103 protein-coding genes and 1 tRNA gene (2 of these 104 only partly in view) are annotated in these 112,783 nt (G+C 67.6%); 63 read left to right on the top strand and 41 right to left on the bottom strand.

The window, feature by feature from the left end; all coding sequences use genetic code 11:
• Together EJP69_RS07335 and cysE are read left to right on the top strand one after the other, a co-directional pair.
• Positions 1–646, top strand: partial view of an RNA methyltransferase gene (locus EJP69_RS07335; RefSeq protein WP_093204651.1) — the 3' portion only. It extends 104 nt beyond the left edge of the window; 646 of the gene's 750 nt are visible here — the last part of the coding sequence; the start codon falls outside the window, past its left edge; the stop codon is at positions 644–646.
• 69 nt (positions 647–715) lie between these two features.
• The gene (gene cysE, locus EJP69_RS07330; protein ID WP_338067618.1) at positions 716–1,522 is read left to right on the top strand and encodes a serine O-acetyltransferase; all 807 of its coding nucleotides are present in this window, start codon (positions 716–718) and stop codon (positions 1,520–1,522) included.
• A 60-nt stretch (positions 1,523–1,582) separates the two neighbouring features.
• Here cysE and EJP69_RS07325 read toward each other — a convergent pair whose 3' ends face one another.
• The 6 genes from EJP69_RS07325 to cadR form a co-directional block, all read right to left on the bottom strand.
• On the bottom strand, positions 1,583–1,939 hold the full coding sequence (locus EJP69_RS07325) for a copper-binding protein (protein ID WP_170217050.1): 357 nt from the start codon (positions 1,937–1,939) through the stop codon (positions 1,583–1,585).
• Positions 1,936–5,109, bottom strand: a complete 3,174-nt coding sequence (locus tag EJP69_RS07320; protein ID WP_126469192.1) for an efflux RND transporter permease subunit — start codon at positions 5,107–5,109, stop codon at positions 1,936–1,938. The genes EJP69_RS07325 and EJP69_RS07320 overlap by 4 nt, the downstream gene beginning before the upstream one ends.
• Positions 5,106–6,623: an efflux RND transporter periplasmic adaptor subunit gene (locus EJP69_RS07315; RefSeq protein WP_126469191.1), complete on the bottom strand. Its 1,518-nt coding sequence runs from the start codon at positions 6,621–6,623 to the stop codon at positions 5,106–5,108. The genes EJP69_RS07320 and EJP69_RS07315 overlap by 4 nt, the downstream gene beginning before the upstream one ends.
• Positions 6,620–7,852 (bottom strand): TolC family protein, encoded by a 1,233-nt coding sequence (locus EJP69_RS07310; protein WP_126469190.1) that lies wholly within the window; start codon positions 7,850–7,852, stop codon positions 6,620–6,622. Before EJP69_RS07310 ends, EJP69_RS07315 begins: the two co-directional genes overlap by 4 nt.
• A gap of 76 nt (positions 7,853–7,928) precedes the next feature.
• Entirely contained in the window at positions 7,929–8,315 is a 387-nt protein-coding gene (locus tag EJP69_RS07305; RefSeq protein WP_126469189.1) for a hypothetical protein, read from the bottom strand.
• Positions 8,316–8,377: 62 nt separating this feature from the next.
• Positions 8,378–8,851 (bottom strand): Cd(II)/Pb(II)-responsive transcriptional regulator, encoded by a 474-nt coding sequence (cadR, locus tag EJP69_RS07300; protein ID WP_093300708.1) that lies wholly within the window; start codon positions 8,849–8,851, stop codon positions 8,378–8,380.
• A 70-nt stretch (positions 8,852–8,921) separates the two neighbouring features.
• Between cadR and EJP69_RS07295 the strand changes: the two genes are divergently transcribed.
• Positions 8,922–11,258: a heavy metal translocating P-type ATPase gene (locus EJP69_RS07295; RefSeq protein ID WP_126469188.1), complete on the top strand. Its 2,337-nt coding sequence runs from the start codon at positions 8,922–8,924 to the stop codon at positions 11,256–11,258.
• A gap of 77 nt (positions 11,259–11,335) precedes the next feature.
• Here EJP69_RS07295 and cysS read toward each other — a convergent pair whose 3' ends face one another.
• Both cysS and EJP69_RS07285 read right to left on the bottom strand, forming a co-directional pair.
• The gene (cysS, locus tag EJP69_RS07290) at positions 11,336–12,730 is read right to left on the bottom strand and encodes a cysteine--tRNA ligase (RefSeq protein WP_126469187.1); all 1,395 of its coding nucleotides are present in this window, start codon (positions 12,728–12,730) and stop codon (positions 11,336–11,338) included.
• A gap of 240 nt (positions 12,731–12,970) precedes the next feature.
• Positions 12,971–13,543: a carboxymuconolactone decarboxylase family protein gene (locus EJP69_RS07285; protein ID WP_126469186.1), complete on the bottom strand. Its 573-nt coding sequence runs from the start codon at positions 13,541–13,543 to the stop codon at positions 12,971–12,973.
• A 129-nt stretch (positions 13,544–13,672) separates the two neighbouring features.
• Here EJP69_RS07285 and EJP69_RS07280 point away from each other — a divergent pair, with 129 nt between their 5' ends.
• Positions 13,673–13,990 carry a winged helix-turn-helix transcriptional regulator gene (locus tag EJP69_RS07280; RefSeq protein WP_093204666.1) on the top strand — a complete coding sequence of 106 codons (318 nt, stop codon included), beginning with the start codon at positions 13,673–13,675 and terminating at the stop codon, positions 13,988–13,990.
• A gap of 36 nt (positions 13,991–14,026) precedes the next feature.
• A complete protein-coding gene (locus tag EJP69_RS07275; RefSeq protein WP_093204669.1) occupies positions 14,027–15,283 on the top strand; it encodes a cation:proton antiporter in 1,257 nt (418 codons plus the stop codon).
• A gap of 6 nt (positions 15,284–15,289) precedes the next feature.
• On the opposite strand, the gene EJP69_RS07270 is transcribed toward EJP69_RS07275, so the two are convergent.
• Both EJP69_RS07270 and EJP69_RS07265 read right to left on the bottom strand, forming a co-directional pair.
• Entirely contained in the window at positions 15,290–16,612 is a 1,323-nt protein-coding gene (locus EJP69_RS07270; protein WP_093204672.1) for a heavy metal sensor histidine kinase, read from the bottom strand.
• 1 nt (position 16,613) lies between these two features.
• Positions 16,614–17,291 carry a heavy metal response regulator transcription factor gene (locus tag EJP69_RS07265; protein ID WP_093204673.1) on the bottom strand — a complete coding sequence of 226 codons (678 nt, stop codon included), beginning with the start codon at positions 17,289–17,291 and terminating at the stop codon, positions 16,614–16,616.
• Between the two features lie 161 nt (positions 17,292–17,452).
• Here EJP69_RS07265 and czcI point away from each other — a divergent pair, with 161 nt between their 5' ends.
• The 8 genes from czcI (at position 17,453) to EJP69_RS07225 (ending at position 26,605) form a co-directional block, all read left to right on the top strand.
• Positions 17,453–17,827, top strand: coding sequence for a cation efflux protein, CzcI family (czcI, locus tag EJP69_RS07260; protein WP_093300700.1), 375 nt, complete (start codon positions 17,453–17,455; stop codon positions 17,825–17,827).
• A gap of 99 nt (positions 17,828–17,926) precedes the next feature.
• Positions 17,927–19,270, top strand: a complete 1,344-nt coding sequence (locus EJP69_RS07255) for a TolC family protein (RefSeq protein WP_126469185.1) — start codon at positions 17,927–17,929, stop codon at positions 19,268–19,270.
• Between the two features lie 26 nt (positions 19,271–19,296).
• Positions 19,297–20,691 carry an efflux RND transporter periplasmic adaptor subunit gene (locus tag EJP69_RS07250; RefSeq protein ID WP_126469184.1) on the top strand — a complete coding sequence of 465 codons (1,395 nt, stop codon included), beginning with the start codon at positions 19,297–19,299 and terminating at the stop codon, positions 20,689–20,691.
• A gap of 10 nt (positions 20,692–20,701) precedes the next feature.
• The gene (locus tag EJP69_RS07245; RefSeq protein WP_126469183.1) at positions 20,702–23,929 is read left to right on the top strand and encodes a CusA/CzcA family heavy metal efflux RND transporter; all 3,228 of its coding nucleotides are present in this window, start codon (positions 20,702–20,704) and stop codon (positions 23,927–23,929) included.
• Entirely contained in the window at positions 23,919–24,830 is a 912-nt protein-coding gene (locus EJP69_RS07240) for a cation diffusion facilitator family transporter (RefSeq protein ID WP_126469182.1), read from the top strand. The genes EJP69_RS07245 and EJP69_RS07240 overlap by 11 nt, the downstream gene beginning before the upstream one ends.
• Positions 24,831–24,964: 134 nt before the next feature.
• Positions 24,965–25,717 (top strand): SDR family oxidoreductase, encoded by a 753-nt coding sequence (locus tag EJP69_RS07235; protein WP_093300693.1) that lies wholly within the window; start codon positions 24,965–24,967, stop codon positions 25,715–25,717.
• Between the two features lie 19 nt (positions 25,718–25,736).
• Entirely contained in the window at positions 25,737–26,147 is a 411-nt protein-coding gene (locus EJP69_RS07230) for a cupin domain-containing protein (RefSeq protein WP_093204691.1), read from the top strand.
• Positions 26,148–26,227: 80 nt separating this feature from the next.
• A complete protein-coding gene (locus tag EJP69_RS07225) occupies positions 26,228–26,605 on the top strand; it encodes a hypothetical protein (protein WP_126469181.1) in 378 nt (125 codons plus the stop codon).
• Positions 26,606–26,611: 6 nt separating this feature from the next.
• On the opposite strand, the gene mog is transcribed toward EJP69_RS07225, so the two are convergent.
• Complete coding sequence (gene mog, locus EJP69_RS07220) at positions 26,612–27,208, bottom strand: molybdopterin adenylyltransferase (RefSeq protein WP_126469180.1); 597 nt, start codon at positions 27,206–27,208, stop codon at positions 26,612–26,614.
• Positions 27,205–27,861: a ribosome biogenesis factor YjgA gene (gene yjgA / locus EJP69_RS07215; RefSeq protein ID WP_093204698.1), complete on the bottom strand. Its 657-nt coding sequence runs from the start codon at positions 27,859–27,861 to the stop codon at positions 27,205–27,207. Before yjgA ends, mog begins: the two co-directional genes overlap by 4 nt.
• Before the next feature lie 95 nt (positions 27,862–27,956).
• Between yjgA and pmbA the strand changes: the two genes are divergently transcribed.
• Both pmbA and EJP69_RS07205 read left to right on the top strand, forming a co-directional pair.
• The gene (pmbA, locus tag EJP69_RS07210) at positions 27,957–29,327 is read left to right on the top strand and encodes a metalloprotease PmbA (protein WP_093300687.1); all 1,371 of its coding nucleotides are present in this window, start codon (positions 27,957–27,959) and stop codon (positions 29,325–29,327) included.
• An 84-nt stretch (positions 29,328–29,411) separates the two neighbouring features.
• Complete coding sequence (locus EJP69_RS07205; RefSeq protein ID WP_240652055.1) at positions 29,412–30,314, top strand: helix-turn-helix domain-containing protein; 903 nt, start codon at positions 29,412–29,414, stop codon at positions 30,312–30,314.
• A 12-nt stretch (positions 30,315–30,326) separates the two neighbouring features.
• Here the strand turns inward: EJP69_RS07205 and EJP69_RS07200 are convergent, their stop codons facing one another.
• Both EJP69_RS07200 and EJP69_RS07195 read right to left on the bottom strand, forming a co-directional pair.
• Positions 30,327–31,550, bottom strand: coding sequence for an MFS transporter (locus EJP69_RS07200; protein ID WP_126469178.1), 1,224 nt, complete (start codon positions 31,548–31,550; stop codon positions 30,327–30,329).
• A gap of 11 nt (positions 31,551–31,561) precedes the next feature.
• The gene (locus tag EJP69_RS07195; RefSeq protein ID WP_126469177.1) at positions 31,562–32,425 is read right to left on the bottom strand and encodes an alpha/beta fold hydrolase; all 864 of its coding nucleotides are present in this window, start codon (positions 32,423–32,425) and stop codon (positions 31,562–31,564) included.
• 318 nt (positions 32,426–32,743) lie between these two features.
• Between EJP69_RS07195 and EJP69_RS07190 the strand changes: the two genes are divergently transcribed.
• The 9 genes from EJP69_RS07190 (at position 32,744) to EJP69_RS07150 (ending at position 42,142) form a co-directional block, all read left to right on the top strand.
• Positions 32,744–33,988 carry an ABC transporter substrate-binding protein gene (locus tag EJP69_RS07190; RefSeq protein ID WP_206169299.1) on the top strand — a complete coding sequence of 415 codons (1,245 nt, stop codon included), beginning with the start codon at positions 32,744–32,746 and terminating at the stop codon, positions 33,986–33,988.
• Positions 33,988–34,872: a carbohydrate ABC transporter permease gene (locus EJP69_RS07185; RefSeq protein WP_126469176.1), complete on the top strand. Its 885-nt coding sequence runs from the start codon at positions 33,988–33,990 to the stop codon at positions 34,870–34,872. The genes EJP69_RS07190 and EJP69_RS07185 overlap by 1 nt, the downstream gene beginning before the upstream one ends.
• Complete coding sequence (locus EJP69_RS07180; protein ID WP_126469175.1) at positions 34,869–35,711, top strand: carbohydrate ABC transporter permease; 843 nt, start codon at positions 34,869–34,871, stop codon at positions 35,709–35,711. Before EJP69_RS07185 ends, EJP69_RS07180 begins: the two co-directional genes overlap by 4 nt.
• Positions 35,712–35,746: 35 nt before the next feature.
• The gene (locus EJP69_RS07175) at positions 35,747–36,859 is read left to right on the top strand and encodes an ABC transporter ATP-binding protein (RefSeq protein ID WP_126469174.1); all 1,113 of its coding nucleotides are present in this window, start codon (positions 35,747–35,749) and stop codon (positions 36,857–36,859) included.
• Positions 36,860–36,896: 37 nt separating this feature from the next.
• Positions 36,897–37,946 (top strand): NAD(P)-dependent alcohol dehydrogenase, encoded by a 1,050-nt coding sequence (locus EJP69_RS07170; RefSeq protein ID WP_093204717.1) that lies wholly within the window; start codon positions 36,897–36,899, stop codon positions 37,944–37,946.
• A 115-nt stretch (positions 37,947–38,061) separates the two neighbouring features.
• On the top strand, positions 38,062–38,883 hold the full coding sequence (locus EJP69_RS07165) for an SDR family oxidoreductase (protein ID WP_126469173.1): 822 nt from the start codon (positions 38,062–38,064) through the stop codon (positions 38,881–38,883).
• Positions 38,880–40,217 (top strand): flavin-containing monooxygenase, encoded by a 1,338-nt coding sequence (locus EJP69_RS07160; RefSeq protein WP_126469172.1) that lies wholly within the window; start codon positions 38,880–38,882, stop codon positions 40,215–40,217. The genes EJP69_RS07165 and EJP69_RS07160 overlap by 4 nt, the downstream gene beginning before the upstream one ends.
• 27 nt (positions 40,218–40,244) lie before the next feature.
• Complete coding sequence (locus EJP69_RS07155; RefSeq protein WP_093204723.1) at positions 40,245–41,147, top strand: bile acid:sodium symporter family protein; 903 nt, start codon at positions 40,245–40,247, stop codon at positions 41,145–41,147.
• Positions 41,144–42,142: an SDR family oxidoreductase gene (locus EJP69_RS07150; protein WP_126469171.1), complete on the top strand. Its 999-nt coding sequence runs from the start codon at positions 41,144–41,146 to the stop codon at positions 42,140–42,142. Before EJP69_RS07155 ends, EJP69_RS07150 begins: the two co-directional genes overlap by 4 nt.
• Here EJP69_RS07150 and EJP69_RS07145 read toward each other — a convergent pair.
• Positions 42,126–43,037 carry a LysR family transcriptional regulator gene (locus EJP69_RS07145; RefSeq protein WP_093300675.1) on the bottom strand — a complete coding sequence of 304 codons (912 nt, stop codon included), beginning with the start codon at positions 43,035–43,037 and terminating at the stop codon, positions 42,126–42,128. The genes EJP69_RS07150 and EJP69_RS07145 overlap by 17 nt on opposite strands.
• 100 nt (positions 43,038–43,137) lie before the next feature.
• On the opposite strand from EJP69_RS07145, the gene EJP69_RS07140 reads away from it, so the two are divergent.
• Positions 43,138–43,902: a sulfite exporter TauE/SafE family protein gene (locus tag EJP69_RS07140; protein ID WP_240652054.1), complete on the top strand. Its 765-nt coding sequence runs from the start codon at positions 43,138–43,140 to the stop codon at positions 43,900–43,902.
• 13 nt (positions 43,903–43,915) lie between these two features.
• Here EJP69_RS07140 and EJP69_RS07135 read toward each other — a convergent pair whose 3' ends face one another.
• The 16 genes from EJP69_RS07135 to nirB form a co-directional block, all read right to left on the bottom strand.
• Positions 43,916–44,386, bottom strand: coding sequence for an NUDIX domain-containing protein (locus tag EJP69_RS07135; RefSeq protein ID WP_126469169.1), 471 nt, complete (start codon positions 44,384–44,386; stop codon positions 43,916–43,918).
• Between the two features lie 2 nt (positions 44,387–44,388).
• Positions 44,389–44,838: a GatB/YqeY domain-containing protein gene (locus EJP69_RS07130; protein WP_093204733.1), complete on the bottom strand. Its 450-nt coding sequence runs from the start codon at positions 44,836–44,838 to the stop codon at positions 44,389–44,391.
• A 109-nt stretch (positions 44,839–44,947) separates the two neighbouring features.
• Entirely contained in the window at positions 44,948–45,160 is a 213-nt protein-coding gene (gene rpsU / locus EJP69_RS07125; RefSeq protein ID WP_007833691.1) for a 30S ribosomal protein S21, read from the bottom strand.
• A 230-nt stretch (positions 45,161–45,390) separates the two neighbouring features.
• The gene (locus tag EJP69_RS07115; RefSeq protein WP_126469168.1) at positions 45,391–46,635 is read right to left on the bottom strand and encodes a BaiN/RdsA family NAD(P)/FAD-dependent oxidoreductase; all 1,245 of its coding nucleotides are present in this window, start codon (positions 46,633–46,635) and stop codon (positions 45,391–45,393) included.
• Complete coding sequence (locus tag EJP69_RS07110; protein ID WP_126469167.1) at positions 46,632–47,420, bottom strand: YaeF family permuted papain-like enzyme; 789 nt, start codon at positions 47,418–47,420, stop codon at positions 46,632–46,634. Before EJP69_RS07110 ends, EJP69_RS07115 begins: the two co-directional genes overlap by 4 nt.
• A complete protein-coding gene (locus tag EJP69_RS07105) occupies positions 47,420–48,544 on the bottom strand; it encodes a sterol desaturase family protein (protein WP_093204740.1) in 1,125 nt (374 codons plus the stop codon). Before EJP69_RS07105 ends, EJP69_RS07110 begins: the two co-directional genes overlap by 1 nt.
• A gap of 62 nt (positions 48,545–48,606) precedes the next feature.
• Positions 48,607–49,497 (bottom strand): ABC transporter permease, encoded by an 891-nt coding sequence (locus EJP69_RS07100; protein ID WP_126469166.1) that lies wholly within the window; start codon positions 49,495–49,497, stop codon positions 48,607–48,609.
• 1 nt (position 49,498) lies between these two features.
• The gene (locus tag EJP69_RS07095; RefSeq protein WP_126469165.1) at positions 49,499–50,416 is read right to left on the bottom strand and encodes an ABC transporter permease; all 918 of its coding nucleotides are present in this window, start codon (positions 50,414–50,416) and stop codon (positions 49,499–49,501) included.
• Between the two features lie 152 nt (positions 50,417–50,568).
• Positions 50,569–51,837, bottom strand: coding sequence for an ABC transporter substrate-binding protein (locus tag EJP69_RS07085; RefSeq protein ID WP_093204748.1), 1,269 nt, complete (start codon positions 51,835–51,837; stop codon positions 50,569–50,571).
• Between the two features lie 70 nt (positions 51,838–51,907).
• Positions 51,908–53,029 (bottom strand): ABC transporter ATP-binding protein, encoded by a 1,122-nt coding sequence (locus EJP69_RS07080; protein ID WP_126469164.1) that lies wholly within the window; start codon positions 53,027–53,029, stop codon positions 51,908–51,910.
• Between the two features lie 94 nt (positions 53,030–53,123).
• Positions 53,124–53,933, bottom strand: a complete 810-nt coding sequence (cobA, locus tag EJP69_RS07075; protein WP_093204754.1) for a uroporphyrinogen-III C-methyltransferase — start codon at positions 53,931–53,933, stop codon at positions 53,124–53,126.
• Positions 53,930–54,841 carry a DNA-binding protein YbiB gene (gene ybiB, locus EJP69_RS07070; protein WP_093204757.1) on the bottom strand — a complete coding sequence of 304 codons (912 nt, stop codon included), beginning with the start codon at positions 54,839–54,841 and terminating at the stop codon, positions 53,930–53,932. The genes cobA and ybiB overlap by 4 nt, the downstream gene beginning before the upstream one ends.
• A gap of 62 nt (positions 54,842–54,903) precedes the next feature.
• On the bottom strand, positions 54,904–57,702 hold the full coding sequence (locus tag EJP69_RS07065) for a nitrate reductase (RefSeq protein ID WP_126469163.1): 2,799 nt from the start codon (positions 57,700–57,702) through the stop codon (positions 54,904–54,906).
• Between the two features lie 3 nt (positions 57,703–57,705).
• A complete protein-coding gene (gene nirD / locus EJP69_RS07060) occupies positions 57,706–58,104 on the bottom strand; it encodes a nitrite reductase small subunit NirD (protein WP_093204762.1) in 399 nt (132 codons plus the stop codon).
• 16 nt (positions 58,105–58,120) lie between these two features.
• Positions 58,121–58,918 (bottom strand): type IV pili methyl-accepting chemotaxis transducer N-terminal domain-containing protein, encoded by a 798-nt coding sequence (locus tag EJP69_RS07055; RefSeq protein ID WP_126469162.1) that lies wholly within the window; start codon positions 58,916–58,918, stop codon positions 58,121–58,123.
• A gap of 14 nt (positions 58,919–58,932) precedes the next feature.
• Entirely contained in the window at positions 58,933–61,365 is a 2,433-nt protein-coding gene (gene nirB / locus EJP69_RS07050) for a nitrite reductase large subunit NirB (RefSeq protein WP_126469161.1), read from the bottom strand.
• A 78-nt stretch (positions 61,366–61,443) separates the two neighbouring features.
• Between nirB and EJP69_RS07045 the strand changes: the two genes are divergently transcribed.
• On the top strand, positions 61,444–63,165 hold the full coding sequence (locus EJP69_RS07045) for a bifunctional protein-serine/threonine kinase/phosphatase (RefSeq protein WP_126469160.1): 1,722 nt from the start codon (positions 61,444–61,446) through the stop codon (positions 63,163–63,165).
• A gap of 20 nt (positions 63,166–63,185) precedes the next feature.
• Here the strand turns inward: EJP69_RS07045 and EJP69_RS07040 are convergent, their stop codons facing one another.
• Positions 63,186–64,451: an MFS transporter gene (locus EJP69_RS07040; RefSeq protein ID WP_093204770.1), complete on the bottom strand. Its 1,266-nt coding sequence runs from the start codon at positions 64,449–64,451 to the stop codon at positions 63,186–63,188.
• A gap of 269 nt (positions 64,452–64,720) precedes the next feature.
• On the opposite strand from EJP69_RS07040, the gene EJP69_RS07035 reads away from it, so the two are divergent.
• A complete protein-coding gene (locus tag EJP69_RS07035) occupies positions 64,721–65,998 on the top strand; it encodes an ANTAR domain-containing response regulator (protein WP_240652053.1) in 1,278 nt (425 codons plus the stop codon).
• A 148-nt stretch (positions 65,999–66,146) separates the two neighbouring features.
• Here EJP69_RS07035 and EJP69_RS07030 read toward each other — a convergent pair whose 3' ends face one another.
• From EJP69_RS07030 to EJP69_RS07015, 4 genes are all read right to left on the bottom strand, one after another.
• Positions 66,147–66,956 carry an ABC transporter ATP-binding protein gene (locus EJP69_RS07030; protein WP_093300654.1) on the bottom strand — a complete coding sequence of 270 codons (810 nt, stop codon included), beginning with the start codon at positions 66,954–66,956 and terminating at the stop codon, positions 66,147–66,149.
• A complete protein-coding gene (ntrB, locus tag EJP69_RS07025) occupies positions 66,953–67,882 on the bottom strand; it encodes a nitrate ABC transporter permease (protein WP_126469158.1) in 930 nt (309 codons plus the stop codon). Before ntrB ends, EJP69_RS07030 begins: the two co-directional genes overlap by 4 nt.
• Before the next feature lie 10 nt (positions 67,883–67,892).
• The gene (locus EJP69_RS07020; RefSeq protein ID WP_093204781.1) at positions 67,893–69,137 is read right to left on the bottom strand and encodes a CmpA/NrtA family ABC transporter substrate-binding protein; all 1,245 of its coding nucleotides are present in this window, start codon (positions 69,135–69,137) and stop codon (positions 67,893–67,895) included.
• A gap of 359 nt (positions 69,138–69,496) precedes the next feature.
• Entirely contained in the window at positions 69,497–70,762 is a 1,266-nt protein-coding gene (locus EJP69_RS07015; protein ID WP_093204952.1) for a nitrate regulatory protein, read from the bottom strand.
• Between the two features lie 117 nt (positions 70,763–70,879).
• On the opposite strand from EJP69_RS07015, the gene tsaD reads away from it, so the two are divergent.
• A complete protein-coding gene (gene tsaD / locus EJP69_RS07010) occupies positions 70,880–71,941 on the top strand; it encodes a tRNA (adenosine(37)-N6)-threonylcarbamoyltransferase complex transferase subunit TsaD (RefSeq protein ID WP_126469157.1) in 1,062 nt (353 codons plus the stop codon).
• Here tsaD and EJP69_RS07005 read toward each other — a convergent pair.
• Complete coding sequence (locus tag EJP69_RS07005) at positions 71,877–72,635, bottom strand: alpha/beta hydrolase-fold protein (protein WP_093204785.1); 759 nt, start codon at positions 72,633–72,635, stop codon at positions 71,877–71,879. The two genes, tsaD and EJP69_RS07005, sit on opposite strands and share 65 nt — an antisense overlap.
• Before the next feature lie 189 nt (positions 72,636–72,824).
• Positions 72,825–73,196: an Hsp20/alpha crystallin family protein gene (locus EJP69_RS07000; RefSeq protein WP_019653399.1), complete on the bottom strand. Its 372-nt coding sequence runs from the start codon at positions 73,194–73,196 to the stop codon at positions 72,825–72,827.
• A gap of 124 nt (positions 73,197–73,320) precedes the next feature.
• Here EJP69_RS07000 and EJP69_RS06995 point away from each other — a divergent pair, with 124 nt between their 5' ends.
• From EJP69_RS06995 to EJP69_RS06870, 26 genes are all read left to right on the top strand, one after another.
• Positions 73,321–74,610 (top strand): branched-chain amino acid ABC transporter substrate-binding protein, encoded by a 1,290-nt coding sequence (locus EJP69_RS06995; RefSeq protein ID WP_126469156.1) that lies wholly within the window; start codon positions 73,321–73,323, stop codon positions 74,608–74,610.
• A 32-nt stretch (positions 74,611–74,642) separates the two neighbouring features.
• On the top strand, positions 74,643–75,803 hold the full coding sequence (locus EJP69_RS06990) for a pyridoxal phosphate-dependent aminotransferase (protein ID WP_126469155.1): 1,161 nt from the start codon (positions 74,643–74,645) through the stop codon (positions 75,801–75,803).
• Positions 75,804–75,881: 78 nt separating this feature from the next.
• The gene (locus tag EJP69_RS06985; protein WP_126469154.1) at positions 75,882–76,829 is read left to right on the top strand and encodes a DMT family transporter; all 948 of its coding nucleotides are present in this window, start codon (positions 75,882–75,884) and stop codon (positions 76,827–76,829) included.
• 88 nt (positions 76,830–76,917) lie between these two features.
• Positions 76,918–77,184 (top strand): 30S ribosomal protein S15, encoded by a 267-nt coding sequence (gene rpsO, locus EJP69_RS06980; RefSeq protein WP_007837783.1) that lies wholly within the window; start codon positions 76,918–76,920, stop codon positions 77,182–77,184.
• A 206-nt stretch (positions 77,185–77,390) separates the two neighbouring features.
• Positions 77,391–79,706, top strand: a complete 2,316-nt coding sequence (gene pnp, locus EJP69_RS06975) for a polyribonucleotide nucleotidyltransferase (RefSeq protein WP_093204797.1) — start codon at positions 77,391–77,393, stop codon at positions 79,704–79,706.
• Positions 79,707–79,797: 91 nt separating this feature from the next.
• A complete protein-coding gene (locus tag EJP69_RS06970; protein WP_126469153.1) occupies positions 79,798–80,796 on the top strand; it encodes an NAD(P)H-quinone oxidoreductase in 999 nt (332 codons plus the stop codon).
• Between the two features lie 20 nt (positions 80,797–80,816).
• The gene (gene tpiA / locus EJP69_RS06965; RefSeq protein WP_371287190.1) at positions 80,817–81,581 is read left to right on the top strand and encodes a triose-phosphate isomerase; all 765 of its coding nucleotides are present in this window, start codon (positions 80,817–80,819) and stop codon (positions 81,579–81,581) included.
• A 37-nt stretch (positions 81,582–81,618) separates the two neighbouring features.
• A complete protein-coding gene (gene secG / locus EJP69_RS06960) occupies positions 81,619–82,020 on the top strand; it encodes a preprotein translocase subunit SecG (protein WP_093204804.1) in 402 nt (133 codons plus the stop codon).
• Between the two features lie 119 nt (positions 82,021–82,139).
• A tRNA-Leu gene (locus EJP69_RS06955) sits at positions 82,140–82,224 on the top strand.
• 67 nt (positions 82,225–82,291) lie between these two features.
• A complete protein-coding gene (locus EJP69_RS06950) occupies positions 82,292–82,651 on the top strand; it encodes an NADH-quinone oxidoreductase subunit A (protein ID WP_012748607.1) in 360 nt (119 codons plus the stop codon).
• Positions 82,652–82,666: 15 nt separating this feature from the next.
• Entirely contained in the window at positions 82,667–83,146 is a 480-nt protein-coding gene (locus EJP69_RS06945; RefSeq protein WP_007837763.1) for a NuoB/complex I 20 kDa subunit family protein, read from the top strand.
• A gap of 13 nt (positions 83,147–83,159) precedes the next feature.
• Positions 83,160–83,771, top strand: coding sequence for an NADH-quinone oxidoreductase subunit C (locus EJP69_RS06940; RefSeq protein WP_093204806.1), 612 nt, complete (start codon positions 83,160–83,162; stop codon positions 83,769–83,771).
• Positions 83,772–83,776: 5 nt separating this feature from the next.
• The gene (locus EJP69_RS06935; RefSeq protein WP_093204809.1) at positions 83,777–85,030 is read left to right on the top strand and encodes an NADH-quinone oxidoreductase subunit D; all 1,254 of its coding nucleotides are present in this window, start codon (positions 83,777–83,779) and stop codon (positions 85,028–85,030) included.
• A gap of 10 nt (positions 85,031–85,040) precedes the next feature.
• The gene (locus EJP69_RS06930) at positions 85,041–85,598 is read left to right on the top strand and encodes an NADH-quinone oxidoreductase subunit NuoE family protein (protein WP_126469152.1); all 558 of its coding nucleotides are present in this window, start codon (positions 85,041–85,043) and stop codon (positions 85,596–85,598) included.
• Complete coding sequence (nuoF, locus tag EJP69_RS06925) at positions 85,598–86,938, top strand: NADH-quinone oxidoreductase subunit NuoF (protein ID WP_093204812.1); 1,341 nt, start codon at positions 85,598–85,600, stop codon at positions 86,936–86,938. Before EJP69_RS06930 ends, nuoF begins: the two co-directional genes overlap by 1 nt.
• A gap of 17 nt (positions 86,939–86,955) precedes the next feature.
• Positions 86,956–89,127, top strand: coding sequence for an NADH-quinone oxidoreductase subunit NuoG (gene nuoG, locus EJP69_RS06920; RefSeq protein ID WP_093300646.1), 2,172 nt, complete (start codon positions 86,956–86,958; stop codon positions 89,125–89,127).
• Positions 89,124–90,203, top strand: coding sequence for an NADH-quinone oxidoreductase subunit NuoH (nuoH, locus tag EJP69_RS06915; protein ID WP_019653386.1), 1,080 nt, complete (start codon positions 89,124–89,126; stop codon positions 90,201–90,203). The genes nuoG and nuoH overlap by 4 nt, the downstream gene beginning before the upstream one ends.
• Before the next feature lie 17 nt (positions 90,204–90,220).
• Entirely contained in the window at positions 90,221–90,742 is a 522-nt protein-coding gene (nuoI, locus tag EJP69_RS06910) for an NADH-quinone oxidoreductase subunit NuoI (RefSeq protein ID WP_019653385.1), read from the top strand.
• Positions 90,743–90,780: 38 nt separating this feature from the next.
• A complete protein-coding gene (locus tag EJP69_RS06905) occupies positions 90,781–91,440 on the top strand; it encodes an NADH-quinone oxidoreductase subunit J (protein ID WP_093204817.1) in 660 nt (219 codons plus the stop codon).
• A complete protein-coding gene (gene nuoK, locus EJP69_RS06900; protein ID WP_093204819.1) occupies positions 91,437–91,745 on the top strand; it encodes an NADH-quinone oxidoreductase subunit NuoK in 309 nt (102 codons plus the stop codon). Before EJP69_RS06905 ends, nuoK begins: the two co-directional genes overlap by 4 nt.
• Before the next feature lie 7 nt (positions 91,746–91,752).
• Entirely contained in the window at positions 91,753–93,786 is a 2,034-nt protein-coding gene (nuoL, locus tag EJP69_RS06895; RefSeq protein WP_093204822.1) for an NADH-quinone oxidoreductase subunit L, read from the top strand.
• 24 nt (positions 93,787–93,810) lie between these two features.
• Positions 93,811–95,289 carry an NADH-quinone oxidoreductase subunit M gene (locus tag EJP69_RS06890; RefSeq protein ID WP_093204825.1) on the top strand — a complete coding sequence of 493 codons (1,479 nt, stop codon included), beginning with the start codon at positions 93,811–93,813 and terminating at the stop codon, positions 95,287–95,289.
• A 24-nt stretch (positions 95,290–95,313) separates the two neighbouring features.
• Entirely contained in the window at positions 95,314–96,801 is a 1,488-nt protein-coding gene (gene nuoN / locus EJP69_RS06885; protein WP_093204828.1) for an NADH-quinone oxidoreductase subunit NuoN, read from the top strand.
• A 15-nt stretch (positions 96,802–96,816) separates the two neighbouring features.
• A complete protein-coding gene (locus EJP69_RS06880; RefSeq protein ID WP_093204830.1) occupies positions 96,817–97,122 on the top strand; it encodes a DUF2818 family protein in 306 nt (101 codons plus the stop codon).
• A gap of 10 nt (positions 97,123–97,132) precedes the next feature.
• A complete protein-coding gene (locus EJP69_RS06875; protein ID WP_126469151.1) occupies positions 97,133–97,747 on the top strand; it encodes an NUDIX domain-containing protein in 615 nt (204 codons plus the stop codon).
• A 7-nt stretch (positions 97,748–97,754) separates the two neighbouring features.
• On the top strand, positions 97,755–98,222 hold the full coding sequence (locus EJP69_RS06870; protein WP_126469150.1) for a DUF1178 family protein: 468 nt from the start codon (positions 97,755–97,757) through the stop codon (positions 98,220–98,222).
• A 21-nt stretch (positions 98,223–98,243) separates the two neighbouring features.
• Here the strand turns inward: EJP69_RS06870 and EJP69_RS06865 are convergent, their stop codons facing one another.
• Entirely contained in the window at positions 98,244–100,028 is a 1,785-nt protein-coding gene (locus EJP69_RS06865) for an ABC transporter transmembrane domain-containing protein (protein ID WP_093300640.1), read from the bottom strand.
• Between the two features lie 76 nt (positions 100,029–100,104).
• Here EJP69_RS06865 and EJP69_RS06860 point away from each other — a divergent pair, with 76 nt between their 5' ends.
• Genes EJP69_RS06860 through EJP69_RS06845 form a run of 4 tightly spaced genes read left to right on the top strand, consistent with a single transcriptional unit; the run spans position 100,105 to position 105,112 of the window.
• Positions 100,105–100,644: a MarR family winged helix-turn-helix transcriptional regulator gene (locus EJP69_RS06860; RefSeq protein WP_093204840.1), complete on the top strand. Its 540-nt coding sequence runs from the start codon at positions 100,105–100,107 to the stop codon at positions 100,642–100,644.
• Entirely contained in the window at positions 100,637–102,112 is a 1,476-nt protein-coding gene (locus EJP69_RS06855) for an efflux transporter outer membrane subunit (RefSeq protein ID WP_126469149.1), read from the top strand. Before EJP69_RS06860 ends, EJP69_RS06855 begins: the two co-directional genes overlap by 8 nt.
• Positions 102,113–102,170: 58 nt before the next feature.
• Positions 102,171–103,496 carry an HlyD/EmrA/EmrK family protein gene (locus EJP69_RS06850; protein WP_126469148.1) on the top strand — a complete coding sequence of 442 codons (1,326 nt, stop codon included), beginning with the start codon at positions 102,171–102,173 and terminating at the stop codon, positions 103,494–103,496.
• 53 nt (positions 103,497–103,549) lie between these two features.
• On the top strand, positions 103,550–105,112 hold the full coding sequence (locus tag EJP69_RS06845; RefSeq protein WP_093204848.1) for a DHA2 family efflux MFS transporter permease subunit: 1,563 nt from the start codon (positions 103,550–103,552) through the stop codon (positions 105,110–105,112).
• Positions 105,113–105,226: 114 nt separating this feature from the next.
• On the opposite strand, the gene EJP69_RS06840 is transcribed toward EJP69_RS06845, so the two are convergent.
• Positions 105,227–106,426, bottom strand: a complete 1,200-nt coding sequence (locus EJP69_RS06840; protein WP_126469147.1) for an AGE family epimerase/isomerase — start codon at positions 106,424–106,426, stop codon at positions 105,227–105,229.
• Positions 106,427–106,436: 10 nt separating this feature from the next.
• Positions 106,437–107,714 (bottom strand): YbiU family protein, encoded by a 1,278-nt coding sequence (locus EJP69_RS06835; protein WP_240652052.1) that lies wholly within the window; start codon positions 107,712–107,714, stop codon positions 106,437–106,439.
• Positions 107,715–108,035: 321 nt separating this feature from the next.
• Here EJP69_RS06835 and EJP69_RS06830 point away from each other — a divergent pair, with 321 nt between their 5' ends.
• From EJP69_RS06830 to EJP69_RS06810, 5 genes are all read left to right on the top strand, one after another.
• Entirely contained in the window at positions 108,036–108,806 is a 771-nt protein-coding gene (locus tag EJP69_RS06830) for an ABC transporter ATP-binding protein (RefSeq protein ID WP_093204853.1), read from the top strand.
• 2 nt (positions 108,807–108,808) lie between these two features.
• Entirely contained in the window at positions 108,809–109,516 is a 708-nt protein-coding gene (locus EJP69_RS06825) for an ABC transporter ATP-binding protein (RefSeq protein WP_093204855.1), read from the top strand.
• Between the two features lie 68 nt (positions 109,517–109,584).
• On the top strand, positions 109,585–110,781 hold the full coding sequence (locus tag EJP69_RS06820; RefSeq protein ID WP_093300634.1) for an ABC transporter substrate-binding protein: 1,197 nt from the start codon (positions 109,585–109,587) through the stop codon (positions 110,779–110,781).
• A 46-nt stretch (positions 110,782–110,827) separates the two neighbouring features.
• Positions 110,828–112,021, top strand: coding sequence for an ABC transporter substrate-binding protein (locus EJP69_RS06815; RefSeq protein WP_093204861.1), 1,194 nt, complete (start codon positions 110,828–110,830; stop codon positions 112,019–112,021).
• A 135-nt stretch (positions 112,022–112,156) separates the two neighbouring features.
• Positions 112,157–112,783 carry the 5' portion of a branched-chain amino acid ABC transporter permease gene (locus EJP69_RS06810; protein WP_093204864.1) on the top strand. Its footprint extends 249 nt past the window's final position, so only the first 627 of its 876 coding nucleotides appear in the window; it begins with the start codon at positions 112,157–112,159; its stop codon lies beyond the right edge, outside the window.

The following is a 112,783-nucleotide window of genomic DNA, read 5'->3' as shown; positions in this document are numbered from 1 at the left end:
CCCGCGCTGGGCCAACGTGCTGCGGCGCGAGGAAACCATCCAGCGCGCGAGCGGCGCGCTCGACGTGCTGGCCAACGCCCGCATCGTCGAGACGCTCGACGAAGCCCTCGACGGCGTGACCCATATGTGCGCCACCGCCATGATCCCGCGCGACTTCGGCCCGCCCACCCGCACGCCCCGGGAACACCTGGAGCCGCTCGCGAAAGACGGGGAAAAGGGCGACCAGCATGTGGCCTTCCTGTTCGGCTCCGAGCGTTTCGGCATGCGGAACGAGGACGTCTACCGCTGCAACGTGGCCCTGAGCATCCCCACCGATCCGAAGTTCGGCTCGCTCAACCTGGGCGCGGCCATCCAGGTGATCGCCTACGAATGGCGGCTGGCGCTGGGCGGCTACGAGGTGCGCGAGGCCATCCAGCCCGTGCAGGCGGCCGACGCGCAGGCCGTGACCGGCATGCTCGACCACTGGGAGCGCTCGCTGGTGGAAATCGGCTTCCTCGACCCCGAGGCGCCCAAGAAGCTCATGCCCAGGCTGCGGCAGCTCTTCAACCGCGCCCAGCCCACGCCCGAGGAAATCCACATCCTGCGCGGCATCGCCAAGGCCATGAGCGACGCCACGCGCCCGCCCAGGGGTGGCGCGGGCTCCTGACGGATTGACTAAAACCCCATCGCCCGTACGCGAAGACCCCGGGCCTTAGACTGCGCGGCCCCTATCGATATAACGACAACAGACAGAAGGCATAAGGCAGCGATGTTCTCCAGACTGCGCGCCGACATCCGGTGCATCCTCGAACGCGACCCGGCCGCCCGAAGCGCCTGGGAAGTGATCACGGTCTACCCCGGCTTCCATGCCGTGGTGCTGCATCGCTGGGCGCACGCCTGTTGGACCCATGGCTTCAAGTGGCCCGCGCGCTTCATCGCGCACTGGGCCCGCTGGCTGACCGGCATCGAGATCCACCCCGCGGCCAAGATCGGCGAGCGCGTGTTCTTCGACCACGCCATGGGCGTCGTCGTGGGCGAGACGGCCGAGATCGGCGACGGCTGCACCATCTACCAGGGCGTGACCCTGGGCGGCACCTCGCTCTACAAGGGCACCAAGCGGCATCCGACGCTGGGGCGCAACGTGGTGGTGGGCGCGGGCGCCAAGGTGCTCGGCGGCTTCGTGGTGGGCGACGGCGCCAAGGTGGGCTCGAACGCGGTGGTCACCAAGCCGGTGCCCGCGGGCGCCACGGCGGTGGGCAACCCGGCGCGCATCATCGAGGCCGAAGCGGCCGCGCGGCGCGAGGAAACCGCCTCGCGCATGGGCTTCTCGGCCTACGGCGTCACGCAGAACGACGACCCGCTGAGCCAGGCGCTGCGAGGCCTGATCGACAACGCCTCCGGCCAGGAGCACCAGATCGCGCTGCTGTGGCAGGCCATCGAGAAGCTGTCGGCCCAGCCCGGCAGCAAGGACTGCGTGCCGGGCGACGCCGCTCGCGACGAGAGCTTCGAGGCCGACAAGCTCACTCAGCTGATCGGCAAGTAAACGGGGCGACGGGCGCTTGCCGCAAGGCCGCGCCCGTCATGGCCCGTCACAGGCCGTCGTTCAGCGGGCAGTTTCCAGCTGCGTCACGGTCGGCTTGCCCTTCACGACCTCCACATGAAACCGGACCTTGTCGCCGGGCTTGAGCGCATCGAGCATCTTCCTGTCGGCCACGTCGAAGCCCATGGTCATGGCCGGCATGGCGAGGTTGGGGATGTCGCCGTGCTTGAGCACGACCAGGCCCTTGGCGGGGTCGATCTTCTGGACGACCGCGTCGGTCATCATGGCGCCCGCCTGTTGGGCCGGCTGGCCTTGCGCGGGCATCTTCATGGACGACATGTCGTCCTTCGACATCTGCGCCTGCGCGACGGCAGCCGAGGCTGCAAACAGTGCGAATGCGAGGGCGTGCGAGACTTTCATTGGGTAGCTCCTTGGTTGAGATCGGGGGTAAGGGAAACGGAAGGTCGTGCCGCGCGGCCGCGGCGGCGCAGCAGGTACCACGCGGCGGGAACGACGAGCATGCTCAGCAGCGGCGCGGTGACCATGCCGCCCACCATGGGCGCGGCAATGCGCGTCATCACCTCCGAGCCGGTGCCGGTGCCCCACAGGATGGGCAGCAGGCCGGCCATCACGACCGCCACGGTCATGGCCTTGGGCCGCACGCGCAGCACGGCGCCTTCGCGGATCGCGGCGAGCAGCGTTTCGTCGTTCGCCGGCTCGCCGGCTTCGAGGCGCCGAGCCAGCGCGTTCTTCAGGTAGACCAGCATCACCACGCCGAACTCGGCCGCCACGCCGGCCAGCGCGATGAAGCCGACCGCCGTGGCCACCGAGATCGAATGGCCCAGCGCCCAGATCAGCCAGAAGCCGCCGATGAGCGAGAACGGCACGGCCGCCATCACGAGGGCTGCGTCGACGAACGACCTGAAGAGCAGGTACAGCAACACGAAGATCACCGCCAGCGTGACCGGCACCACCAGCTTCAGCCGCTCGGTCGCGCGCTCCAGGTACTCGAACTGGCCGGACCACGACACCGCATAGCCCGCGGGCATCTTCACGGCCTTGTCGACCGCCGCCTGCATGTCGTTGACGGCCGAGCGCAGGTCGCGGCCGCGCACGTCGACGTAGATCCAGCCCGACAGCCGCGCGTTCTCGCTGCGCAGCATCGGCGGACCGTCCTCGACGGCGATGCGCGCGACGTCGCCCAGCAGCAGTTGGGCGCCCTTGTCGGTCACGAAGGGCAGCTGCCGCAGCCGCTCCAGCGAATCGCGGATCTCGCGCGGGTAGCGCACGTTGATCGGGTAGCGCTCGCGGCCCTGGATGACCTCGCCGACGTTGTCGCCGCCGATCGCCGTCGACACCACGGCCTGCACGTCCGCCACGGAGAGGCCGTAGCGCGCCGCCGCGAGCCGGTCGACATCGACGTCGATGTAGCGCCCGCCTGTTAGCCGCTCCGCCAGTGCCGACGAAACGCCGGGCACCCCCTTGACCGCCGCCTCGATCCGCGTGGTCAGCGAATCGATGGTGGCCAGGTCCGCCCCCGCCACCTTGATACCGACGGGGCTCTTGATGCCCGTGGCCAGCATGTCGATGCGGTTGCGGATGGGCGGCACCCACACGTTGGTGAGGCCCGGCACCTTGACGGCGCGGTCCAGTTCCTCGACCAGCCTGTCGGGCGTCATGCCGGGGCGCCACTCTGACCGAGGCTTGAACTGGATGGTGGTTTCGAACATCTCCAGCGGCGCGGGGTCGGTCGCGGTGTCGGCGCGGCCGGCCTTGCCGAACACGCGGGCGACTTCGGGCACGGTCTTGATCAACCGATCTGTCTGCTGCAGCAGCTGGGAGGCCTTCGACACCGACAGCCCGGGCAACGCGGACGGCATATAGAGCAGGTCGCCTTCGTCCAGCGGCGGCATGAATTCGCCGCCGAGCCGGCTCAGCGGCACAGCGGTGAGCGCGAGCAGCAGCGCCGCAACGGCGAGCGTTCCCTTGGGAAAGCGAAGCACCAGCTCCAGCGCCGGCCGGTACGCCGCCATCAGGAAGCGGTTCACCGGATTGGCCTCCTCGTGCGGGATGCGTCCGCGTATCAGGTAACCCATGAGCACCGGGATCAGCGTCACCGACAGGCCGGCCGCCGCCGCCATCGCGTAGGTCTTGGTGAAGGCCAGCGGCGAGAACAGCCGTCCCTCCTGCGCTTCGAGCGAGAACACGGGCACGAACGAGAGCGTGATCACCAGCAGCGAGAAGAAGAGGGCGGGCCCCACCTCCACGGAAGCATCGGCGACGAGCCGCCATCGCTGTGCCGTCGTGGGCTGCCGACCCTGTGCCGTCTCGAAGGCCTCGAGGTGCTTGTGCACGTTCTCGACCATCACGATGGCGCCGTCCACCATCGCGCCGATGGCGATCGCGATGCCGCCCAGCGACATGATGTTGGCGTTGACGCCCTGCCAGTGCATGACGATGAAGGCAGCCAGCACGCCGACCGGCAGCGCCACCACCGCCACCAGCGCCGAGCGCAGGTGGAACAGGAAGACCGCGCAGACCAGCGCCACCACGACGAACTCCTCGACCAGCTTGCCGCGCAGGTTCTCCACGGCGCGGTCGATCAGCAGCGACCGGTCGTAGGTCGGCACGATCTCCACGCCCGGCGGCAGGCCGGGCTTGAGCTTCTCGAGCTTCGCCTTGACGGCATCGATGGTCGATCGGGCGTTCTTGCCCGAGCGCATGACGATCACGCCACCGGCCACTTCGCCTTCGCCATCCAGCTCGGCGATGCCGCGGCGCATCTCGGGGCCGACCTGCACTGTGGCCACGTCGCGCAGCAGCACGGGCGTGGCGCCCGTCGCCGAAAGCGGAATGGCGCGGAAGTCGTCCAGTGAACGCAGGTAGCCGCGAGAGCGCACCATGTACTCGGCCTCGGCGAACTCGACGACCGAGCCGCCCGAGGCCTGGTTGGCCTTCTGCAGCGCCTCCACCACCGTCTGCTGCGTGATGCCGAGTGCGCGCATGCGGTCGGCATCGAGCACCACCTGGTACTGGCGCACCATGCCGCCGATGCTGGCAACCTCGGCCACGTCGGGCACGGTCTTGAGCTCGAACCTGAGGAACCAGTCGTTCAGCGCGCGCAGCTGGCCGATGTCGCGCGTGCCGGTGCGGTCGACCAGCGCGTACTCGTAGACCCATCCCACGCCGGTGGCATCGGGGCCCAGCGACGCGTTCGCGCCCGCGGGAAGCCTGCTCTGCACCTGGTTGAGGTACTCGACCACGCGCGAGCGCGCCCAGTAGGGATCGGTCTTGTCGTCGAACAGCACGTAGACGAAGGAATCGCCGAAGAACGAGTAGCCGCGCACCGTCTTCGCGCCCGGCACGCTGAGCATGGTGGTGGTCAGCGGATAGGTGACGAGATCCTCGACCACCTGCGGCGCCTTGCCGGGGAAGGGCGTGCGGATGATGACCTGCGTGTCCGACAGGTCGGGCAGCGCGTCGAGCGGCGTGCGGGCGACGGACCACCAGCCCGCGGCCACGAGGAACAGGGTCGCGATCAGCACCAGGAAGCGATTGCCGACCGACCAGCGGATGAGGGCGGCGATCATTGCTTGGCGCCCTGTTGCATGCGCTGGACGGAGACCAGTTCGTAACCCGTGGGGCCGCCTTCCATGAACTCGAAGCGGACCTGGTCACCGGGCCTGATTCCGGCGAAGGCATCCGGCGACGCCTTCGCGAAGCCCATCGTCATGGCCGGCCACTTCAGCGTGGCGACGGGACCGTGCGAGATGGTGATGCCGTCTGGCGCCACGCTCTCGACCTTGCCTTCCGCCTTGTGGATCGTCGCGGCCGGCGTGGCTGCGGGGGCAGGCGTGGGGGGCGGTGCGGAAGGAGGTGCGGAGGCCGCCATGTTGCCGAGCACGGAGCGCAGACGGGCTTCCGAGTCGATCAGGAACTGGCCGCTGGCGACCACCTGCTCGCCTTCGTTCAGGCCCGCGAGGACTTCGGTGTCGTCGCCCAGGTCCGCGCCAAGCGACACATCGCGCGGCTCGAAGGCGCCATCGGCCTTGCGCACGATGACGACGGCGCGCCTGCCGGTGCGGATGACTGCTTCGGCGGGCACGACCAGCCGCGTGCTGGCAGGGCCGGCCATCTGCAGGCGCAGCAGCATGCCGGGCGTGAGCCCGCCGTTCCGGTTGTCGACCTCGAAGCGGGCCTTCAGGGTTCGTGTCGAGCCGCTGATCTCGGGAAGCAGCTCGTCGAGCGTTCCGTCGAAGGTGCGGGTCGCATCCGCCTGGAACACCGCCTTGACCTTCTGGCCGCGCGCGAGACGCGCCGCCTGCACTTCCGGAATCTCGGCGACCGCCCAGACCTTCTCGAGCCCCGCGATGCGGAACAGCGTCATGCCCGGCGTGACGGCGGCTCCTTCGCGCACGCCAAGCTCGGCCACGACGCCATCGGACGGCGCCGAGAGCACATAGCGCGCCTGCGCCGTGCCGCTTTGCTCGCTGCGGCGGACGAGCTCGTCGGGGATGGACATGGCCCGCATGCGCTCGCGCGCTGCCGCCACGAGTTCCGGGGCCACGCCCGATCGCCTGAGCGCCAGGAACTCGTTCTGCGGCCCCAGCCACTCCGGCGCGAAGACGGTCGCCAGTGCCTGCCCCTTGCGCACGCGCTCCATCGGCGCGCGCACCGAAAGGCGCTCGACGTAGCCGGCGACGCGCGTCTGCACCGCGACGTTGAGCCGCTCGTCGAATTGCACGCTGCCCACCGCGTCGAAGGACGCGGAGGTTTCAGCCTTTCGCACGGCGGCAAGGCGGATGCCGAGGTTCTGCCGCACTCCCGGGCTGACCTGCACGCTGCCTTCATTGGCCGTGCCGGTCGAACTGTCCGCGTACACGGGCACCAGTTGCATGTCCATGAAAGGCGACTTGCCGGGTTTGTCGAAGCGTTGGCCGGGCACCATGGGGTCGTGCCAGTAGAGGACCTTGCGGCCGTCTGCCGCCGACATGGCGGGCGGCGTGTCCATGGGCTGCGCCGTCTTGCGGCCCAGGTAGAAGGCGCCCGTAGCGAGCAGCAGGGCGGCCAGCAGCGACGAGCCGATCATGCGGGTTCTGTTCATTGCGCCACCTCGGCAGTGAGCGGCCGGAAGGCCAGTTGGACTTGAGTTTTCGCAAGGTCGCGCTGCAGCGTCAGCAGCTTGCGTTGCGCCTCGACTTCGGCGTGGCGTGCCTCGAAGAGTGAGACGAGGCTGCCCTGGCCGGACCGGTAAGAAGCCGTCGCGGCAGCGGTTCGCTGGCCGGCGGGAACGACGACGCCGGCGCGATAGCGGTCGACGCGTTGCTCCAGGCGTTGGGCATCGCTGCGCAGCGACCGGTATTCGGCCGTCGCCGCCCGGGTCGCTTCGGCCAGGTCGGCCTCGGCCTTCGCGGCCAGCGCCAGCTTGGCGGCGGTGTTCCGGTCCTGGCGTTCGCCGGGGGCGACGGGCAGGGGGATGCTCACGCCCACCGACACCATGTCGGCATAGCCGGTGCGCTGGCCGTAGGCGATCTCCCAGGTCCAGTTGGGCTTGCGGTCGGTCGCGGTGACATCGGCGGTCCGCCTCGCCACTTCGAGGTCGCGCTGCATCGCCGCGACCGTGGGGTGCGCGGCCACGTAGCTTTCCTCGGAAGGCAGCGCGATGGCGCCGGGAGGCTGCAGCTCGTCGGGCGGCACGCCGGTCCAGCGCTCGAACGCGATGGCGGCGGTGCCCTGCTGCTGCAGGATGTCGGCCGTCTCGTCTTCGGAGGCGCCTCTTGCGCCGGTCAGCGCCAGAGCTTCCTGGCTGCTTCCCGTGGCGGAGGACAGGCGTGCACGCGATGCTTCGAGCTCTTCGTGCGCATGGTGCTCCATGAGCCTGGCGAGCTTCAGGCTCTCGCCGGCGTAGAAGGCGTCGACATAGGCGAGCGCGGCCTGCCGGCGGGTGTCGGCTGCAGCGGCCTGCACCAGCACCGTCTCGCGGCCGACCGATGCGTCGGCGGCCGCCTGCCGCGCGGCGCGCTTCTCGGCGGACAGCCATTCCTGGCTGATGCCGATGCGCTTCATCGTCATCGAGTCGCTGGTCGTGCGAAAGCGGTCGGGGCCGGTCGCGGGCAGGTTGTCGATGCCGATGCGCAGCGTGGGGTCGGGAAGCTGTGCGGCGGAATGCGCCGCTTCGGTGGCGCTGGATGCGCCGGCGCGGGCGGCGCGCGTGGTTTCGGAGCGCCGGACTGCGAGCCGGAGCGCTTCCTCGAGGGACAGGGGGGCCGCCGTCGCGAGGTACGGCAGCAGCGCGGCGGCCAGCACGGCCGCGCGCGGGAAAAGAATGGACATGAAAACTCCGCGGACGAACGAGGTGATCGCTGGCAGGCGGACAAGCCGCGCCAGCACCGGTCAGTCGACGGAGATTTCAGACTCGCAGTCTGAGCGTGGAGAGAAAAACGGGATCGGGCGGCGGATGCTGCCGCTCGGGCACGGCCTGCCGCGGAAGGGCATGGCCTTCCGACGCCAGCACCAGCGGGAGGACCACGACCTGCACGATGGCGGGCAGCGAGGGCGTGGCCAGCTTCACGGGCTCGAAGGAGAGCGACATGTCGGCCGCATGCTGGAAGCACAGCACCGGCTGGGCCATGTCCATGCCTTCGCAGGGAGCGCCAGTCGCCATCATCTCGGCCATGGAATCCGTGTCCGGCGTGCCCGGGCAGACATAGCTCGCCAGTGCCAGCTGCGAGAACAGCAGCGACATGACCACGAGAAGCGCGGTCAGGCAGCGATGGATGGAATGCCGGCGGGCCATGTTCGAAAGGATGAGGGAGCGCAGTGTAGCGTTGCGTGCGCCGGTCCGGCCTTCGACCTTCCTCAGGCCGAGCGTTTCGCTCCGGTACCGTGCAGCGAGCCGTGCACGTGGCCCGCGTGCTGCCCGAAGGTCTCGGGCGCGAGCGCTGCGGTGTCCAGCTCCTGCAGGATGCCGCAGGCGTTCGCCGACTCGGGGCCGCAGCACTGCTGGCGCAATGCCTTCAACTGCTTTTCCAGCGTCTTCAGCTCTGCGATGCGCGCGGCCACGTGGCCGATGTGGTCGTCCAGCAGCTGGTTGACCTCGCCGCAGTCTTCCTGCGGCGCGTCACGGAACTTGAGCAGGCTGCGGATCTCGTCGAGCGTCATGTCCAGCGAGCGGCAGCGGCGGATGAAGCCCAGGCGCTGGGCGTGGTCTTCGTCGTAGATGCGGTAGTTGCCGTCGGTGCGCGCGGGCTCGGGCAGCAGCTGCTCGCGCTCGTAGTACCGGATGGTCTCGACAGGCGTGTTCGCGACCTTGGCCAGTTCACCGATTTTCATGATGCGGCAAATGAAAGGGTGGAGATGGGTGGTTGACTCTACACCTGCTTCAGGGTTTCCAATCGATTCCATGACGACGAACCAGAACGCCCTGAAGCCGGTGACGCCGGCCCTTCATCCGCAAGATCACGGCCACGAGCATGGCCACGGTCACGATCACTCGCACGGGCATGCGCATCCTCCCGCCGCCGCATCGTGTTGCGGCAACCCGGTCTGCGGCTCGTCGCCCGCAGTCGACACGGGCGACATTCCCAAGGGAGCCTTGCTCTTTCGCATTCCCACGATGGACTGCGCAGTCGAGGAGTCGGAGATCCGCCGCGCGCTCGAACCGGTCGCGGGCGTCAGGGCTCTGCGCTTTCGTCTCGGCGAACGCACGATGGCGATCACGGCCGATACCGCAGCCTTGCCCAACGCGCTCGAAGCCATCCGCAAGGCCGGCTTCAAGCCCGAGCCTCTGGGCGACGCAACCGGCCCGGCCGCAGGCGCGCAGGCCGCGGCCGCACCGGCACGCATCGCGGGCATGAGCGCGGGCCTGGCCCGGCTGGTCGCAGCGCTGGTGCTGGCCATCGCGGCCGAGTCGATCTCCTTCATGGGGCTCGAGGGCAAGGGCTTCATGGCGGCCGGAATGCTGCTGGCGCTGGGCGCCATCGGCCTTGCGGGCCTCGACACCTACAAGAAGGGCTTCGCCGCGCTGGTGCGCGGGCGGCTGAACATCAACGCCCTGATGGCCGTGGCCGTCACCGGCGCCTTCATCATCGGCCAGTGGCCCGAGGCCGCCATGGTGATGGCGCTCTACGCCATTGCCGAACTCATCGAGGCCCGCGCCGTTGACCGCGCGCGCAATGCCATCCAGAGCCTGCTGGCGCTCGCGCCCGAGCAGGCCGAGGTGAAGCAGGCCGACGGCAGCTGGAAGACCGTGATGGCCAGCGCGGTCGAGCTCGGCGCCGTCGCGCGCATCCGCCCCGGCGAGCGCGTGCCGCTGGACGGCATCGTCACCGAAGGCAACAGCGCCATCGACCAGGCGCCGGTCACCGGCGAGAGCATTCCGGTCGACAAGACCGTCGGCGACCAGGTGTTCGCCGGCACCATCAACCAGACCGCCGCGCTGGAGTTCCGCGTGACGGCGGTGGCGTCGAACACCACGCTCGCGCGAATCATCCATGCGGTCGAGGAAGCGCAGGGCTCGCGCGCGCCCACGCAGCGCTTCGTCGACAGGTTCGCCGCCATCTACACGCCGACCGTGTTCGTGCTGGCACTGGCCATCGCGGTGTTCGCGCCGTTCTTCATGGACTGGACCTGGATGCAGTCGGTCTACAAGGCGCTGGTGCTGCTGGTCATCGCCTGCCCGTGCGCGCTGGTGATCTCCACGCCGGTCACGGTGGTGAGCGCGCTGGCCTCGGCCGCGCGGCGCGGCATTCTCATCAAGGGCGGCACGTATCTCGAGGAGGCGCGCAAGCTCAAGGCGGTGGCGCTCGACAAGACCGGCACCATCACCGAAGGCAAGCCGAAGCTGGTGGAGTCATCGCTCGTTGGCGATGCGGGCAATGAAGCAGCCGTGTTCGTCGTTGCCGCCAGCATCGCGGGCCGCTCCGACCACCCCGTGTCGAAGGCCATCGCCGAAGGCCTGAAGAGCGTGCAGGGCGAAGTCTCCGACTTCACCGCGCTGCCCGGACGCGGCGTGCAGGCCGCGCACGCGGGGCAGGTCTACGTGCTGGGCAACCACCGGCTGATCGAGGAGCGCGGCCTTTGCACGCCGTCGCTCGAAGCCGAGCTCAAGCGCCATGAGGAAGCCGGCCGCACCGTCACGCTGCTGGCATCCGACAAGGCCGTGCTCGCGCTGTTCGCCGTGGCCGACACCATCAAGGAGTCGTCGCAGGCTGCAGTTGCGGAACTGCGCGCGCTCGGCGTGGTGCCGGTGATGCTCACCGGCGACAACACAGCCACCGCGAAGACCATCGGCGCCCATGCCGGCATCGAGGACGTGCGCGGCAATCTGCTGCCCGAGGAGAAGCTCGACGCCGTCAAGGCCATGCAGCAGCGCTACGGCGCAGCCGCGATGACCGGCGACGGCATCAACGATGCTCCCGCACTCGCGCAGGCCGACATCGGCTTCGCGATGGGCGGCGCCGGCACCGACACTGCGATGGAAGCGGCCGACGTGGTCATCATGAACGACGACCTGCGCCGCATCCCCGAGACCATCCGCCTCTCGCGCCGCGCGCACTCAGTGCTGTGGCAGAACATCACGCTGGCGCTGGGCATCAAGGGCGTGTTCTTCGTGCTCGCCGTGTTCGGCAGCGCGACGATGTGGATGGCGGTGTTCGCGGATATGGGCGCGAGTCTGCTGGTGGTGGCGAACGGGTTGCGGTTGATGCGCGTGCCTTCGGGTGACAAGGTGCGCGGCTAAGGCAAGGCACCAGTGAGGAGGAGGCCTGTCGGCAGACCCTGCGGGCCGTCCCGCATCGACGGTCGCCGCAGGCGGGTCTAGCTTCCTTTTGCCGCGCTCCCGTCCCGGCGCAGCCGCTGCCCTTCCGCGCTGTCTTCGACTTGCCAGCCCAGCGTTTCAAGTGCATCGCGCAGACGGTCTGACAGCGCCCAGTCCTTGCCGGCACGGGCCTTCCGGCGTTGATCCAGCAAGGCCACTACATCCGCAGGCACCTCGGGTGAGTCTGCCTGCCAGTCGCACAACCGCAGCCCGAGCACCGCGTCGAAATGATCGACAGTGGCCCGCCGTGTCGCTGCCGATAGATCGCTTCGGCTCAACTCCCACAGAACGGCCAGAGCGCGCGGCAGGTTGAGGTCCTTGTTCACCTCTGCATTGAAGCGGGCCACGAAGCCCTCGTGTGCCGTGCCGCCCTCCGGCCAACTGGCATACGTGTTGCGCAACCGCTCCAGTGTGGCTTGCGCCGCGCCCATGGCCTCCTCGGTGAAGCGCAGCGTGCTCCGATAGTGCGCGGTAAGGCACAGGTAGCGATAGGCCAACGGGTCGAAGCCTCGGTCGATCAATGTCTGCAGGCGGAGGAAGTCGCCCTCCGTCTTGGCCATCTTCTTGTCGTCCAGCGTGAGGAAATGGCCATGCATCCAGAAGTTGGCAAGCCGGGTGCCGTGGCATGCCTGTGTTTGCGCGATCTCGTTGCTGTGATGCACCCCGATGTGGTCTTCTCCGCCGCAGTGAATATCGAACCACGGGCCCAGGTGCTTGGCCGACATGGCCGAGCATTCGATGTGCCAGCCGGGAAAGCCGCGTCCCCAGGGGCTGTCCCACTCCATTTGTCGTCTGCTGTCCGTGGGGCTGAATTTCCAGAGGGCGAAATCCGAGACATTGCGTTTTTCGCCCATTGCGACTCGCTTGCCGGCCTGCAGGCCTGTGCGCTCGAGGCGGGCGAGATGGCCGTAGTCGTCCTGCTTCATGGTGTCGAAGTAGATGCCGTCGGAGGTCCGATAGGTGTAGCCCTTGCGTTCGAGAGCGGCGATGAATTCCAGCTGCTCGGGAATGTGGTCAGTGGCACGCGGCCACTCTGCTGGCTCCAGCAGATTCAGCGCCCGCCAGTCGGACTGGAAGGCTGCCGTATAGCGTTGCGCAATGGACCAGGCAGTCTCTCCGGATCGCCTGCTCCCTTTCTCCATCTTGTCTTCGCCCTCATCGGCATCTGAGACAAGGTGACCGACGTCGGTGATGTTGACGATATGCCGCACGCGGTAGCCGTTCAACTCCAGCACGCGGCGCAGCACGTCTTCGAAAACGTACGTGCGCAGGTTGCCGATGTGCGCGTAGTCGTACACCGTCGGTCCGCAGCAGTACAGGCCCACATGCTCAGGTTGCAAGGGCGTGAACGGGCGCAGGGAGCGCGACCAAGTGTCGTACAGGGCAACGGACATGCGGGCCTTTCGTGATGCGAGGGTGGTCGTTGAAAAACAAAAAGGCCACCGGTCTTGCAACAGGTGGCCATCAGGGATGCGGACGTGAACCGAAGCGCTAGCCGCAGACTCCCCTTGGCAGGCTCAGACAGCATGCGCGGAAAAGCAGGGAAGACAAGGATGCGAAAGCAAACATCAAAGTGATCGTAGCGTTCGCTCCGGGGCTGGTCAAACGGAAAGCACCATGCTGCGGACGCCACGTCACCAACGCGCCGCCCACTTCTCCAGCGGCACGCGCGCCGCATTGCACACGTAGCTCACCGAGTGGTACCAGCCCGCGAGCATCATCAGCTCGATGAGTTGCGCATGGCTCCAGTGCTCGCGCAGGGCCTCCCAGAGCGCATCGTCCAAGTCGCTGGTGTCGTGGAGCTGGTCGACCATCGACACCAGCAGCCGGTCGCGCGGCGCGAGCAGGGCGAGGTCGCCGTCGGCCGATGCCATCGCGCGGCGGTCGGTGCCGCTGAAGCCTGCGGCATCGGCGAAGCCGGTCCAGTGCACGCCCCATTCGTATTCGGCGCCGCAACGGAAACAGACGCGCAGGATGACGATCTCGCGTTCCCGCAGGCTGATGGCCGCCTTGCGGCCCAGCAGGTAGCGCCCCAGGTCCAGCGTGCGCTCGGCCAGTGCCGGGTTCACGGCCAGCACGCGGAACAGCGCGAGTACTTCTGGCGCTTGCGGCGGCGTCATGCGCACGAGCAGTTCGCCGATGGGCTCGGGGTAGGGGGCTTCGAGCGGAGGGATGCGCGGCGGGTGGTGTTCGGCGGTGTCGGTCACGAGGAGTCTCCTTGATGGCGATGAGGCTGAAATCGCTACGAAATACGTAGCGGGCGGGTGCAGTCTATCGCTACGGATTGCGTAGCGCAAGCGCGTACACTCGCCTGATCGATCAAGCAAGGCCTCGTCATGGAAGAAGCACAACCCGCCGCATCGCGCCGCCCCGTCATGCGGCTGCTGGAGCAGCTCGGCCGCAAGGGCACGCTGCGCATCCTCTGGGAGCTGCGCGACGGCCTGCCGCAGAGCTTCAGGGCGCTGCGCACGAGCACGGACCAGATGTCGCCCTCGGTGCTGAACGACCGGCTCAAGGAGTTGCGCGCGGCCGGCGTGGTCGAGCTCGCGGGCGCGGGATACGTGCTGACCGAGGCGGGCGCGGAACTCGTCCGGCGCCTGCTGCCGCTGAACCAGTGGGCCAACCGCTGGCTGGACGACACGGCTTCGAACTAACATAGGCCGGATTTCCCCTCCGACTCCAGTCCTTCGATGTCCGTCACTTCGCTCCTGCTGCAGCTCATCGTCATCCTGGTCACCGCCCGCTTCTGCGGCTGGGTTCTTCGCCACGTGGGCCAGCCCGGCGTGGTCGGCGAGATGGCAGCGGGCCTGATGCTCGGCCCGGTCGTGATGGGGGCGCTCTTTCCCTCGCTGCATGCGCAGCTGTTCTCCAAGGAGTCGCTGCAGGGGCTCTCGTCGCTTTCCACCCTGGGGCTGGTGCTGTTCATGTTCGTGGTCGGCCTGGAGCTGCGGGCTTCGAAGGGCGTGCGCGAGCAGCTTCGCTCGGCGGGCTACGTGGGCGTGCTGAGCGTGGTCGTGCCGATGGCGCTGGGCCTCGCGATCGCGCCGGCGCTGCATCCCTCGCTCGCGCCGGCCGGCGTCGGCTTTTGGCCCTTCGCGTTGTTCATCGCGGCGGCGCTGTCGATCACTGCCTTCCCCGTGATGGCGCGCATCCTGAAGGACCGCGGCATGACGCGCACTCCCTTCGGGCAGCTTTCGCTCGGCGCTGCTGCCGTGGTCGATGTGTTCGCCTGGATCCTGCTGGCCTTCGTGGTCGCGATGGTCGGTGCGGGCGAGGGCTACCAGGGGCTGCTGAAGATCACGCTGGGCATGGCGGTGGTGCTGGCGGCGCTGTTCTTCGGGCTCAAGCCGGCCTTCGCGTGGCTGCTGCGCGTCAAGGCGCCCGAGGGCGAGCCTTCGACCACCGTGATGGCGGCGCTGATGATCGGCCTGCTCGCGACGTCCCTCGCTACCGAGTGGCTGCACCTGCACGCGGTGTTCGGCGCCTTCCTCTTCGGAGCCTGCCTGCCGCGCGACGACCGCCTGCTGAAGTCGCTCACCGAGCGCATCGAGCCGATCTCCATCGTGGTGCTGATGCCGCTTTTCTTCGCTCTCGCCGGGCTGGGCACCACGCCTAACGCCTTCTCGGGCGCCAGCCTGGGCGCGATGCTGCTGATCGTGGGCGTGGCCACCGTGGGCAAGATCGCCGGCGGCGCTGCCGGCGCGCGCATGGCGGGCTACGGCTGGCGCGACAGCCTGGCCACCGGCTCGCTCATGAATGCACGCGGGCTGATGGAACTCATCGTGATGAAGATCGGCCTCGACGCGGGGCTGATCGGCCCCGAGCTGTTCACGATGCTGCTTGTGATGGCCCTCGCGACCACCGCGATGACGGGGCCGCTGATCAATCTTTTCATCGGCCGCAAGCCGGCTGTGGCGGCCGACGCCGCGCACGCAGCCAAGCCCTGATGCCGGTCACTGACGCGCGACGGTGAACCCGATGCGCGTCTCGCCGCCCCCGCTGGCCGCGAACACCCGCCCGCCATGCATGCGGGCGATGGCTTCCACGATCGACAGACCCAGGCCGTGGTGGCGGGTCGAGCCGTCGCGGGCCTGCGCGGCCCGGTAGAAGCGCTCGAACAGGCGGGGCAGGGCGGCCGGGTCGATGGGCTGGCCCTTGTTGACCACCGCCACTGCGAACTCGCCTGCGTTCTCCTCGCCGATCTCGATGCGTATCGTCGAAGCCGCAGTCGCGAAGCGGATGGCGTTGCCCAGCAGGTTGAAGAGCGCGCGGCGGACCAGCGCCGCGTCCACGTCGGCCATGGCGTCGCCGCGCACCTCGGCGCGCAGGCCGGCTTCTTCCAGCATGGCGTCGTAGAAGTCGATCACGTCGCCGGCCTGTGCCGCAAGGCTCGTCGCCGCTCGCGTGCGCATCGGCGCGCCGCGCTCGGCCTGCGAGAGAAACAGCATGTCGGTGACGATGCCCGAGAGCCGGCCGACTTCCTCGAGGTTGGATGCGAGCACCGTCTGCAGCTCCTCGTTGCTGCGCGGGCGCGTGAGCGCGAGCTCGGTGGAGCCGATCAGGTTGGCCAGCGGCGTGCGCAGTTCGTGCGCCACGTCGGCGTTGAAGGACTCGAGCTGCACGTAGGCGCGCTGCACCCTCAGCAGCAGCGCGTTGAACTGGGTGATCCAGGGGCGCAGTTCTTCGGCGAAGTCCGTGGCGTCGATGGGCTGGTTGGCCTTGTCGGGCGCCATGGCCGCGGTGCGCTCGGTGAGCGTCTTGAGCGGCTTCAGGCCGCGCCGCACCAGCCACATGCCCGTGAGCGAGACCAGCGCCGTGCCCAGCGCAACGGCGCCCACCAGGGTCCACGCCAGCCGGCGCAGCAGTTGCGCCTCCTGCGCAGTGTTCACGCCGATGCGCACCGAGAGCTGCGTGGTGGCGCCGGCCTGCGTCCAGGGCACCTTCACGTCGCGCAGCATCCAGCGGCCGCCTTCGGCGGGCCTCGATTCGAAGAGCTGCGTGCCGCCGGCCGAGATCGACAGCCGCACGTCGTCCTGCATGGAGAAGAAGTCCTCGAGCTTGTGCCGCAGGAAGGCGAGGTCGCCGCCCTTCTCGGCCTCGCTCAGCAGGTGCTGCACGAGCACCGCCTTGTGGTCGAGCTCTTCCTCCTGCTTCTGCCCGAAGTTCCAGGCCGTCACGAGGTAGATGGCGAAGCAGATCACGCTGAGCCCGAACAGGGTCTGGGCGGCGAACCAGAGCGACAGGCGGCTCTGGAGGGATTGCGGCCGGGCGGTCAAGTCATGCCCAGGAGCGGTCTTCCAGGACGTAGCCCATGCCGCGCACGGTGTGCAGCAGCTTCACCTCGAACGGATCGTCGAGCTTGCTGCGCAGGCGCCGGATGGCCACTTCCACCACGTTGGTGTCGCTGTCGAAGTTCATGTCCCACACCTGCTCGGCGAGCGTGGTACGCGAAAGGATCTGCCCGCGCCTACGCAGCAGCACCAGCAGCAGCGTGAACTCCTTGGCCGTGAGGTCCAGCCGCGTGCGGTTGCGCACGCACTTGCGGCTGACGAGGTCGACCTCCAGGTCGGCCAGCCGCAGCACGGTGGATTCCTGCGGCTTGCCCCGGCGCAGCAGGGCCTGCACGCGCGCCAGCAGCTCGGAGAAGGAGAAGGGCTTGACGAGGTAGTCGTCCGCGCCCTGCTGCAGCCCCTGAACGCGGTCCTCGACCTTGTCGCGCGCCGTGAGAACCAGCACAGGCACGTTTTTGGTGCGCCGTATGGCCTGCAGCACGGCAAAGCCGTCGATGCCGGGCAGCATCACGTCGAGCAGGATCAGCGCGTATTCGCCCTCGGTGGCGAGGTACTTCCCCTCGATGCCGTCGCGGGCGATGTCGACGACGTAGCCGTTCTCCTCCAGGCCCTTCTTGAGGTAGTCGCCCAGCTTGGGCTCGTCTTCGATGACAAGGATTCGCATTGCGCGATGGTATCGAAGCACTTTCGATACGCGGGTTACGTTTTGGTAATCCTATTGACGGACAAAGCCCCGCCCGGGCGTCATACATTGCGCCGGGCCTGCTGTTCGCAGGGCCATTGCCGGAGGGCCCGACAGGGGCCGCCGATATACTTTTTGCCTCCATGCGCCGCTGGTTCCTCATCTTCATGCTCGTCCTGCTGCCGTTCCAGTTCAGCTGGGCGTCGGCATCGGCGTACTGCCAGCATGAGCGCGACACGCGGCCCGACCACTGGGGCCATCACGAAAGCGAGACGCGCGGCACCGACCGCAGCCACAGCGGCGAAGGCGCGCAGAAGAACTCCAGCACCCAGCCCAATGCCGTCGTCGGCGATTGCGCGGTCTGCCATTTCGGCCATGCCCAGCACGCCGACGCGCTGGACGAGCCGCTGGAATCCGTCGCACGCGTGGCCCAGCCGCTGCGCGCAACGCCCGACGAGCGTTTCGCCTCGCATGTCTCCGACGTTCCGGTCCGTCCCGACTGGTCTCTCGCCTCCTGATTCGGCGAGAGAACACCACCCCTTCCTGATACCAACCATCAGCTAGCCGAGCTCTCGCCGAATTCGTCCGTCCGTTGTTTCGCAACCCAGGAGAATTCGATGCGCACGCTCTTCGTGCCGCTGGCCGTGCTGGCCATGGCGGCGCCCCCGGCTTTTTCACAGGTCTCGCAGGCCTCAGCCGGTCCCCGTTACTCACAGGCCGCGCAGACAGGCGCGGCGGCCCGCATGCAGGAGCCCGCGGGCCCGCTGACCCTGCGCAGCGCCGCCGCGATGGCGTTGCAGGCCAACCCCGGCCTGTCTTCCGCATTGCGCGAGCAGGAGGCCACCGAGGCCGCCATCGTCCAGGCCGGCGCCTGGCCCAACCCCACGCTCGACGCGCAGCTCGAAGACCTGCGCCGCGACAACCGCACCACCACGCTGCAGCTGAGCCAGCCCATCGAGCTGGGCGGCAAGCGCACGGCCCGGGTGACGGCGGCCGAGCGCGCCCGCGACCAGGCCACGTCGGCGCTGGCCGGCCGCCGCGCCGAGATCCGCGCGGCCACCGTCACCGCCTTCTTCGACGTGCTGACCGCCCAGGAGCGCCTGCGGCTCGCGCAGGATTCCGTGGGCCTCGCGCAGACGGCCACGCGCGCGGCGACCAACCGCGTAGCGGCCGGCAAGGTCTCGCCGCTGGAGGAAACCAAGGCGCGCGTGGCCGAGGCCGGCATCCGGGTCGAGCTCATGCAGGCCGAGGGCACGCTGCGTTCGGCGCGCCAGCAACTGGCCGCGCTGTGGGGCAACCCGGTGCCCCGCTTCACGCAGGTGGATGGCGCGGTCGACCAGTTGCCGGCGATGGCTTCGGCGCAGGACGTGGCCAGCCGCATGGCCGAGGCGCCCGTGGTGCGGCAGGCGCGGCTCGAGGTCGAGCGGCGCAAGGCGCTGTCCGACCTGGAGCGGGCCCGCCGCATTCCCGACGTGACCGTCTCGCTCGGCGCCAAGCGCGTGCCGGCCTCCGATGGCGAGACCAGCAGCAGCCGGCGCAACCAGGTGGTCGTCGGCCTCTCCGTGCCGCTGCCGATCTTCGACACCAACCGGGGCAACGTCGCCGAGGCGCTGAGCCGCGAGGAAAAGGCGCGCGACGACCTCGCTGTTGCCGAGTTGCAGCTGGGCACCGACGTGGCTCAGGCCACCGAGCGCCTGCGCTCGGCGCATGCCACTGCAGAGACGCTGCAGCGGGACGCGCTGCCCGGTGCCGAGAGCGCCTACAAGGCCGCCACCAAGGGCTTCGAGCTTGGCAAGTTCAGCTTCCTGGAAGCGCTCGATGCGCAGCGCACGCTGTTCCAGGTGCGCGCGCAATACCTGCTCGCGCTGGCCGACGCGCACCGCGCGGCCGGCGACCTCGACCGGCTGCTGGGCAACGAAGGCGACGAAATCTCTCCCGCGACGGCGCCCGTCGCGCGCTGAAAAGCAAGCAAGGAATTCCACAGATCATGAACACAGAAGAACGCAAGACCTTCGCCGAGCGTGTCGGCAAGAAGCAGTTGATTGCCATTGCGGCCGTGCTCGCGCTGGGCGTGGGCGCAGGCGCGATGATCCTGCGCACCTCGCCCTCCAAGCCCGAGGCGGCCGGCCATTCGGAGGCTGCCGGCCATGGCGACGGCGAGCACCACGAGGAGGAGGGCGGCAAGCAAGGCAAGGAAGAGGGCAAGGACCACGACCACAGCCACGGCGAGGCCAAGGGGCATGCAGACAACGAGCACCACGAGGAAGGCAAGGAAGAAAGCAAGGAGAAGGGCGGCGAAAAGACCGCGGCGGCGGACGCGACGAAGAAGGAGTCCGCCGCGCACAAGGAAGACGAGGAGAAGATCGCCTTCACCGACGAGCAGATCAAGACTTCCGACATCGCCATCGAGAGCGCCGGCCCCGCGCGCATCAAGCTGTCGCTGCAGCTGCCCGGCGAGATCAAGTTCAACGAGGACCGCACGGCCCACGTGGTGCCGCGCGTGGCGGGCGTGGTCGACAGCGTGTCTGCCAATCTGGGCCAGGAGGTCAAGCGCGGGCAGGTGCTCGCGGTGCTGTCGAGCCCGGGGCTTTCGGAGCAGCGCAGCGAACTGCAGGCGGCGCAGCGCCGGCTGGAGCTGGCCCGCACCACCCACGAGCGCGAGAAGAAGCTGTGGGAGGAAAAGATCTCGCCGCAGCAGGACTACCTGCAGGCCCAGCAGGCCATGCAGGAGGCGCAGATCGCCGTGGCCAACGCCAACCAGAAGCTGCTGGCGCTGGGCGCCACGCCCGCCTCGTCGGCGCTGGGCCGCTACGAGCTGCGGGCGCCCTTCGACGGCATGGTGGTCGAAAAACACATCTCGCTCGGCGAATCGGTGGGCGAGGCGGTCAACGTCTTCACCATCTCCGACCTGTCGACCGTGTGGGCCGAGATCAGCGTGGCCGCCAACAACCTGAACCTGGTGCGCATCGGCGAACAGGTGAAGATCCGCTCGACCGCCTTCGACCAGACCGCGACCGGCAAGGTGTCGTACGTGGGCTCGCTGATCGGCGCGCAGACGCGCACCGCCACCGCGCGCGTCACGCTGACCAACCCCGAGCGCATCTGGCGCCCGGGCCTGTTCGTGAACGTCGAGCTGGTGGCCTCCGAGACGGAGGCGCCCGTGACGGTTGCGGCCGACGCGGTGCAGACCGTGGAAGACAAGCCCACCGTGTTCCTGCGCGTACCCGGCGGCTTTTTGCCGCAGCACGTGCAGACCGGGCGCAGCGACGGCAAGCGCATAGAGATCGTCGGCGGGCTGAAGCCCGGCGCGGCCTATGCCGCCAGCGGCAGCTTCGTCGTGAAGTCGCAGCAGGGCAAGAGCTCGGCCACGCACACCCACTGAGGAAGCCCGCATGTTCGAACGAATCATCCGCTTCTCCATCGAGCAGCGCTGGCTGGTCCTGCTCGCCGTGTTCGGCATGGCGGCGCTGGGCATCTTCAGCTACCAGAAGCTGCCCATCGACGCCGTGCCCGACATCACCAACGTGCAGGTGCAGATCAACACCGCCGCGCCCGGCTACTCTCCGCTGGAGACCGAGCAGCGCGTGACCTATCCGATCGAGACCGTCATGGCCGGCCTGCCGGGCCTGCAGCAGACGCGCTCGCTGTCGCGCTACGGCCTCTCGCAGGTCACGGTGATCTTCAAGGACGGCACCGACATCTACTTCGCGCGGCAGCTCGTCAACGAGCGCATACAGTCCGCGCGCGAGAGCATGCCGCGCGGCATCTCGCCGGTGATAGGGCCGATCTCCACCGGCCTCGGCGAGATCTACCTCTGGACCGTCGAGGCGGAAGAGGGCGCGAAGAAGGCCGATGGCAAGCCGTACTCGCCCACTGACCTGCGCGAGATACAGGACTGGATCATCAAGCCGCAGTTGCGCAACGTGCCGGGCGTGACCGAGATCAACTCCATCGGCGGCTTCGCCAAGGAGTTCCAGATCGCGCCCGACCCGGCCAAGCTGCTGGCCCACGGGCTGACCATGGGCGACATCGTGCTCGCGCTGGAGCGCAACAACGCCAACGTGGGCGCGGGCTACATCGAGAAGCGCGGCGAGCAGTACCTCATCCGCGCGCCGGGGCAGGTGAAGTCGGCCGAGGACATCGGCAACGTCATTCTCGGCAACGCCAACGGCATTCCGCTGCGCGTGCAGGACGTGGCCGAGGTCGGCATCGGCAAGGAGCTGCGCACGGGCGCGGCCACCGACAACGGCCGCGAGGTGGTGCTGGGCACCGTGTTCATGTTGATCGGCGAGAACAGCCGCACCGTGTCGCAGGCCGTCGACAAGAAGATGCAGGAGATCAACCGCACGCTGCCCGCCGGCGTGAAGGCGGTGACGGTGTATGACCGCACGGTGCTGGTCGACAAGGCCATCGCCACGGTGAAGAAGAACCTGTTCGAGGGCGCGGTGCTGGTCATCGCGATCCTGTTCATGTTCCTGGGCAACATCCGCGCGGCCATCATCACCGCGCTGGTGATCCCGCTGTCGATGCTCTTCACCTTCACCGGCATGGTGAACCAGAAGGTCAGCGCCAACCTCATGAGCCTGGGCGCGCTGGACTTCGGCATCATCATCGACGGGGCGGTGGTGATCGTGGAGAACTGCGTGCGAAGGCTGGCTCACGCGCAGGCCCACAAGGGACGGCCGCTCACGCGCAGCGAACGCTTCCACGAGGTGTTCGCGGCCTCGCAGGAGGCGCGGCGCGCGCTGCTGTTCGGCCAGCTGATCATCATGATCGTGTACCTGCCGATCTTTGCGCTCACGGGCGTCGAGGGCAAGCTGTTCCACCCGATGGCCTTCACCGTGGTGATCGCGCTGCTGGGCGCGATGATCCTGTCGATCACCTTCATCCCCGCTGCCGTGGCGATGTTCATCGGCAACAAGGTCAGCGAGAAGGAGAACCGCCTGATGCTGTGGGCCAAGCGCGCCTACGAGCCTCTGCTGGCGCGCGTGATGTCGGCAAAGCCGCTGGTCATCACCTTCGCGGCCGTGGCGGTGGTGCTGTCGGGCCTGCTGGCCACGCGCCTGGGCACGGAGTTCGTGCCGAGCCTGAGCGAGGGCGACTTCGCCATCCAGGCGCTGCGCATTCCGGGCACCAGCCTCACACAGTCGGTAGAGATGCAGAAGCAGCTCGAAAGCACGCTGAAGAAGAAGTTTCCGGAGATCGAGCGCGTGTTCGCGCGCACCGGCACGGCGGAGATCGCGTCCGATCCGATGCCGCCGAACATCTCCGACGGCTACATCATGCTCAAGCCCGAGAAGGACTGGCCCGAGCCGCGCCGCACGCGCGCCGAGGTGCTCGCGGCGGTGCAGGAGGAAGTCGAGAAGCTGCCGGGCAACAACTACGAGTTCTCCCAGCCGATCCAGCTTCGCTTCAACGAGCTGATCTCCGGCGTGCGCAGCGACGTGGCGGTGAAGATCTTCGGCGACGACATGGACGTGCTGAACAAGACCGCGGCCGAAGTGGCCGGCGTGCTCAACGGCATCTCCGGCGCGGCCGAGGTGAAGGTCGAGCAGACCACCGGCCTGCCGATGCTCACGGTGAACATCGACCGCAGCAAGACCGCGCGCTACGGCCTCAACGTGGGCGACGTGCAGGACGCGATCTCCGCCGCCATCGGCGGGCGCGAGGCGGGCACGCTGTTCGACGGCGACCGGCGCTTCGACATCATCGTGCGGCTGCCCGAGAACCTGCGCACCGACCTCGAAGCCATCAAGCGCCTGCCCGTGGCCCTGCCCAAGGGCGCGGGCGCCGAAGGCCAGCGCACCAGCTTCATTCCGCTGGGCGAGGTGGCCACGCTCGACATCGCGCCGGGCCCCAACCAGGTGAGCCGCGAGGACGGCAAGCGCCGTATCGTGGTCAGCGCCAACGTGCGCGGGCGCGACCTGGGCTCCTTCGTGGCCGAGGCCGAGGAAGCCATGCGCAACGTGAAGATCCCCACCGGCTACTGGACCGTGTGGGGCGGGCAGTACGAGAACCTCGCCTCGGCCACGCAGCGGCTGCAGATCGTGGTGCCGGTGTCGCTGCTGCTGGTGTTCACGCTGCTGTTCGCGATGTTCGGCAACATCAAGGACGGGCTGCTGGTGTTCACCGGCATTCCGTTCGCGCTCACGGGCGGCATCGTGGCGCTGTGGATGCGCGGCATTCCGCTGTCGATCTCGGCGGCGGTGGGCTTCATCGCGCTGTCGGGCGTGGCGGTGCTCAACGGGCTGGTGATGATCTCCTTCATCCGCAACCTGAGAGAGGGCGGCCTGCCGTTGGACGCCGCCATCCGCGAAGGCGCGCTCACGCGCCTGCGCCCGGTGCTGATGACCGCGCTGGTCGCCTCGCTGGGCTTCGTGCCGATGGCCATCGCCACCGGCACCGGCGCCGAGGTGCAGCGGCCGCTGGCCACGGTGGTCATCGGCGGTATCCTGTCGTCGACCGCGCTGACGCTGCTGGTGCTCCCGCTGCTCTACCGCATCGCGCACCGGCGCGACGAAGAAGAGGCAGAAGAGGCGCAGGTGGAAGGGCGGGAGCAGGCCCACGGCGCGCCGCTCGATCCTTCAGGTCCTTCACTGCGAGGTTCCCATGGCACATGAGCATTCGCACGCCACCGGCGGCAACGAGAAGGCACTGCGCTGGGCGCTGCTGCTGACTTCGGTCTATCTCGTCGCCGAGGTGGTGGGCGGACTGGTGTCGGGCAGCCTCGCGCTGCTGTCCGACGCCGCGCACATGTTCACCGACACCGTGGCGCTGGCGATCTCGCTGACCGCCATCTGGATCGGCAAGCGGCCCGCCGACAGGCGGCGCACCTTCGGCTACTACCGCTTCGAGATCCTGGCGGCGGTGCTGAACGCGGTGCTGCTGTTCTTCGTGGCGATCTATGTGCTGTACGAGGCCTACCGGCGCATCTCGGCGCCGGCCGAGATCCAGTCGACCATGATGCTGCTGGTGGCCGCCGGCGGGCTGGTGGTCAACCTCATCGGCATGCGGCTGCTGGCGTCGGGCAAGGACGAGAGCCTCAACGTGAAGGGTGCGTACCTGGAGGTGTGGGCCGACATGCTGGGCTCCATCGGCGTGATCGTCGGCGCCATCGTCATCCGCTACACGGGCTGGGGCTGGGTCGACTCGGTGATCGCCGTGGCCATCGGGCTGTGGGTGCTGCCGCGCACTTGGCGCCTGCTGCGCGAGAGCCTCAACGTGCTGCTCGAGGGCGTGCCCGACGAGGTGGACCTGCCGGCGGTCGAGGGCGCGCTCCTGGGCAGCGCGGGCGTTGCGAGCCTGCACGACCTGCATGTGTGGGCGCTGTCGAGTGGCAAGGTGAGCCTGAGCGTGCACGTGGTGTGCACGCCGGAGACCGGCGACATGGCGCCGCTGACGCAGCAACTGCGCGCGATGCTGGCCGAGCGCTTCGACATCCACCACTCGACCGTGCAGGTCGAGCGGGTGCCATGCGAGCTGGCGGCCGATACGCACGGTTTCGGGGCGGCGAAGGCCTAGGAAAGGTTTCGAGGCCGATTTTTTGGAAGAAAGAGCGATCCGGCTGTCACAGGCGCGTGCGGCCGGACGTCTTGCAGGCGAGGGCGGCCATTGGGGGCGCTCCTTTCGCACTCTTTCTCGACCAAGGAATCACCATGAAAATCGTCATCATCGGAGGCTCCGGCCTCATCGGCTCCAGGCTCGCCGCACGGCTGCGCCAGGCCGGCCACGACGTCAACGCCGCATCGCCCTCCACGGGCGTCAACACCCTCACCGGCGAGGGCCTGAAGGAGGCGCTCGCGGGCGCCCGGGTCGTCGTCGACGTGGCGAACTCGCCCTCGTTCGAGGACGAGGCGGTGCGCAACTTCTTCGAGACCTCGGGACGCAATCTGCTCGCGGCCGAGGTGGAGGCCGGCGTGGCGCATCACGTCGCGCTGTCGGTGGTCGGCACCGAGCGCCTGCTCGACAGCGGCTACTTCCGCGCCAAGCAGCTCCAGGAAGACCTGATCGAGGCTTCGCCCGTGCCCTACACCATCGTGCAGGCCACGCAGTTCTTCGAGTTCGTGGGTGGCATCGCGGCGTCCAGCGTGCAGGACGGCGTTGTGCGGCTTTCGGACGCGCTCATCCAGCCGATGGCGGCCGACGACGTCGCCGCGGCGCTCGCCGAAGTCGTGACCGAGCTCCCGGCACGCGGCCGGATCGAGATCGCCGGACCGCAGGCCGTTCCGCTCGATGCGCTGGTGCGACGCTTCTTCGAGGCGACGGGCGACACGCGCAGGGTCGTGACCGATCCTGGGGCCCGCTATTTCGGCGTACGCCTCGACGACCGCTCGCTGACGCCCGGCGCCAGTCCGCGCCTGGGGGCGATCCGCTTCGACGAATGGCTGGCGCAGCGCGCGGCGGCCTGAGCGCGGAGGACAGACAGCCATGACCCGTCTCATCAAGACCATCTGCATCCCGCTCGGCATCGCCCTCGGCGCATTCGCCGCGATGCCCACCTCGGCAGCCCCCGAAGCCGCCGTGACCGTGCTCAGCACGAAGGACCTGGCGGATATGCCCGGCAAGGAGGCCATCGTGCTCGCCGTGGACTTTCCGCCTGGCTCGGTCGACCCCGTCCACCGCCACGACGCCCACGCATTCGTCTACGTGATCGAGGGTTCCATCGTGATGGGCGTGAAGGGTGGCCAGGAGGTTACGCTGACGCCCGGCCAGACCTTCTACGAGGGCCCGGGTGACATCCATACCGTGGGACGCAACGCGAGCGCTACGAAGCCGGCGAAGTTCATCGTGACCATGGTGAAGAACAAGGGCGTGCCGTTCTTCATTCCGGTGAAGTAGCGCCGGGGCTGCCATTTCAGGTTGCCGGGCCGGGGTGTTGGACAATCGCGCCCGGACTACCTTCCCATGCATGCAGATCGATGAGCAGCAGCCGCTACGACAACAAGTCTTTCACCCCAGCGAAGGCCGAGGCGCGCGCGTCGCAGCGCCGCAGGGTCCACGGCGGCTCGTCGGCGCAGCCGCCCATGGCCTTCGATGTCGGTTACGCAGCGGCGCCTCCCGCCGCGCGCGTGCGGACCTGGCGGTCGACGGTGGTGGGCATCGCGATCGGTTTCGGCATCGTGCTCGCCTTCGCCATGAAGTGGCTCATGAGCTACCAGATCGACAGCGCGCAGGAGCGCCACGAGCAGCAGAAGGCGATGCGCGCAGCCGCCGCGCGCTGCTACGAACTCGCGTCGAATGCGGCGATCAACGCCTGCTTGAAGGACGTGGAAGCCAGGGGGCGCGAGGCCCAGTAAGCAGCCTCAGCGGGCGCGGATGGCCGATTTCGGCCGGAACGCCTTGCAGACCGAGTCGTCCGTCTCGAGGTAGGGCCCGCCGATCAGGTCGATGCAGTAGGGCACGGCCGCGAAGATGCCCGGCACCACCTGCACGCCCTCGGTGTCCTTCAGCCCTTCGAGCGTCTCGGCAATCGACTTCGGCTGGCCGGGCAGGTTGATGATCAGGCTCTTGTCGCGGATCACCGCCACCTGGCGCGAGAGGATCGCGGTGGGCACGAAGCGCAGGCTGATCTGGCGCATCTGCTCGCCGAAGCCCGGCATTTCCTTGTGCGCAACGGCCAACGTGGCCTCGGGCGTCACGTCGCGTAAGGCGGGGCCGGTGCCGCCGGTGGTCAGCACCAGCGAACAGCCGGCGTCGACCAGCTCGATCAGCGTGGCGCTGATGCGTTCGGCCTCGTCGGGGATGAGGCGGGGTTCGAACTCAATGGGGTTCTTCAGCGCCCGGCCCAGCCATTCTTTCAGCGAGGGCAGGCCCTTGTCTTCGTAGGCGCCGCTGGAGGCGCGGTCGCTGACGGAGACGATGCCGATGCGCACCGGGTCGAAAGTGCCGGCTTCGCTCATGCGTCTTCTTCCCGGTCCTGTGCCGCGGCAGCTGCCGCATGGTCGGCGCCGCCATGCACAGCAAGCTGGGCGCGCACCAGCTGGAAGATCTCGCGGTAGGCCTTGCCCTGGCGGGGGGCCTCGCCGGCGGGGCCGGACTTCATGTCCTTGCGGGCCTGGCGGACCAGGGCGCGCAGCTGCTGCGAATCGGTGGCGGGGTGGGTTTCGATCCAGCCGCCGAGTGCGTCGTCGTCGGCAATCAGCCGGTCGCGCCAGCGCTCGGCCTCGTGCAGGGCGGCGACTTCGGCCGCGGGCACGGTGTTCTGCTCGGTCAGGGCCTGTTTCACGGCTTCCAGCACTTCGGGCTCCAGCTTGCGCATGAGCTTGCCGATGAACTGCATCTGGCGGCGCTTGCCCTCGAAATTGGTGATCCGCTTGGCCTCGGCGATGGCTTCGACCAGTTTTTCGTCGAGCTGGAGCGCGTCGAACAGGCCGGCGCGCAGGGTGAGCAGTTCGGCGCCCAGCTTCTGCAGTTCTTCGCTTTCGCGCTTGAGGTCGGTGCGGCTGGCGTCGTCGGAGCCCTTGAGCTCGCGCTTGAGCTCGAGGTCGAGCTCGCTGCCTTCGGCCACGAAATGGCCGCGGACGTAATAGCCTTTTTTGGGTTTGCGGGACATGGGATGGATTCTGGGCCGCGCCGTGCAGCGTTGCAACGCACGGCGGGAAGCTGGGGAAAACCGGAAATGGGGGGCGCAAGTATCATAGCCACCACATGACGACATCCTCCTCGCGCGCCGATTCCGGCTTCGCCTACAGCCGCTCCTTCTTCGAAAACCTGGTCGACACCGCATTGGCGCATGCCAAAAAGCTCGGTGCCACCGACGCTGGGGCCGAGGCCTCCGAGGGCTGCGGCCTGAGCGTCTCGGTGCGCAAGGGCGAGCTGGAAAACGTCGAGCGCAACCGCGACAAGTCGCTGGGCGTCACGGTCTACGTGGGCCACCGCCGCGGCAACGCCAGCACCTCCGATTTCTCCGAGGCGGCCATCGCCCAGACGGTGCAGGCGGCCTACGACATCGCCCGTTTCACGGCCGAAGACCCCGTCAGCGGCCTGCCGGACGAGGAAGACATCGCCAAGGTCCAGCCCGAACTCGACCTGTTCCACCCCTGGGACGTGACCAGCGAGCAGGCCGCGAAGCTGGCCCTGGAATGCGAAGAGGCCGCCCTGTCGACCGACAAGCGCATCACCAACAGCGAAGGCGCGGGCGTCTCGGCCCAGCAGAGCCATTTCTTCAGCGCCCACACGCATGGCTTCAGGGGCGGCTACGCCAGTTCGCGGCATTCCATCTCGGTGGCGCCCATCGCCGGCAAGGGCGACGATATGCAGCGCGACGCCTGGTACAGCTCCATGCGCTCGGCCGACGAACTGGCCAGCCCGCAGGCCGTGGGCCGCTACGCCGCCGAACGTGCGCTCAGCCGCCTGAAGTCGCGCAAGATCAAGACCACCGAATGCCCGGTGCTGTTCGAGTCGCCGCTTGCCGTGGGCCTGCTGGGCTCGCTGGTGCAGGCTGTGAGCGGCGGGTCGCTGTACCGCAAGAGCACCTTCCTGCTCGATTCGCTGGGCAAACCCGTGCTGCCGGCGCACGTCGACGTGGCCGAAGACCCGCACCTGCTGCGCGGCAAGGGCAGCGCCCCCTTCGACGACGAAGGAGTGACCACCCGGGCACGCAAGGTGGTCGACGCCGGCCGGCTGGAGGGCTATTTCCTCTCGACCTACTCGGCCCGCAAGCTGGGCATGAAGACCACCGGCAACGCCGGCGGCTCGCACAACCTCACGCTCAGCTCGCGCCTCACGAAGCACACCGACGACCTCGACGCGATGCTCGCCAAGCTGGGCACCGGCCTGTTCGTGATCGAGCTGATGGGGCAGGGCGTGAACTACGTGACCGGCGACTACTCGCGCGGCGCCAGCGGCTTCTGGGTGGAGAAGGGCAAGATCGCCTTCCCGGTGCAGGAGATCACCATCGCCGGCAACCTGAAGGACATGCTGCTGGGTATTGAAGCCATCGGGGCGGATGCCTACACTTTCGGCGCCAAGACCACCGGATCGGTCCTGGTGAACCGCATGAAGGTCGCCGGCGCCTGAAGGCTGCGCCGCCGGCCTGCGCGCGAGGGCTTGTCGAACATGAGGCATAACGCAGCGCGAAAACCGGAACTCGAGCACGAACTGATGCGCGACCCCCGGCTCGGCTTCGAGCCGGCGGGCGGCAGTTCGGTGCGCTGCCTGCAACACGGCGTGCCCTGGCCCTTCGACTGCTGGCATTACCACGACGAATACGAGCTGCAGTGCATCAACCGCAGCAGCGGCGACGCCTTCGTGGGCGACCACATCGGCCGTTTCGAGCCCGGCTACGTGGCACTTGTGGGCGCCCGGCTGCCCCACACCTGGATCTCGCACGACGTGCCGCCCGAGGGCATCGCCGAGCGCAGCATGGTCATCCACTTCCGCGACGAGCCGCTGCGCAAGGGCACCGACCTGTTTCCCGAGCTGAAGACCGTGCTGCCGATGCTCGACCGGGCCAAGCTGGGCATCGAGTTCTTCGGTATCCACTCGCTGGTGCGCGAACGCTTCCTGCGCGTTCAGGCGCAGGAGGGCATGGCCCGGCTCGCGGAGTTCATCGGCCTGCTGCACGAGCTGGCCCGCTGGCCCGACTGGCGGCAGATTTCCAGCACCGCCGACCCGGCGGGCGAAGACCCGAGCGCCAACACCCGCATGCGCCGCGTGCTCGACTACCTCGACCGGCACCTGACCGAGGAGCTTTCGCTGCCGGCCGTGTGCGCCGTGGCCAACATGGCCGAGAGCAGCTTCTCGCGCTGGTTCCACCGGCACATGGGCGCCACCTTCACCGACTTCGTCACGCGGCTGCGAGTGGCCAAGGCCTGCGAGATGCTGCAGGTGTCCGACCGGCTGGTGAGCGACATCTGCTACGAGGTGGGCTTCGCGAATCTCGCCAACTTCAACCGCCGCTTCCTGCAACTCAAGGGCATGACGCCCTCGGCCTACCGGCAGCAGGCGCAGGACCGCTTCGGCCTGCGCACGGCGCAGAACACGCCGCTCGCCACCGCGGACTGAGCCGTTGCGGCTTCAGGAGGCCGTGTCCTGCGGCGTCAGGTGCCGCGTGAGCGCCCAGAATGCCATCGCCACGCCGCTGACGAGGGCCCCGGCAACGCAGACGCCGTTCCAGCCCGCATGGGCGTACACCATCGTCGAGGCCATCGATCCGGTGGCGGACCCGATGGAGTAGAAGATCATGTACCCGGCCGTCAGCCGGCTCTGCGCCTCGGGGCGCACGCGGTAGATCAGGCTCTGGTTGGCCACGTGCACCGACTGCAGCCCGAAGTCGATGACGACCACGCCGGCCACCATTGCCCAGATGGACCACGGCAGCATCGCGATGAGCGGCCACGACAGCAGCATCGCGCTCAGGCCGATGAAGGTGGTGCGCTGCGCGCGACCACGATCCGCCTGACGGCCCGCCCGGGCCGCGCCCAGGGCCCCGGCCGCACCCGCGAGGCCGAAAAGGCCCACCTGCGTGTGCGACAGAGAGAAGGGCGGTGCGGTCAGCGGCAGCACCATCGGCGTCAGCATCATGGTGATGGCCATGAAGATCAGCATCGCGAGCACGGCGCGGATGCGCAGCACCGGCTCCTGCGCGAAGAGCGCGAACACCGAGCGGATCAGCTGCACGTACGAGATGCCCGGCGCGGGCCGCGCGCGGCTCGGCAGCACCATCCACAGCAGGCCGGAGACCAGCAGCGTGGCCGCCGCCGACGCAAGGTACACCGAACGCCAGCCGAAGAGATCCGACAGCGTACCCGAGACCGCCCGCGCCAGCAGGATGCCGAGGATGATGCCGCTGGTGACCGTGCCCACCACGCGACCGCGTTCGCCCGGCGCGGCCATGCTCGCGGCATAGGCGACCAGCACCTGCGTCACCACCGCCAGCACGCCCACGGCGGCCATCGCCGGGAGCAGCACCGACGCGCTCGGTGCCAGCGCCACCGCCAGCAGGGCGACCGCCGACAGCAGCGATTGCCCGACGATCAGCCGTCGCCGGTCGACGAGGTCGCCCAGCGGAACCACCATCAGCAGCCCCAGCCCGTAGCCGATCTGCGTGATGGTGATGACGACGCCGACCGTGGCGGGCCGGATGCCGAAGGTGTGCGACAGCGTGTCCAGCAGCGGCTGGGCGTAGTAGACGTTGGCCACCGCGAGTCCGCAGGCGACGGCGAACAGCAGCGCCAGCGCGCCCGATATCGACGGCTCGGGGCACGGCCGTGCCCCCGCCGCATCGGCGTTCAGTTCCATGACCGGGTTCCTCATGCGTTCAGCGCGTCGTGGAAATGCTCGATGTGGGTGGCGATCACCTCGCCCAGCTCCTCGAGCGCGAAATGGCCGGTGTCGAGCAGCTTGAAGTCGACCCGTCGCAGGTCGCGCTGGTAGGGATAGGCGCCCGAGGGCGGAAAGATCACGTCGTTGGCGCCCCAGACGATCAGCGTCGGCGGCTGGTGCTGCCTGAAGTAGGCCTGCCAGGCGGGGTAGAGCGATAGGTTGCTGCCGTAGTCGTGCAGCAGCGCCGCCATCGCGTCCTTGTTGCCGGGGCGCGCCAGCAGGGCGCGCTGCAGCAGCCAGCTGTCGGGGTCGATGCGCTCCAGCTCCTTCACGCCGTGGGTGTAGTTCCACGCCAGGGCTTCGTCGGACATGGCGGCCTCGCGGATGCGCGCGTAGTTGGCGGGCGACGGGTCGCGCCACAGCTCGCGGGCCAGTCCCCAGAAGCTGTCGGGCAGGCCTTCCTCGTAGGCGTTGGCGTTCTGCACCACGAGGAAATCGACCTTCTCCGGGCGGCGGCTGGCCAGCCTGAAACCCACCGGGCCGCCGAAGTCCTGCATGTAGAGGCCGTAGCGCTCGAGGCCGAGCTGGTCGGTGAGCTTGCCGACGATGTCGGCGAGGCTGTCGAAGGTGTAGCTGAACTCCGCGACCGAGGGCGCATCGCTGTGCCCGAAGCCGGGGTAGTCCGGCGCGATGACGTGGAAGCGATGGGCCAGCCGCTCGATCAGCCCGCGGTACATGAAGGACGAGGCCGGAAAGCCGTGCAGCAGGAGCAGGGCGGGCAGGGCCGGGTCGCCTGCCTCGCGATGGAAGATCTTCAGACCGTCGACGGTGGTGGTGCGGTAGTGAGTCATGGCGGTTGCGGCATCGGCCGCTGTGGTTTCAAAAAAATACCAGATGGATTCTATCAATCTGGTTTTATGTTGCAACCGATGTGGCGATTGAAGCGAACCGGCGCGGCACCTATGCGCGCCTGACCCCGGCAAAACCCCAAGCAGGGTGGTCATGAAAATACCAGTGCCCCGGCTCGCGTGTACGCGGCGCCGCGCCGCCGCTGCCTACGCTTCGTCCCACCTGTTTCCGCCGCGATTCCCCGGCAATCCACGACAGGCTCAAAGGAGACAAAAGCGATGGCTGTTCAAGAAAACCGGTACCGGATGACGGGTTGCGCGATGGTGCTGGCGGCGCTGGCCGCATGGGGCGGCGCGGCCCAGGCGCAGCAGGTCTGCAAGGAGGACCTGCGCGTCCTGTCCCAGCCCCGCGACGGGCTGACCCTGCTCGAAAAGTACAAGGACGAGTTCAAGGCCCTCGCCGGTGCCTCGTTCAACATCGACAACCTCAACGAGAACGATCGCCGCACCAAGACCCGCGCGGACGCTTCCACTGTGGGCAAGTACCACGTGTACTACGTCGACGAGGCCAACGTGCCGCTGTTCGCCCAGTCGAAGTGGATCGTGCCGCTGGCCAAGTACTACCCCGCCGACTACGATTACGCCGACTTCGACCCCGGCCGCCAGAAGGTCGCCACCTTCGACGGCCAGCTCTGGTTCGCTCCGCTCACAGGCGGCGGCGACCTGCTGGTCTACCGCAAGGACCTGCTCGAGAAGGCCGGCATCAAGCCGCCGACCACGCTCGACGAGTTCGTCGCCGCGGCGAAGAAGCTCAATGACCCGGCCAACGGCGTCTACGGCGTCGCGCTGCGCGGCCAGCGCGGCTCCGGTGCCAACGTGTGGCGCTGGATGCCCTTCTTCCGCGGTTACGGCGGCCAGTGGTTCGAGGGCGACAAGCCCGTGTTCGATTCCGCCGCCGCGGTGAAGGCCACGCAGACCTACCTCGAGCTGTTCAAGTACTCGGCGCCCGGCACCAAGACCGGCGGCTGGGACGAATCCACCGGCGCCTTCCTCGCCGGCAAGGTGGCGATGCTGGTCGAGTCGACCCCACTGGCCGGCAACGCGCTCGACCCGAAGATGTCGACCGTGATCGGCAAGGTCGCCTACCTGCCGCCGCCCACGCCGCTGACCGGCGGCGGCTACGGCCACGGCCTGGCCATCGGCGCCAAGGCCAACAAGACCGAGGAGGCGAAGAAGTGCGCGGGCCTGTTCGTCGCCTGGGCAACCTCCAAGAAGCAGGAGCAGCGCCGCCTCGCGGAAGGTCAGTTCGGCGAGCTCAACCGCACCAGCGTGCTGTCGAGTCCCGAGTTCGCCAAGCGCTATGGCGCCGACCTCGGCAAGGCGCTGGCCGACACCGGCAAGGTCACGGCCGTGAACTTCTGGCAGGACCCGGCCTGGCCCGATCTCGGCGACCGCTGGGGGATCATCCTCGAAGAGCTGATCACCGGATCGCGCACCGACATCAAGGCCGGCCTCGACGAACTCGACGGCTACGCGAAGCAACTGGTCGCGCGGCGCAAGAAGTAATGACGCTCAGGGAGAAAAAAAGGAAGACGACGAGGCTGCCTCTCGTCTTCATCGGGCCCGGGCTGCTGGTGCTGGCGGTGCTGGCACTGGTGCCCACCCTTTTCGCGATCGGCATCTCGCTGCAGGACCGCGAGCTCGGGCAGGCCGACACGGCCTGGGTCTGGCTGTCGAACTACATCCAGCTCTTTTCCGACCGGCGCTTCCTCAACTCGGTGCGCGTGTCGCTGGTGTGGGAGGTGCTGACGGTCAGCGCCACCATGGGCCTGGCGGTGCTGCTGGGCGTGCTGATGTTCCAGTGCACCACCGCGCGCTGGCGCAATGTGTTGTCGATGCTGTTCATCGTGCCGGTTCTGCTGCCGCGCGTGTCGGCGGCCTTCGTGTGGAAGTTCGCCTTCCACCCGCTGTTCGGCCTGCTGACCTGGCCGTACAAGGCCATCACCGGCGAGCCGCTCGACCTGCTGGCCAGCCCGGTCACCGCGCTGCTCACGGTTGCCTTCGTCGACGTGTGGCAGTGGGGCCTCTTCTTCGCCGTCATCGTGCTCAAGCTGCTCGAGACGCTGCCGCCCCAGCCCTTCGAGGCCGCGCGCATGGACCATGCGAAGACCTGGGAGGTCTACGCCTACGTGGCGCTGCCGATGCTGAAGGCGCCGCTGGTCAGCCTGTGCTTCGTGAAGATGGTGGAGTCGCTGCGCGCTTTCGACCTCATCTACGTGATGACGCGCGGCGGCCCCGGCATCTCGACGGAGACGCTGGACATGTACGCCTTCTCGCAGGGCTTCATCGAGTCGGGCCGCATCTCGTATGCCTCGGGCATGGCGGTGCTGATGATGGTCGCCTCGACCGTGGCCTTCACCTACATCTGGAAATGGACGCGGCCGAAATGAGCGCTGCTGCAAAGAAGAAGTTCTCCGTCGGCACGTTGCTCGCGCGGCTAGTGCTGATCCTGGCCGGCCTCTCGGCGCTGGTGCCGGTGCTGTGGACCTTTCTCAACTCGTTCAAGAACCGGGTCGACATCGTCTCGGCGGTGCCCAAGTTCTTCTTCACGCCCACGCTGGAGAACTACGTCTACGTGCTCAGTCGCGAGGCGGTGGCGCAAGGGCTGCTGAATTCCGTCGTGGTGGTGGGCTCGGCGGTGATCGCCGGCGCGGTGCTTGGGCTGCCCGCGGCCTATGCGCTCGCGCGCTATCCGCTGCGCTGGGCCAACGACATCCAGTTCTTCGTGCTCTCGATGCGCTTCCTGCCGCCTGTGGCGGTGGCCATCCCGCTGATGGTGATCTGGTTGCAGCTGGAGCTGTACGACACGCGCATCGCGCTCGTCGTCACCTACACGCTGCTCACGCTCTCCACCGTGATCTGGCTCGCCATTCCCGCCTTCAAGGCCGTACCCAAGGAGGTGGAGGAGGCCGGCCGCGTCGACGGCTACGGCCCCTACGCGATCTTCTTCAAGGTGGCGCTGCCGATCGCCGCGCGCTCGCTGATCGGTGCCATCGCCTTCGGCTTCGTGCTGGTGTGGAACGAGTTCCTCATCGCGCTGATGCTCACCACCTCGGACGCCAAGACGCTGCCCATCGTGGCATCGGAGCTGAGCCAGCTCGGGCGCGACGTGCCCTGGGGCATCTTGAACGCGTCCGTCATCCTGCTTTCGCTGCCGCCGCTGCTCATGGTCGGCGTGCTCAGCGGCTTCCTCAATGCGGCGTTCAAGCGCAGGCGCGACGCGGCATGAGCCCCGAGCCGATCCCTCTTTCCCGGAACAACGAAATGTCCGCAATCAGCTGTCACAAGATCATCAAGCGCTACGGCGACACGCAGGTCGTCCATCAGTTCGACCTCGACGTGTCCGACAACGAGTTCGTCGTGTTCCTCGGCCCCTCGGGCTGCGGCAAGTCGACCATCCTGCGCATGCTCGCGGGCCTGGAAGACATCTCCGACGGCGACCTCATGATCGGCGGCCAGCGCGTGAACGACCTGCCGCCGCAGGAGCGCGGCATCGCCATGGTGTTCCAGAACTACGCGCTCTATCCGCACATGAGCGTGCGCGACAACATCGCCTTCGGCCTCAAGCGGCTGAAGGTGCCCAAGGCGGAGATCGACGCGCGCATCAAGGAAGTGTCGGACACGCTCGGGCTGGAGCGTTACCTGCAGCGCAAGCCCACCGAGCTGTCGGGCGGGCAGCAGCAGCGCGTGGCGATCGCGCGGGCGATGATCAAGACGCCCAAGGTGTTCCTCTTCGATGAGCCGCTGTCGAACCTCGACGCCAAGCTGCGCAATCACATGCGCATCGAGATCGCCCGGCTGCACCAGGCGCTGAAGACCACCACGGTCTACGTGACCCACGACCAGCACGAGGCGATGACGCTGGCCGACCGCATCGTGCTGCTGCGCGACGGGCGCATCGAGCAGGTCGGCTCGCCGCGCGAGATCTTCGAGCGGCCGCGCTCGGCATTCGTGGCCGGCTTCATCGGCACGCCGCCGATGAACCTGGTGGAGATGGAAGTGCGCGAGGCCGCGCAGGCAGGGTCGACAGTCGAACTCTTCGGCCGTGAAGGCACTGTCCGGGTCGACGCGCGCCGGTTCGCGCTCGAAGGCCGCAGGCGCGTCACGCTCGGCGTGCGGCCCGCGCACCTGCGGGCGGATGCCCATGGCGGGCAGCACGGCGGCTTCCAGGGCGAGGTGCAGCTCATCGAATACCTCGGCAACGAGGTGCTGGTGAGCTTCGGCCAGGGCGACGGCGAGATCGCCGCGCTCATGCCCTCCGCGCAGTGCCCGGGGCTGCGCGAGCGCGTGCGCTTCGTGGCCGACCCCGCGCAGGTGCACCTCTTCGACATCGATTCAGGCGCCTCGCTGCTGCGCACCGAAACCTCATTGCATTGACCACATACCGACAACACTCCTTCAAGGACTCAAGAACATGAAAGCACTGGTTCTGGAAAAAGCGCACGAGCTCAGGCTGCGCGAGCTCGACATTCCGCTTCACGTGGGGCCGCGCGACGTGAAGATCCGCATGCACACCGTGGGCGTGTGCGGCAGCGACGTTCACTACTACCAGCACGGCGGCATCGGCCCCTACGTGGTGGAAGAACCCATGGTGCTGGGCCACGAGGCCTCGGGCATCGTGGCCGAGGTGGGCTCGGAGGTCACGCACCTCAAGCCGGGCGACCGCGTTTGCATGGAGCCCGGCATCCCGCGCATGGATTCGCGCGCCACGCTCGAGGGCATCTACAACCTCGACCCTGCCGTGCGCTTCTGGGCCACGCCGCCCATCCATGGCTGCCTCACGCCCTTCGTGGTGCACCCGGCGGCATTCACCTTCCGCCTGCCCGACAACGTGAGCTTCGGCGAAGGCGCCATCGTCGAGCCGCTGGCCATCGGCCTGCAGGCAGCGAAGAAGGCCGCGCTGAAGCCGGGCGACGTGGCGGTGGTCATCGGCGCCGGCACCATCGGCGCAATGACGGCGCTGGCCGCGCTCGCTGGCGGTGCCGCGCGCGTGATCCTCGCGGACCTCGTGCCCGAGAAGCTGGCGCTGTTCGCCGGAAACCCGGCCGTCACCACTGTCGACGTGCGCGCCGGCAAGCTCGCCGACACGGTGAAGGCGCTGACCGACGGCTGGGGCGCCAACGTCGTGTTCGAGGCCAGCGGAAGCGCGCGCGCCTTCGACGGCATCTTCGACCTGCTGTGCCCCGGCGGCTGCCTGGTGATGGTGGGCATACCCGCCGACAAGGTGGCCTTCGACATCGTGGCCATCCAGGCGAAGGAGGTGCGCATCGAGTCGGTGTTCCGCTACGCCAACATCTTCCCGCGCGCGCTGGCGCTGATCGCGTCGGGGCAGGTCGACGTGAAGCCCTTCATCTCGCGCACCTTCGCCTTCGAGGACGGCATCAAGGCCTTCGAGGAAGCGGCGGCCGGCCGCGCGACGGACGTGAAGATCCAGATCGAGTTTCCAGAGCCTGCGGCCGCCTGAGGGCTTCGGCAAGCCTTCGACGCAGGGGCTCCGGGCAAGGGGAAATGCCGGGGGGCGCGGCGCGCGTGCGCGGATAAAGTGGCCGGGCTTTTTGCCACCCGGAGCCCTCGCGCCAATGCCCTTGCCGTTTCGCAACGTCGTCCTCACCGGTGCCTGTGGCGGGCTGGGACAGGCGCTGGCGCGCGAGCTGATCGGCAACGGGGCGAGCGTGGCGCTGGTGGGGCTCGACGCCGGCAGGCTCGCTGAACTGGCCGCGCTCGCGCCCGAGCGCTGTGCGGCCTACACCCCCGACGTGTCGCAGGGCGCCGCCATGCAGGCCATGGCCGCCGACTGGATGGCGCGCGCCGGCGTGCCCGACCTTGTGATCGCCAATGCCGGCGTCGCGGGCGGCTACGACACCGCCCAGGCCGACGACCTGGCCGTATTCCGCCGCATGCTCGAGATCAACCTGCTGGGCGCGGCCACCACCTTCCAGCCTTTCGTGGGCGCGATGCGCGCGCAACAGCGCGGCGCGCTGGTCGGCATGGCCAGCATCGCCGGCTGGCGCGGCATGCCGGGCAACGGCGCCTACTGCGCCAGCAAGGCCGGGCTGATCCGCTACCTGGAAAGCCTGCGCGCCGAGCTGCGCGAAACGGGGCTCACGGTGCACACGGTCAGCCCCGGCTACATCCGCACCGCGCTCACTGCCGGTAACCGCTTCGCGATGCCGGGGCTGCTCGAAGCCGATGAGGCCGCGCACCGGCTGCTGGCGGCCGTGACGGCGGGGCGGGAGAAGATCGTGCTGCCGCGCCGCATCGGCTGGCTCTCGAAGGCGCTCGACCTGCTGCCGGAGAAGCTTCACGACCGCCTGCTGCGAGGCCAGCCGCGCAAGCCCCGTGTCGGCGAAGCGGGCGCGACAGCCATTCCCGGTCTTTCGAAGGAGCCTCCGCCCCGATGACGTCCAACGCCGCCGCAGTACCGACTCACGAACAGATCGCGCTGATCGGCGCGGGCCCCTCCGGCCTTGCCGGTGCGCGCAACCTGCAGAAGCACGGCGTGCCGTTCCAGGGCTTCGAGGCGCATGGCGATGTGGGCGGGCTGTGGGACATCTCCAATCCGCGCTCCACCGTCTATCACTCGGCGCACCTGATCTCGAGCAAGCGCACCACCGAGTTCACCGAGTTCCCGATGGCCGACACGGTGGCCGACTACCCCAGCCACCGCGAGCTGCGCCGCTACTTCAGCGACTTCGCCGACCGCTTCGGGCTGCGCGAGCACTTCCGCTTCAACACGCGCGTGCTGCGCGTCGAGCCGGCGAGCGACGCGCCCGATACGCGCTGGCTCGTCACCACCGAGGACGGCGAGGGCACGGTCGAGACGGCCGAATACAGGGGCGTGGTCATCGCCAACGGCACGCTCGCCGAGCCCAAGCGGCCGAGCTTCGACGGCAACTTCGATGGCGAGCTTCTGCACACCAGCGACTACAAGCACCCGGAGCTCTTCAAGGACAAGCGCGTGCTGATCGTCGGCGCGGGCAACTCGGGCTGCGACATCGCCGTGGATGCCGTGCACTACGCCAGGAGCGTCGACATCTCGGTGCGGCGGGGCTACTACTTCGTGCCCAAGTACGTGTTCGGCAAGCCGGCCGACACGCTGGGCGGCAAGCGGCCGCTGCCGCCGTGGCTCAAGCAGCGCATCGACTCGACGGTGCTCAAGTGGTTCACCGGCGACCCGGTGCGCTTCGGCTTTCCGAAGCCCGACTACCGGATGTACGAGTCGCACCCCATCGTGAACTCGCTGGTGCTGCACCACGTGGGCCACGGCGACATCGGCGTGCGCGCCGACATCGCGCGGCTCGACGGGCGCACGGTGCACTTCAGGGACGGCAGCGCGCGCGACTACGACCTGATCCTCGCTGCCACCGGCTATGCGCTGCACTACCCGTTCATCGACCGCGAGCTGCTGAACTGGCAAGGCATGGCGCCGCGGCTGTACCTCAACATCTTCTCGCCGCGCTTCGAGAACATCGCGGTGCTCGGGATGATCGAGGCCAGCGGCATCGGATGGCAGGGCCGCTACGAGCAGGCCGAGCTGGTGGCGCGCTACTTTCGCGCGCAGGCGGGCGGTTCGCCCAGGGCTGGCGCGCTGCGCGCCGCGGCGCAGGGGCCGGCGCCCGACCTGTCGGGCGGCTTCAAGTACCTGCAGCTGGAACGCATGGCGTACTACGTGCACAAGGACACCTACCGCGCGGCCGTGCGCAACGCGGCCGCGGCGCTGGCCGACCCTGCCTGAAGACCAAGAAAGAAGGAGGCCCCGCGCATGCTGCCTGTCGACGAGATACGCCTGCACTTCAACCCGGCCTCGCTGGTGCTGCTCAACGTGGTGCTGGGCTTTTTGATGTTCGGCATCGCGCTGGACACGCGCATCGAGGACTTCAAGCGCGTGGCGCGCATGCCCGGCGCCATGGCAGTGGGCATCGGCGCGCAGTTCATCGTGCTGCCGGCCGTGACCTACGTGCTCACGCTGATCCTCAAGCCGGGCCCGAGCATTGCGCTGGGCATGATCCTGGTGGCCTGCTGCCCGCCGGGGAACATCTCGCAGATCCTCACGCACCGCGCGCGCGGCAACGTGGCGCTGTCGGTGTCGATGACGGCGATCTCGAACGCGCTTTCCATCGTCGTGATGCCGCTGAACTTCGCGTTCTGGGGCGGCCTGCATCCCACGGCCTCGGCGCTGCTGAAGACCATCGCGCTCGATCCGCTGGACATGCTGGGCCATATCGTGGCGATCATCGGCGTTCCCTTCGTGCTCGGCGTGGCCTGCGCGCACAGGTTCCCGGCGCTCACGGCGCGCATCAAGAAGCCGGTGGGCGTGCTGAGCTTCGTCGCGCTGATCGTGTTCATCCTCGGCGCCATCGCGGGCAACTGGCGCTTCTTCCTCGACTACGTGGGGCTGGTGCTGATGGCGGTGGTGATCCACGACGCGCTGGCCTTCGGCACCGGCTACCTTTGCGCGCGGCTCTCGGGGCTTGGCGACTACGACCGGCGCGCGGTGTCCATCGAGGTGGGCATCCGCAACGCGGGGCTCGGGCTGGTGCTGATCTTCAGCTTCTTCGGCGGGCTCGGCGGCATGGCCGTGGTGGCCGGCGTATGGGGCTTCTGGGACATCATCGCCGGCCTTGCGCTGGCAAGCTGGTGGGGCCGCAAGCCCGCGAAGCCATGAGCGGCGAAGGACTCGTCGCGCGCCGCGTGCTGGTGACCGGGGCCGACGGCTTCCTGGGGCGCGGCCTGCTCGCTGCGCTGGCGGAGCAGGGCACGCTGGAAGCGCTGGTCGCGGTCGACGTGCGCGAGGTGCCGCCGGACCGACGCCTGATGGGCGTGGCCTACCAGCAGCTGGACGTGCGCGACTCGCGCATCGCCGAGGCCATTGCCGACCATGCCATCGACACCGTGGTGCATCTCGCATCCATCGTCACGCCGGGCAGGGACTCCAACCGTGCCTTCGAGCATTCGGTGGACGTGGGCGGCACGCGCAACGTGCTCGAAGCCTGCGTGGCGAAGGGCGTGCGGCACATCGTGGTGTCGTCCAGCGGCGCGGCCTACGGCTACCACGCGGACAACCCGGCGTGGATCACCGAGTCGCAGCCGCTGCGCGGCAACGTGGTGTTCGCCTATGCAGACCACAAGCGGCAGGTGGAGGAGATGCTGGCCGGCTATCGCGAACGACATCCGGCGCTGGCGCAGACGGTGCTGCGCATCGGCACCATCCTCGGCGAGCGGGTGGACAACCAGATCACGGCGCTGTTCGAGAAGAAGCGGCTCATCGCGATCCGCGGCAGCGCGAGTCCGTTCGTGTTCGTGTGGGACGAGGACGTGACAGGCGCCATCGCCCATGCGCTCGGTGGTGCGCCGCCCGGCTGCTACAACCTCGCGGGCGACGGCGCGCTGACCATCCACGAGATCGCCTCGCGGCTGGGCAAGCACGCAGTCGACTGGCCGGCCGGCGTGCTGAAGACGGCGCTGGCGGTGGGCTCGGCGCTGGGCGTGAGCCGCTACGGGCCGGAGCAGCTGGACTTTCTGCGCTACCGGCCGGTGCTGCTCAACACCGCGCTGAAGGAGCGTTTCGGCTATGTGCCGAGCAAGACCAGCAGCGAGGCCTTCGATGCCTTCGTGGCGGCGCGGGCACGGCTGGGCCGGCCTGTCACTGCTTCTTCCTGACTTCCTCGGGCGGCGGCGCGACCAGGTAATCGAGCATGCGCCGGGCGTTGAGCGGCAGGTCTTCCGACGAGCGCACGCAGGCCATCAGCGTTCGCTCGGCCCAGGCGTCGGCGAGCGAGGCGCGCGCGATCTTCATCGAACGGGCACAGCGTTCGGCCGCGGTCTGCGGGACGATGCCGACGCCGATGCCGTACTCGACCATGCGGCACACAGCCTCGAAGTTGCGCACGCGCACGCGGTAGGCCAGGTGCTTGCCCAGGGCGCGCACGTGCTGGGTGATCAGCAGCTGCAGCGCGCTGTCGGCGGGCAGGCCTACGAATTCGCTGTCGACCACTTCGGCCAGCCGCAGGCGGCGGCGCCCGGCCAGTGCGTGGCCGCGCGGCATGACGAGCACGAGGTCGTCGCGCCGGAAGGGATGGCATTCGAGGCCCTCGCTGTCGATGGCGTCGGAGACGATGCCGATGTCGCACAGGCCTGCTCGCAGCGCTTCCACCGTGTCGGGGCTGGGGCGCTCTTCCAGGTCGACCGAGATGCGCGGATGCTCGGCGAGAAAGCGGCTCAGCACCTCGGGCAGGTGCTCGGTCAGTGCCGAGGTGCCGCACATGAAGCGCACATGGCCCTTGAGGCCCTGGCCGTACTCCCCGAGTTCGCCGCGCAGCCGCTCCATCTGCTGCAGCACGACGCGCGCATGGTGCAGCAGCGTGCGGCCGGCCTCGGTGGGGCGCACTCCCTGCGCGTGGCGGGTGAGCAGGGGGCTGCCGAGGGCGTCTTCCATGCCGCGCACGCGCTGGCTGGCGGAGGCCAGCGTCATGTGCGAGCGGCCGGCACCGGCGGTGAGGCTGCCGGCCTCGACGACGTGGATGAAGAGCCGCAGGTCTGTGAGATCGAAGCGCATGGTGGGCGGAGTGTGCACCAGGAGCCTCAGTCCCAGCCTGAGGCCGGCTGCGCGAATGCCGCATTTCAGGGCGCGGGCTTCATCGGCAGACTCGGCCGCGATGACAGCCATGCAACCCACCGACACGATGATCTTCTGGGCCGCCGCCACGGCCGTGTACCTGCTGGCCGGGGTGATCAAGGGCGTGGTCGGCCTCGGGCTGCCGACGGTGTCGATGGGGCTGCTCGCGCTGTGGATGTCGCCGGCGCAGGCCGCGGCGCTGCTGATCGTGCCTTCGCTGGTCACCAACATCTGGCAGACCGGGCCTCGCGCGACCTTCATGCCGGTGCTGAAGCGCATCGGCGGCATGCAGGTGGGCGTGGTGGCCGGCACGCTGGGTGGCGCGCTCTGGCTGGGCGTGCCGGCAGGGGCGTGGGCGACGGTGGCGCTGGGCGTGGCGCTGATCGTCTATGCGGTCTGGGGGCTTACCGGGCGGCAGTTGCATGTGACCGACGCGCAGGCGCGCTGGGTGGGGCCGCTGGTGGGCATCGTGACCGGACTGGTCACGGCGGTGACGGGGGTGTTCGCGGTGCCGGCTGTGCCGTACCTGCAGGCGCTGGGCTTCCAGCGCGATTCGCTGATCCAGGCGATGGGGATTTCGTTCACCACCTCGACGGTGGTGCTGGCCATCGGGCTGGCCGGGAACGGGGGCTATCCGATGTCGGTGATCGGAGGCTCGGTCGCGATGCTCGCGCCGGCCATCGGCGGGATGGTGCTCGGGACCTGGCTGCGCAAGAGGCTGTCGGTGGCGGTGTTCAGGCGCTGCTTCCTGATCGGGCTGGCGCTGCTGGGCCTGTACATGGCCATGCGCGCGGCCGGGGCGTGACGATGGTGGCGTCTCAGGCCGCGAGCAGCAGGGCCGAACGCACGCGCTCGATGGTCTGGCGGTAGGGCAGGGCGAAGTCGTCGAGCGGGTCGCCGGCTTCGAGCCAGCTGAACAGGAACACCAGGCCTTCTTCCTCGGGACTGCCCGTGGCCGTGTGCGTGAAGCTCTCGGGCAGGGCGCCCTCGGCGCGCATCAGGAAGATGTGCCACAGCTGCGGGTGGCGGTGCGTGTTGCCTTCGACGCCGGCCTCGCATTCGCGGTCCAGCGTGCCCAGCGACTGCAGCTCTCCGGCGTAGTCGATGCCCGATTCCTCGAGCAGTTCGCGGCGCACCGCCACGTCGGGCGATTCGCCGGGCTCGATGGTGCCCTTGGGGAGCTGCATGCCGCCATCCTCGGGATGGCGGAACACCAGCAGCCGGCCCCGGGCGTCGACCAGGCAGGCACAGGCCTTGGGGATGGCGACGCTGGGGCTGCCGGCGTTCATTCTCAGGCGCCCGTCAGAGCGGCTTTGACCGCCGCGCTGACCTGGCCCATGTCGGCCTTGCCGGCCAAGCGGGTCTTGACCACGCCCATCACCTTGCCCATGTCGCCGGGGCCGCTGGCGCCCAGCTCGGCCACGATGGCCTTCACTGCGGCCGCCGTTTCATCGGCGCTCATGCGCTGGGGCAGGTAGACCTCCAGCACCTTGATCTCGGCGGCTTCCTTGTCGGCGAGGTCGGTGCGGCCGCCGGTGGTGAAGGCGGCGATGGAATCCTTGCGCTGCTTGACCATCTTGTCGACGATGGCGACGACCATGGCGTCGTCGAGCTCCACGCGCTCGTCGACTTCCTTCTGCTTCATTGCGGCCAGCAGCAGGCGGATGGTGGCAAGGCGCTCGGATTCCTTGGCGCGCATCGCCGTCTTCATGTCTTCGTTGATCTGTGCTTTGAGAGTCATTCGGCAACCTTTCGGAAAAAACAAAAGCCGCGGCAGGTTTCCCTGGCGCGGCTGAGGCAACGGAGCGGCGGTGCTGACTTTCGTCTGGGCCTGCCGCCCGGGGCGTTGCTTAGTACAGCTTCTTGGGCAGCTGCATGCTGCGCACGCGCTTGTAGTGGCGCTTGACCGCGGCTGCCTTCTTGCGCTTGCGTTCGGCGGTCGGCTTTTCGTAGAACTCACGGGCACGCAGGTCGGTCAGCAGGCCGAGCTTTTCGATGGTGCGCTTGAAACGGCGCAGTGCGACGTCGAAGGGCTCGTTTTCTTTAACGCGGATGGTGGTCATTGATGAATCGTTGAAATGAATTTGGCCTGGAGAGATCGAGGCCCCAAGCCGGGGTTCCTCAACTGAAATCTTTTGCGGCCGTTGAGGTAAGGCCAAGAGTTAGCCCAAGAGTATAGCACGCCCCCAGGCTGCGCGCACTTCGTGTCGCTTCGCCAACCCCCTCGCCGGGGGCGACACCTGAAGCCCGGCAAAGCCGGTTCTTCGGTGTCCCTGGAAGGTGAGCCGGGGAATCAGAGCGCCTGTGCGCACGTATGTGCGCTTGCCCAGGCCCACTGGAAGTTGTATCCGCCCAGCCAGCCGGTCACGTCGACCACTTCGCCGATGAAATACAGGCCCGGCTGCTTCGACTCCATGGTCTGGGACGACAGGTCGCGGGTGTCGACGCCGCCGGCCGTTACCTCGGCCTTCTTGTAGCCCTCGGTGCCGCTGGGAACGATCTGCCAGCGGGCGATGCGCTCCGACAGTGCTGCCAGCGCCTTGTCGGCCGCTTCGTTCACCGGCCGCTGCAGGGCCGGGTCCTGCCCGACCCAGGCGTCCGCCAGCCGGGAGGGCACCAGGGCGGCCAGCTCGTTGGCGATTCGTTTTTTCGACCGCAGCTTGGCCTCGCCCAATGCCTCGGCCACGTTCACGCCGGGGGCGAAATCCAGGGTCAGCGGGGCGCCGGGCTTCCAGTAGCTCGAAATCTGCAGCACCGCCGGGCCCGACAGGCCCCGGTGGGTGAAGAGCAGGTCTTCGAGGAACGCCATCTTTTCCTTCTTGGCGCCGGTCTCGATGCGCACCGGCAGCGCCAGCCCGGCCAGTTCGGCATAGGGCGCCCACGCGTCGCCGCCGAAGGTCAGCGGCACCAGCGCGGGGCGGGGCGCGACCATCCGCAGGCCGAACTGCTCGGCGATGCGGTAGCCGAAGTCACTGGCACCGATCTGCGGGATCGACAGACCGCCGGTGGCGACCACGATCTTGGCCGTCTCGATCGGCCCCCGGCTGCTCTCGATTCGATAGCTGCCAGAGCCCGTGCCGTCTGCGCTGGAGGCGGAAAAGGCGATGCTCCCGATCCTGCACGGCTGCCACCGCTCGACCCCGCCCGCCGCGCACTCGGCCAGCAGCATGTCGACGATCTGCTGCGAGGAGCCGTCGCAGAAAAGCTGCCCCTTGTGCTTCTCGTGAAATGCGATCCCGTGCTTCTGCACCAGCTCGATGAACTGTTGCGGCGCATAGCGCGACAGCGCCGAGCGGCAGAAATTCGGGTTGTCGCCGATGAAGTGCCGCTGCGGCGCGCGCACGTCCAGGTCGCGGTTCGTGAAGTTGGCGCGTCCGCCGCCCGAGATGCGGATCTTCTCGCCCACCTTCTCGCTGTGGTCCACCAGCAGCACCTTCAGCCCGCGCTGGCCCGCCACGCCGGCGCAGAAGAGTCCGGCGGCCCCGGCGCCGATCACGACGACGTCGAAGCGCGACGAAGAAGAGCCAGCCGCGCTCAAGGGCCGTCGGCCGCCAGGATCGGCGGCGGGTTGTATTTCAGGTGCCCGACATAGCGCAGCGGCTGCGTGGCGGCGATGGAGGGCACGTCGCCCTCGCGCATGTGGAGCAGGTCGGCCGGGCTCACCCAGCGCGGGTCGGCATTGGTGATCGGCAGGCCTGCCTGCCTGTAGGCCTCCAGCACGAACTGCGAGCAGAAGAACTGGTCGTCGCGGCTCGCGCCCAGCTGCACCATGGCCATGCCGCTCATGCAGTAGTGGCTGACGGCGGTGGGCAGCAGCGGCAGCTCGCACAGGCGGCGGTTCAGCACGAAGGGCGCGTTCAGCAGCACGCCCACGGTGTTGTAGCTGGTGCCGACCTGCGACATCGCCCACTCGCGCATGCGGGCGGCGCCGGCGTCGTCCACGCCCGGCACGCGGAATGCCACGACCATCTGCTCTTCGTCGACCACTTCGGCGAGCGGCCGCGCGCGCACGCCGGTGCCGACGGCTTCGGCGATCTGGCCGTCGCCCAGGTACAGCACCGCGTGGCTCACCGGCGAGAAGGTGCCCAGCCGGATGCCGAAGGAGTTCACCGTGGCGATCGAGGTCAGCAGGATGTCGCCCGGCGCCAGCGCGTCGGCGGCGATGAGCTCGCCGCCGTTGCCCGGTGCGATCACCGAACTCTGCACGCGCAGGCGCAGGCCGTTGTCCTTGGTCGGCAGGTCGAGGCGGGCGGCGCAGGCGGAAAGCAGCAGGGCGGCGCCCGCGGCGACGATGGCCGCGGCGGCCCGGAAAGGAATTCGCATCAGCCCTTCCAGACGAACGGGAACTTCAGCTGCTTGAAGAAGCCGTTGGGTACGTAGTCGCCCAGCACGCCGTACTTCTCGGGCCAGAGCTTGGTGCTCTTCACGGCCGTGCCGAAGATGTAGTCGAGGAAGGCGTAGTGCGCCGCGTAGTTCTTGTCCAGCGCTTCCTGGTCCTGGCTGTGGTGCCAGTGGTGGAAGTTGGGCGTCACGATCAGGTAGCGCAGCGGGCCGAGCCGCACGCTCACGTTGCAGTGGTTGAACACCGCCTGGAAGCCCACCACCACGATGTAGGCGTCGATCACGTCCTTGCTGAAGCCCAGCACGTAGATGGGGGCCAGCACCAGCGTGCGCGTGATCAGCAGCTCCAGGATGTGCTGGCGCGAGCCCGCCATCCAGTCCATGCTCTTCACGCTGTGGTGCACCGCGTGCAGGCGCCACAGCACGGGCACCTCGTGGTAGGCGCGGTGCGTCCAGTACTGCACCAGGTCGGCCACCAGAATGATGAGCAGCAGCCCCGCCCAGAACGGCAGGTTGCCCACCCAGCCGCGGATGCCGTCGTTGGCCGCCCAGCCGAAGAGCTTGTGCACCATCAGGTTGGTCGCCAGCAGCACGAAGCCCACGATCATGTGGTTCACCACGAAGTGGTGGAAGTCGGTCTGCCACTCCTCGCGGAACACCGGCTGGTCCTTGCGCAGCGCGAACAGCTTCTCGATGAAGATGAAGATCAGCGAGGAGCCCAGCAGGTCGAGGATGAACCAGTCGAGCCCGATGTACGGCGTGTTGTCCGCGAAGTCGTGCACCGGCACCTTGTGCCCGCCCAGCAGCGCCGAGGCCGCCACCAGCAGGAACGCGGCCGAAGACAGCCAGCGCGAGCGGTTGAAGATGATGTTGACCAGGGAAAGCCCGCCCGAGATGACCAGCGCCGTGAGCAGGATGACGCGCATCACGTCGACGTTGTAGCTCTTGCGCAGCTCGGGCGTCGTGAGGTACTGCGGGAAGTGGAAGGCCAGCACGCCCAGAAAGCACAGGATGGCAAGGCTCAGCGCGATGGTCCCGGTGACCAGCCCCTTGCCGCGGCGCAGTTCGCCGTGGCTTTCCGTGAATTCGTTGAGTTTCTCGAGCATTTCCGCCTCTCTCGCTTGTGTTTTTGTCGGGGCGCGATTTTAGAGGGGCTGCCGGAAAACGCTCACTTTCTGCGGATGGAGCGCCGCCGCAGCAGCGCGGCAGCGCCCAGCGCCACGCCCATGACCAGCAGCGACACCACGGTGGTCACGGTACCAAGTGCATAGATCGAAGGCGTGGTTACCGTCGAGGTCAGCCCCTGCAGCTCGAGCGGCAGCGTGTTCACGTCACCGATGGCCTGCGAGGTGCGGGCGATCTCGTCCCACGACAGCGTGAAGCCGAACATGCCGATGCCCACGATCGAGGGCCCGATCAGCGGCAGCACCACGAAGCGGAATGTCTGCCAGGGCGTGGCGCCCAGGTCGCGCGCGGCCTCCTCGTAGGCGGGATTGAAGCGGTTGAACACCGCGAACATGATGAGCAGGCCGAAGGGCAGCGTCCACGTCAGGTGCGCGCCCAGCGCGGAGCTGAAGAGGCCGAGCGCGGTGCCGTAGCCTTCGAGCAGCGCGGCGGCGTCCATCGCCGTCAGCACGCTCTTGATGCCGGTGTCGATCAGCCGGAACTGCAGGCCGATGCCCAGCGAGATGATGATCGACGGCATGATGAGGCTGGCGACCGTCACGAAGAACAGGGCGTTGCTGCCCGCGAGCTTCTTGCGGAACGCGAGCCCGGCGAGCACCGACAGCACCACGGTGAACGCCATCACCACCGCGCCCAGCGCCAGCGAGCGCCTGAAGGCCGCGCCGATGTCGACCGTGCCGAGGCCCTCGGCCAGCTTGTGGAACCAGTGCAGCGACAGCCCGCGCAGCGGAAAGGTCAGCCCGCCCTCGGGCCCCTGGAAACTCAGCACGAAGATCGTGATCATCGGGCCGTACAGGAACAGCACGAAGAGCCCGAACACGATGGCCAGCGGCCAGAATCCGGGCGCGCGCTGCGCGCCGATGGGTGTCTGCATCTCAGAGCTCCTTGCGGATGTCGACCATCCGGGTCAGCCCCCAGATGATCATCAGCACCACGGCCAGCAGGATCATGGCATTGGCCGCCGCCAGCGGGAACTGCAGGTACGAGGTCTGCACCTGGATGATCTTGCCGATGGAGGCGATCTGCTGCCCGCCCATCACGCCGATGGTGACGAAGTCGCCCATCACGATGGTGATGACGAAGATGGAGCCGATGAGGATGCCGGTGCGCGACAGCGGCACCACCACGTTCCACAGCGTCTGCCAGCCCGAGGCGCCGGCGTCGCTGGCCGCCTCGAGCAGCGAGCGGTCGATGCGCATCATGCTGTTGAAGATCGGCACGATCATGAACATCGTGTACAGGTGCACGAAGGCCAGCACCACCGAGAAGTCGGAGAACAGCAGCCACTCCAGCGGCTGATCGACCAGGCCGATGCCCATCAGCGCCTGGTTGACCAGCCCGTTGCGTCCCAGCAGCGGCACCCACGAGATCATGCGGATCACGTTGGAGGTCCAGAAGGGCACCGTGCACAGCACGAACAGCACCGTCTGCATGGTCGAGGAGCGCACGTGGAAGGCCAGGAAGTACGCGACCGAAAAGCCGATCACCAGCGTGATGCCCCACACCAGCAGGCAGAACTTGAAGGTGCTCAGGTAGGTGTTCAGCGTCACGCAGAGGTCGCCGTTGTCGGTGAGCCTCGAGCAGCCTTCGAACAGGCTGAGGTAGTTGCGCAGCGTGACGGCAGGTATCAGCTCGTACTCGTTGAAATTCCACAGGCTGACCATCGCGACCAGCGCCAGCGGAATCAGGAAGAACAGCAGGAACACCAGCGCGAACGGCGCCGCCTGCCACCACGCCTTCACGGCATGAACCGGGGCAGCGGCGGCATGGCTGGACACGACGGGTGTACTCATGGATGAAAGCGAAAGACTGTGTCCAAGGGCGAGCGAAGCGATGCCTGTTCGTGGGACACCGCGGAACCGGCTTTGCCGGGCCGCAGGTGTCGCCCCCGGTCAGGGGGAGGGAGAAGCGACACGCAGTGCGCGAAGCCTGTGGGCGAGCCTTCTTACGCAGCCACGAACTCGTTCCATTTCCTCACCATGTACTCGTTCTCGTCCATCACCGCGTTCCAGCACGCGATGCCGCCCATGCGCTGTTCGTAGCTGCCGCCGTCGCGTACCGAGCCGGCCTTGGCGATCACGTCGCCCTGCGGGCTCTTGATGTCCTGGGAGGCGGGCTTGCCTTCCATCCAGTAGGCCCACTCGTAGGCTTCCATCTTGGTCTTGGCGGTGTCGAGCACGGCGCTGTAGTAGCCCTGGCGGTTGAGGTAGGCGCCGGCCCAGCCGTCGAGGAACCAGTTGATGAACTCGTAGGCGCCGTCGAGCTTCTTGCCCGAGAGCGTGGCCGGCAGACCGAAGCCCGAGGCCCAGGCGCGATAGCCTTCCTTGAGCGGCTGGAAGGTGCAGTCGATGCCCTTGCTTCGCACGGCCGTGACCGCGGGCGACCACATCGACTGGATCACCACCTCGCCCGAGGACATCAGGTTCACCGATTCGTTGAAGTCCTTCCACAGCGCGCGGAACTGGCCCGCCTTCTTGGCCTCGATCAGCGCCTTGATGGTCAGGTCGATTTCGGCCTTGGTCATGTTGCCCTTGTCGGCGTACTTGTGCAGGCCCTTGGCCTCCACCACCATCGCGGCGTCCATGATGCCGATCGAGGGAATGTTCAGGATCGCGGCCTTGCCCTTGAACTCGGGGTTCAGCAGCTCGGCCCACGAGCCGATGGGACGCTTGATGAGGTCGGGGCGGATGCCCAGCGTGTCGGCGTTGTAGGTGGTCGGGATCAGCGACATGTACTGCGTGGCCGCCTTGGCGAAAACCTTGCTCTTCTCGCCTTCGAGGTAGATCACCTTGACGGGTGCCGTGCCCTGGCTGCCGACTTTCTTGCCTGCCACTTCGCCCTTGGTGAAAAGCGACGTGATCTTGTCGGCGTTCTTCACGCGCTTGGTGTCGATGCCCTTCAGGTTGCCGGTTGGCACGATCTTCTTGAGCGAGAAGAACTCGGTGTCGATCAGGTCGAAGCTGTTGGGCGCGGTGACGGCGCGCTTGGTCACGTCGTCGGTGGTCACGGCCACGTACTGGATCTCGATGCCGGTGTCGGCCTTGAACTTCTCGGCAATCGCCTTGTCCTGGTTCACCGCGGTGCCGAGGTAGCGCAGCACGATCTTTTCCTGTGCGTGCACGAAGGGCGCGATGCCCGTGGCCAGAATGCCGGCGGTGCCTTGCAGCAGCGTGCGGCGCTTGACGCCGTTGAACGAGTCGATGGGTTCGGTCATTGCTGAGTCTCCAGAGAAAAAGGTGGAAAGAAACGAACGTGAGAAAACAAGAAACTGGTTGCCGATGCGCTCACAAGGTCATGGCGAGCGCGGCGGTGTCGTCGCGCTGGGCGGCCCCGGTACCGCTGGGCGCCGACGCCCGCTCGCCCGGCGGCTTGACGCCGGGGCCGAGCACGCGCGCGTCGGCTTCGGCCCACGAGAGGCGCACCGCTTCGCCGTGTGCATAGGGGCGAGCGAGGAAAGCGGCTTCGCCCAGCAGCACCGACACGCTCTGGCGCCCGGCGGCGGCGCCGTCGAGCGCGAGGCCGAGCAGCACGTAGGTGCCCTGGTATTCGACGTCGGTGACGGTTGCGGCGAGGGCCGCGCTGCCAGCGTTGTTTTCCGAAGCCGCGGCGATCCGCATGCGATCGTTGCGCACCGCGATCGGGCCGCCCGGCGTGTCGAACACGTTGTGGCCGCCCATGAAGCGCGCCACGAATTCGCTCGCCGGGTGGTTGTAGACCGCATGCGGCGAGCCGACCTGCTCGATCACGCCGTGATTCATGACCACCATCGTGTCTGCCAGCGCCATCGCTTCCTCCTGCGAATGCGTGACGTGGATGAAGGTCAGGCCCAGCTCCTTCTGCCAACGGCGCAGCTCGGCGCGCATCTGGATGCGCAGGAAGGGGTCCAGCGCCGAGAGAGGCTCGTCCAGCAGCAGCACCCGGGGTTCGGTGATGAGCGCGCGCGCCAGCGCCACGCGCTGCTGCTGGCCGCCGGAGAGTTCGCTGGGCTTGCGTTCGGCCAGGTGGCCCATCGCGACGCGGGCGAGCAGCTCGTTGGCGCGCCGGTGGCGCTCGGCCTTGCCGACGCCTTTCATCTTGAGGCTGAAGGCCACGTTGTCGGTGGCCGAAAGGTGGGGAAAGAGCGCGAAGCTCTGGAACATCATCGCCGTGCCGCGCGCGGCGGCGGGCAGGTTGGTGATGTTGCGGTTGTCCAGCAGGATGTCGCCGCTGCTGACCGACTCATGCCCCGCGATCATCCGCAGGGTGGTGCTCTTGCCGCAGCCCGAGGGCCCGAGCAGGCAGCAGTAGCTGCCGCTGGCGATGCGCAGGTCGATCCGGTCGACGGCGGCCGCGGTGTCCGGCGCGTAGCGCTTGGTGAGGGCGACGATTTCTACCGCGGCGGGTTCAGGCGTGGCGACGACATTCATTGCCGTCGGCGCAGCACGATCCATGCCACGCCGGGGGCGTGGCATGAACGGCGGTTGGGGGCGCGGTGCCGGCGCCGCCCCGGTCAGGAGCCCGTCAGGTGCCGAACTTTTCCGCGCCCACCGGCAGCGCCGCCGCGGCCAGCCCGCGCAGCACGTCGCCCACCACGATCACCGCCGGACTCGCGAGGCCCGCTTCGGCGATGCCGTCCTGCAGCTTGCCGAGCGTGGTCGCGATGTGCTTCTGGTGCGGCAGGCTCGCATGCTGGATGACCGCCACCGGCGTGTCGGCCGGCAGGCCGTGCAGCAGTTCGCGCTCGATGTGCGATACGCCCGACACGCCCATGTAGATCACCAGCGTGAGCCGCGCGTTGTACGCGGTCGCGGCCAGCGCGCGCCAGTCGGTCGGGTCTTCGGCGGCACCGGCGCCGGTCTTGGCGTGGCCGGTGACGAAGACCACGCCCTGCGCGTGGTCGCGGTGCGTGAGCGGAACGCCCAGTGCGGTCACGGCAGCGAGGCCGGCGGTGATGCCGTTGACCACCGCGCATTCGATGCCGGCTTCGCGCAGGTGCTCCACCTCCTCGCCGCCGCGGCCGAAGATGAACGGGTCGCCGCCTTTCAGGCGCACCACCGTCTCGCCTTCGCGCACGGCGGTGATCATCAGCCGCTCGATGAAGGCCTGCGGCGTGCTCTTGCAGCCGCCGCGCTTGCCCACGTGCACGATGCGCGCGCCGGGGCGGGCGTAGGCCTGCACGATCTGGTCGTTCACGAGGTCGTCGACCAGCAGCACCGTCGCGGCCTGGATCGCCTTCACGGCCTTGATGGTCAGCAGTTCCGGGTCGCCGGGGCCTGCGCCCACCAGCGTGCAGCGGCCGGCGATGAGGGAGGTGGGGTTGTCGTTGTTCATGCGTGGGATGCCAATGCCAGTTGCGTGATGTGCCTGACCTGCGTCGCGATGGCCTCCGGCACGGGAAGCTCGCCGGCCAGCACGCGGCGCGTGTAGTCGGCGGTGGTTGCAACGTCGATTTCCTTGGGCAGCCCCGGCACCTCCGAGGCGGTGCCGGCCTGCTGCGACTGCAGCTCGGTGCGCACGCCGCGCACGAAGCCGTCGATCTGCGCGGTGCGGCGCGGGTCCGACACCACTTCGCCCTCGAGGCCGCGCGAGAGCAGGGCGGTCATGCCCGTGAGCTCGAAGGTCTCGCCCATGACGCGGGCGTATTCGGGGTGCGTGTAGCTCGCCACCACCACGCAGGGGCCGGCGGTGGGCTGCATCAGCTTCACCACGCTGTGGCCGGGGTTGCGCAGGCCGACCACGCGGCGCACGTCGAGCAGGCGCTTGAGCGCGGGGTTCAGGAGTTCGGTGGGCGCGAAGGCCACCTCGCCGCTGGCGACGGGGCGGATGGCTGTCATCGGCGCATGGCCCAGGGCCGTCAGCACGTTCGACGCCAGCACGCGCGAGGTTTCGCTCGCGCTGCCGTGCACCAGCACCGGCAGGCCCTCGCGCGCCAGCAGCAGCGCCAGCAGCGGCGTGAGCACAGGCAGCTTGCGCGCGCCGTTGTAGCTCGGCAGCACGACCAGCGCGCGCTCGCCGGCGGGAATGAGGTTCAGCCGCGCATGGGTGGCATCGAGGAAGCCGGCCATCTCCTCGGGCGTCTCGCCCTTGATGCGCATGGCCAGGCAGAAGCCGCCGATCTCGAGGTCGGTCACGGTGCCGTCCAGCACCTGGCCGAACAGATCGGTGGCCTGTTCGCGCGTGAGCGGCTTGGCGCCTCGCGCGCCGCGGCCGATTTCCTTGATGTATTGGCTGATTCCCATGGGTAGGCGGATTGTCCTGCAACGCTTATGCCGAAACGTCATTCGGCTTATGCCCAGTGCAGTCACGGGGCCTCCGCCAGCGCTTCGGCGGGCGTCGCCCGCACCATGCGCTTGAGCTCGGGAATGCACGAGCCGCAGTTGGTGCCGCACTTCAGCGCCCCCTGCAGCTTCGCCAGCCGCTCGTCGGCGGTGCCGGTGCAGCGGGCCAGTTCGGTCTGGATCGCCACGTCCGCCACGTTGAAGCAGGTGCACACCGTCTTGCCGCGCGACTGCACTGCCACCGGCGCCTTCGAGCCCGGCGACAGCAGCAGGCGGCCGTAGCTCTGGGCGGGCAGTTCCTCGCGCAGCAGGGTGGCGATCCACGCTTCGGCGCTGGTGTCGCCGCCCAGCAGGAAGGCTTCGAGGCCCGCGCTGCCGTCGGCGCGGCGCACCAGCCGGGCCGTCCGGCGCTGGCCGCGGCGGCGGTCGGCGTAGCGCAGCGCGTCGGCGGCCTGCAGGCCGAGCAGCGTCTCGATCTTCTCGACCAGCGCGTCGTCGGGCGCGTCGTGCGCGGCGGCACGAAAGAGGATGCCGGTGCGCTCGGTGCCCTGCGTGTTGCCGGAAAACGGCACGCAGGTCGCAAACGGAAACAGCGCCATCATCGGCTGCAGCGCGCGGTGCGCGGCCAGCGCCTCGGCGGCCGGCAGCCAGGCCATGGCCAGCAGCGACCACGGCAGCTCGGCCTTGAGGACCTTCACCGGCGTGTGCTTCAGCTCCGGCTGCTTCGACGTGGGGCAGAAGGCTGGCGTGGTCAGCGCGTTGATGCCCGCCAGCCGCGTACCGTTGGACGAGCAGCCACTCAGGTATTCCTCGCCCCAGTGCATGGCGACGAAAGCCTGGCTCAGCCCCACCTCGGCGCTGGCGCGCGCGGGCAGCATGATCGAGCCCCGCTTCGAGGTCAGGTGCACCAGGTCGCCTTCGCCGATCTGGCGGCGTGCCATGTCCTGTGCGTTCATCTGCACCACGGGCTCGGGCACGTGGCCGAACAGGCGCCCGGCCGTGCCGGTGCGGCTCATGCCGTGCCACTGGTCGCGCAGGCGGCCGGTGTTCAGCGAGAAGGGGTAGCGGGCCTCGCGCGCCTCGGCCACCGGCTTGTAGGCGGTGTCGACGAAGCGGGCGCGGCCGTCGGGCGTGGGGAAAACGCCGTCCTCGTACAGGCGCGCGCGGCCGGTGCTCTCTCCCTCTTTCAACGGCCATTGCTGCGGGCCTGCGGTCTCCAGCATCGCGTAGCTCAGGCCGGTGATATCGAGGTCGCGGCCGCGCGTGGATTCGCGGTGCTCGTTCCAGACCGATTCGGCCGTCTCGTACGGGAACAGCGTGAAAGTGCGGCCCAGCTGCCGCTCGAGCCGGTGAGCGAAGGCCACCGCGATCGACCAGTCGTTGCGCGCATCGCCCGGCGCCGGCACGGCCGGGCGCACGCGCGAGATGCGGCGCTCGCTGTTGGTCACGGTGCCTTCCTTTTCGCCCCAGGTGGTGGCGGGCAGCAGCAGGTCGGCGAAGGCGCAGGTGGCGGTGGTGGAGAAAGCCTCCTGTACCACCACGAACTCGGCGCGCTCCAGCGCACGCCGCACCGTGGCCTGGTCGGGCATCGACTGCGCCGGGTTGGTGCAGGCGATCCACAGCGCGCGGATCTCGCCGTCGGCCGCGGCCTGGAACATCTCAACTGCCGTCTTGCCCGGTTTCTCAGGCACCGAGGGCACGCCCCACAGCGCGGCCACTTCGGCGCGGTGATCGGGGTTGGCCAGGTCGCGGTGCGCGCTCAGCAGGTTGGCGAGGCCGCCCACCTCGCGCCCGCCCATCGCATTGGGCTGGCCGGTCAGCGAGAAGGGTCCGGCGCCGGGCTTGCCGATCTGCGCGGTCGCCAGGTGCAGGTTGATGAGCGCGGCGTTCTTCGCCGTGCCGCTGGACGACTGGTTCAGGCCCTGGCAGTACAGGCTCAGCGTGGCCGGCGATGTGGCGAAGAGCCGCGCCGCCTCGAACAGGTCTTCCTTCGGGATGCCGCAGACCTGCGCCACCTTCTCCGGCGTGCACTCGCGCACCGTGGCCTTCAGCGCGTCGAAGCCATTGGTATGCGCCGCGATGTACTTCGCGTCGATCCAGCCTTCCCACAGCATCAGGTGCAGCATGCCGTTGAACAGCATCACGTCGGTGCCGGGCTGGATGGGCAGGAACAGGTCGGCGATCTCCACCGTGTCGGTGCGGCGCGGGTCGGCCACCACGATCTTCAGGGCCGGGTTCACGGCCTTCGCGTCCTCGATGCGGCGGAAGAGAATCGGGTGCGCCCAGGCCGTGTTGCTGCCCACGATGAAGAGGCACTGCGCGTCCTTCAGGTCGTCGTAGCAGGCCGGCGGCGCATCGGCGCCCAGCGTCTGCTTGTAGCCGGCCACGGCGCTGCTCATGCACAGGCGCGAGTTGGTGTCGATGTTGTTGGTGCCGATCAGGCCCTTGGCGAGCTTGTTGAAGACGTAGTAGTCCTCGGTCAGCAGCTGGCCCGACACGTAGAAGCCGACCGAGTCGGGGCCGTGGTCGCGGATCACCTGCGCGAACTTGCCGGCGGCGTTGTCCAGCGCGGTGTCCCAGGCGACGGCCGCGGGCGCTTCGCCGCGCGCGAGGCGCTGCATGGGCTGCAGCAGCCGCGTCTGCCGCGTGACCGTGGCGCTGGCCGTGAGATGCAGCGTCGAGCCCTTGGTGCAAAGCCGCCCGAAGTTCGCCGGGTGCTCCGGGTCGCCGCGCACGCCGGTGATCTCGTCGCCGGTCGACTCGATGATCACCCCGCAGCCGACGCCGCAGTACGGGCAGGTGGACCGGGTCTCCCGCGTCATGGGTTATTCCAGCGGAAGAACGGACAGCACGGCGAAAGGCTTCGGGCCGGCGACCGGGCGCTCCAGGTCGATGGCATGCGTCGCCAGTTCGGCGGCGTCGAGGTGCACCACGCCGTCTTCCACCTTCACGGCGAACTTCGGCGTGCAGCCCTCGTCGGGCGCCTTGGCGCAGCCGTCGTCCAGCCCGATGGCCCAGTTGTGCAGCGGGCAGGCCACGCTGGTGCCGAACACGATGCCCTGGCTCAGCGGGCCGCCCTTGTGCGGGCAGCGGTCGAGCAGCGCGAACACCTCGTTCTCGGCGTTGCGGAACACGGCGACGTCCAGGCCGGCGGGCCGCGCCACGCGGCGCGCGCCGAGCACGGGGATGTCGTCGATGCGGCAGATGACTTTCCAATCGCTCATGGTGGGGCTCTCTCGTCTAAGTCTTGATTTCCGAATACAGGCCGGTGACGCGATCCATGATCGCCAGCAGGTTCTCGCTGCTCACGAACACGTCGGACATCAGCGCGGGCGATGCCCCGGCGCCTTCGAGGCGCTGCAGGCCCCGGTTGAAGAAGAGCCATTGCGCGTCGGCCAGCACCAGTTCCTGCCTGATCTGCGCCGTGGCCTCGGGTGCGTTGCGCAGCACCTCGAGCGCGCTCACGAATTCGGTGCGCGACTTGCCGATCTCGGCCGTGCTGGCCGCCGGGTCGATCTGCATGGCGGTGGCCAGGTAGAACTTGGCCATGCGCTGCGACAGCATGCGCTGGCGGCCCGCGATGTTGACCAGCTTGCCCACCGGCTTGCCCGAAGCGGCCTCGTATTGCCCGGTGCCCTGGTTGGCCAGCGCGAGCACGGCGGTGTCGAGCTTCACGACCCGGGCCGCTTCTTCCTTGCTCGGCGCGGCGTCGGTGAGTTCGTTCCTGAACGCGCCCCAGGCCGTCTCGAGCGATTCGTAGGTGGCGCGGATGGCCGGGCTGGGCGCGAAGGCCTTGAGCTCGCCCAGCTGGCGCTCGAACAGCGCGATCGACCTGTCGAGCACCTGCTGCGCGTTGCGCGACTCCACCTTCTGCACCAGCGCGAGGTAGGCCTTGCTGGCGCGCTGCGACAGCATGCGCTGGCGGCCGGCCTTGTTGATCGCGTCGTTGAGGTCGGCGACCTGGGCATGCGCGACCGTGGCCGCGCCCAGGCCCATGCCGGCGGCGGCCGCGGAAGCGATGAAGACTCTGCGTTTCAACCCGTCTTCTCCGCTCAGACCGTCAGCGGCGTGAACTGCCGCACGTCGACCGAGGCCTGCGCCGACTCGAACCACGGATCGGGCTCGCCGTCGAGCGCGAACTGCAGGCGCTCCCACAGCGCCTTGCGGCCCTCGGCGTCTTCCAGGATCTTCTTCTTCACGTAGTCCAGGCCCACGCGGCCGATGTAGTGCACCGTGCGCTCCAGGTACCAGCCTTCCTCGCGGTAGAGCTGCAGGAATGCGCCCGAATACTCCATCACCTCGGCGGCCGTCTTCACCTTCACCAGGAACTGCGCCACCTCGGTCTTGATGCCGCCGTTGCCGCCCACGTAGAGCTCCCAGCCGGAGTCGACGCCGATCACGCCCACGTCCTTGATGCCCGCCTCGGCGCAGTTGCGCGGGCAGCCCGAGACGGCCAGCTTGACCTTGTGCGGCGAGTACATGGCCCACAGCGCGCGCTCCAGGTCCTTGCCCATCTGCGTGGAGTCCTGCGTGCCGAAGCGGCACCACTCGCTGCCCACGCAGGTCTTCACCGTGCGCAGCGACTTGGCGTAGGCGAAGCCGCTGGGCATGCCGATGTCCTTCCAGACGTTCTCCAGGTCTTCCTTCTTCACGCCCAGCAGGTCGATGCGCTGGCCGCCAGTGACCTTGACGGTCGGGATCTTGTACTTGTCGGCCGCGTCCGCGATGCGGCGCAGCTCGTCGGGCGTGGTGTGGCCGCCCCACATGCGCGGAATGACGGAGTAGGTGCCGTCCTTCTGGATGTTGGCGTGGCTGCGCTCGTTGATGAAGCGGCTCTGCGGATCGTCCTTCGCCTCCTTGGGCCAGGTGCTGATCAGGTAGTAGTTGATGGCCGGGCGGCAGGTGGAGCAGCCGTTGGGCGTGCGCCAGCCGAGGTTGCGGTACACCTCGTCGTGCGTCAGGTAGTGCTCCTTGCGGATGGCGTCGCGCACGTCCTGGTGGCTCGCGTCGGTGCAGCCGCACACGGCCTTCTTCTTGGGCGTGGCGGAGTAGTCGCCGCCGGCGGTGAACATCAGGATCTGCTCGACCAGCCCGGTGCACGAGCCGCAGCTCGCGCTGGCCTTGGTGTGCTTCTTCACCTCGTCGAGCGTGAACAGGCCCTTTTCCTTGATGGCCTTGCAGATCGTGCCCTTGTTCACGCCATTGCAGCCGCAGACCTCGGCGTCGTCGGGCATGCTCGCGGCCTTGTTGTGGCCCTCGTGGCCGGTGTCGCCGATGTTCGATTCGCCGAACATCAGCTTGTCGCGGATGTCGTGCACGCTGCGGCCGTCGCGCAGCAGCTTGAAGTACCAGCTGCCGTCCACCGTGTCTCCGTAGAGGCAGGCGCCCACCAGCTTGTCGTCCTTGATGACCAGCTTCTTGTAGACCCCGCCGAAGGGGTCGCTCATGACGATCTCTTCCGTGCCTTCGCCGCCCATGAACTCGCCGGCCGAGAACAGGTCGATGCCCGTCACCTTCAGCTTGGTGGACGTGAGCGAACCCAGGTAGCGGCCGATGCCGAACTGCGCCAGGTGGTTGGCCGCCACCTTGGCCTGCTCGAAGAGGGGCGCGACCAGGCCGTAGGCGATGCCGCGGTGCGCCGCGCACTCGCCCACCGAGTAGATGCGCGCGTCGGTCACGGTCTGCATGGTGTCGGTGACGACGATGCCGCGGTTGCAGTGCAGCCGCATCTTCTCGGCCAGCTCCACGTTGGGGCGGATGCCGACGGCCATCACCACCAGGTCGGCCGCGACTTCGGTGCCGTCCTTGAAGCGGATGGCCTTCACGCGGCCGTCTTCCCCGCCGACCAGGTCCTGCGTCTGCGCGCCCATCAGGAACTTCAGGCCGCGGTCTTCCAGCGACTTCTGCAGCAGCTTGCCCGCCACGTCGTCGAGCTGGCGCTCCATCAGCCAGGGCATGACGTGCACCACGGTCACGTTCATGCCGCGCAGCATCAGGCCGTTGGCGGCTTCCAGGCCCAGCAGGCCGCCGCCGATGACCACCGCGTTCTTGTGCGTGCGCGCGGTCTCGATCATGTAGTCGGTGTCGGCGATGTCGCGGTAGGCGATCACGCCCTTCAGGTCCTTGCCGGGCACAGGCAGCATGAAGGGGTTGGAGCCGGTGCACATCAGCAGGCGGTCGTAGGCGGCCTCGGTGCCATCCTCGGCACGCACGATGCGCTTGACGCGGTCGACCTCCACCACCTTCTTGCCGGCGTGCAGCGTGATGTTGTTCTCGGAGTACCACTCCCAGCTGTTGAGCACGATCTCGTCGATCGTCTGCTCGCCCGCGAGCACCGGCGACAGCAGGATGCGGTTGTAGTTGGGGTGCGGCTCCGCGCCGAAGACGGTGATGTCGTACAGGTCGGGCGCGATCTTCAGCAGCTCCTCGAGCGTGCGCACGCCGGCCATGCCGTTGCCGACCATCACGAGTTTCATTTTCTTCATGGGGCTTCGCCTTTCCTGGAAATCAAGCAAACGTCATCAAGCAGACAGGTGCCCCTGGCGCGCGTGGAGAATCGCGCCATGAGCTTTGAAGTGGACATCGGCTACAGCAGCCGGCGCGGACCGCGCGAGGTGAATGAGGACTTCGCCGGCGCGGTGCATGCGCCGCCGGGCGACGAGGCGCGCGGGCTCATCGCCGCGATCGCCGACGGCGTGTCCAGCGGCGGCCACGGCCGCGAAGCGGCGCAGACCACGGTGATGGGCCTTCTGGCCGACTACTTCGCCACGCCCGCCACCTGGGAGCCGACCGCCGCGCTCGACCGGCTGGTCGCCGCGCAGAATGGCTGGCTGGCCGATCACAACCGCCGCCGCCAGAGCAGGGAAGAGGGGGGCACCGCGCTCACCACGCTCACCGCACTGGTGCTGCACGGCCAGAGCTACACGCTCGCCCACGTGGGCGACACCCGCGCCTGGCGCGTGCGCGCCGGCGGCGAGGCGGCCGTGCCGCTCACGCAGGACCACGCCTTCGACCATCCCGACATGCGCAGCCGGCTCACGCGCGCCATCGGCCTCGACGACCAGGTGCGCGTCGACTACGTGCAGGGCGACGTTCGCGTGGGCGACTGCTTCGTGCTCACTTCCGACGGCGTGCACGGCGTGCTCAGGCCGCAGCAGGTGGCTGCGCTGGCTCTGCAGGGCGACGCCGAGGCGGCCAGCGATGCGCTGGTGAACGCGGCGCTCGACGCCGGCACGCGCGACAACGCGACCGCGCTGGTCATTCGCGTGGTGGGGCTCGACGCCCGGCAGCTCGACGACGAACTCGGCGACGGCCGCCGGCTCGCACCGCCGCCCGCTCTGAAGGTGGGCGACCTGCTCGACGGCTACGCCGTCACCGCGCTGGTGGCCGACACCGGCGTGCACTTGCTGTACCAGGCGCGCCATCCGGTCACGCGCGAGCTGGTCGCGCTGAAGACGCTGCATCCCTCGCGCGCCGGCGACCCGCAGGAGCGAGCGATGCTGGCGCACGAGGCGTGGCTGGGGCTGCGCGTCGGTGGCGCCGGTGGAAGCGGCTTCGTCCGCGTGCACGAGCGTGCCGAGAACGCGAGCGCGCTGTACGTCGTGTTCGACTGGCATGGCGGGCGCACGTTGGAGCAGTTGCGCAAGGCCAACCCGCGCGGCGCGGTGGCCGAGGTGGTGGCTGCCGGGATCGAGCTCAGCCGCGCGCTCGGCCGGCTGCATCGCCAGGGCGTGATCCACCGTGACATCAAGCCCGGCAACCTGCACCTGGGCGAAGACGGGCGCTGGCGCATCCTCGACCTGGGCGTGGCGCTGTCCGGCCGGGAGGGCGCGGCCCAGCGCGAGCTGCATGCGGGCACGCCCAGCTACATCAATCCCGAGCAGTGGGAAGAGGGCGGCACCGCCGACGCGGGCAGCGACCTGTTCGCCCTCGGCGTGACGCTGTACCAGTGGCTCACCGGCCATCTGCCCTACGGCGAGATCGAGCCCTACCAGGTGGCGCGCTACCGGCGCGACCCCGTCGCGCTCTCGCGCCTGCGGCCCGACGTGCCGATCTGGCTCGACCATCTGGTGCGCAAGGCCGTCGCCCGCGATCCGCGCGAGCGCTTCGAAACCGCCGAGGAGCTGCTGCTCGCGCTCGAGCGCGGTGCATCCCGCCCCGTGAGCGCGCCCGCCGCCACGCCGCTGATCCGCCGCGATCCGCTGGCGCTCTACCAGCTGGCGCTGGGCGTTTCGGTGCTGTTCAACGTGCTGCTGATCGTGTGGCTCTTGTTCCTGCCACGCTGAACGGATGCGGGCGGGGCGAGTCATGAGCGTGCTGCCTTGCGAACGTGGTTGGCGGCCGCAGGAGCGGGCGCCGGCGTGACGCGCGCGCGGCCACCCTTTTCGGCCCAGGTGCGGGTCCAGCGGATCTGCATCACGCGCATCACGCCCAGCATCACGAGCGAGAGCGCCGCGAAGAAGATGAAGCCCCAGAGGTAGCTGCCGAGGTACTGCTTCGACAGGCCCATGGCGTTGGGCACGAGGCCGCCGCCCAGGGCGCCGATCTCGCCGATCATCGAGCCGGCCACCGCGGTGCTCGCGGGCCAGCGCAGCGGCACCAGCTGGAACAACGCGCCGTTGCCCGCGCCCAGTGCCGCGAAGCAGACGATCAGCACCAGCGTGGTGACGGTCAGCGAGGCCGAGGAGAAGCCCACCAGCACGAGGCTCGCGGTCACCAGCAGCAGGACCACGGTGAGCGTGTTCACGCCGCCCCAGCGGTCGGAGATCCAGCCGCCCACGATGCGCACCGCCGCGCCCATGAAGGCCGCGAGCATGGTCAACTGGCCGGCCTGCACCTTGCTCACGCCGAACTGGTCGTAGTAGTACGAGGGCAGGAAGGTCGTGAGGCCGATGAAGCCGCCGAAGGTCACGCCGTAGATCAGGCTGAACACCCAGCCGTCTTTTTCGAACAGGCAGGCGATGTGCTCGCGGAAGCTCGAATGGGCGTTCACGTCCGGCGGCTCCTTGGCGAAGAGCACCATCACCACCATCGGAATGAGGATGGCGACGGCGGCCACGCCGTACACCGCCTGCCAGCCCAGCCAGTTGGCCAGCGGCGGCGCCACCAGCACCGACACCGCCGTGCCCACGTTGCCCGCGCCCACCAGGCCCATGGCCAGGCCCTTGTGCTGCGGCGGGAACCAGCCCGAGCCCAGCGACAGCGCCACGCCGAAGCTCGCGCCCGCGATGCCCAGCAGCACGCCCATGGCGAGCAGGTCGTTGAAGCTCTTCACGAAGAAGAAGCCGAACAGCATCGCCACCGCGATCAGCGCCATCTCGACCAGCGTGGCCTTCTTGCGCCCGATGTACTGCGAGAGGATGCCCAGCGGAAAGCGCATGAGCGCGCCCGCGATGATCGGCACCGACAGCATCAGGCCCTTCTGCGCCGGCGAGAGGCTGAAGGTCTCGCCGATGAAGGGCGCCATGGCGCCGTTCAGCACCCAGATGCAGCAGGAGAACGAGAAGTACAGGAAGGCCGCGAACAGTGTCGGACTGTGGCCTGACTGCAAGAAATTCCTGAAACCGGACATGGCGTTCAAAGATGCGAAAAGCCGCGGCGCGACCCTGGAGAGGTCGTGTCGACGGACGGGGTTGGGAGCGGAGTGCCGGCAGCGGACGCTGTCGGCGTGGAGGTGCGCGCGGCCTGTGCAAGGCCGAGCCGGATGCAGGAGCCTGCAGCCTCTTCACCAAAGCGGTGCTTCGTTACACCGCGCCCTGTTTCATGCAAGAGGCGTGCCCGCGAGTTGGCGCTGGCGTGGCCTATGCTCGCGGTGCGTTCCCACACCGCTTTCCCACGAAGATGTCGCTTCTTGTTGTCCTGCCCGATGAACCCGCCGGCCTCGTGCTGCCAGAGGCGCTTGCGCAGGCGCTGTCCGGCGCCGGGCTCGATGTGCTGGGCCTTGCGGACTGCGGCAGCTTCGCGCGGCAGGTCGAGGCGCTGGCTCCCCGGCAGGCGCTGATCTGTTTGCCCCTGGTTACGCCTGCGTTGCTCGATGCCTTGCGCACATGGTCCGGCCAGCCGCCGTGCGCGCTGAGCCTTGCCAGCGCGCCGTTGAGCGGCGTCGGGCATGAGGAACTGATCGGGCTCGGCGTCCATGCGTGGATGCAGATCGATGCCCTCGATGCCGGATCGCTCGCCGCGTTGACCGCCCGCGCCCAAGCTCGTTGGCAGCGCGAGGCCGCCCTGCGCACCGAACTGGAGAGCCTGCGCACCCGCATGGACGAGCGCAAATGGGTCGATCGCGCCAAGGGCCTGCTGATGTCCGCGCGCGGCATCGGAGAGGACGAGGCCTTCGGCCTGCTGCGCGGCGCCGCGATGCACGCCAACCTGCGGCTCGGCGAGGTGTCGCGCTCGGTCATCGAGGCGGCGCAGTGGGCGGATGCGATCAACCGCGCCGGGCAACTGCGCATGCTTTCGCAGCGGCTGGTGCGCGTGGCGGCGCAGCTGCTGGGTGGCATCGACGCGCAGCGGGCGCGGGTGCTGCGCACGCAGTCGTCCGAGCGGGTGCAGCAGAACCTCGATCATCTGGCGGCCCTCGGGCTCGGTGGGGCCGGTATCGAGGCTCTCGCGCAGGCACAGGCCGCGTGGAGCGGATTGGCGGATGCCCTCACGGCGAAGCCGACGGCGGCAGGGCTGGCCGACATCGACCGTCGCGCCGAAGTGCTGCTGGCTGCGGCCGAGGCCCTGACCGAAGCGCTCGAAACCTCGGGCGCGCGGCGTGCGCTGCGCATCGTCAACATCTGCGGGCGGCAACGCATGCGCGCGCAGCGGCTTGCGAAAGACGCATTGCTGGCTGCCGCGCTGAAGGAAGAAGCCGCCAGCGCGCGGCTGGTGCCGACCATGGCCGAGTTCGAAGCGGCCTTGCTCGAGCTGGAGCGCACCCCGCTGAGCACCGCCGAGATCCGCGCCGCGCTGGCGAGCGCGCGCGACGAATGGCTGAGGCTGGTCGGCGGCGTGCAGGCACTCGACAGCGCCGACGGACGCGCCACGCTGGTGCGTTCCAGCGAGGCGCTGCTCGACACCTTCGAACGCCTCACGGCGTCGTACGAGCACAGCCTGCAAGTGATCATGTCCTGAACCTGGCACACCCCCAGGCTTCGCGCACTTCTTGTCGCTACGCCAACCCCCTTGCAGGGGGCAACACCTGCGGCCCGGCAAAGCCGGTTCCGCGGTGTTCGCCGGAAGGCGGTCATGGCTCGATGCGCCTGGACGCCGCGTCGATCTGTCAGGCCGCGACCTTCTCCACGTGCGCCTGGCGCGTGTAGAGAAAGTCGATCACCGCCTTGCGCGCATGCACGTAGACCGGGTCTTCCGCCAGCTCGACGCGGTTGCGCGGGCGCGGGATGTCCACCGCGAGCACTTCGCCGATGGTGGCGGCCGGGCCGTTGGTGAGCATCACGATGCGATCGCTCAGCAGCACGGCCTCGTCCACGTCGTGCGTGACCATGACGACGGTGCTGTGCGTCTTCTGCACGATGGCGAGCAGCTCGTCCTGCAGCTTGGCGCGGGTGAGGGCGTCGAGCGCGCCGAAGGGCTCGTCCATCAGCAGCACCTTGGGTTCCATCGAAAGCGCGCGTGCGATGCCCACGCGCTGCTTCATGCCGCCGGAGATCTCGCCGGGGCGCTTCTGCGCGGCGGGCGTGAGGCCCACCAGCGCCAGTGCCGCGTCGGTGCGTGCACGAAGCTGGGCCTTGCTCTCGCTGGCCGCGAACACGCGCTCGACCGCGAGGTACACATTCTCGAAGCAGGTGAGCCAGGGCAGCAGCGAGTGGTTCTGGAACACTACCGCGCGCTCGGGGCCGGGGCCCTTGATCTCCTTGTTGGCGCACAGCAGCGAACCCTGCGTGGGCGTGGTGAGCCCGGCGATCAGGTTCAGCAGTGTCGACTTGCCGCAGCCCGAGTGCCCGATGAGCGTGATGAACTCGCCCTTGGCCACGTTCAGGTTCACGTCGCGCAGCGCGACGAAGCGCCCCTTCGGAGTCTTGAACGCCTGCTCGACGCCGTGGATCTCGATGTACTTGCTGTCGTCGGTCATGACTTCACCTCTTCGAACGTGAACGCGGTAGCCAGCTTGATGAGCGCGAACTCCAGCACCAGCCCCACGATGCCGATCACGAAGATCGCGATGATGATGTTGGCGACGTTGAGGTTGTTCCACTCGTCCCACACCCAGAAGCCGATGCCGACGCCGCCGGTGAGCATCTCGGCCGCCACGATCACCAGCCAGGCGGTGCCCACGGCCAGCCGCACGCCGGTCAGCATGTAGGGCAGCACGGCGGGGAACAGGATCTTGGTGAGGATCTTCCATTCGCTGAGGTTCAGCACCTTGGCCACGTTCATGTAGTCGGTGGGCACGCGCTGCACGCCCACGGCGGTGTTGATGACCATCGGCCAGATCGAGCAGATGAAGATGGTCCAGATGGCCGCCGGGTTGGCGCCCTTGAACACCAGCAGGCCGATGGGCAGCCAGGCCAGCGGCGACACCGGGCGCAGCAGGCTGATCAGCGGGTTGAACATGCGCGAGAGGAACTCGAAGCGCCCGATGGCGAAGCCGGCCGGAATGCCGACCAGCGCCGCCAGGCCGAAGCCCATCGCCACGCGCTGCAGCGAGGAGAGCACGTTCCAGCCCACGCCCTGGTCGTTGGGGCCCTTGCTGTAGAACGGGTCGCTGAACACCGTCACCGCCTGCTGCCAGGTGGCCGTGGGCGTGGGGAAGCCGGTGGTGCTCTTCATGGCCACCACCTCCCAGATCAAGAGCAGCAGGCCGAAGCCCGCGAGCGGCGGCAGCACGCGCATCCAGAAGGCGCGCAGGTCGAGCGGCGCGCGGGTGCGAGGCTCGGGTGCGGGGGCCGGCACCGGCTGCGGAGCCGCCACCTTGGAGGCGGCCGGCTTGGGCGGGGCGGAGGGCGCCGACTGGGCGGCGGCCACATCGAGCGGCGAGTGGAAGACTGCGCTGACCATGGTGTTCTCCCTATGCATGGAGCTTGAAGGAATCGGCGTACTTCTTCGGGTCCTTGCCGTCCCAGACGGAGCCGTCGAAGAGCTTGCTGCTGCGCATCGTTTCCTTGGGCACCGGCGTCTGCGTGGCGGCGGCGGCCTGCTTGTAGATGTCGATGCGGTTGATCTCGGTGGCCACCTTCAGGTAGTCGGGGTGCTCCTTCAGCAGGCCCCAGCGCTTGTGCTGCGTGAGGAACCACATGCCGTCCGAGAGGTACGGGAAGGTCACGGCGCCGCCGTTGTAGAACTTCATGTGGTTGGGGTCGTCCCAGCTCTTGCCCAGGCCGTTGGTGTAGCGGCCCAGGATGCGCTGGTTGATGGCGTCCACGCTGGTGTTGACGTAGCTCTTGTCGGCGATGGTCTCGGCCATCTTGTTCTTGTTCTGCAGGCCGGTGTCGATCCACTTGCCGGCCTCGAGGATCGCGGCGGTCACTGCGCGTGCCGTGTTGGGATATTTCTTCGCGAACTCGCCGGTGGTGCCGAGCACCTTCTCGGGGTGGTCCTTCCAGATGTCCTGCGTGGTGATGGCCGTGATGCCGATGCCGTCCATGATGGCGCGCTGGCCCCAGGGCTCGCCTACGCAGTAGCCGTCCATGTTGCCCACGCGCATGTTGGCCACCATCTGCGGAGGCGGCACGGTGATGTTCTTCACGTCCTTGAACGGGTCGATGCCGGCCGATGCGAGCCAGTAGTAGAGCCACATGGCGTGCGTGCCGGTGGGGAAGGTCTGCGCGAAGGTGTATTCGCGCTTCTCGCTGGCGATGAGCTTGGCGAGCGATGCGGCATCGACCGCGCCCTTGTCGGCGAGCTTCTTCGACAGCGTGATGGCCTGGCCGTTGTTGTTGAGGGTCATGAGCACGGCCATGTCCTTCTTCGGGCCGCTCAGGCCCAGGTGCATGCCGTAGACCAGGCCGTAGAGGACGTGGGCGAAATCCAGCTCGCCGTTGGCCAGCTTGTCGCGCACGCCGGCCCAGCTGGCTTCCTTGCTGGGCACGATCTTCACGCCGTACTTCTTGTCGATGCCAAGCACCGAGGCCATCACCACGCTGGCGCAGTCGGTCAGCGGGATGAAGCCGATCTTCACTTCTTCCTTCTCGGGCTTGTCGGAGCCCTGGGCCCAGACGGCCGCGCGCAGGGCGGGGTCGATGCCGGCGGCGCCGATGGCCGCGGCTTGCAGTACGCGGCGTCGGCTGAGGCGGGTTTTGAGCAGGTCGGTCATGGGGCGGGGCTCCGGTTGAAGACAAACAAAACAAACAGGGCGAGACAAAAACGAAAAGGCGTCCGCACCGCGCAGGGGCTGCTCGAAAACGAGCCCTTGCGGGATGGGGACGCCTTTGTCCGGTTCGGTGGGAAGCACCCGCCGTTGGGTGCCGCCTGCCTGGAGACCCATCGAGGGCCTACGAACTTATTGCTTGCAAGCGGTGTGCCAGCTTCGAGATTCGCCGGCTGCTATCAAGAAAGTAGCTGGATATCGAACGAAGTCAAAGGGCGTCGCGGGTGAAGGGGCGGCCGGGGTGGCGCAGGGCGGTGGCACGGTTGTTGTGCAGTGCACCAAGTTGAACGCCGGAGCCGCTCGCTTCAACGCGGCGGTGCGCGGTCGAGCATGGGCAGGTAGTCGGCCATCGCGAGCATCGACTCGGCCACGTCGACCAGCCGCCGCTTCTGGTTCATGGCGGTCTGGCGCAGCATCTTGTGGGCGTCTTCCTCGCTGAGGCGGCGATGCGCCATCAGCAGGCCCTTGGCGCGTTCGACGATCTTGCGTTCGTTGAGCGAGGCGCGCACGGTCTCGAGCTCGTCGCTCATGGCCTGCAGGCGCCGCGACTGCTCCCGGACCATGTCGAGCACCGAGCGCTCCAGGTGGCGGCCGAACTGGGCCGGCGCGGCCGCCTGGGCATCGGCGTCGTCGAAGAAAAGGGCGCCGGCCTGGGGCGCCAGCGAGTCGAGGAGTTGGCGGTATTCGCGAAGCTCGCTGCGGGCCTGCGCGGTCTTGTGCTCGCACAGCGCGCGCAGGTCGCCGGCCAGGCGTTCCTCCACGATCTTCATGGCATCGATGCGGCGGGTGCAACAGTCGAACCAGGCCTGGCTCAGCGGCACGTCGGCCGGTGCGGACACTGCGCCTCGCCGGCGGATGCGCTCCAGCTCGGCCACTTCGGTGTCGGGCTGGCTGTCGCGCCAGAGCGCGAGCACCTCTTCGCCCGAGAAATCGGTGAAGACCTGGAAGCAGCGCTCCTGCGATTCGATCAGGTGCAGCCACTGCAGGCGCTGCGCCTCGTCGCTGCGGCCCAGAGCGAGCGCGGCGGAGCCGAATGCGCGCTCCTGGCCGGCGAACTCCTTGCCCTGCATGAAGTTGAACATCGCAACCAGCAGGCGCGAGATCTCGGGGTCGGTGGCGCCGTCGGCCGCCTCGAACACCACCGAGAGCAGGCCGGCGACGAGCTTGGCGAAGGCGGCGGTGGACTGGGCCGGCTTGAGTTCGAGCGCGTCGATGCGCCGGCGCAGGGCGGGCAGGGCGTCCAGGCCCGGCAGCACCCAGGCGATGCGGCTGAACAGGCGCGCGTTGTTGCCGGCGTCGGAGCCGCGGTGGTAGTTGTCGGCCTCGAGCTGGTCGAAGCAGGCGCGGACCTCCTGCTCGAGCACGACGCATTCGGCGATCTGCGGGCCGCGCTGCTCGGCGAAGCGGACGCCGCGCGAGGTGAGGAACATGTTCGACATGCCGCGCTCGCGCTGCAGCGCGTGGACCAGCCGGCCGATCAGGCCCACCAGCTCGCTGGTGCGCGCGAGCCGGTCCAGCTCGTCGATTTCGCAGCGACGGGCGGCGATGAGGAAACTCAGTCCGGATTTCATGGTGGGGCGCGGGGCTCTGGCAGCGTCACTGCAACATCCGTGCCTCGCGAGGCACCCATCGCCGCCGCTTGCCCCTTCGCGGGCGCCGGGCGGGGGCCCGCGCCTACACTCGGCGGCATGCTCTTGTTGGGAATCGAATCATCCTGCGACGAGACCGGCGTGGCGCTGGTCTCGTCGCAAGGCAGCGCGCTGCCGGTGCTGTGCTCGCACGCGCTGCACAGCCAGATCGCCATGCACCAGGCCTACGGCGGCGTGGTGCCCGAACTGGCAAGCCGCGACCACATCCGCCGCGTGCTGCCGCTGACCGAGACGGTCATGGCCGAAGCCGGCCGCTCGCTGGACGAGATCGACGTGGTGGCCTACACGCGCGGGCCGGGGCTCGCGGGCGCGCTGCTGGTGGGCGCGGGCGTGGCCTGTGCGCTGGGCGTGGCGCTGGGCAAGCCGGTGCTGGGTGTGCATCACCTCGAAGGGCACCTGCTGTCGCCGTTCCTGAGCGCCGATCCGCCGGAGTTTCCCTTCGTCGCGCTGCTGGTGTCGGGCGGCCACACGCAGCTGATGCGCGTGGACGGCGTGGGCCGCTACGAGCTGCTCGGCGAGACCATCGACGACGCGGCCGGCGAGGCCTTCGACAAGAGCGCCAAGCTGATGGGCCTGCCGTATCCCGGCGGGCCGTGGCTGGCGAAGCTGGCCGAAGGCGGCGATGCCGTGGCCTTCAAGCTGCCGCGCCCGCTGCTGCACAGCGGTGATCTCGATTTTTCCTTCGCCGGTCTGAAGACGGCCGTGCTCACGCAGGCCAAGAAGCTGGGCGACGAGCTCGAGGCTCGCAAGGCGGACCTGGCGGCATCCACGCAGGCGGCCATCGTCGAGGTGCTGCTGAAGAAATCGCTGGCTGCACTGGACCAGACCGGCCTCAAGCGGCTGGTGGTGGCCGGTGGAGTGGGGGCCAACAGGAGCCTGCGCGAGCAGCTGAATGCGGCCTGCGCCAAGCGCAAGGTGCGGGTGCACTACCCCGAGCTGCACCTGTGCACCGACAACGGCGCCATGATCGCCATGGCCGCCGCGATGCGGCTGCAGTCGGGGTTGTCGCAGGCGAGCGAGCGCTATGCCTTCGACGTCAGGCCGCGATGGCCCATGGCGTCGCTGTCCGAGCCCGAGGCGGCGTTACCTGAGACTGCGTAATCGTTTGCTTCGGCGACCTGCCGGCGGCCGGCAGCGGCAGCACGTCCAGCACATTGCGCCATAGCTGGCGCCATTGCGGCCAGTCGTGGCCGCCCTCGGTCGTGAAGACGCGCCCCGGCGGCAGGGCGTCGGCCAGCAGCTTGTGGTTGCTGGCGAAGCGGTCCTCGAGCCCGAACCCGAGGTACAGCGGCGGCAGGTTCTTCGACGGCTTGGCTTCCAGGTACTGCTGGAAGAAGGGCCAGAGCTTGCGGTCGGGTTCCTCGTCGGGCTGCGGCCCGGTGGGAGCCTGCCAGGCGCGCAGGCCGCCGGCCTTCTTGATTTCCGCGCCGAGCACCCGGCGTCCGAGGTAGGGCGCAAGCGCCACGATGCCGTCGACCGAGCCCGGCCGCGCCAGTTCGTGGATCAGCGCGCCGAAGCCGCCGATGGAAATGCCCACGAGCCAGATCGACTTGTAGCCCTTGGCGCGCTGCGGCTCGATGACCTCGGTGTGCAGGCGGTCGCTCAGAGTCTGCTCGTAGTAGTAGGAAACGTCCGCGTCGACCAGCAGGGCGTCGGCCGCCAGATGGCGCTCGCGCACCGCGTCGATGAAGCCCTCGCGCTCGAACTCGTCGGGCTTCAGGTACGCCCCGGGCAGGAACACCAGGAGCGTGTCGGATTGTTCGTTGGGATTGGCGGGCTGAAGATGCGTTTTCATGGTGCCTTTTGGGGGCACCCGAACCGCACCGTAGCTAGTTCAGTGCGTTTACAAGACGCCCACGAAGAAGAAAGTTCTAAGAAAACGTCACATCATGTGACGTTATCCAGCGCTATTGTGAATAAGGTGCTCGTTTAAAGTCAAAAAGCGGGCCTTACTAACATTTTCCTCTTGTGGGCATAGGCCGAATTAGTTGATTTGCAACTGCGTGGCCTGGCTCACCGGCACAAGCTTGCCGAGCTTCAGCGTGAGCACGCCGTTCTCGAGCTTCGCTTCGCTGGCGGCCACGTCGATGTCCTGCGGCAGTTCGTAGGCGGCCTTGAACTGGCGCTTGGCTTCTGCCTTGCTTTCGATGCGCAGGACGGCGCCTTCGATGCTGATCGCGAGGTCTTCGCGCGCGAAGCCCGGAACGTCGAGCGAGAGGGTCCAGCTCTTGTCGTCCTGCTCCACCAGGGGCGAGCGGCGGGCGCCTGCGAAGGCTTCGTTCACGAAGCGTTCGAACGAGCGGTCATACGCGCGGGGAGCGAAGCGGGCGGTGCGAAGGGTAGGGGCGAAAAACATGATGAAGAACTCCTGAATCAACACAATGGGGACAAGGAATGTGTGTCCCTTACACTGCGCGGCCGTTCAATCGTGAGTGCCGCTTGAGACCTCATCTAGGCGCAGCGGCACGCGTTTCAAGACAATGAATCCCCCCTTTAATTTGCGTCGCGAGGCCTTGAAATTCGCGGCGCTGGCGCTATGCGCGAGGCCCTTCGCAGCGCTTGCGCAGACGCCTCCCGCGCCCATTCGCCTGGCTCTCATCGAAAGCATGAGCGGGCCCTTCGCCAACACCGGAGAGGCGGTGTTCCGCAACCTGCTGTGGGCGGTGGAGCGCGTGAATGCGCGCGGCGGGGTCAAGCTGCCCGGTGTTCCCGGAGGTGCGCGCCCGTTGCAGCTCGACCGCTACGACAGCAAGGGACAGAACGAGGAAGCGCTTTCCGCGCTGCGCGCCGCGCTGGACGACGGCGCACGCATCGTGCTGCAGGGCAATTCGTCGGCCACGGCTGCGGCGCTGGTCGATGCCATCGACAAGAACAACGAGCGCGATCCTTCGCGGCGCGCGATCTTCCTGAACTACGCGGCGGTCGATCCCTCGCTCACGAACGAGCGCTGCAGCTTCTGGCACTTCCGCTTCGACGCGCACGCCGACATGCGCATGGCCGCGCTGATGGACGTGGTGAAGGACGACGCAACGCTCAAGCGCGTCTACCTGATCGGGCAGGACTACAGCTTCGGCCAGGCCGTGCTGCGCGAAGCGCGCAGGCAGCTCGGCGCGCAGCGGCCCGACGTGGAGATCGTCGGCGACGAGCTGCACCCCATGGGCAAGGTGAAGGACTTCGCGCCCTACGCCACGAAGATCATCGCCAGCGGCGCGCAGGCGGTGGTCACGGGCAACTGGGGCAACGACCTCACGCTGCTGGTGAAGGCAGCGCGCGAAGCGGGCTTCAACGGCAGCTTCTACACCTTCTACGGCAATGCGCTGGGCGCGCCGGCGGCCATCGGCGACGCGGGCATCGGGCGTGTGGTCGCGGTGGCCGACTGGCTGCCCAACGTGCAGACGGCACAGTCCGAGGCCTTCTATCGCGCCTTCCGGGCGCGCTTTCCGAAGCCATCCGACGACTACGTGCACATGCGGCTGCAGCTGATGATCGAGGCGCTCGTGCAGGCCGTCGAGCGCGCCGGCAGCGTCGAAGCGGTGCCGGTGGCGCGTGCGCTGGAGCAGGCCGACGTGAGCCTGTACGGCCAGCGCGGGCGCATGCGCGCGGCGGACCACCAGTTCCAGCAGCAGCTCGTGGTCGGCGTGATGGACCGGCAGGGCAGGCCGGGCGTGCAGTTCGACGTGGAAGGCTCGGGCTACGGCTTCCGCGTGGTCAAGACGATCGCCCCCGAACGCGCCGAGCTGCCGACCTCGTGCAAGATGAAGAAACCTTGACCTGAAGTTGACGAAGAACAGGAACACCGGATATGCGTGAAGCCATCCACAACCTCGAAGCATCGAAGATCCGCGAAGTCGCCAATGCCGGCATGGGCCGCGACGATGTGCTGGCCTTCTGGTTCGGCGAGAGCGACGAAGTCACTCCCGAGGTGGTCCGCCAGGCGGCCATCGAATCGCTGCAGCGCGGCGAGACCTTCTACGCCCACAACCTCGGCCTGCCCGAGCTGCGCGAAGCCATCGCGCGCTATTCGAGCGCGCTGCATCCGACGATCGATGCGGCGCGTATCGCCGTCACCTCGGGCGGCGTGAGCGCACTGATGCTCGCGGTGCAGGCGCTGGTCGATGCGGGCGACGACGTGGTCGCCGTCACGCCCGTGTGGCCCAACCTGACAGCGCAGCCCGCCATCATGGGCGCGCACGTGCGCACGCTGCCGCTGGTGCCGGTGAACGGCCAGTGGACGCTCGACCTGCCGGCGCTGCGCGCGGCGGTCACGTCGACGACGAAGCTGCTGATCGTCAACGCGCCGAACAATCCCACGGGCTGGACCATGACCCGCGAGGAGCAGCAGGCCGTGCTCGACCATTGCCGCCAGACCGGCACCTGGATCCTGGCCGACGAGGTGTACGAGCGGCTCTACTTCGAGCCCACGCCCAACGCCTGCGCGCCGAGCTTCCTCGACATCTCGAAGCCCGACGACCGCCTGGTGGTCACGCACAGCTTCTCCAAGAGCTTCCTGATGACCGGCTGGCGCCTGGGCTGGCTGGTGCTGCCGCCCTCGATGGTGGACGACATCGGCAAGCTGATCGAGTTCAACACCTCGTGCGCCAGCGTGTTCACGCAACGCGCCGCCATCGCCGCCATCGAGCACACGGCCGAGATCACGCCGCGCGTGGTGGCGCACCTCAAGCAGTGCCGCGACACGCTGGTGCCGCTGCTGGCTGCGCTGCCGGGCGTGCAGGTGGCGCCGGCCAAGGGCGGCATGTACGCCTTCTTCCGTCTGGAAGGCTTCGGCGATTCGCTCGAGGTGGCCAAGCGGCTGGTGGCCGAGGCCGGCCTGGGCCTCGCGCCGGGCAATGCCTTCGCGCCCGAGGCGCAGGGCTGGCTGCGCTGGTGCTTCGCTTCGAAGGACCCGCAGCGGCTGGAGAAGGGCGTGGAGCGGCTGCGCGACTGGCTGGCGCGGCAGAAGTAGCACGCCGGCTGCAATTTCGTTCAATACGCGGCGCGCAGGGGCCGCGAAGCTCGGGTTTTCTTTTCGGAAAGGCCCGAGATGTCGTCGCAACGGTTGAAAGGCATGGCGCTTTGCGCGCTGGCAATGGTCACGGTCGGGAGCACGGTGGTGGCCAGCAAGGTCATCGCGGCGGGGCTGCCGCCTTTCACCGCGACCGCGCTGCGCTTCGCGCTGGCGCTGCCGGTGTTCCTGGTGCTGCTGCGGCTGACCCGAGCGCCGTGGCCGAGGCCCGATCGGCGCGACCTGGCGCTGCTGGTGTGCCAGGCCGGGCTGGGAAGCGTGGGCTACACCGTGCTGTTGATCCTCGGCGTGCGCTGGGCGCCGGCTGCCAGCGCGGGCGTGGTGGCGGGCACCTTGCCGGCGGTGGCGGCGCTGGTGGCGGTGATCGCGCTGCGCGAGCGGCCGGGGCGGTATCTGGTGGGCAGCATCGTGCTGGCGACGGCCGGGGTGCTGGCGATCAGCTGGCCTGGGGCGGGGGCGGTTTCGGCAGGGGACTCGAAATCCCCTGCGGCGCTGATCGGCAACCTGCTGGTGCTGGGCGCCGTGGTCTGCGAGGCGATGTTCATCCTGCTCAACAAGCGGCTGCGGGTGCCGGTGAGTCCGCTCGCGCTGTCCACGCTGATGACGGCTTTCGGGCTGCTGCTGTCGCTGGTGCCCGCCCTGTTCGAGCGGGCCTGGGTGCAGCCCCTGCCTGCGGACGCCCTGGCCGGTGTCGCCTACTACGCGCTGGTGCCCACGGTGCTGGGCTTCGTGCTGTGGTTCGCCGGATCTTCCCGGCTGAATGGGGCCGAGGCGGCGCTTTTCACCGCCGTGCTGCCGGTTTCGGCGCTGGTGCTGGCGGCGCTCTGGCTGGGCGAAAGCATCAGCCCGGGCCAGATCGGCGGGGCCGCCTGCGTGCTGGGTGCGGTGGGGCTGGCGTCGCTCGACGGAAGGCCTTCCGGGCCTTCCAAGGGGGCGAAAAGCCCGGGAAGGGCGGTCGGGCTATAATTCCAAGGCTTTGCATGCCGCAAGGCGCACGGCGAGGGCAGTTCCAGTCCCCGCCGCAAGTCAAACATCCCGGAACAAGGAAATCAACATGATCGCAGCCTCCATCAAGGCCGAAGTTGTCAAGGACAACGCCCGCGCCGCCAACGACACCGGCAGCCCCGAAGTGCAAGTCGCACTGCTGACCGCCCGCATCAACGAGCTCACCCCTCACTTCAAGACGCACGCCAAGGACCACCACGGTCGTCGCGGCCTGCTGCGCATGGTGAGCCGCCGTCGCAAGCTCCTCGACTACCTCAAGTCCAAGGATGCCGACCGTTACACCGCGCTGATCGCCAAGCTGGGTCTGCGCAAGTAATCCAAATCGCATGAAAAAACGCCTGGGTTAGTCCGCTAGCTCAGGCGTTTTTTACTTCGCGATCCACTTTCGGAGTGCCCAAACAGAGCGAAGCTGTGTCATTCCAATGAAGTTCTCCCCGAGCTTCGCTGGAATGGCATCGTGTTCTGAGAAGCCTCCGTCACCTGCGGACTCCGTGTAGTTCGCTATCAAAACAGGAGCAAAACATGAGCCTCTTCAACAAAGTCACCAAGTCGTTCCAATGGGGCGACAAGACCGTGGTCATGGAAACGGGCGAAATCGCCCGCCAGGCCAGCGGTGCAGTGCTCGTCGACATCGACGGCACCGTCATCCTCGCGACCGTGGTCGCCTCCAAGTCGGCCAAGCCCGGCCAGGACTTCTTCCCGCTGACCGTCGACTACATCGAGAAGACCTACGCCGCCGGCAAGATCCCCGGCAGCTTCTTCAAGCGCGAAGCCAAGCCCAGCGAACACGAAACGCTGACCAGCCGCCTGATCGACCGCCCGATCCGCCCGCTGTTCCCCGAAGGCTTCCTGAACGAAGTGCATGTGGTCATCCACACGATCTCGCTGAACCCCGAAGTCGACGCCGACATCGCCGCCATGATCGGCGTGAGCGCCGCGCTGTCGATCTCCGGCGTGCCGTTCAACGGCCCGATCGGTGCCGCCCGCGTGGGCTACATCAACGGCCAGTACGTGCTGAATCCGGGCCAGACCGCCCGCAAGGATTCGCAGATGGACCTCGTCGTCGCCGGTACGCAAGCCGCCGTGCTGATGGTCGAATCCGAAGCCCTGCAGCTCAGCGAAGAAATCATGCTGGGCGGCGTGGTGTTCGGCCACGAGCAGGCCAACATCGCCATCAACGCGATCCATGAACTCGTGCGCGACGCCGGCAAGCCCGTGTGGGACTGGCAGGCGCCCGCCGAAGACGAGGCCTTCGTCGCCAAGGTCAAGGGCCTGGCCGAAGACAAGCTGCGCGCCGTCTACCAGATCCGCAGCAAGCAGGCACGTACGCAAGCCCTGCGCGAAGCCAACGCCAGCGTTCTCGAGGCCCTGAAGGCCGAAGGTGCCGAATTCGACTCCGGCAAGGTCAGCGACCTGCTGTTCGCCATCGAATCGAAGATCGTGCGCAGCCAGATCCTGTCGGGCGAACCCCGCATCGACGGCCGCGACACGCGCACCGTGCGCCCCATCGAGATCCGCAACTCGGTGCTGCCCCGCACCCACGGTTCGGCCCTGTTCACGCGCGGCGAAACGCAGGCGCTGGTCATCACCACGCTCGGCACCGAACGCGACGCGCAGCGCATCGACGCGCTGGCCGGCGAGTACGAAGACCGCTTCCTGTTCCACTACAACATGCCTCCTTTTGCCACCGGCGAAGTGGGCCGCATGGGCTCGACCAAGCGCCGCGAAATCGGCCACGGCCGCCTGGCCAAGCGCGCGCTCGTCGCCGTGCTGCCGAACAAGGAAGAGTTCCCGTACACGGTTCGCGTGGTGTCGGAAATCACCGAGTCGAACGGCTCGTCGTCGATGGCATCGGTGTGTGGCGGCTGCCTCTCGATGATGGACGCCGGCGTGCCCATGAAGGCGCACGTGGCCGGCATCGCCATGGGCCTGATCAAGGAAGACAACCGCTTCGCGGTGCTGACCGACATCCTGGGCGACGAAGATCACCTGGGTGACATGGACTTCAAGGTGGCCGGCACGACCAACGGCATCACCGCCTTGCAGATGGACATCAAGATCCAGGGCATCACCAAGGAGATCATGCAGGTCGCACTGGCACAGGCCAAGGAAGCGCGCATGCACATCCTCGGCAAGATGCAGGAAGCGATGGGCGAGGCCAAGGCCGACGTGTCGCAGTTCGCTCCGCGCCTGACCACGCTGAAGATCAACCCCGAGAAGATCCGCGACGTGATCGGCAAGGGCGGCGCCGTCATCCGCGGCCTGCAGGAAGAGACCGGCACGACGATCAACATCGACGAAGACGGCACCATCACCATCGCCTCGACCGATCCGGAAAAGGCCGAGCTGGCCAAGAAGCGCATCGAGCAGATCACGGCCGAAGTCGAAATCGGCAAGGTCTACGAAGGCCCGGTCACCAAGATCCTGGACTTCGGCGCGCTCATCAACCTGCTGCCCGGCAAGGACGGCCTGCTGCACATCAGCCAGATCGCGCACGAGCGCGTCGAGAAGGTGACCGACTACCTGAGCGAAGGCCAGATCGTGAAGGTCAAGGTCCTGGAAACGGATGAGAAGGGCCGCGTCAAGCTGTCCATGAAGGCCCTGACCGAGCGTCCGGCCGGCATGGAATACAGCGAGCGCCCGCCCCGCGAAGACCGTGGTGACCGCGGCGAGCGTCGTGAACGCGGCGACCGTGGCGATCGCGGTGACCGTGGTGGTGATCGCGGCGACCGCGGCGAACGCGCACCGCGCTTCAACGGCGAGCAGCAACAGCAGCCGCGCAGCGAAGCCCCTGCCGGCGAGCAGCCGCAGCAGGCCCCGCGCGAGCCTCAGGAGTAAGAAGGGCGCAACGGCGGTCCCTGTGGCTGCCGCTGCTATCTTTTGAACGTCAAGCTTCGCCCCATCTGCGGGCGTTGGAGGCCGAAAGACCATGAAAGCCATTGAAATCACTTCGTACGGCGCCCCCGAGGTGCTGCGCGTCGCCGAGCGTCCCGACCCTGTGGCGGGCGCGGGCGAGCTGCTGATCCGCGTCGCGGCGAGTGGCGTCAATCGTCCGGACGTGTTGCAGCGCAAGGGGCACTATCCCGTGCCGCCGGGCGCGTCCGATCTGCCAGGCCTCGAAGTGGCTGGCGAGATCGTCTCGGGCGACGCCGCGGCGCTGGCCGAGGCGGGCTTCAAGGTCGGCGACCGCGTCTGCGCGCTGATCGCCGGCGGCGGCTATGCCGAGCTGTGCGTGGCGCCCGTGGCGCAGTGCCTGCCCGTGCCCAAGGGGTGGAGCGATCTCGAGGCGGCGTCGCTGCCCGAGACCTTCTTCACCGTCTGGAGCAACGTGTTCGAGCGCGGCCGCCTGCAGAAGGGCGAGACGCTGCTGATCCAGGGCGGCTCGAGCGGCATCGGCGTCACGGCGATCCAGATCGCCAAGGCGCTCGGCGCCATCGTGATCGTCACGGCCGGCAGCGACGACAAGTGCGAAGCCTGCCTCAAGCTCGGCGCCGACCACGCCATCAACTACCGCACGAGCGACTTCGTCGAAGAGGCGAAGAAGCTCACTGGTGGCAAGGGCGTGGACGTGGTGCTCGACATGGTTGCGGGCGATTACGTGGCGCGCGAGGTCGAATGCCTGGCCGAAGACGGTCGTCTGGTCATCATCGCGGTGCAGGGCGGCGTGAAGAGCGAGATCAATGCGGGCCTCGTGCTGCGCAGGCGGCTCACGATCACCGGCTCGACGCTGCGTCCGCGGCCGGTGGCGTTCAAGGGTGCCATCGCCAAGGCGTTGCGCGAGAAGGTCTGGCCGCTGCTGGAAAGCGGCGCGATCAAGCCCGTGATCCATAGCACCTTTGCTGCAGCAGGTGAGCCCAGCGGCGCGGCCCGGGCTCATGCGCTGATGGAATCGAACCAGCACATCGGCAAGATCGTGCTGACATGGTGAGTGACGAGAAGACGAACGCGATGACAACCAAGAAGAAGCTGATCGCCGGCAACTGGAAGATGAACGGCAGCCTGGCTGCCAACGAGGCGCTGGTGAAGGCCCTGCAGCAGGGCCTGGCCGCAAGCCCGGCGGCTTGCGACGTGGCCCTGTGCGCGCCCGCGCCTTACTTCGCGCAACTGCAATCGCTGCTGGCGGGTTCGCCGGCGCTGGGGCTCGGTGCGCAGGACATTTCGGCGCATCCGCAAGGTGCGTTCACCGGCGAGCAGTCGGCCGCGATGCTGAAGGACTTCGGTGTGCGCTATGCCATCGTCGGTCATTCGGAGCGCCGGCAGTATCACGGCGAGACCGACGATGTGGTCGCTGCCAAGACGGCTGCGGCGCTGGCCGGCGGCATCACGCCGATCGTGTGCGTGGGCGAAACGCTGGCACAGCGCGAAGCAGGGCAGACCGAAGAAGTCGTCAAGCGCCAGCTGGCTGCGGTCATTCATGTGAACGGCCATTGCATCAGCGAGATCGTCGTGGCGTACGAGCCTGTGTGGGCCATCGGCACGGGCAAGACGGCTACGCCTGAACAGGCGCAGGCGGTGCACGCAGTGCTGCGCGCACAGCTGCATCACGCGGCGAGCGAGCATGCCGCCGGCATCCGCATCCTCTACGGTGGCAGCATGAATGCGGCGAATGCCGCCGAGCTGCTGGCACAGGCCGACATCGATGGCGGCCTCATCGGTGGCGCATCGCTCAAGGCGCCCGACTTTCTGCAGATCATTTCCGCCGCTGCGCGCTGAACGCGCAACGGCTGCATCAAATTAGGAGTAAGAACGAATGAACCTGGTCCTCAACCTTCTGGTCGGCGTGCAGATGCTGGCTGCCCTCGCAATGATCGGCCTGATCCTGATCCAGCACGGCAAGGGTGCCGACATGGGCGCGGCCTTCGGCAGCGGCAGCGCGGGCAGCCTGTTCGGTGCCAGCGGCAGTGCCAACTTCCTCTCGCGCACAACGGCGGTGCTCGCTGCCGTGTTCTTCGCATGCACGCTGCTGCTTGCCTATTTCAGCCACGCGCGTCCCGCTGGCGGCGGCAGTCTTCTGGAGCGTGCAACGGTGGGTGCGCCTGCTGCGCCGACCTCCGGTGCGGCCAACGAAATTCCTGGTGCTGCTGCTCCCAATGCTCCTGCTTCGGCTCCTGCAGCCCCTGTTTCGGGTGCGGGCCAGATTCCGAGCAAGTAATCAACTCGTTTTCATGAGTTGCCCGTGAGAAATGGCTCCATTTCAGGGTAAACTCTAAATCTGTTCGGAAAGCCAAATTCCTCTTGCAGGTACCTCATGCCATCCGAACAGAAAAAACCGCGGTCGTGGTGAAATTGGTAGACACGCTATCTTGAGGGGGTAGTGGCGAAAGCTGTGCGAGTTCGAGTCTCGCCGACCGCACCAAATCTCATCGGCAGAAAGCCTCATCCAGAGGTTCTTCCTGCCGGTGGCAAGCGGTGAAAAACTCTCGATGAATCTCGACTCCTACCTCCCCGTCCTTTTGTTCATTCTGGTCGGAGTCGGCGTAGGCGTCGCCCCTCAGGTCATCGGATACATTCTCGGCCCCAACAGGCCCGACGCCGCAAAGAACGCTCCCTACGAGTGTGGCTTTGAAGCCTTCGAGGATGCGCGCATGAAGTTCGACGTGCGCTATTACCTCGTCGCGATTCTCTTCATCCTGTTCGATCTCGAGATTGCCTTTCTCTTTCCGTGGGCCATTGCGCTCAAGGAGATCGGTGCTGTCGGCTTCTGGGCCATGATGATCTTTCTCGCCATCCTCGTCGTGGGCTTCGCCTACGAGTGGAAAAAGGGTGCGCTCGACTGGGAATGACAAGGAAGAAACACGATGGCCATTGAAGGCGTTCTCAAGGAAGGCTTCGTCACCACGACCTACGATTCGGTCGTCAACTGGGCGAAGACTGGTTCTCTCTGGCCGATGACCTTCGGCCTTGCATGCTGTGCGGTGGAGATGATGCATGCGGGCGCCGCCCGCTACGACATCGACCGCTTCGGCATGCTGTTCCGCCCCAGCCCGCGCCAGTCCGATCTGATGATCGTGGCCGGTACGCTGTGCAACAAGATGGCTCCGGCTCTGCGCAAGGTCTACGACCAGATGCCCGAGCCGCGCTGGGTTCTCTCCATGGGTTCGTGCGCGAATGGCGGTGGCTACTACCACTACAGCTATTCGGTCGTGCGCGGCTGCGACCGCATCGTGCCGGTCGACGTCTATGTTCCGGGTTGCCCGCCCACCGCCGAGGCCTTGCTCTACGGCGTGATCCAGTTGCAGCAGAAGATTCGCCGCACCAACACCATTGCCCGCGCCTGAGGGACTGCCGACGATGACTGACTTTGCAATTTCGCCGGAGGTGCTGCGCGCCACCGTCGCCGAGACTCTCGGCGCCAAGGCCAAGAGCGTGACCGTTGCCCTCGGCGAAGTGACCGTCGTGGTCGGCGCCGCCGACTATCTCGAAGCCTCCTTGCTGTTGCGCGATGCGCCCGGCTGCCGCTTCGAGCAACTGATCGATCTCTGCGGCATGGACTACTCCAGCTACCGCGAAGGCGAGTGGCAGGGTGCGCGCTATGGTGTCGTTTCCCACCTGATGTCTGTGAGCCTCAACCAGCGCCTACGCCTCAAGGTGTTCGCGGACAGCGATGACTTCCCCGTCGTCGACTCGCTGCAGTCCGTCTGGAATGCCGCCACCTGGTTCGAGCGCGAGGCCTTCGACCTCTACGGCATCGTGTTCGAAGGTCACGACGACCTGCGTCGCATCCTGACCGACTACGGCTTCATCGGTCATCCGTTCCGTAAGGACTTCCCGGTGTCGGGTCACGTCGAGATGCGTTACGACGAAGAACAGAAGCGCGTGGTCTACCAGCCGGTTTCCATCGAGCCGCGCGAAATCACCCCGCGCGTGATCCGCGAAGACAACTACGGCGGCGGTTTGCACTGACTGATATGGCCGAAATCAAGAACTACACACTCAACTTCGGTCCCCAGCACCCGGCAGCGCACGGCGTGCTGCGCCTCGTGCTCGAGCTGGACGGCGAAGTGATCCAGCGTGCCGACCCCCACATCGGCCTGCTGCACCGCGCCACCGAGAAGCTCGCCGAATCGCGTACCTTCATCCAGTCGCTGCCGTACATGGACCGTCTCGACTACGTGTCGATGATGAGCAACGAGCACGCCTACTGCCTCGCCATCGAGCGGATGCTGGGCCTCGAGGTGCCGGAGCGCGCGCAGTACATCCGCGTGATGTTCGCCGAGATCACCCGCCTGCTGAATCACCTGCTGTGGCTCGGTGCTCACGGCCTGGACTGCGGTGCGATGAACATGCTCATCTACTGCTTCCGCGAGCGTGAAGACCTGTTCGACATGTACGAGGCCGTTTCCGGCGCGCGCATGCACGCGGCGTACTTCCGTCCGGGTGGCGTGTACCGCGACCTGCCGGATGCGATGCCGCAGTACAAGGTCAGCAAGGTCAAGAACGCGAAGGCCATCGAGAAGCTCAACGAGAACCGCCAGGGCTCGCTGCTCGACTTCGTCGACGACTTCTGCAAGCGCTTCCCGAAGATGGTCGACGAGTACGAGACGCTGCTCACCGACAACCGCATCTGGAAGCAGCGCACCGTGGGCATCGGCGTGGTCTCGCCGGAGCGCGCGCTGAACCTCGGCTTCACCGGCCCCATGCTGCGTGGCTCGGGCATCGAATGGGACCTGCGCAAGAAGCAGCCCTACGACGTCTACGACCGCATGCAGTTCGACGTGCCCGTCGGCAAGACCGGCGACTGCTACGACCGCTACCTGGTTCGCGTCGAAGAGATGCGCCAGGCCAACCGGATCATCCAGCAGTGCTCGGCCTGGCTGCGTGCCAACCCCGGTCCTGTCATCACCGACAACCACAAGGTCGCCGCGCCTGCGCGCGAATCGATGAAGGCGAACATGGAGGAGCTGATCCACCATTTCAAGCTCTTCACCGAAGGCTTCCATGTGCCCGAAGGCGAGGCGTATGCCGCCGTCGAGCATCCGAAGGGCGAGTTCGGCATCTATCTCGTGAGCGACGGCGCCAACAAGCCGTACCGCTTGAAGATCCGCGCCCCTGGTTTCCCGCACCTCGCCGCCCTCGACGAAATGTCGCGCGGTCACATGATCGCCGACGCTGTCGCGGTGATCGGCACGATGGACATCGTGTTCGGCGAGATCGACAGGTGAGAAAGAGCGAATGACTTCCTCGACCCACCACCATGACACGGCGCCCTCGGCGCCTTCTGCCCCTCTGGAGCCTGCGATCCTCGAGCGCTTTGCGCGCGAGGTGGCGAAGTACCCCGAAGCGGGCAAGCAGTCGGCCGTGATGGCCTGCCTGTCCATCGTCCAGCAGGACGAGGGCTACGTCAGCCTGCAGCGCGAGCGCGAGATCGCCGAGTACCTCGGCATGGCGCCCATCGCCGTGCACGAGGTGACGACCTTCTACAACATGTACAACCAGCATCCGGTGGGCAAGTTCAAGCTCAACGTGTGCACCAACCTGCCTTGCCAGCTGCGCGATGGCGTCACCGCCCTCGTGCATCTCGAGAAGAAGCTCGGCATCAAGATGGGCGAGACCACGGCCGACGGCCTGTTCACGCTGCAGCAGAGCGAATGCCTCGGCGCCTGCGCCGATTCGCCCGTGATGCTGGTCAACGACCGCACGATGTGCAGCTTCATGACCAACGAGAAGCTCGACCAGCTGGTCGACGGCCTGCGCAACGCCGCGCCGGCCACCAAGGGGGAGGCTTCCTGATGTCACCCGAACAAGTGCTCCAGCAGTTCCAGGCGACGGGTGTCCAGACCTGTTTCCATGACCGCCACATCGAGCCGCAGATCTACGCGGGCCTCGATGGCACCAACTGGCGCCTGGCCGACTACGAGGCGCGCGGCGGCTACCAGGCCCTGCGCAAGATCCTCACCGAGGGCCTCACGCCCGACCAGGTGATTGCCGAAGTCAAGGCCTCGGGCCTGCGCGGCCGCGGCGGCGCCGGTTTCCCGACGGGCCTGAAGTGGAGCTTCATGCCCCGCCAGTTTCCGGGCCAGAAGTACCTCGTCTGCAATTCGGACGAAGGTGAGCCGGGTACGTGCAAGGACCGCGACATCCTGCAGTTCAACCCGCACATCGTCATTGAAGGCATGGCCATCGCCGCATACGCGATGGGCATCAGCGTGGGCTACAACTACATCCACGGCGAGATCTTTCAGACCTACGATCGCTTCGAGGAAGCGCTTGAAGAAGCGCGCGCCGCCGGCTACCTCGGCGACAAGATCATGGGCAGCACGTACAACTTCCAGTTGCACGCGGCTCATGGCTTCGGCGCCTACATCTGCGGCGAGGAAACCGCGCTGCTCGAATCGCTCGAAGGCAAGAAGGGCCAGCCGCGCTTCAAGCCGCCGTTCCCGGCGAGCTTCGGCCTGTACGGCAAGCCGACCACCATCAACAACACCGAGACCTTCGCGGCGGTGCCCTGGATCATCCGCAACGGCGGCCAGGCCTACCTCGAGTGCGGCAAGCCGAACAACGGCGGCACCAAGATCTACTCGGTGAGCGGTGACGTCGAGCTGCCCGGCAACTACGAAGTCCCGATGGGCACCCCGTTCTCCAAGCTCCTCGAGCTGGCCGGTGGCGTGCGCAAGGGCCGCACGCTGAAGGCGGTGATTCCCGGTGGTTCGTCTGCCCCGGTGCTGCCTGCGTCGATCATGATGGACTGCACGATGGACTACGACTCCATCTCCAAGGCCGGCTCGATGCTGGGCTCGGGCGCGGTCATCGTCATGGACGACAGCCGCTCGATGGTCGAGTCGCTGCGCCGCCTGTCGTACTTCTACATGCATGAGTCCTGCGGCCAGTGCACGCCCTGCCGCGAAGGCACGGGCTGGCTCTACCGCGTGGTGGACCGCATCCACAACGGGCAGGGCAGGGCGTCCGACATGGACCTGCTGAACTCGGTGGCCGACAACATCCAGGGTCGCACGATCTGCGCCCTCGGCGACGCGGCGGCGATGCCGGTGCGCGCCATGATCAAGCATTTCCGTCACGAGTTCGAGGCCCTGATCCCGGGCTACGTACCGAAAGCGCCCGTCAAGGCCTGAGCGCGAGAAACACACATATGGTTGAAATCGAACTCGACGGCAAGAAGGTCGAAGTCGCCGAAGGCAGCATGGTCATGCATGCGGCCGACAAGGCCGGCACGTACATCCCGCACTTCTGCTATCACAAGAAACTGAGCATCGCGGCCAACTGCCGCATGTGCCTCGTGGACGTGGAAAAGGCGCCCAAGCCGATGCCGGCCTGCGCCACGCCCGTCACGCAGGGCATGATCGTCCGCACCAAGAGCGAGAAGGCCATCAAGGCGCAGCAGTCGGTCATGGAGTTCCTCCTGATCAACCACCCGCTGGATTGCCCGATCTGCGACCAGGGCGGCGAATGCCAGCTGCAGGATCTGGCCGTCGGCTACGGCGGTTCCTCTTCGCGCTACGAAGAGGAAAAGCGCGTCGTCTTCCACAAGGACGTCGGCCCGTTGATCAGCATGGAAGAGATGAGCCGCTGCATCCACTGCACGCGCTGCGTCCGCTTCGGCCAGGAAGTGGCCGGCGTGATGGAGCTCGGCATGTCGAACCGCGGCGAGCACTCCGAAATCGAAACCTTCGTGGGCGACTCGGTCGACTCCGAGCTCTCGGGCAACATGATCGACATCTGCCCGGTCGGCGCGCTCACGAGCAAGCCCTTCCGCTACAGTGCCCGCACCTGGGAACTGTCGCGCCGCAAGTCGGTGAGCCCGCACGATTCGACCGGCGCCAACCTGATCGTCCAGGTCAAGAACAACCGCGTGATGCGCGTGGTGCCGCTCGAGAACGAAGACGTCAACGAATGCTGGATCGCCGACCGCGACCGCTTCTCGTACGAAGCCCTCAACGGCCCGGAACGCCTGACGCAGCCCATGCTGAAGCAGGGCGGCCAGTGGCAGCAGGTCGACTGGCAGACGGCGCTCGAGTACGTCGCCAATGGCCTGAAGCAGATCAAGGCCGATCACGGCGCGCAGAGCATCGGTACGCTGGTCAGCCCGCACAGCACGCTCGAAGAGCTGCAGCTCGCCACCATGCTCACGCGTGAGCTCGGCAGCGACAACATCGACTACCGCCTGCGCAACGCCGAATTCTCGGCCTTCGAAGGCGTGCGCTGGCTCGGCACCTCGATCGCCTCGCTCACGCAAGTGCAGCGCGCGCTGGTCGTGGGCTCGAACCTGCGCAAGGAACACCCGCTGTTCGCGCAACGCATCCGCCAGGCCGTGCGCAAGGGCGCCGCGCTGTCGGTGATCACGTCGGCAAGCCTGATGGCCGACCGCGACGCCTGGGCCATCAACGTGGCGCAGTCGTCCATCGTCGAAGCCGGCCAGTGGGTCGAAGCACTCGCAGCAGTGGCCGCCGCCATCGGCGAGACCAACGGTGCAGCTGCGCCGCTGGCACCGAAGAACGCACCTGATGCCACCGCGAAGGCGATCGCCGCCTCGCTGCTGAGCGGCGAGCGCAAGGCCATCCTGCTCGGCAACGCCGCCGCGCACCACGCCCAGGCGAGCAGCCTGCTGGCGCTGGCCAACTGGATCGGCGCGCAGACCGGCGCCACCGTCGGCTACCTGACCGAAGCCGCCAACACCGTGGGCGCGCAGATCGTCGGCGCATTCCCGAAGAACGGCGGCCTCGATGCCGGCCGCATGCTCGCCGCCGGCTCCGGCCTGAAGGCCGTGCTGCTGCTGAACACCGAGCCGGTGTTCGACTCGGCCGCAGGTACTGCCGCCGCCGATGTCATCGGCAATGCGCAGATGGTCGTCACGCTGAGCCCCTTCAAGGCCAACCTCGAATTCAGCGACGTGCTGCTGCCGATCGCACCGTTCACCGAAACCCCTGGCACCTTCGTCAATGCCGAAGGCCGCCTGCAAGGTTTCCACGCCGTCGTGAAGCCGCAGGGCGAAACGCGTCCGGCCTGGAAGGTGCTGCGCGTGCTGGCCAACCTGCTGGGCCTGCCCGGCTTCGCGTTCGAATCGACCGCCGAAGTGCTGGCCACCGTGGGTGACAAGGGCGCGGTGCCGGCGAATGCGCTGAGCAATGCCACGTCCGCGAATGCCGCCGCTTCGAACGGCGCGGTTGCCGCACCCGTGGTCGCGAGCATCTACCAACTGGATTCGATCGTGCGTCGCGCACCGTCGCTGCAACTGACCGCCGACGCACGCAACGCATCGGCCGGTTCGAACGTGTCGGCTCGTGCCGAGGAGGCACTGGCATGATCGTCGACACCATTCATGGCTTCGGCCAAGGGCTGGTTGCCGCAGGCTGGTGGACCGGCGTGGTCTGGCCGGTGGTCTGGACGCTGATCAAGATCATCGTCGTCGTCATTCCGCTGATGCTGGCCGTGGCGTACCTCACGCTGTGGGAGCGCAAGGCCATCGGCTTCACGCAGATCCGCATCGGCCCGAACCGCATCGGACCGCTTGGCCTGCTCCAGCCGATCGCCGACGCGCTCAAGCTGATGACCAAGGAAATCATTCTTCCGACGGTCGCCAACAAGGGCCTGTTCCTGCTCGGCCCGATCATGACCATCATGCCGGCGCTGGCCGCGTGGGCCGTGATTCCCTTCGGTCCCGATGTGGCGCTGGCGAACATCAACGCCGGCCTGCTGTTCGTGATGGCCATCACCTCGCTCGAGGTGTACGGCGTGATCATCGCCGGCTGGGCATCGAACTCGAAGTACGCCTTCCTGGGCGCGCTGCGCGCCTCGGCACAGATGGTGAGCTACGAAATCGCGATGGGCTTCTGCTTCGTCGTGGTGCTGATGGTCACCGGCAGCCTGAACATGACGGAAATCGTCAACGTGCAGGGCAAGGGCATGTTCGCCAACATGGGCGTCGGCTTCCTGTCGTGGAACTGGCTGCCGCTGCTGCCGATCTTCGTCGTCTACTTCATTTCGGGCCTTGCCGAAACCAACCGCCACCCCTTCGACGTGGTGGAAGGCGAATCCGAAATCGTGGCCGGCCACATGATCGAGTACTCGGGCATGAGCTTCGCGATGTTCTTCCTGGCCGAGTACGCCAACATGTGGCTCGTCTCGATCCTGACCGTGGTGCTGTTCCTTGGCGGATGGCTGCCGCCGTTCGAGTTCCTGAGCTTCATCCCGGGCTGGATCTGGCTGGGCCTCAAGACCTTCTGCGTGGTCACCATGTTCCTGTGGGTGCGTTCGACGTTCCCGCGCTTCCGCTATGACCAGATCATGCGTCTGGGCTGGAAGATCTTCATTCCCGTCACGCTCGTGTGGCTGGTCGTGGTCGGTGGCTGGATGCAGACGCCGTTCAACATCTGGAAATAACAGGGAGCGCCAACATCATGTCTGCCGCGCACACCGCAACACCATCTGCGCCTTTCTCGCTCAAGGACTTCCTGAGCAGCTTCATGCTGTTCGAGCTGTTCAAGGGCCTGGCCATCACCGGCAAGTACGCCTTCGCCCGCAAGATCACGGTGCAGTTCCCCGAAGAGAAGACGCCGCTGTCGCCGCGCTTCCGCGGCCTGCACGCTCTGCGCCGCTATGAGAACGGCGAAGAACGCTGCATCGCCTGCAAGCTCTGCGAGGCCGTCTGCCCGGCGCTGGCCATCACCATCGAATCGGACGTGCGCGACGACGGCTCGCGCCGCACGACGCGCTACGACATCGACCTGACCAAGTGCATCTTCTGCGGCTTCTGCGAAGAAAGCTGCCCGGTCGACTCGATCGTCGAGACGCACATCTTCGAGTACCACGGCGAAAAGCGCGGCGACCTGTACTTCACCAAGGACATGCTGCTGGCCGTTGGCGACCGCTACGAGAAGGAAATCGCAGCGAACAAGGCGGCCGACGCCAAGTACCGCTGACCCGGTTCAGCCCGAAACCCGTACCAATTCGAATTCCAATGGACGTCAAGACCGGTCTGTTCTATCTGTTTGCCGTGGTGCTGCTGTTCGCAGCATTCCGCGTCATCACCGCCCGCAACCCCGTGTACGCCGCGCTGTACCTGGTTCTGGCCTTCTTCCAGGCATCGGCCATCTGGCTGCTGCTGCGCGCCGAGTTCCTCGCGATCTCGCTCGTGCTCGTGTATGTGGGCGCCGTGATGGTGCTGTTCCTGTTCGTGGTGATGATGCTGGACATAAACGTCGACAGCTTGCGGGAGGGCTTCTGGAAGCACTTCCCGCTGGCGGCGGGCGTGGGTGCGCTGATCGCGCTCGAGATGGCGGCCGTGCTCATGGGCGGCTTCCGCCTGGGCGAGGCACCGCGCGCCGTTGCCGGTGCGGCGGCCAACACTTCCAATACGCTCGAACTGGGCAAGCTGCTCTACTCCGAATATCTCTACCCGCTGGAAATCGCCGCGGTCATCCTGCTCGTGGCCATCGTGGCCGCCATCGCCCTGACGCTGCGCACCCGCAAGGACAGCAAGTACGTCAACCCGGCCGACCAGGTTCGCGTGAAGGCCCGCGACCGCGTGCGCATCGTGCAGATGCCGGCGACGCGTGCGGCCGAACCCGTTGCGGCTGAAGCAGCAGCTGCGGACGCTGCAAAGGAAAACAAGGCATGACGCTCACGCTCGGACACTTTCTTTCGCTCGGCGCGATGCTTTTCGCGCTGTCCGTGATCGGCATCTTCCTGAACCGCAAGAACCTGATCGTCCTGCTGATGGCCATCGAGCTGATGCTCCTCGCCGTCAACATGAACTTCGTGGCCTTCTCGCACTTCCTGGGCGACATGCACGGCCAGATCTTCGTGTTCTTCATCCTGACGGTGGCCGCGGCCGAGTCGGCCATCGGGCTGGCACTGCTGGTCCTGCTGTTCCGCAACAGGTCGAACATCAACGTCGACGAACTCAACTCGCTCAAGGGTTGACAGCAACATGAGCGCAACCCTTTCCGCATCCACACTGCTGGCCGTGCCGCTGGCACCCCTGGTCGGCGCAGCCCTTGCCGGCGTGTTCGGCACCAAGTTCGGCGGCAATCACATCGGCCGCAAGGTCACGCACTCGCTGACCATCCTCGGCGTGCTGGTCGCCTTCATCATCTCGGCGATGACGCTCAAGAGCGTGATCGCCGACGGCGCCCGCTTCAACGAGACCATCTACGAATGGATGGTGGTCGGCGGCCTGAAGATGGAAGTCGGCTTCATGGTCGACGGCCTCACAGCCATGATGATGTGCGTCGTGACCTTCGTGTCGCTGATGGTCCACATCTACACCATCGGCTACATGGAAGAGGACGACGGCTACAACCGTTTCTTCGCGTACATCTCGCTGTTCACCTTCTCGATGCTGATGCTCGTCATGAGCAACAACATGCTCCAGCTGTTCTTCGGCTGGGAAGCGGTGGGCCTGGTGTCGTACCTGCTGATCGGCTTCTGGTTCAACAAGCCGACCGCGATCTTCGCGAACATGAAGGCCTTCCTGGTCAACCGCGTGGGCGACTTCGGTTTCATCCTCGGCATCGGCCTGATCGCCGCCTACGCCGGCACGCTGAACTACACCGAGGCATTCGCCAAGGCGGGCACGCTGGCCGGTATCACCTTCCCGGGCACCGAGTGGATGCTCATCACGGTGATCTGCATCTGCCTGTTCATCGGCGCGATGGGCAAGAGCGCCCAGTTCCCGCTGCACGTGTGGCTGCCCGACTCGATGGAAGGCCCGACCCCCATCTCGGCGCTGATCCACGCAGCAACGATGGTGACGGCCGGCATCTTCATGGTGGCGCGCATGTCGCCGCTGTTCGAGCTGAGCGACACCGCCCTGAGCTTCATCCTCGTGATCGGTGCCATCACCGCGCTGTTCATGGGCTTCCTGGGCATCATCCAGAACGACATCAAGCGCGTGGTTGCGTACTCGACGCTGTCGCAGCTCGGCTACATGACGGTCGCGCTCGGTGCCTCGGCCTACTCGGTCGCGGTGTTCCACCTGATGACGCACGCGTTCTTCAAGGCGCTGCTGTTCCTCGGCGCGGGCTCGGTCATCATCGGCATGCACCACAACCAGGACATCCGCTGGATGGGCGGCGTGCGCAAGTACATGCCTATCACCTGGATCACCTCGCTGCTGGGTTCGCTCGCGCTGATCGGCACGCCGTTCTTCTCGGGCTTCTACTCGAAGGACAGCATCATCGAGGCTGTGCACGAAAGCCACCTGTGGGGCGCGAACTTCGCCTACTACGCGGTGCTGGCCGGCGTGTTCATCACGGCCTTCTACTCGTTCCGCATGTACTTCCTGGTCTTCCACGGCAAGGAACGTTACGACCAGAACCCCGATGCGCACCATGACGACCATGGTCACGGTCATGACGATCATGGTCACGGCCATGAGCACAAGCCGCACGAGTCGCCCTGGGTGGTCTGGCTGCCGCTGGTGCTGCTGGCAATCCCGTCGGTCGTGATCGGCTTCATGACGATCGACCCGATGCTCTTCGGCGAGTTCTTCAAGAACGCCATCTTCGTGGACGGTGCCAAGCACCACGCTATGAAGGAGCTGGAAGAGGCGTTCCACGGCCCGGTGGCCATGGCCATCCATGGCCTGCAGACGCCGCCGTTCTGGCTGGCGCTGGCCGGCGTGGTGCTGTCCTGGTACATGTACATGATCAACCCGGCGCTGCCGGCGGCGATCAAGCGTGCCTTCGGCCCGATCTACCGCCTGCTCGAGAACAAGTACTACATGGACTGGTTCAACGAGAACGTCATCGCCCGCGCCACGCGTGCCCTGGGCACCGGCCTGTGGAAGGGCGGCGACCAGGCCCTGATCGACGGCGCCGTGGTGAACGGTTCCTGGAAGGTGGTGGGTCGTATCTCCGGCGTGGTGCGCTGGATGCAGTCGGGCTACATCTACCACTACGCCTTCGCGATGCTGCTCGGCATCTTCATCCTGATGACGTACTTCGTCTGGTTCAAACGCTGAGCCTAGCGCTGGAGAAAAAGAAAAATGGGTTTGTTGAGCCTTGCCATCTGGGTGCCGATCGCATTCGGCGCCGTGCTGCTGGCGTTTGGCCGTGACGAGCACGCCAAGGGCGTGCGCTGGGTCGCGCTCGTCGGTGCCATCGTGAGCTTCCTGGTCACGGTGCCGCTGTTCACGCGCTTCCAGAACGGCACCGCCGCGATGCAGTTCGTCGAGAAGACGGGCTGGATCTCGCGCTTCAACGTCAACTATCACCTCGGGATCGACGGTCTGTCGCTCTGGCTGGTGCTGCTGACGTCGTTCATCACGGTCATCGTGGTGATCTCGGCCTGGGAAGTGATCACGGAGCGCGTGAACCAGTACATGGGCGCGTTCCTGATCCTGTCGGGCTTCATGATCGGCGTGTTCGCCGCGCTCGACGGCGTGCTGTTCTACGTGTTCTTCGAAGCCACGCTGATCCCGATGTACCTGATCATCGGTATCTGGGGCGGTCCGAACAAGATCTACGCGGCCTTCAAGTTCTTCCTCTACACCTTGCTCGGCTCGCTGCTGATGCTGGTGGCGCTGATCTACCTGTACAACAAGTCGGGCGGCAGCTTCGACATCCTGTCGTGGCACAAGCTGCCGCTGGGTTCGACCGCGCAGACCTTCCTGTTCTTCGCCTTCTTCGCGGCCTTCGCGGTGAAGGTGCCGATGTGGCCAGTGCACACCTGGCTGCCCGACGTGCACGTCGAGGCGCCCACGGGCGGCTCCGCCGTGCTGGCCGCGATCATGCTGAAGCTGGGTGCCTACGGCTTCCTGCGCTTCTCGATGCCGATCGCACCCGACGCCTCGCACGAATGGGCCTGGCTCATGATCGCGCTGTCGCTGATCGCCGTGATCTACGTCGGCCTGGTGGCGCTGGTGCAGCAGGACATGAAGAAGCTGGTGGCCTACTCGTCGGTCGCCCACATGGGCTTCGTGACGCTCGGCTTCTTCATCTTCAACGAGCTCGGCGTGTCCGGCGGCATCGTGCAGATGATTGCGCACGGCTTCGTGTCGGGCGCCATGTTCCTGGGCATCGGCGTGCTGTACGACCGCGTGCACTCGCGCCAGATCGCCGACTACGGCGGCGTGGTGAACACCATGCCCAAGTTCGCCGCGTTCGCGCTGCTGTTCGCCATGGCCAACTGCGGCCTGCCGGGCACCGCCGGTTTCGTGGGCGAGTGGATGGTGATCCTGGGTGCCGTGAAGGCCAATTTCTGGATCGGCCTCGGTGCAGCGACCGCACTGATCTTCGGCGCCGCCTATACCCTGTGGATGTACAAGCGCGTGTATCTGGGCCCGGTCGGCAACGACCACGTGAAGGAACTCAGCGACATCAATTCGCGCGAATTCCTGATGCTGGCACTGCTGGCCATCGCCGTGCTGTGGATGGGCCTGTTCCCGAAGCCGTTCACCGACGCGATGGACGCTTCCGTGACCGAGCTCCTGCGCCACGTGGCAGTTTCGAAGCTGCCTTCCTGATGCCACGCTGAAGAAGAGAACGAGATGATTGACAAACTCAGCTGGGTCACGATCTACCCCGAAATCGTGTTGCTGGTCATGGCCTGCATCATTGCGCTGGTCGACCTGTCGGACACGAGCGCCCGCCGTACCCGCACCTATGTGCTCACGCTGCTCACGCTGGCCGTGGTCGCCGTGCTGTCGGGCCTGCAGGCCGCGGAAGCCAAGACCATCTACGGCTTCGGCGGCATGGTCGTCAGCGACCCGATGGGCAACTGGCTCAAGTGCTTCGCCACCGTCGCCCTGATGGTCACGCTGGTCTACGGTCGTCCCTACGCGGCCGACCGCGAGATGCTGCGCGGCGGCGAACTGTTCACCATCAGCATGTTCGCGCTGCTGGGCATGTTCGTGATGATCTCGGGCAGCAACTTCCTGCTGATCTACCTGGGCCTCGAACTGCTGACGCTGTCGAGCTACGCGCTGGTGGCGCTGCGCCGCGACAACGCGGTGGCCAGCGAAGCGGCCATGAAGTACTTCGTGCTCGGCGCCATGGCCAGCGGCTTCCTGCTGTACGGCCTGTCGATGATGTACGGCGCGACCGGCTCGCTCGACGTGAACGAAGTGTTCAAGACCATCGCGAGCGGCAAGGTGAATCACCAGGTGCTGGTGTTCGGCCTCGTGTTCATCGTTGCCGGCCTGGCCTTCAAGGTGGGCGCAGCTCCGTTCCATATGTGGGTGCCCGACGTCTACCAGGGCGCACCGACGGCGGTCACGCTGCTGATCGGCGCGGCGCCCGAACTGGCCGCCTTCGCGATCATCATCCGCCTGCTGGTCGATGCACTGCAGCCGCTGGCCATCGACTGGCAGCAGATGCTCGCCGTGCTGGCCATCGCCTCGCTGCTGGTCGGCAACCTGGCCGCCATCGCGCAGAGCAACCTGAAGCGCATGCTGGCCTACTCGACGATCTCGCAGATGGGCTTCATGCTCCTCGGCCTGGTCGCCGGCTCGGACCAGCAGGGCACCTACAACGCCCAGTACGCCTACAGCGCCGCGATGTTCTACATCGTGACCTACGTGCTGACGACGCTGGCGAGCTTCGGCATCATCCTGCTGCTGGCGCGCGAAGGCTTCGAGAGCGAGGAGATCACCGACCTGGCCGGCCTGAACCAGCGCAGCCCGCTGTACGCCGGCGTGATGTCGATCGCGATGTTCTCGCTGGCCGGTCTGCCGCCGCTCGTCGGCTTCTACGCGAAGCTGGCCGTGCTGCAGGCGCTGATCGCCTCGGGCCATGCCATCTACATCGGCTTGGCCGTGTTCGCGGTGATGATGTCGCTGATCGGCGCCTTCTACTACCTGCGCGTGGTCAAGGTCATGTACTTCGACGCACCCGTCACGGCCACCACCGTGTCGGCGCCGCGCGACGTGCGTACGGTGCTCACGATCAACGGCGCGCTGATCCTGATCCTGGGCATCGTGCCCGGCGGCCTGATGACGCTCTGCTACGACGCGATCGTGGCAACCCTGGCCCACTGACGCGGCCGGCCTCGGGTGTCGCAAACCGCGTCGGTCTGGGTCGTATTGCTGGTGGCCCTGGTGGCCGCCAACCTGCCGTTCTTCAACGACCGCCTGTTCGGCGTCGTGCCGCTGGCGACTGCTCCCAAGTCGCTCGCGGTGCGCCTCGCCGAGCTGGTGGTCTTGTACTTTCTGGCCGGCGGCATCGGGTTGCTGTTCGAGCGCAGGGCAGGGCAGATCGCCGCTCAGGGCTGGGAGTTCTACGCGGTGACCGGCGCGCTGTTCATCGTGCTGGCCTTTCCGGGGTTCACCTGGCGCTACCTGATGAAGCACAGGCACTGAAGACGATCTCATGACCACCAAGCCCACCGACGCCACCGATTCGCACCTGAAGGAAGAGCTCTTGAGCCGCGAGGAGCTGTTCGAGGGCAAGTTCCTGCGGGCCCGGCGCGACACCATCCGCCTGCCCGACGGCCACAGCGCTACGCGGGAGTACGTAGTGCATCCCGGTGCCGTGGTCGTGATTCCGCTGCTGGACGACGGCCGCATCGTGCTGGAGCGGCAGTTCCGCTACCCGGTCGACCACGTGATGATCGAGTTTCCCGCGGGCAAGCTCGATGCGGGTGAAGACCCGTTCGACTGCGGCCGGCGCGAGCTGATCGAGGAGACCGGCTACACGGCACGCGAATGGGCTTACGCCGGTGCCATGCACCTCGCGGTGGCCTACTCGACCGAGATCATCCATATCTACTTCGCGCGGGGCCTTTCGCTCGGTGAGCGGCAGCTCGACCACGGCGAGTTCCTCGACGTTTTCACGGCCACTCCCGACGAACTGGCCGGCTGGTGCCGCGAAGGCAAGGTCACCGACGCCAAGACCCTGACCTGCACGCTCTGGCTGCAGAACGTCCTTTCAGGCGCATGGGCTCTGGATTGGCAGCCCGCGCCTGCTCAAGGCAGCGCGGGATAATCCGCGCATGAAGGTTCTCGATCTCCGCTGCACCCACGGCCATGGCTTCGAAGGCTGGTTCGCCTCGAGCGAGGATTTCGAGACCCAGCTGGCTTCAGGCCTGGTCGAGTGCCCGGTCTGCGGCGACACCGGCATCGTCAAGCTGCTGAGCGCGCCGCGCCTCAACCTGGGCAACGCCAAGGCGCCGCAGGAGGCCGCCGCGCCTGCGCCCGCGGCAGCAACTGCTTCTTCCAACGTTCCCGCCGACATCTCGCCCGAAGCTCGCTGGATGCGCGCCGTGCGCGAGGTGCTGGCGAAGACCGAGGACGTCGGCGACCGTTTCGCGGACGAGGCCCGGAAGATGCACTACGGCGAGACCAAGGAGCGCGGCATTCGAGGCCAGGCGACGCCCGAGCAGACGGAAGCGCTGCTCGACGAAGGCATTCCGGTGATGGCGCTGCCGATTCCGGCCGGGCTGAAGGAAACCCTGCAGTAATCCGGCCAGGGGCGGGGCCGTTCAGGCCGTGAATTGGAGCGCGGCCAGCCGCGCATACACGCCGCCCTGCGCGACCAGCGTCGCGTGCGTTCCCTGTTCGACGATCCCGCCGTGGTCCAGCACCACGATGCGGTCGGCCTTCTGCACCGTCGCCAGGCGGTGCGCGATCACCAGCGTGGTCCGGTTCTCCATCGCCGATTCGAGTGCGGCCTGCACCATGCGCTCGCTCTCCGCGTCGAGCGCGCTCGTGGCTTCGTCGAGCAGCAGCAGCGGCGGGTTCTTCAGGATCGCGCGCGCGATCGCGATGCGCTGGCGCTGGCCGCCCGACAGGCGCACGCCTCGCTCGCCGAGGAAGGTGTCGTAGCCCTCGGGCAGTGCCTGCAGGAAGTCGTGGGCGAAGGCGGCGCGAGCCGCGGCCTGCACTTCTTCCGTCGTGGCTTCGGGGCGGCCGTAGCGGATGTTGTCCAGCGCGCTGGCCGAGAAGATCACGGCATCCTGCGGAACCAAGCCGATGCGGGTGCGCAGCTCGGGCAGGGCAAGGGACGCCAGCGGCGCGCCGTCGAGCAGCAAGCGGCCCGATTGCGGGTCGTAGTAGCGCAGCAGCAGCTGGAACACGGTGCTCTTGCCCGCGCCGCTCGAACCGACCAGCGCCACGGTTTCGCCCGGCGCGATGTCGAGGCTGAAGTCGCGCAAGGCCGGAGTGCCGGGGCGGGAAGGGTAGTGGAAGGTCACCGCGTCGAACCTGATGGCACTGCCCGCGACCGGCACGGGGGCAATCGCCGGGTTCGCGGGTGAAACGATGGCCGCGGGCGCATGCAGCAGCTCCATCAACCGCTCGGTCGCGCCGGCCGCGCGCAGCAGGTCGCCGTATACCTCGCCGAGCACGGCGGTCGCGCTGGCGAGGATGGCGACATAGACGACGGTCTGGCCCAGGTGGCCGGCGGTGATGTCGCCGCGCAGGACGGCCTGCGTGCCCTGGTAGAGGCCCCAGAGCAGCGCCGCCGAGGTCGCGATGATGATGAACGCCACCAGCACCGATCGCGCCCGTGTGCGGCGAACGGCGGTGCGGAAGGCGTTCTCTGTCGAGCCGCTGAAGCGCGCGGCCTCGCGGCCTTCGGCGGTGTAGCTCTGCACCACCGGAATGGCATTCAGCACCTCGGCGGCAATGGCACTCGAGTCGGCCACGCGATCCTGGCTGGCGCGCGAGAGCTTGCGCACGCGGCGGCCGAACACCATGCTGGGCAGCACCACCAGCACGAGGATGCCCAGCACCTGCACCATCACGTAGGGGTTGGTCCAGATCAGCACGGCCAGGGCGCCCACGCCCATCACCGCATTGCGCAGGCCCATGCTCAGCGAGGAGCCGACGACCGTCTGCACCAGCGTGGTGTCGGCCGTCAGGCGCGACAGCACCTCGCCGGTCTGCGTGGTCTCGAAGAAAACGGGGCTCTGCTTGAGCACGTGGCCGTAGACGGCGTTGCGGATGTCGGCCGTCACGCGCTCGCCCAGCCAGCTCACCGTATAGAAGCGCGCCGCCGAGAAGACGCCCAGCGCCACGGCCACGGCGAAGAGGGCGCCGAAGTGCTCGCGCAGCGCCATGGTCTGCGCGCCCTTGTCGGAGCTGATGAGACCGTTGTCAATCAGGCTGCGCAGGGCGATAGGAAAAGCCAGCGTGGTGACCGCCGCCAGCACCAGAAACAGGCCCGCCAGCACGATCTGCACACGGTACGGGCGAAGAAAAGGGCTCAGGCCCGAGAGCGATCGGGGCGAGCCCTTGGCCATGGAAGACGGTGGGGTGGAAGCCATGCGCCGATTCTACCGATCCCTTGCCTCTACAAAGGTAGCCTTGACAATAATTGCCGAGGCAACTAATATTTGGTCCATGAGCGATGCCAACACCCCTCAAGACCCGTCGGTTCCCGCCGGCGAGGAGCGTCGTGCGTCCGTCGCTTTCTATAGCCCCGAGACCTACCGGGCAGAGGACAGCATCGGCTACCTGATGCGCCGCATCGTCACGGCGGTCGGCCAGTCGGTCGAAACCCGCATGTGCGAGCCGGGCAGTCCTACCTATCCGCAGTGGGTGCCTCTCTACAAGCTGCACGTCGGCGCCGCCACCACAGTGGCCGAGCTGGCCCGTGCCTGCGAGCTCGACACCGGCGCCATGACGCGCCTGCTCGACCGCCTCGAGGCCAAGGGCCTGTGCCGCCGCGTGCGCTCGCTCGAAGACCGTCGCGTGGTCAACATCGAGCTCACCGACGAAGGCCGTGCTGCCGCCAAGGAAGTGCCGCACGTGCTCAGCAGGGTGCAGAACGAGCACCTCGCAGGTTTCACCATGGAGGAGTGGGAGCAGCTCAAGGGTTATCTGCGCCGCATCCTCGACAACGCCCAGGCCCTCGCGGCCCGTGGAGATAAAAATGACTGATTCCCTCGCCGTGCGCGCCGTGCGTCGCACTCCCGTCGTGGCCGCCGCACTGCTGGTGGTCGCACTCGCCGGCTGCGCCGACATGGCCGGCATCGGCTCGCAGGCCAGGCTGCGCGACGCGTCGTCGCTGGGCATCGCGCCCGACAGCGCCGCAGTCCCGGTGTCCCGCCTGGATGGCCAGTGGTGGCTCGCCTTCGGCGATTCGCAGCTCAACTCGCTCATCGACCAAGCGGTGGCCGGCAATCCCAACCTGCAGGTCGCGCAAGCCCGCCTCGCGCGCGCGCAAGCTTCGGCCGACATCGCGGGCGCGGCGCTCAAGCCGCAGGTCAAGGGCGACCTCGACCTGAACCGCCAGAAGTTCAACAGCAACTACATCTACCCGGCACCGCTGGGCGGCTCCACGCAGAACATCGGCCTGCTGCAGCTGAGCGCCAGCTGGGAGCTCGACTTCTTCGGCAAGAACCGCACTGCGCTCGACACCGCCATCGGCGCCGCCAATGCCGCCGCCGCCGACGCCGACGCGGCCCGCGTGCTGCTCGCGAGCAACGTGGCACGCAGCTACTTCCAGTGGGCGCGCCTGAACGACCAGCTCACCGTTGCCCAGCGCACGCTCGCTCAGCGCGACGAAACGCTGAAGCTGGTGCGCGACCGCGTTTCCGCCGGCCTCGACACCCGCCTCGAACTGCGCCAGAGCGAGGGCGGCCTGCCCGAGGCACGCCAGCAGATCGAATCGCTCAACGAGCAGATCGCGCTGCAGCAGCACGCGCTCGACGCGCTCGTCGCCCAGCCGAACGTGACCGCCTCGCTCAAGCCGCCGGTGCTGGCGGGCGTGAAGCCGATGGCGCTGCAGGCGAACATCCCGGCCGACCTGCTCGGCCGCCGCGCCGACATCGCCGCCGCGCGCTGGCGCGTCGAGGCCGCCGCGAGCGACGTAGCCAACGCGAAGACGCTCTTCTATCCCAACGTGAATCTCACGGCCTTCGCAGGCTTCCAGAGCCTGGGCTTCGGCAAGCTGCTGAAGTCGGGCAGCGAGCAGTGGGGCGTGGGCCCGGCCATCAGCCTGCCGATCTTCGAAGGCGGCAAGCTGCGCGCCAACCTGCGCGGCAAGTCGGCCGACCTCGATGTGGCCATCGAAAGCTACAACGCCACCGTGATCGACGCGGTGCGCGACGCGGCCGACCAGGTCACGAGCGCGCAGTCGATCACCCGCCAGCAGGCCGAGCAGCGCGCCGCGCAGACGGCCGCCGAAGGTGCCTACGACATCGCCGTGCAGCGCTACCGCGCGGGCCTCGGCAACTACCTCAACGTGCTGACCGCCGAAACCTCCGTGCTGGCGCAGCGCCGCCTGGCCGTCGATCTCGCCGCCCGCGCGCTCGACACCCAGGTGGGCCTGGCGCGCGCGCTGGGCGGCGGCTGGCAGCCCCCGGCCACCGCCACGGCATCGGCTCCCTCGGCCCCGCTGAACTGACCGGCACAGCCCAGGTACAGCCCGGCCCGACCCCTTCGTCTTCGGAAAGAACTTCATCATGAGCGACAACAACACTCCGACGCCCGCTGCAGCCGCAGCTTCCGCCGCCCCCGAGGCGCCCGCCGGCAACGGCAAGCGCCGCCGCGCACTCACCGCGCTCGCCGCGGTGGTGATCGTCGCCGGCGGCGGCTGGGGTCTCTACGAATGGCTGGTGGCCAGCCACTACGAGGACACCGACAACGCCTACGTGCAGGGCAACGTCATCCAGATCACCCCGCAGATCGGCGGCACGGTGATGGCCATCAACGCCGACGACACCGACTTCGTGAAGGCCGGCCAACCGCTGGTGCAGCTCGACCCGGCCGACGCCAAGGTGGCGCTGGAGCAGGCCGAGGCCGCACTCGCGCAGACCGTGCGCCAGACGCGCACGCTGTACGCCAACAACGGCTCGCTGGCCGCGCAGGTCGCGCTGCGCCAGGCCGACATCGTCAAGGCGCAGAGCGACATCGCCAAGGCGCAGGACGACCTGCAACGCCGCCGCGCGCTGTCGGGCAACGGCGCCGTGTCGAAGGAAGAACTCAACCACGCCGAGACGCAGCTCGACACGGCCAAGAGCCAGCTCGCCGCCGCGCAGGCCGGCGTGACGGCGGCGCGCGAGGCGCTGGTCAGCAACCAGTCGCTGACCGAAGGCACCAGCGTGTCCCAGCACCCGAGCGTGCTGGCCGCCGCCGCCAAGGTGCGCGAGGCCTACCTCGCCACCCAGCGCGTGGCCATGCCCGCGCCGGTCGACGGCTACGTCGCCAAGCGCACGGTGCAGCTCGGCCAGCGCGTCTCGGCCGGCACGCCGATGATGTCGATCGTGCCGCTCAACCAGCTGTGGGTCGACGCCAACTTCAAGGAAGTGCAGCTGCGCAACATCCGCATCGACCAGCCCGTGAAGCTCACGGCCGACGTCTACGGCAAGAAGGTCGAATACTCCGGCAAGGTCGCCGGCCTGGGCGTGGGCACCGGCAGTGCGTTCGCGCTGCTGCCCGCGCAGAACGCCACCGGCAACTGGATCAAGGTGGTGCAGCGCGTGCCCGTGCGCATCGCGCTCGACCCCGAGCAGCTCAAGGCGAACCCGCTGCGCATCGGCCTGTCGATGGATGCCGAGGTCGACATCTCGCAGAAGACCGGCAAGATGCTCGCCGACGCGCCGCGCGCCACCGCGCTGACGCAGACGCAGGTCTACAGCCAGCTTGACCGCGGCGCCGATGCCGAGGTGGAACGCATCATCGCCGCCAACCTCGGACGCAACGCGCCGGCCACCGCCGCTGCCGCGACCAAGGGTCCCGCGTCGTCCGCGGGCGGCGCTTCGGTGGCAGTGCAGGGACAGCCGGGCTGATCGCCCGCGCGTCCTTCCTCCGCTTCTTGTCTTACAGGTAAACAGCTCCGCCCATGGCCACCGCTGCTCCTGCATACGTTGCGCATCCGCCGCTCGAGGGCGCAGCCCGCGTCTGGGGCACGGTTGCACTCTCCGCGGCAACCTTCATGAACGTGCTCGACTCGTCGATCGCGAACGTGTCGCTGCCCGCCATCTCGGGCGACCTGGGCGTGAGCACCACGCAGGGCACCTGGGTCATCACGAGCTTCGCGGTGGCCAACGCCATCGCGGTGCCGCTCACGGGCTTCATGACGCAGCGCTTCGGACAGGTACGCCTGTTCATGGCCAGCGTGATCCTGTTCATGATCAGCTCGCTGCTGTGCGGCCTCGCGCCGAACATGACGACGCTCATCGCCTTCCGCGCGCTGCAGGGCTTCGTCGCGGGGCCGATGATCCCGCTGTCGCAGGCGCTGCTGCTGTCGAGCTATCCGCGCGCCAAGGCGGGCCTCGCGATGGCCATGTGGTCCATGACCACGCTGGTCGCGCCGGTGATGGGGCCGCTGCTCGGCGGCTGGATCACCGACAACATCTCGTGGCCGTGGATCTTCTACATCAACATCCCGGTGGGCATCGTCGCGGCCGCCATCACCTGGGCGCTGTACCACAAGCGCGAGAGCGCCACGCACAAGGTGCCCATCGACGCCGTCGGCCTTGCGCTGCTGGTGCTGTGGGTGGGCTCGCTGCAGCTCATGCTCGACAAGGGCAAGGAGCTCGACTGGTTCCACTCCGCGCAGATCGTCACGCTGGCTGTGGTGTCGGTCGTCGGCTTCGCGTTCTTCCTCGTCTGGGAGCTGACCGACAAGCATCCGGTGGTCGACCTGTCGCTCTTCAAGCGCCGCAACTTCTGGTCGGGCGCGGTGGCGACGGCGGTGGCCTACGGCCTCTTCTTCGGCAACGTGGTGCTGCTGCCGCTGTGGCTTCAGCAGTGGATGGGATACACCGCCACGCAGGCGGGGATGATCATGGCGCCCGTGGGGCTGCTGGCCATCTTCTTCTCGCCGGTGGTTGGGCTCACGGTGGCCAAGATCGACCCGCGCCGCTACGCGACCTTCTCGTTCCTGGTGTTCGCGCTGGTGCTTTGGATGCGTTCGAACTTCAACACGCAGGCCGACTTCGTGACGATCATCATCCCGACGATCATCCAGGGCATCGCGATGGCGTTCTTCTTCATCCCGCTGGTGACGATCACGCTGTCGGGCCTCACGCCCGACCGCATCCCGGCCGCCTCGGGGCTGTCGAACTTCCTGCGGATCACCGCGGGCGCGATGGGCACCTCGATCACGACCACGCTGTGGGACAACCGCGCGACACTGCACCACGCCCAGCTGGCCGAAACGGTCAACCAGGGCAACAACGCGGCTACGAGCGCGATGGCCGGGCTCAACGCCAACGGCTTCGGCACCGACCAGGTGATGGGGCAGATCAATCGCATCGTCGACCAGCAGTCCTACATGCTGGCGACCAACGACATCTTCTATGCGTCGGCGATCCTGTTCCTGTTGCTGATCCCGCTGGTGTGGCTGGCGAGGCCTCAGAAGGGTGGAGCAGGTGGCGATGCCGCCGCCGGCGCGCACTAGGCTCTCCCCCAGGCTGCGCGCACTTCGTGTCGCTACGCCAACCCCCTTCCGGGGGCAACACCTGCGGCCCGGCAGAGCCGGTTCCGCGGTGTTCCACGAAAGAGCAGACTTTCTTCAGGCGCGCAGCGCCTTGAGCACGTCGTAGCAGGCGCCCATCGTGTGGTAATCGGTCTTGCCGGCGGGGCTCTTCTCGTCGCTGAGCTTCCGGTTCTCCGGCGTGAGGATGCGGTACCAGGCGCCGTGGCGGTGATCGACGAAGTGCGTCCAGCTGTAGGTCCAGATGCTGTCGTACCAGTCCCAGTAGCCGGTCTCGCCGGTCCGCACCGCGAGCAGGGCGGCCGCGGCGAAGCTCTCGGCCTGCACCCAGAAATACTTGTCGCCGTCGTACGCCGCGCCGTCGGGGGCGAAGCCATAGATCAGGCCGCCGTTGTCCACGTCCCAGCCGCGGAACATGGCGGTCTCGAAGAAGTGGCGCGCGCGCGGCAGCGCCCAGTCGGCCGTGCGGTCCTCGGCGGCGAGATGGCTCTCCAGCTGCAGCAGCAGCTTGGCCCATTCGGTGAGGTGTCCGGTCTGGAAACCCCAGGGCCTGAAGATGTCGGACTTGTCGTCGCGGTTGAAGTCCCAGTCGACCGACCAGTCCTTCCGGTAGTGCTCCCAGACCAGCCCGTTGGCCAGCGCGGCCAGCCGGCCGGTCACGGATTCGGCCACCGCGAGCGCGCGGTCGAGGTAGCGCTTCTCCTGCGTGGCCTCGAAGGCGGCCATCAGGGCCTCGCAGGCGTGCATGTTGGCGTTCTGCCCGCGATAGGCGCCCACGTGCCAGTCGACGGTGGCTTCGTCGGCATAGAGCTGGTGCCCCGGCTCCCAGAAATGCCTTTCCATCAGCTGCCAGGTGTGGTCGAGCCCCGGGTACGCCTCCTCGATGCCGGCCATGAGCGCATGCGCCTGCGCGAGCAGGACGAAGTCCAGCCCGTAGCAGCGGTTGGTGTCGTCCTGCACGCTGGCGCGCCGCTGGTGCCAGTCGATCTGCCATGCATAGCCGCCACCCTGCTGCCTATGGGCACGCTCGATGAACGCGAGGCCGTGCCGTGCGGCCGTGAGATGCGCGGGGGTGCCGAAGCGCCGGTAGGCCATCGCGTGGTTGAAGACGAAGCGCGTGCTGCTCACGAGGTGGCGCGTGCGCCGGTCGTACACGGTGCCGTCGTCCTTGAAGAAATGGAAGAAGCCGCCGGTGGCGTCGAGGCTGCGCGGCTCGTAGAAGGCCAGCGTGTGCAGGATGTGGTCGGTCAGGAAGTCGGGAGAGCGGAAGTTCGGCATGTGAGGGGTGTCATTGGTCCCAGGGACGCAGCCCCATCTGGCATTTGCCGAGGGCCGTGAGGTCGTCGATGGTGGCTCGGCCCTTGAAGTCCGTTTCGTGGTCTTCGGGCGCGAAGTCGGGGCTGCTGCGGCCGGCCAGGAAGGCGGGCGCCTGCCGTGCCATGAAGTCGCGATTCTTGTCGCACCAGGGCGCGGCGGCAATGTAGATGACGCTGCTGTGCTCGCTGCCCTTGTGCCGGTCTTCCACCGCGTGGATCACGTCGGGGTGCCACCACACGGTGTCGCCCGGCTCCATCAGCGGAATGGAGACCAGTCCCTCGCGCAGCGCCGCATGCCATTCGGGCGTGGCGCCGAGAGCGCGGCCGGGTTGCGCGCCGCAGAGGTCGCCTTCGGGCACGTCGGGCATCAGCGCGCGCAGCAGCATCCAGGGCGCGGTGCGCGCCACCGGCACGAGGCGCAGCGTGCCGTCGCCCGGCCCCTGGCGCGACAGCGCGGTCCAGCCCTGGAAGGTGCGGAAGGCGGAGCACACGGCAGGCGAGGGGATCTCTCGGGTTCCGGTGCGGCCTTCGGCATCGAAGGGACCGAAGCGCGCGAGATCGCCTTCGAAGACTTCGCGGTAGACGGGGCGGAAGCTCGACTCGCACCAGCGCTCGACCGAGCCGCCGTCGGAGTGCGGCGACAGGCCCAGCGTCGCGTCGCCGGGCTCGCGGCGACGGATGCGGTCGGCGTAGTTCGCCTGTCGGTCGGGGTCGAAGAAGCGCACGCCGTTTTTCTCGTACGTCCAGAGCCGGTTGAGGAACGAACGCGTGCTGTTCATGGCTTCGGCCTGGCGCGCCTGCATCTGCGGACGCGACCAGTACAGCCCGAAGATCTGCGGACGGCCCGAAGCCAGCGCGCTGAAGTACTTGTCGAGCCCGGCCTTCGATCGCGCGCGCTCGAGGTATCCGTTGTCGTCGATGTAGCGGCGGATCTCCTCGTTCCACTCGAGCACCTGGGCCGGGTCGAACACGCGCCGCACCACGACGCAGCCGCGCCGGCGGATGCGCTCGATCTGCCGCCGCGACACGCGGCCGTGCACGATGTCGTCGTGGGCGATCTCGGGCACCGCGCCGCCTGCGGCCTCTTCGGCGTGCACCAGTGCAACTTCGTCGCGCAACCACTCGTTCTCGCGCAGGAAGCGCCACTGCAAATCCGGAACACTGGTGCGCAGCGAGCGCTGGGCCTGCGCGACGGCGCGGGGTATGTCCTTCATCCAGTCTTGCGGCAGGTCGTTCTTCGGGGCGTGCATGGGACTTGGCGTATGAGTCCGGGGCAGTTTAGGTTGGCCTCCGCGACGCGGCGCGCTGTGCTTTCCCCAACGAAAGTCGGCGCTGCGAGCGCAACAAGCGGCGGGCCTTCGTCGCACCTCGAATGCCTCCTTTGTCGTCGAGACGACAGTCGTGCCGCACAAGCCCGGCAAGACCGTGAAATGGTTGCACTGCAGCATAGGCATTTGCCCCAGTATGCAAGCGGGAGACGCGCACGAACAATCGGTCCGCGCTCGATGGTGGCGCATTGAGATGGAGCGCATGACCGACTTTCTTTCCACGAACCCGGGCGACTTCGCGAGATGAGCGACGTCATTCTCGAAACACGCCAGCTCACCAAGGAATTCAAGGGGTTCACTGCGGTCAGCAAGGTCGACCTGTCCGTGGCGCGCGGTTCCATCCACGCGCTCATCGGGCCGAACGGTGCCGGCAAGACGACCTGCTTCAACCTGCTCACCAAGTTCCTCGAGCCCACCACCGGCACGATCCTGTTCAACGGACACGACATCACTGGCGAGCGCCCCGCGCAGATCGCGCGGCGCGGCATCATCCGGTCGTTCCAGATCTCGGCCGTGTTCCCGCACCTCACGCTGCTCGAGAACGTGCGGCTGGGCCTGCAGCGCCGCCTCGGCACCTCGTATCACTTCTGGAAGAGCGAGAAGTCGCTCAAGCCGCTGGATGCCAGAGCCCGCGAACTGCTGGCTGAAGTCGGCCTCGAAGAGCTCGCCGACGAACAGACGGTGAACCTTCCCTACGGCCGCAAGCGCGCGCTGGAGATCGCCACCACGCTGGCCATGGAGCCCGAGCTGATGCTGCTCGACGAACCCACGCAGGGCATGGGCCATGAAGACGTGCACCGCGTGGCCGAGCTCATCAAGCGCGTGTCGGCTGGACGCACCATCCTGATGGTGGAGCACAACATGAGCGTGGTGTCGACCATCGCCGACACCATCACCGTGCTGCAGCGCGGTGCGGTACTGGCCGAAGGGCCGTACGCGGAAGTCTCGAAGAATCCGCAGGTGATGGAAGCCTACATGGGCACCACCGAAGGCCAACTGCAAGGGGCTCACTGACCATGACCGCCGCACTCGAAATCAAGGGCCTGCAAGCCTGGTACGGCGAATCGCACGTGCTGCACGGCGTCGACATGGTCGTGCAGCCGGGCGAGGTCGTCACGCTGCTGGGCCGCAACGGCGCGGGCCGCACCACCACGCTGCGCGCCATCATGGGGCTCACCGGCGCACGCAAGGGCAGCATCGAGGTCAACGGCCGCGAGACCATCGGCATGCCGACGCACCGCATCGCGCACCTCGGCATCGGCTACTGCCCCGAGGAACGCGGCATCTTCGCGAGCCTCTCGTGCGAGGAAAACCTGATGCTGCCGCCCGAGCTGAAGGGCGTGGGACAGGGCATGTCGGTCGAAGAGATCTACGCCATGTTCCCCAACCTCGCCGAGCGCCGCCACAGCCAGGGCACGCGCCTGTCGGGCGGCGAGCAGCAGATGCTGGCCGTCGCACGCATCCTGCGCACCGGCGCGCGGCTCTTGCTGCTCGACGAGATTTCCGAAGGCCTCGCGCCGGTCATCGTGCAGGCGCTGGCCCGCATGATCACCACGCTGCGGGCCAAGGGCTACACCATCGTGATGGTGGAGCAGAACTTCCGCTTCGCCGCGCCGCTGGCCGACCGCTTCTACGTCATGGAGCACGGCCGCATCGTCGAGAAGTTCGGCGCCTCCGAACTCGAAGCCAAGATGCCCGTGCTCACCGAGCTGCTGGGCGTCTGACACGGGCACGCGTCCACAAGACAGACCTTTTTCAATCCCACAAAGATTCCTCCAGGAGACAACACGCCATGATCAAGAAACTCGGTCTCATCGCTACCGCCATCGGCATCCTCGCGCTGGGTGCTGGCGCCGCGCAGGCGCAGGAAAAGGTGAAGATCGGCTTCGTCACCGACCTGTCGAGCCTGTACGCCGACCTCGAAGGCAAGGGCGGCGCCACCGCCATCCAGATGGCCATTGACGACTTCGGCGGCAAGGCGCTGGGCCAGCCCATCGAGCTGCTGACCGCCGACCACCAGAACAAGGCCGACATCGCCGCCTCCAAGGCCCGCGAATGGATCGACACCGCAGGCGTGACCATGGTCTTCGGCGGCACCAACTCGGGCGTGGCGCTGGCCACCGCGAAGGTGGCCGAAGAGAAGAAGCGCGTGTACTTCAACAACGGCGCCGGCAGCTCGGTGCTCACCAACGAGCAGTGCAGCCCCTACACCATCCACTACGCCTACGACACCGTGGCACTGGCCAAGGGCACCGGCGCGGCGGTCGTGGACCGCGGCGGCAAGAGCTGGTTCTTCCTGACGGCCGACTACGCCTTCGGCCACGCGCTCGAGGCAGACACCACCAAGGTGGTGAAGGAGAAGGGCGGCACGGTGGTGGGCGCGGTGCGCCATCCGCTGAATGCATCCGACTTCTCGTCGTTCCTGCTGCAGGCGCAGAACTCCAAGGCGCAGATCCTGGGCCTGGCCAACGCGGGCGGCGACACCATCAACTCGATCAAGGCCGCCAAGGAATTCGGCATCAACAAGACGATGAAGACGGCGGGCCTGCTGGTCTTCCTGAGCGACATCCACAGCCTGGGCCTGAAGAACACCGAAGGCCTGCTGCACACCACCAGCTGGTACTGGGACCTGAACGACGAGACGCGCAAGTTCGCCAACCGCTTCTTCGAGAAGACCAAGCGCATGCCCACCGACGTGCAGGCCGCCGACTACTCGGCCACCATGACCTACCTGAAGGCGGTGGCCGCCGCCAAGACCACCGACTCCGACAAGGTGATGGCACAGCTCAAGAGCATGAAGATCGACGACTTCTACGGCAAGGGCCAGATCCGCGCCGACGGCAGCTTCATCCACGACATGTACCTGGTCGAGGTGAAGTCGCCCGCCGAGTCGAAGAAGCCCTGGGACTACCTGAAGGTGCTCAAGACGCTGCCGGGCGACCAGGTCTTCACGACCAAGGCCGAGAGCAAGTGCGCGTTCTGGAAGTGATGCCCGTTCCCACGATTCTTCGTTCCTCAACCAGGAGATCCTGACCATGAAAAAGACGTTCGTGCTTTCCGGCCTGTCCCTTGCCGTTGCGTTGGCCGCCGGCGCCGCGCAGGCCCAGGAGAAGGTCAAGATCGGTTTCATCACCGACATGTCCAGCCTCTATGCGGACGTGGAGGGCAAGAACGGCGCCCTGGCGATCCAGATGGCCATCGACGACTTCGGCGGCAAGGTCAACGGCATGCCCATCGAGCTGCTGCAGGCCGACCACCAGAACAAGGCCGACATCGCCGCTTCCAAGGCACGCGAGTGGATCGATACGCAGGGCCTGACGATGCTGTTCGGCGGCACCAGCTCGGGCACCGGCCTGGCCATGGCCAAGGTGGCGCAGGAGAAGAAGCGCGTGTTCATCGTGAACGGCGCGGGCAGCTCGGCGCTCACCAACGAACAGTGCAGCCCCTACACCGTGCACTACGCCTACGACACCGTGGCGCTGGCCAAGGGCACGGGCAGCGCCGTCATCGCGCGCGGCGACAAGAGCTGGTATTTCCTGACGGCCGACTATGCCTTCGGCCAGGCCCTCGAAGCCGACGCGACCAAGGTCGTGAAGGAAAAGGGCGGCACCGTGCTCGGCAGCGTGAAGCATCCGCTCAACACCTCCGACTTCTCCTCGTTCCTGCTGCAGGCGCAGAACTCCAAGGCGCAGGTGCTGGCGCTCGCGAACGCGGGCGGCGACACGCAGAACGCGATCAAGGCGGCGCGCGAATTCGGCATCACCAAGACCATGAAGATGGTCGGCCTGCTGGTGTTCGTGACCGACGTGCACAGCCTGGGCCTGAAGAACACCGAGGGCCTGCTGCTGACCACCAGCTGGGACTGGAACCTCGACGACAAGACGCGCGCCTTCGGCAAGCGCTTCTTCGAGAAGACCAAGCGCATGCCCACCGACATCCAGGCCGCCGACTACTCGGCCACCATGACCTACCTGAAGGCCGTGCAGGCCGCCAAGAGCACCGATGCCGACACGGTGATGGCGCAGATCAAGAAGACGCCGATCGACGACTTCTACGCCAAGGGCTTCGTGCGCGAGGACGGCCGCTTCGTGCACGACATGTACCTGGTGCAGGTGAAGTCGCCGGCCGAGTCGAAGCAGCCGTGGGACTACTACAAGGTGGTCCAGAAGCTGAAGGGCGAAGAGGTCTTCACGACCAAGGCCGAGAGCAAGTGCGCGCTGTGGAAGTAACCCCCCAGGGCTGCGCGCACTGCGTGTCGCTTCGCCAACCCCCTTTGCGAGGGGGGCGGGCCGGCCGCTTCGGGCGGCCGTGCGCGGCGGCCCCCGCGAAAAAGAAGAAACGGCCAGTGGCGTCCTGAACTTTCTATGAACATTTCCCTTCCCGCCTTGCTGAGCCAGCTCCTGCTGGGGCTGGTCAACGGCTCCTTCTACGCCATCCTGAGCCTCGGGCTGGCGGTGATCTTCGGTTTGCTCAACGTCATCAACTTCGCGCACGGCGCGCTGTTCATGCTCGGCGCCGTCCTGACGTGGATGGCCATGGAGTATTTCGGCATCAACTACTGGGTGATGCTGATCGCGGCGCCCGTGGTCATCGGCATCTTCGGTGTGGTCATCGAGCGGCTGCTGCTGCGTTGGATCTACAAGCTCGACCACCTCTACGGCCTGCTGCTCACGCTGGGCCTCACGCTGCTGATCGAGGGCGTGTTCCGCTCGATCTACGGCGTCTCGGGGCTGCCCTACGACGCGCCCGACGCGCTGTCGAGCGCCACCGACCTCGGCTTCATGGTGCTGCCCAACTACCGCGCCTGGGTGGTTGTTGCATCGCTGGTGGTGTGCTTCGCCACCTGGTACGTGATCGAGAAGACGCGCATCGGCGCCTACCTGCGCGCCGGCACCGAGAACCCGCGCCTCGTGGAAGCCTTCGGCGTCAACGTGCCGCTGATGATCACGCTGACCTACGCCTTCGGCGCCGGCCTGGCCGCCTTCGCCGGC

Origin of the sequence: Variovorax gossypii (assembly GCF_003965815.1) — a bacterium.
Lineage (GTDB): Bacteria > Pseudomonadota > Gammaproteobacteria > Burkholderiales > Burkholderiaceae_C > Variovorax > Variovorax gossypii.
This window is presented reverse-complemented; position numbering and strand designations above follow the sequence as displayed.

Excerpts from the sequence above, each read along its gene's own strand:
- EJP69_RS07315 (WP_126469191.1), bottom strand. The coding sequence starts at position 6,623 with ATGAACAGAACCCGCATGATCGGCTCGTCGCTGCTGGCCGCCCTGCTG.
- EJP69_RS07040 (WP_093204770.1), bottom strand. The coding sequence starts at position 64,451 with ATGTCCGGTTTCAGGAATTTCTTGCAGTCAGGCCACAGTCCGACACTG.
- EJP69_RS06815 (WP_093204861.1), top strand. The coding sequence starts at position 110,828 with ATGAAAAAGACGTTCGTGCTTTCCGGCCTGTCCCTTGCCGTTGCGTTG.
- EJP69_RS06970 (WP_126469153.1), top strand. The coding sequence starts at position 79,798 with ATGAAAGCCATTGAAATCACTTCGTACGGCGCCCCCGAGGTGCTGCGC.
- EJP69_RS06890 (WP_093204825.1), top strand. The coding sequence starts at position 93,811 with ATGGGTTTGTTGAGCCTTGCCATCTGGGTGCCGATCGCATTCGGCGCC.
- yjgA (WP_093204698.1), bottom strand. The coding sequence starts at position 27,861 with ATGTCCCGCAAACCCAAAAAAGGCTATTACGTCCGCGGCCATTTCGTG.
- EJP69_RS06820 (WP_093300634.1), top strand. The coding sequence starts at position 109,585 with ATGATCAAGAAACTCGGTCTCATCGCTACCGCCATCGGCATCCTCGCG.
- EJP69_RS07325 (WP_170217050.1), bottom strand. The coding sequence starts at position 1,939 with ATGAAAGTCTCGCACGCCCTCGCATTCGCACTGTTTGCAGCCTCGGCT.
- EJP69_RS07235 (WP_093300693.1), top strand. The coding sequence starts at position 24,965 with ATGAAAATCGTCATCATCGGAGGCTCCGGCCTCATCGGCTCCAGGCTC.
- EJP69_RS07015 (WP_093204952.1), bottom strand. The coding sequence starts at position 70,762 with ATGAAATCCGGACTGAGTTTCCTCATCGCCGCCCGTCGCTGCGAAATC.
- EJP69_RS06860 (WP_093204840.1), top strand. The coding sequence starts at position 100,105 with ATGAGCGATGCCAACACCCCTCAAGACCCGTCGGTTCCCGCCGGCGAG.
- EJP69_RS07035 (WP_240652053.1), top strand. The coding sequence starts at position 64,721 with ATGTCGCTTCTTGTTGTCCTGCCCGATGAACCCGCCGGCCTCGTGCTG.
- EJP69_RS07045 (WP_126469160.1), top strand. The coding sequence starts at position 61,444 with ATGAGCTTTGAAGTGGACATCGGCTACAGCAGCCGGCGCGGACCGCGC.
- EJP69_RS07135 (WP_126469169.1), bottom strand. The coding sequence starts at position 44,386 with ATGAACGCCGGCAGCCCCAGCGTCGCCATCCCCAAGGCCTGTGCCTGC.
- EJP69_RS07190 (WP_206169299.1), top strand. The coding sequence starts at position 32,744 with ATGGTGCTGGCGGCGCTGGCCGCATGGGGCGGCGCGGCCCAGGCGCAG.
- nuoF (WP_093204812.1), top strand. The coding sequence starts at position 85,598 with ATGTCACCCGAACAAGTGCTCCAGCAGTTCCAGGCGACGGGTGTCCAG.
- EJP69_RS07320 (WP_126469192.1), bottom strand. The coding sequence starts at position 5,109 with ATGATCGCCGCCCTCATCCGCTGGTCGGTCGGCAATCGCTTCCTGGTG.
- EJP69_RS07030 (WP_093300654.1), bottom strand. The coding sequence starts at position 66,956 with ATGACCGACGACAGCAAGTACATCGAGATCCACGGCGTCGAGCAGGCG.
- EJP69_RS06855 (WP_126469149.1), top strand. The coding sequence starts at position 100,637 with ATGACTGATTCCCTCGCCGTGCGCGCCGTGCGTCGCACTCCCGTCGTG.
- EJP69_RS07180 (WP_126469175.1), top strand. The coding sequence starts at position 34,869 with ATGAGCGCTGCTGCAAAGAAGAAGTTCTCCGTCGGCACGTTGCTCGCG.
- tsaD (WP_126469157.1), top strand. The coding sequence starts at position 70,880 with ATGCTCTTGTTGGGAATCGAATCATCCTGCGACGAGACCGGCGTGGCG.
- cysS (WP_126469187.1), bottom strand. The coding sequence starts at position 12,730 with ATGTCCGTTGCCCTGTACGACACTTGGTCGCGCTCCCTGCGCCCGTTC.
- EJP69_RS07110 (WP_126469167.1), bottom strand. The coding sequence starts at position 47,420 with ATGCGAATTCCTTTCCGGGCCGCCGCGGCCATCGTCGCCGCGGGCGCC.
- cadR (WP_093300708.1), bottom strand. The coding sequence starts at position 8,851 with ATGAAAATCGGTGAACTGGCCAAGGTCGCGAACACGCCTGTCGAGACC.
- secG (WP_093204804.1), top strand. The coding sequence starts at position 81,619 with ATGAACCTGGTCCTCAACCTTCTGGTCGGCGTGCAGATGCTGGCTGCC.
- EJP69_RS06945 (WP_007837763.1), top strand. The coding sequence starts at position 82,667 with ATGGCCATTGAAGGCGTTCTCAAGGAAGGCTTCGTCACCACGACCTAC.
- nuoG (WP_093300646.1), top strand. The coding sequence starts at position 86,956 with ATGGTTGAAATCGAACTCGACGGCAAGAAGGTCGAAGTCGCCGAAGGC.
- nuoL (WP_093204822.1), top strand. The coding sequence starts at position 91,753 with ATGAGCGCAACCCTTTCCGCATCCACACTGCTGGCCGTGCCGCTGGCA.
- EJP69_RS06870 (WP_126469150.1), top strand. The coding sequence starts at position 97,755 with ATGAAGGTTCTCGATCTCCGCTGCACCCACGGCCATGGCTTCGAAGGC.
- EJP69_RS07250 (WP_126469184.1), top strand. The coding sequence starts at position 19,297 with ATGAACACAGAAGAACGCAAGACCTTCGCCGAGCGTGTCGGCAAGAAG.
- EJP69_RS06905 (WP_093204817.1), top strand. The coding sequence starts at position 90,781 with ATGGACGTCAAGACCGGTCTGTTCTATCTGTTTGCCGTGGTGCTGCTG.
- EJP69_RS07280 (WP_093204666.1), top strand. The coding sequence starts at position 13,673 with ATGGAAGAAGCACAACCCGCCGCATCGCGCCGCCCCGTCATGCGGCTG.
- nuoH (WP_019653386.1), top strand. The coding sequence starts at position 89,124 with ATGATCGTCGACACCATTCATGGCTTCGGCCAAGGGCTGGTTGCCGCA.
- EJP69_RS06930 (WP_126469152.1), top strand. The coding sequence starts at position 85,041 with ATGACTTCCTCGACCCACCACCATGACACGGCGCCCTCGGCGCCTTCT.
- EJP69_RS07140 (WP_240652054.1), top strand. The coding sequence starts at position 43,138 with ATGACAGCCATGCAACCCACCGACACGATGATCTTCTGGGCCGCCGCC.
- nuoN (WP_093204828.1), top strand. The coding sequence starts at position 95,314 with ATGATTGACAAACTCAGCTGGGTCACGATCTACCCCGAAATCGTGTTG.
- tpiA (WP_371287190.1), top strand. The coding sequence starts at position 80,817 with ATGACAACCAAGAAGAAGCTGATCGCCGGCAACTGGAAGATGAACGGC.
- nirB (WP_126469161.1), bottom strand. The coding sequence starts at position 61,365 with ATGAAGAAAATGAAACTCGTGATGGTCGGCAACGGCATGGCCGGCGTG.
- pnp (WP_093204797.1), top strand. The coding sequence starts at position 77,391 with ATGAGCCTCTTCAACAAAGTCACCAAGTCGTTCCAATGGGGCGACAAG.
- EJP69_RS07000 (WP_019653399.1), bottom strand. The coding sequence starts at position 73,196 with ATGTTTTTCGCCCCTACCCTTCGCACCGCCCGCTTCGCTCCCCGCGCG.
- EJP69_RS06950 (WP_012748607.1), top strand. The coding sequence starts at position 82,292 with ATGAATCTCGACTCCTACCTCCCCGTCCTTTTGTTCATTCTGGTCGGA.
- EJP69_RS07170 (WP_093204717.1), top strand. The coding sequence starts at position 36,897 with ATGAAAGCACTGGTTCTGGAAAAAGCGCACGAGCTCAGGCTGCGCGAG.
- ntrB (WP_126469158.1), bottom strand. The coding sequence starts at position 67,882 with ATGGTCAGCGCAGTCTTCCACTCGCCGCTCGATGTGGCCGCCGCCCAG.
- EJP69_RS07295 (WP_126469188.1), top strand. The coding sequence starts at position 8,922 with ATGACGACGAACCAGAACGCCCTGAAGCCGGTGACGCCGGCCCTTCAT.
- EJP69_RS07105 (WP_093204740.1), bottom strand. The coding sequence starts at position 48,544 with ATGCTCGAGAAACTCAACGAATTCACGGAAAGCCACGGCGAACTGCGC.
- EJP69_RS07130 (WP_093204733.1), bottom strand. The coding sequence starts at position 44,838 with ATGACTCTCAAAGCACAGATCAACGAAGACATGAAGACGGCGATGCGC.
- EJP69_RS07195 (WP_126469177.1), bottom strand. The coding sequence starts at position 32,425 with ATGACTCACTACCGCACCACCACCGTCGACGGTCTGAAGATCTTCCAT.
- EJP69_RS06825 (WP_093204855.1), top strand. The coding sequence starts at position 108,809 with ATGACCGCCGCACTCGAAATCAAGGGCCTGCAAGCCTGGTACGGCGAA.
- EJP69_RS07265 (WP_093204673.1), bottom strand. The coding sequence starts at position 17,291 with ATGCGAATCCTTGTCATCGAAGACGAGCCCAAGCTGGGCGACTACCTC.
- EJP69_RS07310 (WP_126469190.1), bottom strand. The coding sequence starts at position 7,852 with ATGTCCATTCTTTTCCCGCGCGCGGCCGTGCTGGCCGCCGCGCTGCTG.
- EJP69_RS06985 (WP_126469154.1), top strand. The coding sequence starts at position 75,882 with ATGTCGTCGCAACGGTTGAAAGGCATGGCGCTTTGCGCGCTGGCAATG.
- nirD (WP_093204762.1), bottom strand. The coding sequence starts at position 58,104 with ATGAGCGATTGGAAAGTCATCTGCCGCATCGACGACATCCCCGTGCTC.
- EJP69_RS07095 (WP_126469165.1), bottom strand. The coding sequence starts at position 50,416 with ATGAGTACACCCGTCGTGTCCAGCCATGCCGCCGCTGCCCCGGTTCAT.
- nuoK (WP_093204819.1), top strand. The coding sequence starts at position 91,437 with ATGACGCTCACGCTCGGACACTTTCTTTCGCTCGGCGCGATGCTTTTC.
- czcI (WP_093300700.1), top strand. The coding sequence starts at position 17,453 with ATGCGCCGCTGGTTCCTCATCTTCATGCTCGTCCTGCTGCCGTTCCAG.
- ybiB (WP_093204757.1), bottom strand. The coding sequence starts at position 54,841 with ATGGGAATCAGCCAATACATCAAGGAAATCGGCCGCGGCGCGCGAGGC.
- EJP69_RS06935 (WP_093204809.1), top strand. The coding sequence starts at position 83,777 with ATGGCCGAAATCAAGAACTACACACTCAACTTCGGTCCCCAGCACCCG.
- EJP69_RS07205 (WP_240652055.1), top strand. The coding sequence starts at position 29,412 with ATGCGCGACCCCCGGCTCGGCTTCGAGCCGGCGGGCGGCAGTTCGGTG.
- EJP69_RS07080 (WP_126469164.1), bottom strand. The coding sequence starts at position 53,029 with ATGAATGTCGTCGCCACGCCTGAACCCGCCGCGGTAGAAATCGTCGCC.
- EJP69_RS07185 (WP_126469176.1), top strand. The coding sequence starts at position 33,988 with ATGACGCTCAGGGAGAAAAAAAGGAAGACGACGAGGCTGCCTCTCGTC.
- EJP69_RS07100 (WP_126469166.1), bottom strand. The coding sequence starts at position 49,497 with ATGCAGACACCCATCGGCGCGCAGCGCGCGCCCGGATTCTGGCCGCTG.
- EJP69_RS07225 (WP_126469181.1), top strand. The coding sequence starts at position 26,228 with ATGAGCAGCAGCCGCTACGACAACAAGTCTTTCACCCCAGCGAAGGCC.
- EJP69_RS07165 (WP_126469173.1), top strand. The coding sequence starts at position 38,062 with ATGCCCTTGCCGTTTCGCAACGTCGTCCTCACCGGTGCCTGTGGCGGG.
- rpsO (WP_007837783.1), top strand. The coding sequence starts at position 76,918 with ATGATCGCAGCCTCCATCAAGGCCGAAGTTGTCAAGGACAACGCCCGC.
- EJP69_RS06830 (WP_093204853.1), top strand. The coding sequence starts at position 108,036 with ATGAGCGACGTCATTCTCGAAACACGCCAGCTCACCAAGGAATTCAAG.
- EJP69_RS07175 (WP_126469174.1), top strand. The coding sequence starts at position 35,747 with ATGTCCGCAATCAGCTGTCACAAGATCATCAAGCGCTACGGCGACACG.
- nuoI (WP_019653385.1), top strand. The coding sequence starts at position 90,221 with ATGTCTGCCGCGCACACCGCAACACCATCTGCGCCTTTCTCGCTCAAG.
- EJP69_RS07240 (WP_126469182.1), top strand. The coding sequence starts at position 23,919 with ATGGCACATGAGCATTCGCACGCCACCGGCGGCAACGAGAAGGCACTG.
- EJP69_RS06835 (WP_240652052.1), bottom strand. The coding sequence starts at position 107,714 with ATGCACGCCCCGAAGAACGACCTGCCGCAAGACTGGATGAAGGACATA.
- cobA (WP_093204754.1), bottom strand. The coding sequence starts at position 53,933 with ATGAACAACGACAACCCCACCTCCCTCATCGCCGGCCGCTGCACGCTG.
- EJP69_RS06865 (WP_093300640.1), bottom strand. The coding sequence starts at position 100,028 with ATGGCTTCCACCCCACCGTCTTCCATGGCCAAGGGCTCGCCCCGATCG.
- EJP69_RS06875 (WP_126469151.1), top strand. The coding sequence starts at position 97,133 with ATGACCACCAAGCCCACCGACGCCACCGATTCGCACCTGAAGGAAGAG.
- EJP69_RS07230 (WP_093204691.1), top strand. The coding sequence starts at position 25,737 with ATGACCCGTCTCATCAAGACCATCTGCATCCCGCTCGGCATCGCCCTC.
- EJP69_RS07255 (WP_126469185.1), top strand. The coding sequence starts at position 17,927 with ATGCGCACGCTCTTCGTGCCGCTGGCCGTGCTGGCCATGGCGGCGCCC.
- EJP69_RS07065 (WP_126469163.1), bottom strand. The coding sequence starts at position 57,702 with ATGACGCGGGAGACCCGGTCCACCTGCCCGTACTGCGGCGTCGGCTGC.
- EJP69_RS06840 (WP_126469147.1), bottom strand. The coding sequence starts at position 106,426 with ATGCCGAACTTCCGCTCTCCCGACTTCCTGACCGACCACATCCTGCAC.
- rpsU (WP_007833691.1), bottom strand. The coding sequence starts at position 45,160 with ATGACCACCATCCGCGTTAAAGAAAACGAGCCCTTCGACGTCGCACTG.
- EJP69_RS07160 (WP_126469172.1), top strand. The coding sequence starts at position 38,880 with ATGACGTCCAACGCCGCCGCAGTACCGACTCACGAACAGATCGCGCTG.
- pmbA (WP_093300687.1), top strand. The coding sequence starts at position 27,957 with ATGACGACATCCTCCTCGCGCGCCGATTCCGGCTTCGCCTACAGCCGC.
- EJP69_RS07145 (WP_093300675.1), bottom strand. The coding sequence starts at position 43,037 with ATGCGCTTCGATCTCACAGACCTGCGGCTCTTCATCCACGTCGTCGAG.
- EJP69_RS07150 (WP_126469171.1), top strand. The coding sequence starts at position 41,144 with ATGAGCGGCGAAGGACTCGTCGCGCGCCGCGTGCTGGTGACCGGGGCC.
- EJP69_RS07020 (WP_093204781.1), bottom strand. The coding sequence starts at position 69,137 with ATGACCGACCTGCTCAAAACCCGCCTCAGCCGACGCCGCGTACTGCAA.
- EJP69_RS07305 (WP_126469189.1), bottom strand. The coding sequence starts at position 8,315 with ATGGCCCGCCGGCATTCCATCCATCGCTGCCTGACCGCGCTTCTCGTG.
- EJP69_RS07085 (WP_093204748.1), bottom strand. The coding sequence starts at position 51,837 with ATGACCGAACCCATCGACTCGTTCAACGGCGTCAAGCGCCGCACGCTG.
- EJP69_RS07155 (WP_093204723.1), top strand. The coding sequence starts at position 40,245 with ATGCTGCCTGTCGACGAGATACGCCTGCACTTCAACCCGGCCTCGCTG.
- EJP69_RS07275 (WP_093204669.1), top strand. The coding sequence starts at position 14,027 with ATGTCCGTCACTTCGCTCCTGCTGCAGCTCATCGTCATCCTGGTCACC.
- EJP69_RS06845 (WP_093204848.1), top strand. The coding sequence starts at position 103,550 with ATGGCCACCGCTGCTCCTGCATACGTTGCGCATCCGCCGCTCGAGGGC.
- mog (WP_126469180.1), bottom strand. The coding sequence starts at position 27,208 with ATGAGCGAAGCCGGCACTTTCGACCCGGTGCGCATCGGCATCGTCTCC.
- EJP69_RS06940 (WP_093204806.1), top strand. The coding sequence starts at position 83,160 with ATGACTGACTTTGCAATTTCGCCGGAGGTGCTGCGCGCCACCGTCGCC.
- EJP69_RS06850 (WP_126469148.1), top strand. The coding sequence starts at position 102,171 with ATGAGCGACAACAACACTCCGACGCCCGCTGCAGCCGCAGCTTCCGCC.
- EJP69_RS07005 (WP_093204785.1), bottom strand. The coding sequence starts at position 72,635 with ATGAAAACGCATCTTCAGCCCGCCAATCCCAACGAACAATCCGACACG.
- EJP69_RS06995 (WP_126469156.1), top strand. The coding sequence starts at position 73,321 with ATGAATCCCCCCTTTAATTTGCGTCGCGAGGCCTTGAAATTCGCGGCG.
- EJP69_RS07245 (WP_126469183.1), top strand. The coding sequence starts at position 20,702 with ATGTTCGAACGAATCATCCGCTTCTCCATCGAGCAGCGCTGGCTGGTC.
- EJP69_RS06990 (WP_126469155.1), top strand. The coding sequence starts at position 74,643 with ATGCGTGAAGCCATCCACAACCTCGAAGCATCGAAGATCCGCGAAGTC.
- EJP69_RS07200 (WP_126469178.1), bottom strand. The coding sequence starts at position 31,550 with ATGGAACTGAACGCCGATGCGGCGGGGGCACGGCCGTGCCCCGAGCCG.